This is a genomic window from Geoalkalibacter ferrihydriticus DSM 17813, assembly GCF_000820505.1.
Classification (GTDB): Bacteria; Desulfobacterota; Desulfuromonadia; order Desulfuromonadales; family Geoalkalibacteraceae; genus Geoalkalibacter; species Geoalkalibacter ferrihydriticus.
The window spans coordinates 798,487-913,829 of the sequence record NZ_JWJD01000001.1 but is presented as its reverse complement, the minus strand read 5'-3'; the positions used below and the strand labels follow the sequence as shown (position 1 = coordinate 913,829).

General features: G+C 60.7%; 100 protein-coding genes, 2 pseudogenes and 1 riboswitch (2 of these 103 only partly in view). Of the genes and pseudogenes, 59 read left to right on the top strand and 43 right to left on the bottom strand.

Features of this window, described 5'->3' with window-relative positions; genetic code table 11:
- From GFER_RS04320 to metX, 3 genes are all read left to right on the top strand, one after another.
- Nucleotides 1-1,023, top strand: the 3' portion of a protein-coding gene (locus tag GFER_RS04320; protein ID WP_040096376.1) for a trans-sulfuration enzyme family protein. It extends 129 nt beyond the left edge of the window; the window shows 1,023 of its 1,152 coding nt (coding positions 130-1,152); its start codon lies beyond the left edge, outside the window; the stop codon is at nucleotides 1,021-1,023.
- 150 nt (nucleotides 1,024-1,173) lie between these two features.
- Nucleotides 1,174-2,319, top strand: coding sequence for a trans-sulfuration enzyme family protein (locus GFER_RS04315; RefSeq protein ID WP_040096374.1), 1,146 nt, complete (start codon nucleotides 1,174-1,176; stop codon nucleotides 2,317-2,319).
- 76 nt (nucleotides 2,320-2,395) lie between these two features.
- Nucleotides 2,396-2,529, top strand: a riboswitch (SAM riboswitch).
- A 97-nt stretch (nucleotides 2,530-2,626) separates the two neighbouring features.
- Nucleotides 2,627-3,742 carry a homoserine O-acetyltransferase MetX gene (gene metX / locus GFER_RS04310; protein WP_040096372.1) on the top strand — a complete coding sequence of 372 codons (1,116 nt, stop codon included), beginning with the start codon at nucleotides 2,627-2,629 and terminating at the stop codon, nucleotides 3,740-3,742.
- 99 nt (nucleotides 3,743-3,841) lie between these two features.
- Here the strand turns inward: metX and GFER_RS04305 are convergent, their stop codons facing one another.
- A complete protein-coding gene (locus tag GFER_RS04305) occupies nucleotides 3,842-4,027 on the bottom strand; it encodes a hypothetical protein (RefSeq protein WP_040096369.1) in 186 nt (61 codons plus the stop codon).
- 128 nt (nucleotides 4,028-4,155) lie between these two features.
- Between GFER_RS04305 and GFER_RS04300 the strand changes: the two genes are divergently transcribed.
- The 10 genes from GFER_RS04300 to GFER_RS18880 all read left to right on the top strand — a co-directional run bounded on the left by GFER_RS04300 (nucleotide 4,156) and on the right by GFER_RS18880 (nucleotide 16,068).
- Complete coding sequence (locus tag GFER_RS04300; protein WP_040096367.1) at nucleotides 4,156-6,549, top strand: methyl-accepting chemotaxis protein; 2,394 nt, start codon at nucleotides 4,156-4,158, stop codon at nucleotides 6,547-6,549.
- 32 nt (nucleotides 6,550-6,581) lie between these two features.
- A complete protein-coding gene (locus GFER_RS04295; RefSeq protein ID WP_040096365.1) occupies nucleotides 6,582-7,361 on the top strand; it encodes a GPMC system MBL fold metallohydrolase in 780 nt (259 codons plus the stop codon).
- 97 nt (nucleotides 7,362-7,458) lie between these two features.
- Nucleotides 7,459-9,522 carry an elongation factor G gene (gene fusA, locus GFER_RS04290; protein ID WP_040096363.1) on the top strand — a complete coding sequence of 688 codons (2,064 nt, stop codon included), beginning with the start codon at nucleotides 7,459-7,461 and terminating at the stop codon, nucleotides 9,520-9,522.
- Nucleotides 9,523-10,049: 527 nt separating this feature from the next.
- Nucleotides 10,050-10,697 carry an outer membrane protein gene (locus tag GFER_RS17465; protein WP_052445946.1) on the top strand — a complete coding sequence of 216 codons (648 nt, stop codon included), beginning with the start codon at nucleotides 10,050-10,052 and terminating at the stop codon, nucleotides 10,695-10,697.
- A 140-nt stretch (nucleotides 10,698-10,837) separates the two neighbouring features.
- Nucleotides 10,838-11,344 carry a SixA phosphatase family protein gene (locus GFER_RS04280; protein WP_040096361.1) on the top strand — a complete coding sequence of 169 codons (507 nt, stop codon included), beginning with the start codon at nucleotides 10,838-10,840 and terminating at the stop codon, nucleotides 11,342-11,344.
- Between the two features lie 22 nt (nucleotides 11,345-11,366).
- Nucleotides 11,367-12,983 (top strand): Ppx/GppA phosphatase family protein, encoded by a 1,617-nt coding sequence (locus GFER_RS04275; RefSeq protein WP_082047834.1) that lies wholly within the window; start codon nucleotides 11,367-11,369, stop codon nucleotides 12,981-12,983.
- A gap of 87 nt (nucleotides 12,984-13,070) precedes the next feature.
- On the top strand, nucleotides 13,071-13,316 hold the full coding sequence (locus GFER_RS04270) for a hypothetical protein (protein ID WP_040096358.1): 246 nt from the start codon (nucleotides 13,071-13,073) through the stop codon (nucleotides 13,314-13,316).
- Between the two features lie 132 nt (nucleotides 13,317-13,448).
- A complete protein-coding gene (locus GFER_RS04265) occupies nucleotides 13,449-14,702 on the top strand; it encodes a porin (RefSeq protein ID WP_052445945.1) in 1,254 nt (417 codons plus the stop codon).
- A gap of 181 nt (nucleotides 14,703-14,883) precedes the next feature.
- Nucleotides 14,884-15,660 carry a C40 family peptidase gene (locus GFER_RS04260; protein ID WP_074669502.1) on the top strand — a complete coding sequence of 259 codons (777 nt, stop codon included), beginning with the start codon at nucleotides 14,884-14,886 and terminating at the stop codon, nucleotides 15,658-15,660.
- A 234-nt stretch (nucleotides 15,661-15,894) separates the two neighbouring features.
- Nucleotides 15,895-16,068 carry a hypothetical protein gene (locus tag GFER_RS18880; RefSeq protein WP_153304551.1) on the top strand — a complete coding sequence of 58 codons (174 nt, stop codon included), beginning with the start codon at nucleotides 15,895-15,897 and terminating at the stop codon, nucleotides 16,066-16,068.
- Here GFER_RS18880 and GFER_RS04255 read toward each other — a convergent pair.
- From GFER_RS04255 to pgi, 3 genes are all read right to left on the bottom strand, one after another.
- Complete coding sequence (locus tag GFER_RS04255) at nucleotides 16,043-17,098, bottom strand: dihydroorotate dehydrogenase-like protein (protein WP_040096356.1); 1,056 nt, start codon at nucleotides 17,096-17,098, stop codon at nucleotides 16,043-16,045. The genes GFER_RS18880 and GFER_RS04255 overlap by 26 nt on opposite strands.
- Before the next feature lie 230 nt (nucleotides 17,099-17,328).
- Entirely contained in the window at nucleotides 17,329-18,609 is a 1,281-nt protein-coding gene (locus GFER_RS04250; RefSeq protein ID WP_040096353.1) for a RelA/SpoT domain-containing protein, read from the bottom strand.
- Nucleotides 18,602-20,254 (bottom strand): glucose-6-phosphate isomerase, encoded by a 1,653-nt coding sequence (pgi, locus tag GFER_RS04245; RefSeq protein ID WP_040096351.1) that lies wholly within the window; start codon nucleotides 20,252-20,254, stop codon nucleotides 18,602-18,604. Before pgi ends, GFER_RS04250 begins: the two co-directional genes overlap by 8 nt.
- A 152-nt stretch (nucleotides 20,255-20,406) precedes the next feature.
- Between pgi and GFER_RS04240 the strand changes: the two genes are divergently transcribed.
- The 15 genes and pseudogenes from GFER_RS04240 to GFER_RS04170 all read left to right on the top strand — a co-directional run bounded on the left by GFER_RS04240 (nucleotide 20,407) and on the right by GFER_RS04170 (nucleotide 36,951).
- Nucleotides 20,407-22,950 carry a helicase C-terminal domain-containing protein gene (locus tag GFER_RS04240; RefSeq protein ID WP_040096349.1) on the top strand — a complete coding sequence of 848 codons (2,544 nt, stop codon included), beginning with the start codon at nucleotides 20,407-20,409 and terminating at the stop codon, nucleotides 22,948-22,950.
- Nucleotides 22,950-23,396 (top strand): NfeD family protein, encoded by a 447-nt coding sequence (locus GFER_RS04235; protein WP_040096347.1) that lies wholly within the window; start codon nucleotides 22,950-22,952, stop codon nucleotides 23,394-23,396. Before GFER_RS04240 ends, GFER_RS04235 begins: the two co-directional genes overlap by 1 nt.
- On the top strand, nucleotides 23,393-25,747 hold the full coding sequence (locus GFER_RS04230; RefSeq protein ID WP_040096345.1) for an SLC13 family permease: 2,355 nt from the start codon (nucleotides 23,393-23,395) through the stop codon (nucleotides 25,745-25,747). Before GFER_RS04235 ends, GFER_RS04230 begins: the two co-directional genes overlap by 4 nt.
- 107 nt (nucleotides 25,748-25,854) lie before the next feature.
- Nucleotides 25,855-26,214 carry a PilZ domain-containing protein gene (locus GFER_RS04225; protein ID WP_040096343.1) on the top strand — a complete coding sequence of 120 codons (360 nt, stop codon included), beginning with the start codon at nucleotides 25,855-25,857 and terminating at the stop codon, nucleotides 26,212-26,214.
- 113 nt (nucleotides 26,215-26,327) lie between these two features.
- Nucleotides 26,328-27,029: a CAAX prenyl protease-related protein gene (locus tag GFER_RS04220; protein WP_052445944.1), complete on the top strand. Its 702-nt coding sequence runs from the start codon at nucleotides 26,328-26,330 to the stop codon at nucleotides 27,027-27,029.
- A 203-nt stretch (nucleotides 27,030-27,232) separates the two neighbouring features.
- Complete coding sequence (locus tag GFER_RS04215) at nucleotides 27,233-29,383, top strand: carboxy terminal-processing peptidase (RefSeq protein WP_082047832.1); 2,151 nt, start codon at nucleotides 27,233-27,235, stop codon at nucleotides 29,381-29,383.
- A 380-nt stretch (nucleotides 29,384-29,763) separates the two neighbouring features.
- Entirely contained in the window at nucleotides 29,764-29,997 is a 234-nt protein-coding gene (locus tag GFER_RS04210; protein ID WP_040096341.1) for a hypothetical protein, read from the top strand.
- Between the two features lie 145 nt (nucleotides 29,998-30,142).
- Nucleotides 30,143-30,859, top strand: coding sequence for a TIGR02266 family protein (locus GFER_RS04205; protein WP_040096338.1), 717 nt, complete (start codon nucleotides 30,143-30,145; stop codon nucleotides 30,857-30,859).
- Nucleotides 30,860-31,033: 174 nt separating this feature from the next.
- Complete coding sequence (locus GFER_RS04200) at nucleotides 31,034-31,459, top strand: ATP synthase F0 subunit B (protein WP_040096336.1); 426 nt, start codon at nucleotides 31,034-31,036, stop codon at nucleotides 31,457-31,459.
- A 4-nt stretch (nucleotides 31,460-31,463) separates the two neighbouring features.
- Complete coding sequence (locus GFER_RS04195; protein ID WP_040096334.1) at nucleotides 31,464-32,063, top strand: F0F1 ATP synthase subunit B family protein; 600 nt, start codon at nucleotides 31,464-31,466, stop codon at nucleotides 32,061-32,063.
- Nucleotides 32,060-32,602, top strand: coding sequence for an ATP synthase F1 subunit delta (gene atpH / locus GFER_RS04190; protein ID WP_040096331.1), 543 nt, complete (start codon nucleotides 32,060-32,062; stop codon nucleotides 32,600-32,602). Before GFER_RS04195 ends, atpH begins: the two co-directional genes overlap by 4 nt.
- 9 nt (nucleotides 32,603-32,611) lie before the next feature.
- Nucleotides 32,612-34,122, top strand: a pseudogene (atpA, locus tag GFER_RS04185) (F0F1 ATP synthase subunit alpha).
- 25 nt (nucleotides 34,123-34,147) lie between these two features.
- Nucleotides 34,148-35,014: an ATP synthase F1 subunit gamma gene (atpG, locus tag GFER_RS04180; RefSeq protein WP_040096329.1), complete on the top strand. Its 867-nt coding sequence runs from the start codon at nucleotides 34,148-34,150 to the stop codon at nucleotides 35,012-35,014.
- A 50-nt stretch (nucleotides 35,015-35,064) separates the two neighbouring features.
- Nucleotides 35,065-36,471, top strand: a complete 1,407-nt coding sequence (gene atpD, locus GFER_RS04175; protein ID WP_040096326.1) for a F0F1 ATP synthase subunit beta — start codon at nucleotides 35,065-35,067, stop codon at nucleotides 36,469-36,471.
- A gap of 66 nt (nucleotides 36,472-36,537) precedes the next feature.
- Entirely contained in the window at nucleotides 36,538-36,951 is a 414-nt protein-coding gene (locus GFER_RS04170; protein WP_040096325.1) for a F0F1 ATP synthase subunit epsilon, read from the top strand.
- A 208-nt stretch (nucleotides 36,952-37,159) separates the two neighbouring features.
- On the opposite strand, the gene GFER_RS04165 is transcribed toward GFER_RS04170, so the two are convergent.
- Entirely contained in the window at nucleotides 37,160-37,879 is a 720-nt protein-coding gene (locus GFER_RS04165) for a FadR/GntR family transcriptional regulator (RefSeq protein ID WP_040096323.1), read from the bottom strand.
- 34 nt (nucleotides 37,880-37,913) lie between these two features.
- On the opposite strand from GFER_RS04165, the gene dinB reads away from it, so the two are divergent.
- Nucleotides 37,914-39,179 carry a DNA polymerase IV gene (gene dinB, locus GFER_RS04160; protein ID WP_268746199.1) on the top strand — a complete coding sequence of 422 codons (1,266 nt, stop codon included), beginning with the start codon at nucleotides 37,914-37,916 and terminating at the stop codon, nucleotides 39,177-39,179.
- On the opposite strand, the gene GFER_RS04155 is transcribed toward dinB, so the two are convergent.
- A complete protein-coding gene (locus GFER_RS04155) occupies nucleotides 39,147-39,917 on the bottom strand; it encodes a sugar phosphate isomerase/epimerase family protein (protein WP_161807379.1) in 771 nt (256 codons plus the stop codon). The genes dinB and GFER_RS04155 overlap by 33 nt on opposite strands.
- A 209-nt stretch (nucleotides 39,918-40,126) precedes the next feature.
- Between GFER_RS04155 and GFER_RS04145 the strand changes: the two genes are divergently transcribed.
- The 3 genes from GFER_RS04145 to GFER_RS04135 all read left to right on the top strand — a co-directional run bounded on the left by GFER_RS04145 (nucleotide 40,127) and on the right by GFER_RS04135 (nucleotide 42,672).
- A complete protein-coding gene (locus GFER_RS04145) occupies nucleotides 40,127-40,837 on the top strand; it encodes a GntR family transcriptional regulator (protein WP_040096306.1) in 711 nt (236 codons plus the stop codon).
- An 89-nt stretch (nucleotides 40,838-40,926) separates the two neighbouring features.
- A complete protein-coding gene (locus tag GFER_RS04140) occupies nucleotides 40,927-41,796 on the top strand; it encodes a DMT family transporter (protein WP_040096305.1) in 870 nt (289 codons plus the stop codon).
- Nucleotides 41,797-42,102: 306 nt separating this feature from the next.
- The gene (locus GFER_RS04135; protein WP_040096304.1) at nucleotides 42,103-42,672 is read left to right on the top strand and encodes a YfaZ family outer membrane protein; all 570 of its coding nucleotides are present in this window, start codon (nucleotides 42,103-42,105) and stop codon (nucleotides 42,670-42,672) included.
- Between the two features lie 68 nt (nucleotides 42,673-42,740).
- Here GFER_RS04135 and GFER_RS04130 read toward each other — a convergent pair whose 3' ends face one another.
- The 4 genes from GFER_RS04130 to GFER_RS18125 form a co-directional block, all read right to left on the bottom strand.
- Nucleotides 42,741-43,532 carry an ABC transporter permease gene (locus GFER_RS04130; RefSeq protein WP_052445942.1) on the bottom strand — a complete coding sequence of 264 codons (792 nt, stop codon included), beginning with the start codon at nucleotides 43,530-43,532 and terminating at the stop codon, nucleotides 42,741-42,743.
- A complete protein-coding gene (locus GFER_RS04125; RefSeq protein ID WP_040097390.1) occupies nucleotides 43,529-44,470 on the bottom strand; it encodes an ABC transporter ATP-binding protein in 942 nt (313 codons plus the stop codon). The genes GFER_RS04130 and GFER_RS04125 overlap by 4 nt, the downstream gene beginning before the upstream one ends.
- 84 nt (nucleotides 44,471-44,554) lie before the next feature.
- Nucleotides 44,555-45,340: a twin-arginine translocase subunit TatC gene (gene tatC, locus GFER_RS04120; RefSeq protein ID WP_052445941.1), complete on the bottom strand. Its 786-nt coding sequence runs from the start codon at nucleotides 45,338-45,340 to the stop codon at nucleotides 44,555-44,557.
- On the bottom strand, nucleotides 45,330-45,746 hold the full coding sequence (locus tag GFER_RS18125) for a twin-arginine translocase TatA/TatE family subunit (protein WP_074669500.1): 417 nt from the start codon (nucleotides 45,744-45,746) through the stop codon (nucleotides 45,330-45,332). The genes tatC and GFER_RS18125 overlap by 11 nt, the downstream gene beginning before the upstream one ends.
- Nucleotides 45,747-45,976: 230 nt before the next feature.
- On the opposite strand from GFER_RS18125, the gene nadA reads away from it, so the two are divergent.
- The 8 genes from nadA to GFER_RS04075 all read left to right on the top strand — a co-directional run bounded on the left by nadA (nucleotide 45,977) and on the right by GFER_RS04075 (nucleotide 58,609).
- Nucleotides 45,977-47,053 (top strand): quinolinate synthase NadA, encoded by a 1,077-nt coding sequence (gene nadA / locus GFER_RS04110; protein ID WP_082047826.1) that lies wholly within the window; start codon nucleotides 45,977-45,979, stop codon nucleotides 47,051-47,053.
- 67 nt (nucleotides 47,054-47,120) lie between these two features.
- Nucleotides 47,121-50,615 carry a transcription-repair coupling factor gene (gene mfd, locus GFER_RS04105; protein WP_052446050.1) on the top strand — a complete coding sequence of 1,165 codons (3,495 nt, stop codon included), beginning with the start codon at nucleotides 47,121-47,123 and terminating at the stop codon, nucleotides 50,613-50,615.
- On the top strand, nucleotides 50,612-51,589 hold the full coding sequence (locus GFER_RS04100) for a peptidylprolyl isomerase (RefSeq protein ID WP_040096302.1): 978 nt from the start codon (nucleotides 50,612-50,614) through the stop codon (nucleotides 51,587-51,589). The genes mfd and GFER_RS04100 overlap by 4 nt, the downstream gene beginning before the upstream one ends.
- Nucleotides 51,590-51,643: 54 nt before the next feature.
- Complete coding sequence (locus GFER_RS04095; RefSeq protein ID WP_040096301.1) at nucleotides 51,644-52,603, top strand: SurA N-terminal domain-containing protein; 960 nt, start codon at nucleotides 51,644-51,646, stop codon at nucleotides 52,601-52,603.
- A 30-nt stretch (nucleotides 52,604-52,633) separates the two neighbouring features.
- Entirely contained in the window at nucleotides 52,634-53,638 is a 1,005-nt protein-coding gene (pdxA, locus tag GFER_RS04090) for a 4-hydroxythreonine-4-phosphate dehydrogenase PdxA (protein ID WP_139172031.1), read from the top strand.
- A complete protein-coding gene (locus GFER_RS04085; protein ID WP_040096298.1) occupies nucleotides 53,635-55,035 on the top strand; it encodes a phosphoglucomutase/phosphomannomutase family protein in 1,401 nt (466 codons plus the stop codon). The genes pdxA and GFER_RS04085 overlap by 4 nt, the downstream gene beginning before the upstream one ends.
- Nucleotides 55,028-57,883 carry an excinuclease ABC subunit UvrA gene (gene uvrA / locus GFER_RS04080; RefSeq protein ID WP_040096297.1) on the top strand — a complete coding sequence of 952 codons (2,856 nt, stop codon included), beginning with the start codon at nucleotides 55,028-55,030 and terminating at the stop codon, nucleotides 57,881-57,883. The genes GFER_RS04085 and uvrA overlap by 8 nt, the downstream gene beginning before the upstream one ends.
- Nucleotides 57,884-58,204: 321 nt before the next feature.
- Nucleotides 58,205-58,609: a PEGA domain-containing protein gene (locus GFER_RS04075; protein ID WP_040096296.1), complete on the top strand. Its 405-nt coding sequence runs from the start codon at nucleotides 58,205-58,207 to the stop codon at nucleotides 58,607-58,609.
- A 55-nt stretch (nucleotides 58,610-58,664) separates the two neighbouring features.
- On the opposite strand, the gene GFER_RS04070 is transcribed toward GFER_RS04075, so the two are convergent.
- Entirely contained in the window at nucleotides 58,665-59,117 is a 453-nt protein-coding gene (locus GFER_RS04070) for a hypothetical protein (RefSeq protein WP_040096295.1), read from the bottom strand.
- A 155-nt stretch (nucleotides 59,118-59,272) separates the two neighbouring features.
- On the opposite strand from GFER_RS04070, the gene GFER_RS04065 reads away from it, so the two are divergent.
- The 6 genes from GFER_RS04065 to cls all read left to right on the top strand — a co-directional run bounded on the left by GFER_RS04065 (nucleotide 59,273) and on the right by cls (nucleotide 64,551).
- Nucleotides 59,273-59,704, top strand: coding sequence for a ferritin-like domain-containing protein (locus GFER_RS04065; RefSeq protein ID WP_040096294.1), 432 nt, complete (start codon nucleotides 59,273-59,275; stop codon nucleotides 59,702-59,704).
- Between the two features lie 95 nt (nucleotides 59,705-59,799).
- Entirely contained in the window at nucleotides 59,800-61,167 is a 1,368-nt protein-coding gene (locus tag GFER_RS04060; protein ID WP_040096293.1) for a TrkH family potassium uptake protein, read from the top strand.
- An 18-nt stretch (nucleotides 61,168-61,185) separates the two neighbouring features.
- Complete coding sequence (locus GFER_RS04055; protein WP_040096290.1) at nucleotides 61,186-61,842, top strand: potassium channel family protein; 657 nt, start codon at nucleotides 61,186-61,188, stop codon at nucleotides 61,840-61,842.
- Between the two features lie 116 nt (nucleotides 61,843-61,958).
- Nucleotides 61,959-62,468 carry a rubrerythrin family protein gene (locus GFER_RS04050; RefSeq protein ID WP_040096287.1) on the top strand — a complete coding sequence of 170 codons (510 nt, stop codon included), beginning with the start codon at nucleotides 61,959-61,961 and terminating at the stop codon, nucleotides 62,466-62,468.
- A 121-nt stretch (nucleotides 62,469-62,589) separates the two neighbouring features.
- Complete coding sequence (locus GFER_RS04045) at nucleotides 62,590-62,922, top strand: hypothetical protein (RefSeq protein WP_040096284.1); 333 nt, start codon at nucleotides 62,590-62,592, stop codon at nucleotides 62,920-62,922.
- Nucleotides 62,923-63,120: 198 nt separating this feature from the next.
- Complete coding sequence (cls, locus tag GFER_RS04040; protein ID WP_040096281.1) at nucleotides 63,121-64,551, top strand: cardiolipin synthase; 1,431 nt, start codon at nucleotides 63,121-63,123, stop codon at nucleotides 64,549-64,551.
- Nucleotides 64,552-64,817: 266 nt separating this feature from the next.
- On the opposite strand, the gene GFER_RS04035 is transcribed toward cls, so the two are convergent.
- From GFER_RS04035 to GFER_RS04010, 6 genes are all read right to left on the bottom strand, one after another.
- Complete coding sequence (locus GFER_RS04035) at nucleotides 64,818-65,243, bottom strand: universal stress protein (RefSeq protein WP_040096279.1); 426 nt, start codon at nucleotides 65,241-65,243, stop codon at nucleotides 64,818-64,820.
- A gap of 118 nt (nucleotides 65,244-65,361) precedes the next feature.
- A complete protein-coding gene (locus GFER_RS04030; protein ID WP_040096277.1) occupies nucleotides 65,362-66,657 on the bottom strand; it encodes a TRAP transporter large permease in 1,296 nt (431 codons plus the stop codon).
- Between the two features lie 6 nt (nucleotides 66,658-66,663).
- Nucleotides 66,664-67,161, bottom strand: a complete 498-nt coding sequence (locus GFER_RS04025) for a TRAP transporter small permease (protein WP_040096274.1) — start codon at nucleotides 67,159-67,161, stop codon at nucleotides 66,664-66,666.
- A gap of 78 nt (nucleotides 67,162-67,239) precedes the next feature.
- The gene (locus GFER_RS04020; RefSeq protein ID WP_040096272.1) at nucleotides 67,240-68,283 is read right to left on the bottom strand and encodes a TRAP transporter substrate-binding protein; all 1,044 of its coding nucleotides are present in this window, start codon (nucleotides 68,281-68,283) and stop codon (nucleotides 67,240-67,242) included.
- Nucleotides 68,284-68,377: 94 nt separating this feature from the next.
- The gene (locus GFER_RS04015; RefSeq protein WP_040096269.1) at nucleotides 68,378-69,427 is read right to left on the bottom strand and encodes a TRAP transporter substrate-binding protein; all 1,050 of its coding nucleotides are present in this window, start codon (nucleotides 69,425-69,427) and stop codon (nucleotides 68,378-68,380) included.
- Nucleotides 69,428-69,658: 231 nt separating this feature from the next.
- Nucleotides 69,659-71,338: a methyl-accepting chemotaxis protein gene (locus tag GFER_RS04010; RefSeq protein WP_040096267.1), complete on the bottom strand. Its 1,680-nt coding sequence runs from the start codon at nucleotides 71,336-71,338 to the stop codon at nucleotides 69,659-69,661.
- Nucleotides 71,339-71,465: 127 nt separating this feature from the next.
- On the opposite strand from GFER_RS04010, the gene GFER_RS04005 reads away from it, so the two are divergent.
- Genes GFER_RS04005 through GFER_RS04000 form a run of 3 tightly spaced genes read left to right on the top strand, consistent with a single transcriptional unit; the run spans nucleotide 71,466 to nucleotide 73,091 of the window.
- The gene (locus GFER_RS04005) at nucleotides 71,466-72,023 is read left to right on the top strand and encodes a TatD family hydrolase (RefSeq protein ID WP_082047818.1); all 558 of its coding nucleotides are present in this window, start codon (nucleotides 71,466-71,468) and stop codon (nucleotides 72,021-72,023) included.
- On the top strand, nucleotides 71,972-72,274 hold the full coding sequence (locus GFER_RS19570) for a TatD family hydrolase (protein ID WP_082047816.1): 303 nt from the start codon (nucleotides 71,972-71,974) through the stop codon (nucleotides 72,272-72,274). Before GFER_RS04005 ends, GFER_RS19570 begins: the two co-directional genes overlap by 52 nt.
- A gap of 40 nt (nucleotides 72,275-72,314) precedes the next feature.
- Nucleotides 72,315-73,091 carry a tRNA threonylcarbamoyladenosine dehydratase gene (locus tag GFER_RS04000; protein ID WP_040096264.1) on the top strand — a complete coding sequence of 259 codons (777 nt, stop codon included), beginning with the start codon at nucleotides 72,315-72,317 and terminating at the stop codon, nucleotides 73,089-73,091.
- A gap of 55 nt (nucleotides 73,092-73,146) precedes the next feature.
- Here GFER_RS04000 and GFER_RS03995 read toward each other — a convergent pair whose 3' ends face one another.
- Nucleotides 73,147-73,365 (bottom strand): dodecin, encoded by a 219-nt coding sequence (locus GFER_RS03995; RefSeq protein ID WP_040096262.1) that lies wholly within the window; start codon nucleotides 73,363-73,365, stop codon nucleotides 73,147-73,149.
- A gap of 199 nt (nucleotides 73,366-73,564) precedes the next feature.
- Here GFER_RS03995 and GFER_RS03990 point away from each other — a divergent pair, with 199 nt between their 5' ends.
- The 5 genes and pseudogenes from GFER_RS03990 to GFER_RS03970 all read left to right on the top strand — a co-directional run bounded on the left by GFER_RS03990 (nucleotide 73,565) and on the right by GFER_RS03970 (nucleotide 81,582).
- Entirely contained in the window at nucleotides 73,565-74,044 is a 480-nt protein-coding gene (locus GFER_RS03990) for a ferritin family protein (protein WP_161807378.1), read from the top strand.
- 216 nt (nucleotides 74,045-74,260) lie between these two features.
- Complete coding sequence (gene radC / locus GFER_RS03985) at nucleotides 74,261-74,956, top strand: RadC family protein (RefSeq protein WP_040096257.1); 696 nt, start codon at nucleotides 74,261-74,263, stop codon at nucleotides 74,954-74,956.
- A gap of 271 nt (nucleotides 74,957-75,227) precedes the next feature.
- Nucleotides 75,228-77,959, top strand: a pseudogene (locus GFER_RS03980) (cation-transporting P-type ATPase).
- A gap of 167 nt (nucleotides 77,960-78,126) precedes the next feature.
- Nucleotides 78,127-78,864 (top strand): DsbC family protein, encoded by a 738-nt coding sequence (locus GFER_RS03975; protein WP_052445937.1) that lies wholly within the window; start codon nucleotides 78,127-78,129, stop codon nucleotides 78,862-78,864.
- A 342-nt stretch (nucleotides 78,865-79,206) separates the two neighbouring features.
- Nucleotides 79,207-81,582 carry a peptidase U32 family protein gene (locus tag GFER_RS03970; protein ID WP_040096254.1) on the top strand — a complete coding sequence of 792 codons (2,376 nt, stop codon included), beginning with the start codon at nucleotides 79,207-79,209 and terminating at the stop codon, nucleotides 81,580-81,582.
- A 194-nt stretch (nucleotides 81,583-81,776) separates the two neighbouring features.
- On the opposite strand, the gene GFER_RS03965 is transcribed toward GFER_RS03970, so the two are convergent.
- Nucleotides 81,777-83,375 carry a DUF445 family protein gene (locus GFER_RS03965; RefSeq protein ID WP_040096251.1) on the bottom strand — a complete coding sequence of 533 codons (1,599 nt, stop codon included), beginning with the start codon at nucleotides 83,373-83,375 and terminating at the stop codon, nucleotides 81,777-81,779.
- 199 nt (nucleotides 83,376-83,574) lie between these two features.
- Here GFER_RS03965 and GFER_RS03960 point away from each other — a divergent pair, with 199 nt between their 5' ends.
- A complete protein-coding gene (locus GFER_RS03960) occupies nucleotides 83,575-84,120 on the top strand; it encodes a GNAT family N-acetyltransferase (protein WP_052445936.1) in 546 nt (181 codons plus the stop codon).
- Nucleotides 84,080-85,216 (top strand): M20 family metallopeptidase, encoded by a 1,137-nt coding sequence (locus tag GFER_RS03955; protein ID WP_040096248.1) that lies wholly within the window; start codon nucleotides 84,080-84,082, stop codon nucleotides 85,214-85,216. The genes GFER_RS03960 and GFER_RS03955 overlap by 41 nt, the downstream gene beginning before the upstream one ends.
- A gap of 68 nt (nucleotides 85,217-85,284) precedes the next feature.
- On the opposite strand, the gene GFER_RS03950 is transcribed toward GFER_RS03955, so the two are convergent.
- Nucleotides 85,285-86,283, bottom strand: a complete 999-nt coding sequence (locus GFER_RS03950) for a sugar phosphate nucleotidyltransferase (protein WP_040096246.1) — start codon at nucleotides 86,281-86,283, stop codon at nucleotides 85,285-85,287.
- A gap of 153 nt (nucleotides 86,284-86,436) precedes the next feature.
- Between GFER_RS03950 and hslO the strand changes: the two genes are divergently transcribed.
- A complete protein-coding gene (hslO, locus tag GFER_RS03945; protein WP_040096244.1) occupies nucleotides 86,437-87,303 on the top strand; it encodes an Hsp33 family molecular chaperone HslO in 867 nt (288 codons plus the stop codon).
- A 29-nt stretch (nucleotides 87,304-87,332) separates the two neighbouring features.
- On the opposite strand, the gene GFER_RS03940 is transcribed toward hslO, so the two are convergent.
- The 20 genes from GFER_RS03940 to GFER_RS03845 all read right to left on the bottom strand — a co-directional run bounded on the left by GFER_RS03940 (nucleotide 87,333) and on the right by GFER_RS03845 (nucleotide 107,831).
- Nucleotides 87,333-87,812, bottom strand: coding sequence for an OmpA family protein (locus GFER_RS03940; RefSeq protein ID WP_040096242.1), 480 nt, complete (start codon nucleotides 87,810-87,812; stop codon nucleotides 87,333-87,335).
- Between the two features lie 309 nt (nucleotides 87,813-88,121).
- The gene (locus GFER_RS03935) at nucleotides 88,122-89,897 is read right to left on the bottom strand and encodes an ABC transporter ATP-binding protein (protein WP_040096240.1); all 1,776 of its coding nucleotides are present in this window, start codon (nucleotides 89,895-89,897) and stop codon (nucleotides 88,122-88,124) included.
- A gap of 23 nt (nucleotides 89,898-89,920) precedes the next feature.
- Nucleotides 89,921-91,702 (bottom strand): ABC transporter ATP-binding protein, encoded by a 1,782-nt coding sequence (locus tag GFER_RS03930; RefSeq protein WP_052445935.1) that lies wholly within the window; start codon nucleotides 91,700-91,702, stop codon nucleotides 89,921-89,923.
- The gene (locus GFER_RS03925) at nucleotides 91,699-92,271 is read right to left on the bottom strand and encodes a Gx transporter family protein (protein ID WP_040096238.1); all 573 of its coding nucleotides are present in this window, start codon (nucleotides 92,269-92,271) and stop codon (nucleotides 91,699-91,701) included. Before GFER_RS03925 ends, GFER_RS03930 begins: the two co-directional genes overlap by 4 nt.
- Nucleotides 92,252-92,644, bottom strand: a complete 393-nt coding sequence (locus GFER_RS03920; protein WP_040096236.1) for a NusG domain II-containing protein — start codon at nucleotides 92,642-92,644, stop codon at nucleotides 92,252-92,254. Before GFER_RS03920 ends, GFER_RS03925 begins: the two co-directional genes overlap by 20 nt.
- Nucleotides 92,641-93,633 carry an FAD:protein FMN transferase gene (locus tag GFER_RS03915; protein WP_052445934.1) on the bottom strand — a complete coding sequence of 331 codons (993 nt, stop codon included), beginning with the start codon at nucleotides 93,631-93,633 and terminating at the stop codon, nucleotides 92,641-92,643. The genes GFER_RS03920 and GFER_RS03915 overlap by 4 nt, the downstream gene beginning before the upstream one ends.
- A gap of 4 nt (nucleotides 93,634-93,637) precedes the next feature.
- Nucleotides 93,638-94,978, bottom strand: coding sequence for a 30S ribosomal protein S12 methylthiotransferase RimO (gene rimO, locus GFER_RS03910; RefSeq protein WP_040096234.1), 1,341 nt, complete (start codon nucleotides 94,976-94,978; stop codon nucleotides 93,638-93,640).
- 71 nt (nucleotides 94,979-95,049) lie between these two features.
- Complete coding sequence (locus GFER_RS03905) at nucleotides 95,050-95,535, bottom strand: YajQ family cyclic di-GMP-binding protein (protein ID WP_040096232.1); 486 nt, start codon at nucleotides 95,533-95,535, stop codon at nucleotides 95,050-95,052.
- A 77-nt stretch (nucleotides 95,536-95,612) separates the two neighbouring features.
- The gene (locus GFER_RS03900) at nucleotides 95,613-96,401 is read right to left on the bottom strand and encodes a LolA family protein (protein WP_052445933.1); all 789 of its coding nucleotides are present in this window, start codon (nucleotides 96,399-96,401) and stop codon (nucleotides 95,613-95,615) included.
- A gap of 283 nt (nucleotides 96,402-96,684) precedes the next feature.
- Nucleotides 96,685-97,176, bottom strand: coding sequence for a chemotaxis protein CheD (locus tag GFER_RS03895; RefSeq protein WP_040096227.1), 492 nt, complete (start codon nucleotides 97,174-97,176; stop codon nucleotides 96,685-96,687).
- Entirely contained in the window at nucleotides 97,173-97,793 is a 621-nt protein-coding gene (locus GFER_RS03890; RefSeq protein WP_040096224.1) for a chemotaxis protein CheC, read from the bottom strand. The genes GFER_RS03895 and GFER_RS03890 overlap by 4 nt, the downstream gene beginning before the upstream one ends.
- The gene (locus tag GFER_RS03885; protein ID WP_052445932.1) at nucleotides 97,790-99,655 is read right to left on the bottom strand and encodes a chemotaxis protein CheA; all 1,866 of its coding nucleotides are present in this window, start codon (nucleotides 99,653-99,655) and stop codon (nucleotides 97,790-97,792) included. The genes GFER_RS03890 and GFER_RS03885 overlap by 4 nt, the downstream gene beginning before the upstream one ends.
- 89 nt (nucleotides 99,656-99,744) lie before the next feature.
- On the bottom strand, nucleotides 99,745-100,113 hold the full coding sequence (locus GFER_RS03880; RefSeq protein WP_040096221.1) for a response regulator: 369 nt from the start codon (nucleotides 100,111-100,113) through the stop codon (nucleotides 99,745-99,747).
- Nucleotides 100,114-100,176: 63 nt separating this feature from the next.
- Nucleotides 100,177-100,602 carry a chemotaxis protein CheW gene (locus GFER_RS17455; RefSeq protein ID WP_052445931.1) on the bottom strand — a complete coding sequence of 142 codons (426 nt, stop codon included), beginning with the start codon at nucleotides 100,600-100,602 and terminating at the stop codon, nucleotides 100,177-100,179.
- Between the two features lie 6 nt (nucleotides 100,603-100,608).
- Nucleotides 100,609-101,889 carry a methyl-accepting chemotaxis protein gene (locus tag GFER_RS03870; protein ID WP_040096218.1) on the bottom strand — a complete coding sequence of 427 codons (1,281 nt, stop codon included), beginning with the start codon at nucleotides 101,887-101,889 and terminating at the stop codon, nucleotides 100,609-100,611.
- Nucleotides 101,889-102,794, bottom strand: coding sequence for a CheR family methyltransferase (locus tag GFER_RS03865; RefSeq protein WP_052445930.1), 906 nt, complete (start codon nucleotides 102,792-102,794; stop codon nucleotides 101,889-101,891). The genes GFER_RS03870 and GFER_RS03865 overlap by 1 nt, the downstream gene beginning before the upstream one ends.
- A 193-nt stretch (nucleotides 102,795-102,987) precedes the next feature.
- On the bottom strand, nucleotides 102,988-103,971 hold the full coding sequence (gene thiL / locus GFER_RS03860) for a thiamine-phosphate kinase (protein ID WP_040096215.1): 984 nt from the start codon (nucleotides 103,969-103,971) through the stop codon (nucleotides 102,988-102,990).
- A complete protein-coding gene (gene lon / locus GFER_RS03855) occupies nucleotides 103,968-106,313 on the bottom strand; it encodes an endopeptidase La (protein ID WP_052445929.1) in 2,346 nt (781 codons plus the stop codon). Before lon ends, thiL begins: the two co-directional genes overlap by 4 nt.
- Nucleotides 106,314-106,483: 170 nt before the next feature.
- Complete coding sequence (locus GFER_RS03850; RefSeq protein WP_040096213.1) at nucleotides 106,484-107,251, bottom strand: NRDE family protein; 768 nt, start codon at nucleotides 107,249-107,251, stop codon at nucleotides 106,484-106,486.
- A 7-nt stretch (nucleotides 107,252-107,258) separates the two neighbouring features.
- The gene (locus tag GFER_RS03845) at nucleotides 107,259-107,831 is read right to left on the bottom strand and encodes a class I SAM-dependent methyltransferase (RefSeq protein ID WP_040097368.1); all 573 of its coding nucleotides are present in this window, start codon (nucleotides 107,829-107,831) and stop codon (nucleotides 107,259-107,261) included.
- A gap of 150 nt (nucleotides 107,832-107,981) precedes the next feature.
- On the opposite strand from GFER_RS03845, the gene GFER_RS03840 reads away from it, so the two are divergent.
- On the top strand, nucleotides 107,982-109,319 hold the full coding sequence (locus tag GFER_RS03840) for an NlpC/P60 family N-terminal domain-containing protein (RefSeq protein ID WP_052445927.1): 1,338 nt from the start codon (nucleotides 107,982-107,984) through the stop codon (nucleotides 109,317-109,319).
- A gap of 63 nt (nucleotides 109,320-109,382) precedes the next feature.
- Here GFER_RS03840 and pckA read toward each other — a convergent pair whose 3' ends face one another.
- Nucleotides 109,383-110,963, bottom strand: coding sequence for a phosphoenolpyruvate carboxykinase (ATP) (gene pckA / locus GFER_RS03835; protein ID WP_040096211.1), 1,581 nt, complete (start codon nucleotides 110,961-110,963; stop codon nucleotides 109,383-109,385).
- 357 nt (nucleotides 110,964-111,320) lie between these two features.
- On the opposite strand from pckA, the gene GFER_RS03830 reads away from it, so the two are divergent.
- Nucleotides 111,321-113,234 (top strand): phosphoenolpyruvate carboxykinase (GTP), encoded by a 1,914-nt coding sequence (locus GFER_RS03830; RefSeq protein WP_268746198.1) that lies wholly within the window; start codon nucleotides 111,321-111,323, stop codon nucleotides 113,232-113,234.
- A gap of 460 nt (nucleotides 113,235-113,694) precedes the next feature.
- Here GFER_RS03830 and GFER_RS03825 read toward each other — a convergent pair whose 3' ends face one another.
- The gene (locus GFER_RS03825; RefSeq protein ID WP_040096206.1) at nucleotides 113,695-114,888 is read right to left on the bottom strand and encodes a hypothetical protein; all 1,194 of its coding nucleotides are present in this window, start codon (nucleotides 114,886-114,888) and stop codon (nucleotides 113,695-113,697) included.
- 37 nt (nucleotides 114,889-114,925) lie between these two features.
- Nucleotides 114,926-115,343 carry the 3' portion of a CHRD domain-containing protein gene (locus GFER_RS03820; protein ID WP_082047812.1) on the bottom strand. It continues 1,433 nt past the right edge of the window, so 418 of the gene's 1,851 nt are visible here — the last part of the coding sequence; its start codon lies beyond the right edge, outside the window — the gene reads right to left on this strand; the stop codon is at nucleotides 114,926-114,928.

Here is a 115,343-nt window from a genome sequence, read left to right as displayed (position 1 = left end):
GAATCCACCGGTTTTGACTACACCCGTTCGGGCAACCCCACGCGCAAGGTGCTTGAGGAGGCCCTGGCCGAACTTGAGGGGGGTAGCCGTGCCTGTGTCTTCGGCTCGGGCATGGCGGCCCTGACCACGCTTTTCCTGCATTTTTCCGCCGGCGACCACCTGCTGGTTTCGCAGGACCTCTACGGCGGCACCTACCGAGTGTTGGACCAGGTCTTCGACAAGCTGGGGCTGAGTGCCAGCTATGTGGATACCACCGACACGGCGGCGGTAGCCGCCGCCATCGGCCCACGGAGCCGCGCCCTGCTGGTGGAAACCCCCGGCAACCCGCTGCTCGGCGTCGCGGACCTGGCGGCCCTCGGCGCCTTGTGCCGCAAACACCAACTGCTCTATATTGTCGACAACACCTTTCTCACCCCGGTACTGCAACGGCCCTTCGACTTCGGCGCCGACGTGGTGGTCCATTCGGCCACCAAGTACCTGGGCGGACACAATGATCTGTGTGCCGGAATCCTGGTGGCCAAAGACGCGGAGCTGGGCGAGCGCCTCTATTTCCTGCAAAATTCCACCGGCGCCATCCTGCCCCCTCAGGACTGCTGGTTGCTGCTGCGCTCCCTCAAGACCCTGGCCTTGCGCCTGGAACGTCACAACGCCAACGCGCAGCAGGTGGCCGAATGGTTGTGCGGACATCCGCGCGTCACTGCGGTTTACTATCCGGGCCTCAAGGACCACCCCGGACACGAGCTGTCACGGCGCCAGACCCAAGGCTTCGGCGGTATGCTCTCCTTTCGCGTCGACAGCCCCGAAACAGCCCGCCAGGTACTCAAGCGCCTTCGGCTGATTTCTTTCGCCGAGAGCCTTGGCGGTGTGGAATCACTCATGACCCTGCCGGCGGTGCAGACTCACGGCGACATCCCCGAAGCCGAGCGCCTGCGCCTGGGCATCTGCGAGAGCTTGCTGCGGCTGTCGGTAGGGGTTGAAAGCGCAGAAGACATCATCGGAGATCTGGAACAGGCCCTCGGGTAAGCATCGGTCCCATAAGTCCCATAAGTCCCATAAGTCCCATAAGTCCCATAAGTCCCATAAGTCCCATAAGTCCCATAAGTCCCAGAAGTCCAATAGGACCCTTGGGCCCTGTTGGACCTATATGACCAATAAAAGCAAAGGATAAAAACCATGAGCAAATCTCTGCGGCCGGCGACTTTGCTGGTGCATCAGGGGCGCGACCGCGACCCGGCGACCGGCGCCGCCAACATCCCCGTGTATTTGGCCTCGACCTATCATCACTTCGGTGGCCGGCCCGGCGAATACGACTACGCGCGCAGCGGCAATCCGAGCCGCGATCAGGTTGAGGAGGCCATCGCCCTGCTCGAAAATGGGGTACGCGGCTTTGCCTATGCCTCGGGGATGGCCGCCGTGGGCGGCGCCCTGGCCCTGCTCAAAAGCGGCGACCATGTGATCGCGCCCGACGACCTCTATGGTGGCACCTACCGCTACCTGACCCTGGTTCTGCCGCAGCAGGGCATCAGCGTCAGCCTGGTGAACATGACCGACCCGCAAACGGTGGAAAACGCCATCCGCCCCGAAACGCGTGCGCTGTTTCTTGAAACCCCGTCCAATCCCCTGTTCAAAATCAGCGACCTGCGCGCCCTGGTCGAAATTGCGCGACGGCGCGGCCTACTGACTCTGCTCGACAACACCTTCATGACGCCGCTGCTGCAACCGGCGCTGGAATTGGGCATTGACGTAGCGATTCACAGCGCCACTAAATTTCTCGGCGGCCACTCGGACCTGCTGGCCGGCCTGGTGACCACCGCCGATCCGGAACTGGCGGCGCAGCTCAAGCGTTTTCAAAATGCCATGGGCGCCACCCTGGCACCCTTTGACTGCTTTCTGCTGGCGCGCGGCATCAAAACCCTCAAGGTCCGCCTGGAGGCCGCCCAGACCGGGGCGCAGATTCTGGCTGAGCGCCTCGTTGCGCACCCGGCGGTGGCGCGGGTCTACTATCCCGGACTGGCCGAGCACCCGGGACGCGCCGTCCATTTCTCCCAGGCAGCGGGCCCCGGCGCCGTGCTGTCCTTCGAGCTCAAGGATCGGGCAGGGGTGACGCGGGTTCTTGAGCAGGTCAAGCTGCCCATCATTGCGCCAAGCCTGGGTGGGGTGGAAACCATCCTCACCCATTGCTGGAGCATGTCCCACGCGGCGATTCCCGCTCCGGTGAAAGAGCAGCTCGGCATCCGCGAGAGCCTGCTGCGCATCTCAACAGGCATTGAGGATCCCGAGGATCTGTGGGAAGACCTGGCGAACGCGCTGGGTGATTGAGGTCGCCTCGGCAGTGATTGACAAGCGCCGGGCATTCCGCTAGAGTTCCTCACTGCAACAAAAAAACAGCGCGTCGTCTTTATCAAGAGTGGTGGAGGGAAAGGCCCTTTGAAGCCACAGCAACCGGTCATCCGTCGCCAAGGCGACGGGCGGTGTCAGGTGCTAACTCCTGCTCGCCGAGGCCCATCGCCGAAGCGGGGAAGATGAGGACGGAGCCCGACGATACCTGCTTGCACGTATTCCGACGGCCCCTTCTCATCCTCCATGGGAAGGGGCCTTTGGTTTTTCGCCAGCAAAGGGTTGGACATTGACCTCATCCGTCGGCATCGTCACAACACAGCAGATCACCTTCGACACCGAACTGCAGCTCGAAAGCGGCCGGGTGCTCGGCCCCATCACCCTCGCCTACGAAACCTACGGCAGCCTCAACGCCGCGCGCGACAACGCGATTCTGGTCTGCCATGCCTGGACCGGCGATGCCCATGCCGCCGGCCGCCATCATCCCGATGACCGCAAGCCCGGCTGGTGGGACGACATGATCGGCCCCGGCAAGGTCCTCGACACCGACCGCTATTTCATCCTCTGCTCCAACGTCATCGGCTCGTGCAAGGGATCCACCGGCCCCGCCAGCATCAACCCGCGTACCGGCAAGCCCTATCGCCTGAGCTTTCCGGTGCTCATGGTGCGCGACATGGTGCGTGCGCAGAAATTGCTCATCGACCATCTCGGCCTGCCGTCTCTGCTTTGCGCCCTCGGCGGCAGCATGGGTGCCATGCAGGCGGTGGAATGGAGCATCCTCTACCCGGACAGGGTGCGCTCCATCGTGCCTATCGCTGGAACCGCGCGCACTTCGCCCATGGCCATCGCCCTCAATGCCGTGGCGCGCCAAGCCGTCTTCAATGACCCGCTGTGGAAGAAAGGCAACTACCGAGCGGAACATCCGCCCGCCGACGGGCTCGCCCTGGCGCGCGCCGTGGGGCACATATCCTTTCTCTCCGACGCCTCCATGCACATGAAGTTCGGGCGCCGCTTTTCGGCGCGCGATGGGCAGTTCGACTTTTTCGGCAAATTCGAGATCGAGCGCTATCTCGAATACAACGGCTACAATTTTCCCGCGCGCTTCGACACCAACAGTTTTCTTTACCTGGCCAAGGCCCTGGATCTCTACGACACCGCGTGGAACTTCGATTCTCTGGACGAGGCCCTGAATCTCATGCAGTGCCCGTCCCTGTGGTTCGCCTTCACCTCGGACTGGCTCTACCCGCCCTACCAGACCGAGGAAGCCGTGCGCACCCTGGAAAAGCTGGGCAAACCGGTAGGCTATCACCTCATCGACTCGGATTACGGCCACGACTCCTTTCTCGTCGAGCCGGAAAAATTTACCCACCTGATCGCGGATTTTCTCGCGCAACAGCATTCCTGACGCAAAAAAGCGAACCCCTTGAGGTTCGCTTTTTTGTTTGCCCAATCGCTCTGCCCTGCGGTGCATACGGGCCTGTTACTTCCACTCAAATAACCGAATCTATTTCTTGCCGAAAAGCTCCATCTGCTTGCCGGGCGGCTTTTCGACCTTGAAGGGCCGCGCCACAAAGCGTGGGCAGTCCAGCAACAGCACTTTCTCGCTCTGCCGACAGGTGCGCACACAACGCCGGCACAGGGTGTTGGGCTGTTCTTCCTGAGCTGTTTTTCCTTTGCAATCCTTGGCCATGCCGCCATTCTTGGACAAACCCCGGCGAAAGTAAAGAGGGGAAAAATTAAAGGGATTGCCCGCGACATTAATAAATGCTAGGATTTCACCATTTCCTTCATCATCTTAAATTTGAGGCGGGTTGGCCCATGATAAAAAATCTTAAGCTGCGGACGAAAATCCTCATCGCCCTGATCGGTCTCTCGGTTATTCCACTGGCGCTGGCCCTGATGATCGTGTCTTCCTCCATGGAAAAACTCATCGATCGCAACCTGCAGACCCGCCTCAATGAGTCGGCACGCTTCATCCAGGAAAGCATGGAGGACAGTCGTCGCGAAACGGGCAATTATATCCACATGCTCGCACGCGACGTGGATCTGATCAACTCCATCCTCTACGCCCCATCCCCAGAGGAAATGTTTGAACTGGGCACCGCCCTGGAAGACGCCATCAATCTCTTTCAGCTCGACCTGGTGCAGGTGGTGAGCCTGGAGGGCCAGGTTATGCGCCGCCTCGCCGCGGAGCATTTCGCTCATCTGCCCATATCTCCAGCCACCGATCTGCCGCTATTGCTGCAAGCCCAGGAGCACGGCGAGGCCAGCGGGATCGCGACGCTGGAAGACCAGCTGGCCGTGATCGCCATCGTGCCCATCCGTTACCATCGCCGCCCTCTCGCCTATCTGGTCGGCGCGGTGTTTCTCGACCAGCGCTATGCCGAACACATGCAGACCCTCAGCGGTGCCGAGGTCAGCTTCTATCAGCACACGGACAGCACCCGCGCCTGGTCGTCCGCCGCAAGCTTTCGCGACCTGCCTTTCGAGGAAATGCGCGAGCAGGATATCTGGCACCTGGAGCGCGGCGAGACGCCCTACATCGCCAGCCACATTCGCTTCCCCGCTGAGGATGGCCACGCAGAAGGCATGGTCATCGCCATCGACCGCTCGGAGATGATCGCGGCCCGTCAGAATCTCCAACATCTGGTGCTCGCCACCATGGGCGGGGTCGGCATTATCGCCATTCTAGTCGGCGTCGCCATCAGCCGCGGCATCGTTCGCCCCCTGGCCCTGGTGGTCGGCAACCTGCGCGAAATCGCAGAGGGCGAAGCCGATCTGACGCGCAGCCTGGAGGTGCGCAGCGGCGACGAAGTGGGACTGCTGGCTGAGAACTTCAATCGTTTTCTCGCGCGCCTGCGCGAAACCGTGCGGCGCACCCTCAGGGTGCGTGATGAGTTGGGCGGCGCCACCGAGAAAATCCGCATGACCTCGCAGGCCGTCAACAAGGGTACGCTCCAGCAGTCGCAATCCCTGGAAGAGTCGCACCAGGCCCTGCAGAACATTGATGCCACCGTGGCCGGCATCGCCGAAAATCTCTCCAGCCTGCTGCTGGCCGCCGAAGGCAGTTCCTCGGCCACTTTGCAGGTTAGCTCCACCACCGAGGAAATTGCCGGACAGATGGAGTCGGTGTTCGCCAAAGTGGAGGATCTGATCAGCGCGCTCAATGAAATGTCAACCTCCAGCCAGCAGATCACCGACAGCCTGACCAACCTCTCGGGCTCGACTCAGGAGACGGCCGCCTCGGTCACCGAACTTGATGCCGCCATCAAGGAAATCGAGCAGGCCGCCGAACGCACCAACAGCTTCTCGCAGGAGGCGGTGCAGGAAACGGGGCGCGGCAAGCAGGCGGTGGATGACAGTATCGCCGGCATTCAGGCACTGTGCGAAACCATCGAGCGGGCAACGGCGGTGATTCAGGATCTGGGCAACCAGTCCAACGCCATCGGCAAGATCCTTACGGTCATCGACGAGGTCGCCGACCAGACCGGACTGCTTGCCCTCAATGCCGCGATCATCGCCGCCCAGGCCGGTCAGCACGGCCGCGGCTTTGCCGTAGTGGCCGACGAAATCGGCGAACTCGCCGAGCGCACTGCCGTGTCGACCCGCGAAATCGCCGCCATCATCAACAACCTGCAGGCCGGCACCCGCGAGGCGGTGGAGACCATGACCACCGGCAACGAAAAGGTGCGCCAGGAAGCGGAGCGCGCCCAGGTGGCCGGCGAGGCTCTGGAAAAAATCCGCCTCAGCACCCTCAAATCTTCCGAGGAGGTGCGAGGCATCGTGCGGGCCACCCAGGAACAGGCGCGCGGCAGCCAGCAGATCACCAAGGCGGTCAACATCAACACTGACACCCTCATGCAGATTGCCGCCGCCATCAAGCAGCACAGCCACGGCATCCGCCACCTCAACACCACCGCCGAGGACATGCGCGAGATCGCGGCGCGGGTCAAGGCCGGCACCAGCGAACAAACCGTGGGCAGCCGTCAGATTTCGCAGAACATGGAAAAAATTCGCGGCATGATTGAAAATATCAACGACGCAACGCGCGCCCAGAGCGAACGCAGCCACCAGGTGGTGCAGGCCGTGGTAAGCATGCGCGAAATCGCCGAGAGCAATGTGGCCCGCACCCAGGAACTCGACCAGGTCGTCGAAAGCCTCTCCAGCCACGCCGCCACCCTCAAGGAAGAAATCGGCGCGTTTAAAGTCTGAAAGTGAACAACGGGCAACGGACAACCCCATCCGTGAATACCAGGCATCTTGACATCATCGTTCTCGGCTCGGGCACCTCGACAGGGGTGCCGACCCTGGGGTGCTCCTGCGCGGTGTGCACCTCAAACATCGCCGAAAACCAACGCACCCGCTGCAGCCTGCTGCTGCGCACCGGTGATTGCAACATTCTCATCGACAGCGCCACGGATCTGCGCCAGCAGGCCCTGCGCGAGGGCATAGATCACCTCGACGCGGTCCTCTATACCCACACCCACGCCGACCATGTCAACGGCATCGACGACTTGCGCGCCTTCAACATGAAGGGCGGCCCGGCAATCCCGATTTTCGGCGACGCGGAGACCATCGCCGGCATTCAGCGCGTGTTCGCCTACATTTTCGACGACAATCTCGCGCCCGGCTATCGCCCGCGCCTCAACCCACAGGTTATCAGCGGCCCCGTCAGTCTGTGCGGGCTGCCCATTGCCCCCGTTCCCCTCCAGCACGGCGAAGGCAGGTCCCTGGGGTTCCGTGTCGGCCCCTTCGCCTATCTGACGGATTGCAGCGCCATTCCCGAAACATCGCGCCCGCTGCTCGCAGGCGTACATACGGCCATTATCGACGGGTTGCGTTTCCGCCCGCACAATACCCACTTCAACATTCCCCAGGCCGTGGCCGCCATGAAGGAGATGCAGGTCAAACGCATCATCCTCACCCATCTGAGCCACGATATCGACCATCATCGCGATTCGCAAAACCTGCCCTCCGGGGTCGAATTCGCCTTCGATGGGCAACGCATTTCCTTTGCCTTCTAACCTCAGTATTCCGGATAGCTTGCCGAACCCGCAGGTTTCGCTATAATCAAGCAAATCTCCTGAGCATCATTGCAGTTTTTGCTTTTTTGAGGCGTCCATGAAGGCACCGGAACTCTCGCGCATCCGCAACCTCGGCATCATCTCGCACATCGATGCGGGAAAAACCACCGTTTCCGAACGCATCCTGTTCTACACCGGCGAAACCCACAAGCTCGGCGAAGTTCACGAGGGAACCGCGGTGATGGACTGGATGCCCCAGGAGCAGGAGCGCGGGATTACCATTACCGCCACCAGCACGGCCTGTCGTTGGCGCGACCACTGGCTCAATCTCATCGATACTCCCGGGCACATCGACTTCACCATTGAGGTCGAACGCTCATTGCGCGTACTGGACGGAGCGGTGGCGATTTTCAGTGCTGTGGAAGGGGTGCAGCCGCAAAGTGAATCCGTATGGCGCCAGGCGGATCGCTACAGGGTGCCGCGCATCTGCCTCATCAACAAGCTCGACCGGGTCGGCGCCGATGTCGACGCGGTTGTGCGGCAAATCGGTGACAAGCTGGCGGCGCGGGCGATACTCCTGCAATTGCCCTGGGGGGTGGAAGGAGCCTTTCGCGGGGTCATCGATGTTCTTGCGCAGGAGGCGCTGAGCTTTTCCGAAGACGATCAAGGAGCCGAAGTTACACGCCGGCCCATTCCTGATGAATTGGCCGCCGCCGCCCGGGCGGCGCGTGACAGGGCTATCGAGGCCGCCGCCGATTTCGACGACGAGGTCATGGCGGACTTTGTTGAGGGACGTGCGCCCTCCCTGGAGCGGGTTCGCACCGCGTTGCGCCGCGGCACCCTCGCCTGTCGCCTGTACCCGACCTTTCTCGGCTCAGCCCTGCGCAATAAAGGCATTCAGCCCTTGCTCGACGGCGTAATCGAATATCTGCCCTCGCCCCTGGAAACACCTCCCGTCGAAGCCCGGGAACCAGACACGGAGAACAGGATCGAACTGCCCTGCGACCCCCTGGGTCCGTTGTGCGCCCTGGCCTTCAAAGTCCTCTCCGACGAGGGACGCAAGCTGACTTATCTGCGCCTCTACTCGGGACGCATCGTCTCAGGCGATGTCCTGCTCAACAGCACCCGCGGCGGCGAGGACCGCCTGGCCCGGCTGTTTCTCATGCATGCCCATAAGCGCGAGCGCATCGACGAGGCGCGCGCCGGCGACATCGTCGCCGCCACCGGTCTCAAAGATGTGCTCACCGGCGACACCCTGTGCCGCCCTGAGCGCCCACTGCTGCTCGCCGGACTGACCCTGCCCGAACCGGTTGTTTCGGTGGCGGTGGAGGCACGCGCCGTGGACGACCGCGAGCGCCTGATTCCGGCCCTGGAAAAGCTGCAATGGGAAGATCCGACCTTTCGCGTGCGCGAAGACGCCGAAACGGGCCAGACCATCCTTACCGGCATGGGTGAATTGCACCTGGAGGTGGTCGTCGATCGCCTGGCACGCGACTTCGGGGTAGAGGTCAAGACCGGACGCCCCCAGGTGGTCTTCCGCGAGACCCTCACCCGCAGCCGCCGTCATCACGAAATCTTTGATCGCGAGATCGACGGCCGCCGCCATCAGGGCGAGGTGCTGCTGCTTCTGGAACCCCTGGCGCGCAACAGCGGGCTGGAAATCGCCTTTGCTCCCGGCGTGGCCGAGGCCCTGCCCGCCCCTTGGCGCACCCTGGTTGAGGACAGCTTGCGGCAAGCCTGCCGTGGGGGAGTGCGAACGGGCTATCCCCTCACGGATGTGCGCATCCTTGTCGAAGAGGCGCCCCTGGTGGCCGGACACACGACCGAACTGGGTCTGCGCGCCGCCGCTCAGCGCGGCTTCTCCCGCGCCGCCCGTGAAGCCGCCCCGACCCTTCTAGAGCCGGTCATGGCCCTGGAATTGACGGCACCCGCCGATTACACCGGCAAGGTTCTTGGCGCCTTGCCGCAGAAACGCGGCCAGGTGGAGGGGATGCTGTCACGCGGCGACACCGATGTCATCCGCGCCAAGGTTCCCCTGGTCGAGATGTTCGGCTACATGACCGAACTGCGCAGCGCAACCAAGGGAAGGGGCAGCTACTCCCTGGAGTTTTCTCACTTTGATCAGGCACCAGCTGAAACACTGCGCCGCTTCGGTCTCTAACCCCGGATCATTTCTTTTTTTTCTTCTTTTCCTTGTCTGACCCTTTGATCTTTTTGGCGTCGCACAAGTGTTTATCCTTTTCCGACACTGCACCACATTTCTTGCATTTGTAGGCGCCCGGATGGGGATCGGTTTCGGACTTGCCTTTCTGGCAGCTTCCCATCTCAATACCTCCGCACTGACAATTTGGGGAACATTTGATGTCACTATTCAGCGGCAACGTCCGAGAGTACCCCAGGGTGCGGCGGTTGAGTGCTGCGGCAAATGTTTGAGCCGCAGGTGCGTTTTTGCCGCACGCGATGCCGCCGTACCCTGCGGTGCATGCTGAACGGTTACCATTTGAATTTCGATCCTGTCAAATATAGCACAACCGTGATTTGCCGTTGACAGCAACAGGCCAAACACCTACTTTTATTTTGTTTGTTGGTAACTATTCAGATATAACGTCGGACAGTGCCACCGCGGCCTGCGCTACCTGCTGAAACAGTTACTGTGTGTCCACAATCAACCCGCAGATGGAGGCTTCTTTGAGACAGCGCGTTTTTACCGCATCCCTGATCCTGGCCCTGGCACTCATCGCCACACCGGCCCTGGCCCAGACCGGTTTTTACCTCGGCGCCTTTGCCGGCACCCAGTATCTGGAAGATTCCGCCCTGCGCTCCACGCAAGGTGACCGCCGCCTCATCGTTGAGTTCGACTGGGGGGGCCATGCAGGTCTCGCCCTGGGCTACAACACCGGACACTATTTCAGCAAATATGACAACATCACCGGGCGCATTGAACTCGAGGTGGCGGCGCGCCAAAACGATGTGGACATGGTTGAGCAAGGCGCGGGTTTTCGCTCAGCCGGCGGAGAGATGAAGGTCACCAGCCTGATGGCCAACACTTGGATCGACATCCAGACCGACAGCATCTTCGTGCCCTTTTTCGGCGGGGGCCTGGGCGCCGCGCGCCTGGTGTTCGACAACCCCAGTTTCAGCGACGACAGCGACACCCGCTTTGCCTATCAAGTCGGAGGCGGGGTGGGTCTGCCCGTGGGCCGACACCTGAGCCTGGATCTCGGGTATCGCTATTTCGCCACCCTGGATGCAACCTTTACCGACGTGGCAGGGGTGCGTAACGAGATGGATTATGCCACGCACAATCTCACTTTCGGCTTGCGCCTGAACTTCTGAGCATTTCCCGCCGCCTGCCCGCGCGCAGGCGGCGCTTCTGCGTTTTTTCCCGCCCGGCCCTCACAGGTTCCCAACAAAATGTTATTATCCTAGAAAGAAAAGCCGAAACGCCATTGGGTATCGATTGCGGAGGTGTTTTCATGCAGCTGTTTCTCGTCCGGCATGCCAAGGCCGTGGAAAGATCATTCGACATCCCCGAGGAGAATCGCTATCTGACCCCCGAAGGCCGCGAGCGCTTCCGCAGCGCGGCCGCAAGCCTGAGAAAAAAAGGCATGGCTCCGGAAGTCATCGTCTCAAGCCCCTTGGTGCGCGCGGTGCAAACTGCGGAAATCCTTGCCGATGCGCTGAGCTTTAAAGGGCTGCTGCCCGTTGATGAATTGCTCGCTCCCGGCTTTAGCCTCGCGCAGTTGCGCAAGCTGCTCGCCCGCCATCCCGGGGTCAACTCCCTGGCCTGCGTCGGCCATGAACCTGATTTGGGCGAAATCGGCGGTGCGCTGCTGAAAGTGTCCGAAGCCTTTTCCTTGAGCAAGGGCGGCGTTCTGGCCCTCGAATGGGAACCCCAAGCCGAGGAACAGGGCGCACGTTTTCTGTGGCTGCTGGCCAAAGGGGAATTCTACACCGACCCGGCAACCCTGACCTCTCACTGAGCCTGAGCCGCTAAGGATATCCATGTCAGCATTGAGACCCATTGCCATAAAAAAGACCAAACAAGCGTTGCAGGACGGCGACGCCCAGGACGCTGCGACCGCACCCCAGTCCGAGAACCGGCGCCTGGCCGCCATCGATATTGGTACCAACTCGATTCGCTCCATCGTGGTGGAGGCGCGCCCCGGTGGCGAATTCCAGGTTCTCGATGATGAAAAAGCCACGGTGCGCCTCGGCGAAGGGCTTACACAGAGCGGCGAGATATCCCCCGCGGCCTGGGCGCGCGCCTGCGAAGCCTTGGCGCGCATGAGCAAAATTCAGCAAGGCTATGGGGTTGCGGCCGTGGAAGCGGTAGCCACCAGTGCGGTGCGCCAGGCACACAACGGGCGGGCCTTCGTCGCAGCTGTCAAACAGGATCTGGGTCTGGACATCGAAATCATTTCCGGCGAGGAAGAGGCCGAGCTGGCCTTTCTCAGCGCGCGTAGCAGTTTTGAGATGGAAAACCTGCGCTACGCTCTGGTCGACATCGGCGGAGGCAGCGCGGAAATCGTCTCCACCATGGGAGCCCACATCGAGGATATCTTTTCCCTGGAACTGGGCGCCGTGGTCCTCACCGAAAAGTTTCTGCCCAAGGACCCCATCAGCCCAGAGCAACATAAGCGCTTGCGCAAATATATCCGCGCTGCCTTAAAAAAGAGTCTCTCCGACCAAGATGGGGGTATCCAGTGCCTGATCGGCTCGGGGGGGGCGATGACAACCATCGCCGCCATGGTCATGGCGCAGCGGCGCGAACAGTTCAGCAGCGTTCAGGGCTACGACGTGCTGCGCTCGGAAGTCGTCCATCTGCTCGCCATGCTGGCGCGCAAGCCTCTAAGCGAACGCCGCGCCGTGCCGGGCCTGGCTCCGGAGCGGGCCGACATCATCGTCGCCGGCATGACAGTGGTGGATGAAATCATGCGCCGCTTCGGCACCAACATTCTCAAGATAAACGAACGCGGGATCCGCCACGGCCTGATTCTGCGCAGTCTGGAAAAGCACGGCCTGGCCTCACGCGAGACGCCCGCCGCCGATTGGCGCTCAACGGTTTTGAAATTCGCCCGCTCCTGCCATTTCAATGAAGACCACGCTGACCAGGTGGCGCAACTGGCGTTGAACATTTTCGACGCCCTCGCTCCCGATTTCCATCTGCTGCCGCGCCACCGCCACCTGCTCGAAGCCGCCGCCCTGCTGCACGACATCGGCTATTTCATCAACTACGCCCGCCACCATAAGCATAGCTACCATCTCATCCGCCATGCCAGCCTGTTCGGCTTCAGTCCCCGCGAGCAGGAAATCATCGCCAACGTGGCACGCTACCACCGGCGCGCCCTCCCCAAGAAAAGCCATGACAATCTTCAGGGCCTCACGGCGGAGGATCAACGGACCATTAAACGTCTGGGTGGTATTCTGCGCCTGGCCGACGGCCTTGATCGCCGCCGCAACCGGATGGTTAAAAGCATCGAATGCGGGCTCGACGCACGCGAACTGCGCATCCGCCTGAGCGGCGCCGAGGATCTGTCTGTGGAAGTCTACGGCGGCGAGAGCAAAAGCGACTTGTTCGAGGCGGCCTTCGACCGCAAGCTCAAGATTCTGATCAATTAAACTGAATCCATATTTTTCCCAAACAATCCCATAACATCTCTCCGGCACTCTTGCGCAAGTTCAACAGTGAATTTCGGAGGATTAAAAATGCTTGCCCTCAGTCTCAACGACCCGGCCCCCCTTGAAGTAAGCCTAAGCCCTGACTGCCCCTTCCTGTGCGATGTGACATGCACTTGCAAGGCGTCCTTTTCAACCCTGCCCCTCGATGCGCGCAAATGCCGCGACCTGTGTCGCTCCGAGGATTTCGACGACTGCGCCCTGTTTCTCTCGCGACTGCTGCGCCGCAATCGCCCCAGTTGCGGCCTCGACCCCTGGACCATGCACGACAAATAGCAGCGACGTGAAACACTCATCAAAATCTCAAAGAGCCCTAACCCCAGCCCAACATCAGGCGGATTAAATCCGCTCTGTTTTGCCGACGCCGCATAGCGGCTTTATTTCAGCAAGTCAACAGGAGGACCACCCATGAAGAAGACGTTTGTCGCGGCCCTGATCGCGGCCACCACCCTGAGCTTCGGCCTGCCCGCCGAGGCCAAAACCCTGGAGGAAATTCTCAGAGACAAAGGCATCATCTCCGCCGAGGACTACCAGGAAGCGGTCAAGAAAAACGATTTGGCTTACTATCGCCCGGGCCGCGGTATCACGGTCGAGAGCCGCGACGGCAATTACACCGCCCACCTCGGCGGCCGCCTGCAGGTGCGCTACACCTACACCGACAAGGATGAACCGGGTGCCGAAAACAGCAGCAACTTCAACATCCAGCGTATGCGCGTCTCCATGCGCGGTAACGTCTACAATCCCAACCTCTATTACCAGTGGCAGCACGATTTCGGCGGCGGGGGCGGCTCTTCCCTCAAGGACGCCGTGCTCGGCTACAAGTTCATGGACGAGCTGAGCCTACAGGCCGGTCAGTTCAAGGCCCCCACCAGCCGCCAGCAGCTCACCTCCTCGGGCAGCCAGATGTTCGTCGACCGCTCCCTGGCCGACGGGTTCTTCAACCTCGGCCGCGACCGCGGCATCCTGGCCAAGGGCGCCTTTTCCGACAACCTGGTCGAGTACATGGCCGGGGTGTTCAACGGCAACGGCGAGAACCGCTCCAATCCCGAGAACAACCACCTCTGGGCCCTGCGCGTCGACATCAACCCCTTGGGCCGCTTCGCCATGGACGAACCGAGCTTCAACGAAACCAAGCCCCTGCTCAACCTCGGCGCCTCCATCGCGACCACGTCCTTGAGTGCTGCGGACAGAAACAGCGTCAATAGTGGCCTGTTGTCCAACGGTGTCAATGTGAACAACATCTATCGTATGGACGACGATGGCAATTTAATTAATTTTACAAATTCCAACGATGTCGATGTGTGGACCGCCACCCTCAATGCCCACTTCAAGTGGATGGGACTCTCGACCGCAGCCGAATACTACTTCGCCAACATCGATCCCGACGGAGCCTCCGACTGGGACGCCGACGGCTACTACCTCCAAGCCGGCTACCAGATCGTCCCCGAGACCTTCGAACTCGCCCTGCGCTACTCGGCCGTCGACTCCACCGACGCCCAGGCCCTGACCAAGTTCGACCAGAACCAGTTCCAGATCGCCGCCGGCTATTATTACAAAAAGCACCGCGCCAAGATCCAGGCCGACTACACCATCCACAAGGACGATCTGCGCGACAACCGCGACGACAACATCTTGCGCCTCCAAGCCCAGGTCATCTTCTAAACGTCTCGACATCCCCCCGCACGACCTCTGCCTCCACATCCTGTGGGCCGGCCCGGAAACGGGCCGGCATTTTTTTTGAGGGGGCTGAAACGGATGTTTAAACAGCGCGGTGGTTGAGAATTTTCAGGGATGATGCTAGAAAGGTTGGAATTCAGCGAGCGATTCACACGGAAAATCCATCATGTATCTAAGAACCTTCGGCATCCTGGGGCTGCTGCTGAGCCTGCTCATCACCGGTTGCACGAGTACGCGCGCGCCGCAACCCGATGCCCTCGCCGATTTGATCCCGGTCCAGACCGGCGTGCCGCAGGCCCTGCATGAGATGGGGTATGCCGTGCAGGTGGGCGCCTTTGCCTCCATCGACAATGCCGCACGCCTCGAAGCCGGCCTCAACCGCCGGGGCATCGACGCTTTTTACTTTCTCGAAGACGGTCTCTACAAGGTGCGCTTCGGCAACCACGCCAGCTACCAGGCGGCCCGCGAACAGGCCCGGCAGATGCAGGTCCAGGGACTGGTCGAGGATTTTTTCATCGTCCTGCCGAGCGATTACTCCGCGGCGCAGATTCGTCGCAGCGGCCAAGGGGATCTGCGCGCCGAACTGGTGCGCACCGCCCACCAGTTCATCGGCGTGCCCTATCGTTGGGGCGGCACTTCCGCGCAGGGCGGTTTTGATTGCAGTGGCCTGACTCTGGTGTGTTATCGCCTCAACGGCCTGGATCTGCCGCGCGTCTCCGCCAACCAGTTCGCCGCCGGCCGCCCCGTCCCCCGCAGTCGCCTGCAAAAAGGCGATCTGGTGTTTTTTGCCACCAATCGTCCCAATCAGGTCTCCCACGTCGGTATCTACATCGGCGACGACCGTTTCATCCATGCGCCGCGCAGCGGCCAGCACGTGCGCGTGGAGCGCCTTTCCAACAGTTATTTCCAGCGCACCTTCATGGGTGCCCGCACCTACCTGTAACCAATCGACGACAGCCGCCCAATCCCCTCCTGAGCCGCGCCCCGTCCTCCTATGCGCTGCACCTCGGCCGCACACGCCCGGCCCGATGACGTCTCAGGGTGACAGATGCGCCCAGGGGGAAAGTATCTCCAGCCGCCCCGCATCGGCTATCTTGTTGTCTCAAGGCCGTTTTTCTTCTCTGGCGCGGGTCTTGCTGAGCCCTTGCTCAACGCATCCAGACAAGGAGGAGCACAAATGATCGTCGAAATCGACGCACGGGAACAGGAGCTGATCCATTATTTTCGGGGACTTACGTCTTTCAACCAGCAACGCTTGATGAGCATCGCCGGCACGGCTTACGAGAACCGCCAACGCGCCTTGGCCGTACAGGAAGGCTCAACGCCTATTCAATGCCGACAAAAAGCTTGATGTACTGCAGGCGTTCATGGTCTTCGGGCTGGTCGCTGCGCTTTTGGCTGAGACGACCGCGAAAATCGTCCAAGCGCTCGAACCCGCGCTCCTGCATCCAGGCGCTGATTTCGCGCAGGATCTCGTCGATGCGACCCAGGCCGTTGCTATAGAGTGTCGAGCAGAGTTGCAGCACATCGGCCCCGGCGAGCAGTTGCTTGACGGCGTCCCTGCCGTCGTGGATACCCGTGGTGGCGGCGAGATGAGCGTCGACCCGCCCGGCGAGCAGGGACATCCAGCGCAGGGGGGTGTGCAGTTCGGCCGAGGTGCTGTAGGGGTTGCCTGCGGTTGTGCTCATTTTTTCAATATCGATATCGAACTGATAATACCGATTGAACAGCACCAGGGCATCGGCTCCACGCCAGCGAGTGTTTTTCGTGGTGCTGCCGGGCCCGCACCAGCCTACACTGAATTCGCGGCCTTCCATCACATCGCTGCACAGCTTCCTGGCGAAATGCGCCAAGGATGAAAAATAAGGGCCGATTTTAACCGCCACGGGAATCCGGACCCGCGACTTGACGTCGTGGACAATACGCAGATAAAGCTCCTCCACGGCACTGGCCGGTTGACTAACGGTAGCGGGCAGGAGTGCGATGTTGAGTTCGAGGGCATCGGCACCGGCTGCTTCAAGCTTGCGGGCATAATCCGCCCAGCCCTTGTCCGTGTGGCAGTTGAGGCTGGCGATAACCGGCACCGGCACCGCCCGCTTGGCATCTTCGACCAAGCGGAGATATTCCTGCGGCCCCAACTCGGCGCCATAGCCTTGCAGATATTCACTGGCCTCGGTATGCCCGGCATAGTCGGCATAACCGCTCAGGGCGGCGGTTTCGGCTTCAATCTGCTCTTCAAACAGGGACTTGAGCACCACAGCGCCCGCGCCCGCGTTCGCGCAGCGCTTGACCCCGTCGACACTGCCCGTCAGGCTGCTGCTGGCGACAATCAGGGGGTTGGACAGGGCCAAACCCATATAGGTGGTGGATAAATCAGGCATTTTCGCCCTCCTCTCGGTATAACCTGGATGCGTGAGATCCGGGTAAAATAAAAGCAACGATGCAACGCTAAAATCCCACTGAAAATCTCTCGTAACGATTCAGATGCAGCGTCCGACAGTAGCGCGGGGAGCGGCGGTTGAGTGCTGCGGCAAATGTTTGAGCCGTAGGCGAGTTTTTGCCCCGCGATGCCGCCGTACCCTGCGATGCAGGCCGAACAGTTGCAATCGCTCTAAAACATATCCTGGCGAATGGCTTGGGCGAGTTGGCGGGCGGGAGCGAAATCGCTCTTGAAACTCAACGCTTTTTCGCAATCGGCCAGCGCCCGCGTCAACAGCCCCATCTCGTAGCAGGTCTGGGCACGCCCCCAGTAGCCGTCGAGCCCCGCCGGCGCGAGCCTCACGGCTTGCTCATAATCTTTGAGGGACTGCTCCAGACGCCCCAGCAGGCGGTTGCACAGACCGCGGTTGAAAAAGGTGCGGGGATTTCCCGCGTCGAATCGCAGCGACTGAGAAAAATCCTGCAACGCCTGGCGATAGTCGCCGACCACAAAACGCGCCATACCGCGATGGTTATAAACCAGAGCACGAATCTTGGGGGCGAGTTTCATCTCCAGAATCTGGCCGTAAAGCCCAATGGCTTGATTCAGCTCGCCTCGGCTGTGAGCATCGAGAGCACTCAGCATGGCTTTTTCCAGACGCCCCCCGGCGGCGCCGACAACGCTGGCCAAGGGCAGCGCAGGATCATCTCCCGCCCCGTGCGCTTCATCCGCGCCTTGCCGCGGGCACAGCCACCCTGGTGCGTTCAAGGGTATCTCCAGGGTGGTGCGGCGCAGCTCGTCGCGCTTGCGAATCTCTTTTTGAAAATCGCGAATTTCCTGAAACATCAGATCCGAGAGCGTGAGAATGGCATTGAGGGCGGCGAGCTTGCGCTTGACGGATTCCTTGGGCAAGGCGATGGGCGACTTGTAAACCAGTTCGTGTTCGACCTCGGCCCAGGCGTCCTGCAAGGTGGTGCGTAACTGAATTTCGCAGACGTTGCGGGCGCCGGACAGTTGGAGACGCTCCTGCCCTTCGAGGCGAATGAGCAGGTGCACCGAATCGTAGCCGAACTCGCGAAAGGAGTGCTGGGCGCCTTTGCGCTCGACTTCGACGATGGGAAAGTTATCCGCGATCAAGCGCTCTATAGCCTCGATGTCCTCAAGAAAGGGGCAGATGATGCGCAGCCCCAACAGATCGGAAATGGGGGGCAAATTGCTGCTGTTGCCGACACGCTCGGCGCGATGGAGCTTTTCGTAGAAATTCTCGAAGCGCTTGAGCCGGTATTTGATGGTCGGATTGTAGCCGTGGCGTTCAAGCAGCGCGCGGACTCGGCGATAGATGCTCAGCAGCGTCTCTTCCCAGCGGCTGCAATGAATCTCATACTGTGCCCGCAGCTGCGCAGAAGACAAAGGCGCGCAGAACGCTGCCGCGCTTTTTGGGGGAGAATTAAGCCCAGTGTCTTTGTCAGACATCACGCCGCCATTGCTTGCAGAGTTCAATCAGGGCGCTGGTTGAGCTGTCGTGCGCGCCGGGGACGCTCGCTCCCTGTAATTCGGGTAGAATCGCGCGCGCCAGTTGCTTGCCCAGCTCAACACCCCATTGATCGAAGGAATTAATGTCCCAGATGGCGCCCTGCACAAACACCTTGTGTTCGTAGAGAGCGATAAGCATGCCGAGGGTGCGGGGAGTAAGCTTGCGGTACAGCAGGGAATTGCTCGGACGGTTACCGGGAAACACCTTGTGCGGCACCAGACTTTCAATGGCTTCGGGCGATTTGCCCTCCGCAGCCAGTTCTTCACGAACCTCCGCCGCGCTTTTGCCGCGCATCAGCGCTTCGGTCTGGGCCAGGAAGTTGGACAGCAGGATGGGGTGATGCTCGCCCAGAGGGTTGTGACTGAGCGCCCCGGCAAGAAAATCGCAGGGAATAAGCCGGGTGCCCTGATGAATCAACTGGTAAAAGGCGTGCTGGCCGTTGGTGCCGGGCTCACCCCAGATAACGGGGCCGGTGGCGTAATCAACCGTTTCGCCGGCGAGGGTCACACGTTTGCCGTTGCTTTCCATGTCGCCCTGCTGGAAATAGGCGGGGAAGCGGTGCAGGTACTGCTCGTAGGGAAGAATGGCATGGGACTCGGCGCCGAAGAAATCCGTGTACCAGATTCCCAGCAGGCCCATGAGCACCGGAATATTGGCGGCAAAAGGCGCGCAGCGGAAGTGCTCATCCACCGCAAAGGCACCCTCCAGAAGTTCTTCAAAGCGTTCAAATCCCACCGCCAGGGCGATGGATGTGCCGATGGCGGACCACAGAGAATAACGCCCCCCGACCCAGTCCCAGAATTCAAACATGTTCTCCGCATCGATACCGAACTCCACGACCTTGGCGGTATTGGTGGAGAGGGCGACGAAATGCCGCGCCACCGCCTGTTCATCGCCCAGGGCGGCAAGCAGCCAGGCACGCGCCGAAGTGGCGTTGGCCAGGGTTTCCTGAGTGGTGAAGGTTTTTGAAGCGACGATAAACAGCGTGGTCTCGGCATCAAGCCCCCTGAGGGTTTCGGCCAAATGTGTGGCATCGACGTTGGAGACGAAATGCACGGCCAGGCCGGGATCGGAGTAATGTTTGAGGGCCTCGCACACCATGAGCGGCCCGAGATCGGATCCGCCGATGCCGATGTTGACCACCGCGCGGATCGGTTTGCCGGTGAAGCCGCGCCACGCCTGGGTTCGCACTTGTCGGGAGAAGTCGCGCATTTTCTCCAACACGGCTTTGATACCCGGCATCACGTCTTCGCCGTCCACATGAATGGGCCGGTCGGCGCGATTGCGCAGGGCCGTGTGCAGCACGGCACGATCCTCGGTGCGGTTGATCTTCTCGCCGGCGAACATCGCATCGATTTTCTCACGCAGTCCGGTCTCCTCGGCCAGGCGCAGAAGCAGTTGCAGGGTTTGTCCGGTCATGCGGTTCTTGGAATAGTCGAAGAGCAGTTCATCTTCGAAAAGCACAGAGAAGCGGTGAAAGCGTTGGGAGTCCTGCGCAAAAAGATCTCGCAAATGCAGCCGGCACACCTCATCGTAGTGGGCGCTCAGTGCCTTCCAGGCCGGCAGTTGAGTGGGACGCGGCATAATATCCTCCTTTTTTCATGGCAATTTATCCATCTATTATACCCGAACCGACCGAATTAACCGAACCTCCGGGCACGAAGCTCTCGGCCGTCCTTCCTTTTTGCCCGACCCTCCCCTATAATACGGCTTTCTCGCGGAGACTTCGAACCTTTATGGAACAATTTTTTACGTCAGGCGCCCAGGCTCTCATGCGCCGGGCCATCGCCGAGGCGCACGGCAACGAGGTGTTTTTCCTCGGGCACACCGACGAGGCGCGACGCGTGGTGCATGTCGAAGTGCTGGCGCGCGGCAACGCGCAGGCCGTTCCTGCCATTCTCGCCGCCTGCAGCTTCGGCGACGTGGTCATCCACAATCATCCCTCCGGCAGACTGCAACCCTCGGCGGCCGACATCGACATCGCCTCGCATCTCGGCGGACTTGGCGTGGGTTTCTATATCGTCGACAACCCGGTGACCGATCTCTATCGGGTGGTGGAGGCCTTCGCCGCGCCGCGCCGCCAACATCTCGATCCGGCACGCATTGCCGCGATCCTCGGCACCGACGGCGTGGTGGCGCGCACCCTGGCGGGCTGGGAGGAACGGCCCGAACAGTTGCGCATGGCCTTTGCCGTGGGCGAAGCCTTCAACCAGGACCAGATCGCCCTCATCGAAGCGGGCACCGGAACGGGCAAAAGCCTGGCCTATCTGGTACCGGCGATCCTCTGGGCGCTAGCCAACGAGGAACGGGTGGTCATTTCGACCAACACCATCAATCTGCAGGAACAGCTGATCCGCAAGGACATCCCTTTTCTGCAACGAGCCACCGGCCTGGAGATTCGCGCGGTGCTGGTCAAAGGGCGCGGCAACTATCTGTGCCTGCGCCGCACCGAAGGCGCCGTGGCCGAGCCGGGTCTTTTCGACGATGCGGAAGGCGGCGAATTACAGGCCATTCTGACCTGGGCGCAGACCACGCGCGACGGCTCGCGCGAAGAGTTGTCCTTCATTCCTCGTGACACCGTCTGGGATGAAGTGCGCTGCGAGCTTGACCAGTGCGCCCGGGTGCGCTGTCCCCATTACGGCCGCTGCTTTTTTCACCGCGCGCGCCGCGCGGCTGCGGCGGCTGACCTGCTGGTGGTCAACCACGCCCTGCTGCTCTCCGATCTGGCCCTGCGCCGCCAGACCGACAATTACAGCGCCGCTGCGGTGTTGCCCCCTTTTGAACGCATCATCCTCGATGAAGCCCATCATCTGGAGGATGTCGCCACCCAGCATTTTTCCTCACAGATTACTCGCTTCACCTTTTCGCGCCTGCTCGGGCGCCTGCAGCATCCGCGCAAACCCGACAAGGGATTGCTGTCGCGCTTTGTCGCAATGCTCGCCCGTGAGCTGCCCGACACGGAAGATGTACTCTACCGCGATCTGTATGGCCGCGTCGAGAATCTACTGGCCGGGCGCCAGGCGCTGCTCGACGAGGCAATCGCGACCCTGGATGAAGCGGGCCGCGCCCTGGCCGCGGATGCCGGCCGAGAAATCCGCAGCGGCGAAGAGTTCAAGGTGCGCCTCATCGAAACCTTTACCCAAGGTGCGCTCTGGGCGGATCTGGCGCGCGACATTCGCACCCTGGCGCGCAACAGCGCCGCCCTGGCCGGGCAACTCCGCGCCCTGCTCAAGGCCTGCGGCGCACTTTCCGAAGAGGTGGCCGATAAGCTGCTCGCCCCCCTGGTCGACCTGCGCGGCTGCACCGCGCGGCTGGAAGCCGTCGCCGCCGACCTCGCCCTGTTTACCGACGAAGACCCACAGAGCTGCGCCTGGTTTGAAGTGACCCGGCGGCGCATCGGCTTCGGCGAAGCCATCGTCACCCGCCTCTGCCGCTCCCCCCTGGAGGTCGCCGAAAGCCTCAAGGAAGCCGTTTATGAGCGCTTTCGTACGCTGGTCATGACCAGTGCGACCCTGGCGGTTGGCGATTCCTTTGCTTACTTCCGCACCCGCACCGGCCTTGATGCGGTGGCTGAGCAGCGCCGCCGCGAACTGCTGCTGCCCTCCCCCTTTGATTATTCTCGACAGACCCTGGTGGCGGTGCCCACGGATCTGCCCGAGCCCGGACGCCCCGGATTTGCCGAGGAGGTGCGCGACATGGTGGAACGCTGCGTGCTCGCCGCCGACGGCCGCACCTTCGTGCTGTTCACCGCCTACAGCCTGCTGCGTCGGGTGCATGGCGAACTTGCGCCGATACTCGGGGCGCGCGGCTACCAATGCCTGCGCCAGGGCGAGGTCAATCGTCACAAGCTGCTCAAGCAATTCGCCGCCGACCCCACCAGCGTGCTTTTTGCGACCGATTCCTTCTGGGAGGGGGTCGATGTGCCCGGGCGCGCCCTGGAACAGGTGATCATCACCCGTCTGCCTTTTCGCGTGCCCACCGAACCGGTTCTCGAAGCGCGCGCCGAGGCCATCGCCGCGCGCGGTGGCGATCCCTTCATGACCTACACCGTGCCCCAGGCAGTGATCCGCTTCAAGCAGGGCTTCGGCCGCCTCATCCGCCATCGCGAGGATCGCGGGGTGGTGTTGATTCTCGACAGTCGCGTGGTAAAAAAAGGTTATGGTCGCATCTTTCTGCGCTCGCTGCCGGAAGCGCGACTGCTGACCGCACCGCGGACCGAAGTGGCGGCGGAAATAGCGCAGTTCTTCAACCCCGTGAGCAGCATTGAACCGGCAACCTGATGAAACAGGCAAAACCTCCACTGCGCGCCGCGCCGCGCCGCACCTGGACGCTGCGGATCCTCATGCGCTACGCGGTCCTGCAGATCCCGGCGCTGGCTCTGTTGACGGCGGGAATGCTGCTGGTCGGCCACTGGTGGGATCTGCCGGCGGTGCTGCCGTGGCTGATCATCGGCGGCTGGCTGCTTAAGGATGTTCTACTGTTTCCCCTGGTATGGCGCTCCTATGATCCCGATCCACAGCCACACGGCAACACCCTGATCGGATGTGAGGGCGAGGTGGTGCGCGCTTTAACGCCCCAAGGCATGGTCCGGGTTCACGACGAACTGTGGCAAGCGCGCCTTAAGGACCAGGGAGACTGCCTGCCCAGCGGTCGGCGCGTGCTGGTCAGCGCCATGGAAGGGCTCACCCTGATCGTGGACGAAGCACCCGGCGAGAAGCCCTCATGACCACCGCCATGGTGCTCGCCCTAGCGATTCTGGCCGTCACCCTGGTGTTGCTCATCAGCGGGCGCGTCCCCGCGGAAGTGGTCGCCCTGCTGGTATTGGGCACCCTTCCGGTGGTCGGCCTGATCACTCCAACCGAGGCCATCGCCGGGTTCAGCAGCCCGGCGGTCGTCACCCTGGGAGCCATCTTTATCCTGAGCGGCGGCCTCACCCGCACCGGCGTCGGCGACCTGCTCGGCGCTCAGATGCTGCGCGTCGCCGGACATGGCGAAGCCGCCCTGGTCGCGGTGATTATGACCACCGCCGCCCTTCTCTCGGCGATCATGAACAATGTCGCCGTCGCGGCTCTGATGCTGCCGGTGGTCATGGACATTGCACGCAAAAGCGGCAATGCCCCTTCGCGCCTGCTCATGCCCTTGGCCTACGGCGCCTTGCTCGGGGGCCTAATGACCCAGATCGGCACCCCGCCCAACATTCTCATCAGCGTCGCCATGGAGGAGCACGGTCGCCCCGGCTTCGGCATGTTCGACTTCACCCCGGTGGGCGGCGCAATCTTGCTTGCCGGCATCGCCTTTATGACTCTCATCGGGCGCCACCTGCTGCCTCGCCGTGATCCGGCCGGGGCGTCGCGAACAACCGAGGTCAATTTGCGCGACCGCTATGATCTGCGCGAACGCATGTTTCTCATGCGCATCCCCCCCTTCTCGGACATCTCCGGCAAAAGCCTCGCCCAGTGTCGCTTCGGTCCGGCGCTGGGCCTCTCAGTGCTGGAAATTCTGCGCGACGGCCGCACTCTCATGGCGCCGGGACCCGACACCGTCGTCCACAGCGGCGACCGGCTGGTGGTGCAGGGGCGCCTGGAACGCATGGAAGAGTTGCGCGGCTGGCGCAACCTGGCCGTGGAGCAGGAGGGCTGCGGGGCCGACCAGTTGATTTCCGAGGATATCGGCATTGCCCGGATGATACTTGCGGAGAACGCCGACCTGATCGGCATGAGCCTGCGCGAGGCGCGATTTTTTCATCGTTTCGGCGTCAACCTTCTCAGTGCCCTGCGCGGGACTTCCGCTCAGCCGCAAAGCCTGGGGGATTACTGCTTTGCCGCCGAGGACACCCTGCTTGTGCAAGGACCCCGACAAACCCTCAAGGAACTGGCGCAGAATCCCATTTTCACCCAGTTCGCGGTTCTGGAACGAAGCGAGCTTGCCGGCCACCGAGAACTACAGCACAACCTTCTCACTCTCAGGCTCAGCGCTTCGGGCGGCCTTGCAGGGCGCACCCTGCACGATTGCGCCCTGGGCGATGCCCTGGGCCTGCGGGTCGTCGGGATCCTGCGCGACCAGCAACACATTTTGCTGCCCTCTCCCGAAGCAACCCTGGAGGTCGACGACCGCCTCGCCGTGACCGGCCGACGTGCCGACCTGCTGCTGCTCCAGGGCCTTGAAGGCCTTGACGTGCAACATCAACTCGCGCCCGAGGAAACCGACCTGGAGACCACCGATGTAGGCCTTATGGAAGTGGTGCTTTCCCCGCATTCGCGGCTGGCGGGCAAAACCCTGCGCGACCTTCATTTTCGTGAAAAATTCGGTCTTAGCGTCATCGCTTTGTGGCGTACTGGTCGCGCTTATCGCTCGGGCCTGCGCGACCTGCCACTGAATTTCGGAGACGCCCTGCTCGTTTACGGCTCGCGCGACCGCTTCTCCCAGTTGGCCCGCGACAGCGATTTTCTAGTGCTGACCCAAGACGTTCAGGAGCCTCCCCGGCGCGACCGCCTCGGCAGATCCCTGGCGATTCTGGCGGCGGTGCTGATCCCGGTTCTTCTCGGCTGGCTACCCATCTATATTGCCGCGCTGCTGGGCGCTTCGGCCATGATCCTCAGCGGCTGCCTGACCATGAACGAGGCTTACCGCGCCATTGAATGGAGGGCCATTCTTCTCATTGCCGGGTTGCTGCCTTTGGGCACGGCTCTCGAGCAGAGCGGAGCGGCACACCTTCTCGCCGAAATCCTGACGGCAGGCACCGCACCCTTTGGCCCTAAAGCGCTGCTTGCGGCCCTGATTTTTTTTACCGCCGTCGGCACCTGTTTTCTGCCGCCCGCGGCCCTGGTGGTGTTGCTGGTTCCCATCGTTTTCAGCATCGCCGCGCCCACCGGCACATCCCCCGAAGCTCTGACCATGGGCGTCGCCATGGCATCGGCGAGCCTCATGTCACCCTTTTCCCACGCGGCCAACATATTAATCATGGGCCCCGGCGGCTACCGCTTCAGCGACTATCTCAAAGTCGGCATTCCCTTGACCCTGGTGGTCTTGGCGACCATCCTGCTGATTCTGCCGCTGGTGTGGCCCTTGCGGGCATAAGGGTGGGTCTGCGTCGCTGACGCGCAAAGACAACAATAAAGTTGACGGATAAGGTGGATTTAATTACATTCAACAAAGACACTATCCTGAGAGCAGAGGAGCATCCCATGACCCAGAATAGCGCGGATAAGCGTTCCCAAAAACGCCGCAACACCATCTATTATCTGGAAGTCTATGATCTGGAGTCAGGACGGCTGTTGGGGCGACTGGTCGACATTACCGTTGAAGGCATGATGCTGATCAGCGAAACGCCCATCGCTCCCGATCGGACCTATAAATGCCGCATGTCGCTGCCCGCCGAGATTCTCGGTCGCAGCAATATTCTCTTCGATGCGACCTGCATGTGGAGCCGCAAAGCCCGCAACGACGACTTTTTCGAGGCCGGCTTTCGCTCACTGATCGCCGATCCCGGCGATATCGATGCCATTGAAATGCTCATCCAGCGCTTTGCCTTCAACGATATGTGAGCGCTGCTGGAACCTTCCCTGACATTTTATCCGTCGGGCCGGGACAAACCGGCCTCTGCCTGGTAACATATTTTCCGGCACCGTATTCGTTGATTCCTTTTGTCGGATTTTCCATGACCTCATCCGTAACTACCAGCGGCCGCCGCGCGCTCTTTGATCACATCGCCCCTTTTGTCGCCTGGCTGGTGCTCATGGAGCTGCTGCCACGCACGGCTTGGGCCTACGCGGTGCGCGCCGCGGTATGTCTGTCCCTGGTTCTGTGGTGTCGCCCCTGGCGCTACTATCCACGCCCCGACCCACGCCACCTGCCCCTGGCCGCGGCGGTCGGCGCACTGGTCTGCGTGCTCTGGATTCTTCCGGAACTGGCTCTGTGGCAATCCTGGCCCGCCGTCGAGCAATTCTACCGGCAATGGGGCATCATGCCGCCCTGGTCGGCCCACCCGCCCGTGGCGGACAGCCCCTACGCCCCTTCGGCGGCGGGCTGGCCCCTGACTCTGGCACGCCTGCTCGGCTCGGCGCTGGTGATTGCCGCCATCGAGGAATTTTTTTGGCGCGGCTTTCTCTATCGCTGGCTCATCGAGCGCGAGTTCCTCAAGGTCGATCCAGGACGCTACCTGGCCTGGGCCTTCTGGCTTACCGTTGTGCTCTTCGGCCTTGAGCACGATCGCTGGCTGGTGGGCATGATGGCAGGCGCCGCCTACGGCTGGCTCTATCTTCGCACCCGCGACCTGTGGGCGCCAATTTGCGCCCATGTGGTCACCAATCTGCTACTGGGCCTTTATGTCCTTTCCGCCGGGGCCTGGGATTTCTGGTGAGGGGGAAAATCGCGACCGGTCCGCCTCCGGCGATCTTGCATTTTTGACTTTTCCCTGACTTTTGCCGGCGCCCCCTTGCTCAAAATGCTCCGCCTGTGGTTAAATTATCCATGCACGCCGCTGCGCCGCAGCCGGCGCTTCATCCCCACCGGGGCGTCGCGGCTCTGATCCGTGGCCGTCCCCTCTAAAGGTTGCCGAGTCTTATGCCTATTCTCAAAAAACTGCTAATTCCTCTGCTGGTTCTGCTTCTTCTCTCCCCCGGCCTGGCTACCGCGGTTCCCGCCGATCCCGGCGACTACGATCTAAACCGGGCGCGCCTGCTGAGCTTCGTGCTGCGCCAGCAATTGGTGTCTCAACACTACAGCCATAAGGGCCTGGATGACGAGCTATCCGTGGCGGCCTTCGGTCTCTACCTCAAGCAGCTCGATTTCCAGAAACGCTTCCTGCTCAAAGAGGACGTGACGCGGCTTCGTGCCTATGAAAAGAAAATCGATGACGAAATCGCCACCAGTCGCCTTGAGCTGCCGCTGCTGGCGGCGGAACTCATGGACAAGCGAGTACGCCAGGCACAGCGCATGCTGCCCGAAATTCTTGAGGCCGGGTTCGATTTCACGCGCGAAGAAACCATCGAAACCGACCCGGAAAATCTTGACTTCTCAAAAAACACCGAAGAGTTGCGCGAGCGCTGGCGTAAAATTCTCAAGCACCAGGTTCTCAACCGCCTGTTGATCATGGAAGAAGACGAGCTGGCTAAACCCGAAGGAGATGAGCGAAAAAACACTGAAGCATTGATCCAGGCCGCGGTTGAGCGCGTCGGCAAAAGTCAGGAGCAGATGTTCAACCGCATGCTCGAAGATAGTCGACAGGACCATATCGATCGTTATTTCAATGCCGTGGCCCGTGCCTTTGACCCACACTCCAACTATTTGCCGCCGACCAGCAAGGAAGATTTCGACATCAGCATGCGCGGCTCGCTCGAAGGCATCGGCGCAACCCTGCGCGAAGAAGACGGTTTCATCAAGGTGGTGCGCATTATTCCCGGCAGCGCCGCCTACCGCCAAGGCCAGCTTGAAGCCGAAGACACCATTCTGGCAGTGGCCGAGGGCGCCAACGAACCTGTCGACGTCGTCGACCTGCGGTTGCGCGACGCGGTCAGCCTGATCCGCGGCCAAAAGGGCACCGAGGTGCGCCTGACGGTGCGCAAGCCCGACGGCCGCCAAATGATCGTTGCCATCACCCGCGATGTGGTTCAGATCGAGGAAACGTTTGTGCGCTCGGCACTGCTGCCGCCGGAAGAAGACGGCCGGCACTTCGGCTACATAAAGATTCCCACATTTTATCGCGACTTTGAAGGAGGCCCTAAAGGCACCGGGCGCAACTCCACCGACGACATGCGCCAGGAACTGATCCGCCTCAATGAAAAAGGTATCAGCGGCTTGGTTCTGGATCTGCGCAACAACGGCGGCGGTGCGCTGACGGATGCGGTTTCCATCGCCGGATTGTTTATCAAGGAAGGCCCCATTGTGCAGGTTCGCGCCGGCGACGGCCGCATGGAAACCCTCTCTGATCGCAGCCGCGACATCGTCTACGACGGTCCGCTGGTGGTTCTGGTCAACAAGTTCAGCGCTTCGGCCTCGGAAATTCTCGCCGGGGCACTCCAGGATTACGGCCGTGCGGTGGTGATCGGCAGCAAGTATACCCACGGCAAAGGCACGGTGCAGGCGGTCGTCGACCTTGACCGCAGCCTGCCCTTTCCCAACATGGACCGCTACCGCCCCCTGGGAGCCATCAAGGTCACCATTCAGAAGTTCTACCGGATCAGCGGCGAATCGACCCAATACCGCGGCGTGGTTCCCGACATCATTCTACCCGACCGCCTGCAGCACATCGAAAGCGGCGAGAAATATCTGGATTATTCCCTGCCTTGGGACCAGGTTGACGCCACCCGCTTCGATCCTTGGCCCGAGATACCACCCATCGACAAACTACGCCGTGCCAGCCTCGAGCGTGTTGCCGGCAATGAGGATTTTATGTCCATTGCCGAGGACGCTGAGCGTGCCGAAGCACGGATGAAGCAGAGCGCCATGCCGCTCAACCTTGCCGAAGCGCGTCAAGCCCGCCGGGAACTGATCCAGGCGCGCGAGGAAAACGCCGCGCACGATCATGCCATGGGTATCGAGGAACCGGCAGAGCCGGGACTCAGCAGCGAAGAGCGCCATCAGCGCTGGGCAAAAAATGCCGCCGAAGATCCTTATGTCGGCGAGGCCCAGGCCATCTTGCGTGACCTGATTCGGGTGCTGACCCCGACGGCGACCACGGCAGGTCAGGTACCGGCAAAGTTTTTGCCCAACTGATCTTTGTCCGGCACCAGAGCTATGAGATAAATTTTTTTCCTGTATAGAATCCTTATACACGCGCAGGAAGCATTTTTACCTAATAATTACGGCGCAGTACCCGGGGCAGACAGCATTTTAAGTGCGTCTGCCCCGCTCCTTTCTGTATTAAAAAAATATTTTTCTTTTCGCCCATCCACCCCCCCCAGGGCACACAAAAAAATTTTCAGCTGTTTTTTCGATGCCTTAGGCGCAAGAGGCAGCGATCTTACGCATTTGGCACGCCCCATGCTAAAGCATTAAACCAAAGGGTCGCGGCTCCCGAAAGTAAATCGAGGGGGGCCGGATCAACCAACCACCGACGCTTGCTTCAAACAGCGCGCAGCAACAAGGAGGTCAGCATGAACGGACTCAGAACCCTTACGGCAACCCTCGCAATCTTTCTGACCAGCGCAGCTCCCGCGTTCGCCGCCGGCACCCGCGCCGACCACAGCGGCTTGGTGGTCTGGACATTTCTCGGGTTCTGCGGACTGATTCTGGTGGCGCAACTGATCCCCGCCTTGCTGCTCGTTCTCGGCCTGGTCCGCGGAACGGTCGCGTATCGCCCAAGCCCAGAGACAAACAGCAACAACTGACCCCCCGCTTTTTTATGGCAACGGCCCGGTCGCCCGATCGGGCCATTTTTTTACCTCGGGAAATTTGGACACTTGAATTCCCTCCTGTAATCCTGTATCAATATGCACCGCCATCCGCACCCAATCCCTTTCGGGGAGCGCTATCATGCAGCCGACCAAAATCCTGCTCGCCGCACCAGCACCCCAACTGACCCATTGGCGAACAAGCCTGTTGCCGTCTTCGAGTCTCTCCTTTCTGACTGCGGGCGACAGTGATGAAGCCCTGGTCTTGGCACGCTCCGAGCAGCCGCGCCTGGCGGTGATCGATTACCGGCTTGAACCTGAGAATGGACCATCCCTTTGTCGTCGCCTTCGCTCTTATCACTGGCTGAAAGACCTTCCGGTCATCATGCTGATGCCTGACAGCATTGAGGGCCCTGAGGGCCCACAGGATCCGCTCCGGCAGCGGGAATGTCAGAAGACTCTACCCAGCTCGGCAACCAGCGCCATGCTGCTCGACGTAATTCTTGAAATCCTCGCTCTTCGTCCCCTCATTTCGCGGGCGCCGCGCGTGCCGCAGCGCTTGCCGCTACGTTTTGCCCGTACGGAAAAGCTCAATCACCGAGGCTTTACCCTTGATCTGAGCACAGGCGGCCTTTACCTGCAAACCGATACGCTCTACACTACCGGGACCCATATGCATATAGAATTCATCCTTCCCGGGACCCTTCAGCCACTTCGCGGACGCGCCCGGGTGGCATGGACCAACCGCATTCACGCAGTGTCCAAACCCCTCTATCCGCAGGGGATGGGCCTTCAATTTACCGACCTGGACGCACACTGGTCCCAGGCGATCGCGGCATTTGTTCGCGAATCGGTCTAAGAGAGCGCCCTGGAAGATTGGCGAAAAGAACCTTGACAAGCCAAAAAGGCTTATGTTAGCTATTGCCTGTTTCGCTCCACCCCGGTTTAACGCTCAGGCCACACTTTGTATACTGTATGCAGTTCCGCAGGTTAACGGATTCCGAATAAAAGCTTTGAAAAACGAGGTATCTCGGTGATTGATTTCGATTGGACGTTCTTCTTACAGCTTGCGAACTTTCTCCTTCTCATTTTCATCTTGAATGTTCTCCTGTTCAAGCCCTTGTCGCGCATCATGAATGAGCGTAAACAGGCCACTGAAGGAGGACACCAGCGCGCGCGCGACTTGGAAGAGCAGATTCAAGCCAAGATGGCCGCCTACCGGGAGCAGCTCCAAGCGGCCAAAGCCAAGGCCGCCGAGGAGCGCGCGTCCTTGCGCGCCGCCGCCGGCGAAGAAGAGGCTCGCATTCTCGGCGAGGCTCACGAAAAGGCGGCGAATCAACTTAAAACTATTCGCAACCAGGTTGATCAGGAAGCTGCGTCCGCCCGCAAGAATCTGCGCGACGGCGCCGGGAAACTGGCCCAGCAGGTGGCCTCCAAAGTTCTAGGCAGGAGTCTGTAATTCCATGGCTAAACGATTTTTCCGCACCACGGCCACCGCAATTCCGGCACTGGTCATTCTCCTTATGACCACGACCCTGGCGTTTGCGGCCGGCGACTACCACCACGACGCCGCTACTTTGCTCAAGGACTTTCTTTATCGGGTTCTGAACTTTGCAGTGCTGATCGCCATTCTAGCCTTTTTCATCACCCGGCCCCTGAAAAAGGCGCTGGCCGGGCGTCGGGAAACCCTCGCCAAGGAGTTGGAGGAGGCACAGAAGGCCCGCGATACCGCCGAGGCAAAATTTGCCGAGTATGATCGCAAGCTGCAGGACGCTACTGCGGAAATTGAGCAACTCCAAGCGGAGATTCGCCGCGAGGGGGAGCTGGAGCGCGATAAAATCCTCGCCAATGCGCGCAATATGGCTGAGAAAATGGCGCAGGACGCTGAAAACGCCGCAGCGCAGGAAGTTGCCAAGGCGCGTCGCCAGTTGCGCCAGGAAGCCGCTGCCCTCGCCATTTCTCTGGCTCGGGATCTGTTGAAGAAGAACTTCAACGAAGCTGACCAAAAGCGGCTGGTCGATGAATACATGGAGAAAATGCAGAAGGTGGGAGAATTAAGTTGAGCCTCAGCGCGATTTCAAAAAGATACGCCCGTGCCCTCGTTCAGTTGGGCACCGAGCAGAACAAGGTAGAGGAATTTGCCGGCGAACTGGACAAGGTTCTGGCCGCATTCGCGGCCGAAAAGAACCTGCGAATGGTTCTCGAAAGCCCCTCCTTTCCCTACCGCAAACGCTCGGCGATCCTTGCCGCCCTCGGCGAAAAGCTCGGCTTGTCCCAGGGCATGAAAAACTTTCTCGGCCTGCTTCTGGAGAAACACCGCCTGCGGTATATCTCCCAGATTGCGGAGCACTACCAGCAACTCGCCGATGAACTTTCGGGAACCCTGCGAGCCCAACTGACGTCTGCCGTCAAGCTCGACGCGGCGCAGACCTTGGTCATCCGCACCGGTCTGCAACAGCAGACGGGGAAAAAGATCATCTTGGATACCCGGGTCGATCCTGCCCTGCTCGGCGGTCTCAAAGCCGAATTTGGTGGTCGGATCTTCGATGGCAGCCTCAGCACGCAGTTGAAACGATTTGAAGATAAATTAACGAAGGGGTGAGAAGGGCTTATGCAAATCAAAGCGGAAGAAATCAGCGCGATCATCAAAAAGCAGATTGAGAATTTCGGTCGCGAGGTCGAAGTCAGCGAAACCGGCACCGTCATCAGCATTGGCGACGGCATCGCCCGCATTCACGGGCTGGACAAAGCCATGGCCGGCGAACTTCTGGTCTTTCCCGGTGATACCATGGGCATGGTTCTCAACCTCGAGGAAGACAACGTCGGTGCGGCGATCTTTGGTGATTTTGAGCACATCAAGGAAGGCTCAACGGTTAAGCGCACCGAAAAAATCGTGCAGGTACCTGTCGGCGAAGCGCTCATCGGGCGCGTGGTCAACGGCATCGGGATTCCCATCGATGGCAAAGGCGACATCAGCACCGACCAGTTTCGCAAGGTCGAGGTCAAGGCGCCCGGCATTGTCGCACGTAAGTCCGTTCATGAGCCGCTACAGACCGGACTCAAAGCTATCGACTCGATGGTCCCCATCGGTCGCGGCCAGCGCGAACTGATCATTGGCGACCGCCAGACCGGCAAAACCGCTGTTGCTGTCGACACCATCATCAATCAGAAGGGCCAGGATTGCGTCTGTATTTATGTCGCTATCGGCCAGAAACGCTCCACCGTAGCCCAGGTTGTGGATAAGCTCAACCAGCACGGTGCCATGGACTACACCATCGTTGTCGCCGCGACGGCTTCCGAACCCGCACCGCTGCAGTTCATCGCGCCCTATACCGGTGTCACCATCGGCGAGTATTTCCGCGACAACGCCAAGCACGCCCTGATCATCTACGATGATCTTTCCAAACAAGCCACTGCTTATCGCCAGNCTCTCTGCTGCTGCGCCGTCCGCCAGGACGTGAGGCATACCCCGGCGACGTTTTCTATCTCCATAGCCGCTTGCTGGAACGCGCCGCGAAGCTCAACGATGACCTCGGGGCCGGTTCACTCACCGCTCTGCCCATTATTGAGACCCAGGCCGGCGATGTATCAGCGTATATCCCGACCAACGTTATCTCCATCACCGACGGCCAGATTTTTCTTGAAACCGACCTGTTCTACTCCGGGGTGCGTCCGGCGATCAACGTCGGTCTCTCGGTATCGCGCGTCGGCGGTTCGGCCCAGATCAAAGCGATGAAGCAGGTTGCCGGCACTCTGCGCCTGGCCCTGGCTCAGTATCGCGAAATGGCCGCCTTTGCTCAGTTCGGCTCGGACCTTGACGCCGCGACCCAGCGTCAGCTCAACCGAGGTGCGCGCCTCGTCGAGGTTCTCAAACAAGGCCAGTATAAGCCGATGCCGGTAGAAAAACAGGTTCTCATCATCTTCGCTGCGAATAACGGCTATCTCGATGAGCAACCGGTCTCCGAGATTCTGCGCTATGAATCCGAGCTCACGACATTCATCGAGTCCAAGCATGCCCAGATTCTTGAGGATATCCGCACCAAAAAGGCCATCGATGCCGATCTGGAAGCACGCATCAAGTCTGCCCTCGATGAGTTCAAGGGACACTTTGTCGTTGCGTAATTCCGCAGGGAAGGTAATTTGACAGATGGCTAACCTTAAAGTAATCAAAAAGCGCATCACTTCGGTCAAGAACACGCGCCAGATCACCAAGGCCATGAAAATGGTCTCCGCGGCAAAACTGCGCCGTGCTCAGGATGCCGTTGTTTCTGCCCGACCTTATGCCGAGAAGATGTCACAGGTTCTCGCCAGCCTGGCTCTCCGGGAAGATCCCGAATCTCACCCCCTGCTGCAACAGCGCGAGAAGCACCGTGCTCTGGTCGTGCTGATGACCGGCGATCGCGGCCTGTGCGGCGGCTTCAACGTCAACATCAGCAAAATGGCCGAACGCTTTATCCGCAACAACGATGAAGGGTTCGAGCAAATCGATCTGATGATTATCGGGCGCAAGGGCAACGACTATCTCAAGCGGCGTTCCGGGCTGAACATCTACAAGGTCTACGAGAACCTCAGCGGGTCCATTTCCTACAACACTGCGGCTTTGCTCGGCCAGGAAATTATCACCCTCTACCAGGAAGAAAAATACGATCAGGTTTATCTGGTCTATAACGCTTTCCACAGCGCCATCAGCCAGGTACCGACCCTGGTGCAGGTTCTTCCCATCGTTCCGCGTGAAGCTCAGGAAGACGAGATTCTTGTCGACTACATCTTCGAACCTTCGCGCAGCGAGGTGCTCGAGCAGATTCTTCCCAAGAACGTGGAAGTACAAATTTTTCGTTCGCTGCTCGAATCGGTCGCCTCGGAGCATGGTGCCCGCATGAGCGCCATGGACAGTGCCAGCAAGAATGCCAACGAGATGATCGGTCGGCTGACTCTGGAGTACAACCGTGCGTGCCAGGCCGCAATCACCAAAGAACTCATGGAAATCATTTCCGGGGCCGAGGCCATCAAGTAAACTAGATCAGTCTTTCACCTCAGCGGTGATATAAGGAGGAACGGTTCATCATGAATAAGGGAAAAATCAATCAGGTCATCGGTCCCGTCGTCGACGTTGAATTCGCGCCGGGCAAGCTGCCTGAAATTTACCACGCAATCAAAGTCAGCAACCCCTCGATTTCCGACCAGGAATGGAATCTCGTACTGGAGGTTTCCCAGCATCTTGGCGAGAATACCGTGCGCACCATCGCCATGGATTCAACTGAGGGTTTGGTGCGCGGACAGGAGGTCATTGACACCGGCAAGCAGATCCTCATGCCCGTCGGCGGCAAAACCCTCGGACGCATTCTCAACGTGGTCGGTGAGCCCATTGACGAAATGGGACCCGTAGGCGCCGAGCTGGAGTGGGAAATCCATCGTCCCGCGCCTGACTTTGTCAGCCAGTCGACCAAGGTTGAAGCCTTTGAGACCGGTATCAAGGTGGTTGACTTGCTGGCCCCTTATTCGCGTGGTGGAAAAATTGGTCTGTTCGGCGGCGCCGGTGTCGGCAAAACCGTTCTTATCATGGAGCTTATTCACAACATCGCCAAGCAGCACGGCGGCTTTTCCGTTTTCGCCGGGGTCGGCGAGCGTACCCGCGAGGGCAACGACCTCTGGCATGAGATGAAGGATTCCGGCGTTCTGAGCAAGGCCGCTCTGATTTACGGGCAGATGAATGAGCCCCCTGGAGCGCGCGCACGTGTCGCCCTTTCCGCCTTGACCGTAGCCGAATACTTCCGTGACGAGGAGCAGCAGGACGTTCTGCTGTTCGTCGACAATATCTTCCGCTTCACTCAGGCCGGCTCCGAAGTCTCCGCCCTTCTCGGCCGCATCCCTTCGGCGGTCGGCTACCAGCCGACCCTGGGAACGGAAATGGGTGAATTGCAGGAGCGAATCACCACCACCGACAAGGGATCGATCACTTCGGTTCAGGCTATTTACGTTCCTGCCGACGACTTGACCGACCCGGCGCCGGCAACTGCTTTTGCCCACCTGGACGCCACCACGGTGCTTTCGCGCCAGATTGCGGAACTCGGGATTTATCCGGCCGTCGACCCCCTTGACTCCACCAGCCGGATTCTCGACCCTCAGGTGATCGGTGATGAACACTACAAAGTAGCCCGTGATGTCCAGTACGTCCTGCAGCGCTACAAGGATCTGCAGGACATCATCGCCATTCTCGGTATGGACGAGTTGTCAGAGGACGACAAATTGACGGTGGCCCGGGCACGCAAAATTCAACGCTTTCTCTCCCAGCCCTTCCATGTCGCCGAGATTTTCACCGGGGCTCCCGGGAAATACGTTGAGCTTAAAGACACCATCAAGGGCTTTCAGGAAATCGTTGCGGGCATGCATGATGAGCTTCCCGAGCAGGCATTCTACCTGGTCGGCACCATCGAAGAAGCTATTGAAAAAGCCAAGAAACTGGCTGCCTGATTTTCAGCAATGTGAAGCAGGTGGGGGACACGTTCTCCCGCCTTTCTCCAAAAGGTCAATTAGTCCATGGCAGAGAAGTTGAAGCTTGACCTGGTCACTCCCTATCGCCTTGTTCTGTCCGAAGAGGTGGATGAAATAACCGCTCCGGGATTGATGGGCGAATTCGGCATCCTTCCGGCCCACACCCCGCTGCTGACGACCCTGCAGATTGGCGAGTTCAGCTATCGCAAAGGTAACGAACTCTTTCACGTTGCCGTCAACTGGGGTTTTGTCGAAGTGGAAAACGATCGGGTCACGGTCTTGGTGGAAACCGCCGAGCCGGCCGACGAGATCGATCTGGAGCGCGCCAAAGCAGCCTTGGGACGCGCCGAAGAAGCTCTCAAGAAATTATCCGCGGAAGAGAAAGATTTTCTCATCATGAAATCCGCCCTCGACCGGGCCCTGGTGCGCATCAAGGTTGCAGGCCGCGAGTCGAAATAAGCCCCTATGCGTTTCAACAAAAAAAGCAGCCTTCGCGGCTGCTTTTTTTGTTGCTTCGTAACTATTCAGACGCAGCGCCCGACAGTACCGCAGTGTGGGGCGGTTGAGTGCTGCGACAAATGTTTGAGCCGCAGGTGAGTTTTTGCCGCACGCGATGCCGCCGCACCCTGCGGTGCATGCAGACCAGATACCCCGCCCCGAAATAAACTCACTCGCCCCGCTGAAGCTCTGACATTTTTTCTTCGACCAGGGTCAGGTGCCGGTACATGGCCTCGCGGGCTTTTTCCGGATTTCTTTCGGCAATCCCCGAATAAATGGCCTGATGCTGGGCGAGCAACAGCTCAACCATGCCGTCGCGCCGATAAAACTCCGTCAGCGCAACTTGAATGGTTTTATGAAACAGCGAATGAATTGTATTGAGCACGTGCATTTGCAGGGTATTGTGGGTCGCTGCGGTTATGGCATAGTGAAACTCGGCATCCACATCGGCATCCCAGCCACCCTGCGCGGCCTGTTTTTGCATGATGCCGAGAAGTTCCCGCAGGCGTTCGATTTCAGCGTCCGTGGCGCGGGAGGCGGCGAGATAGGCCGACCAGGTTTCCAACCCCATGCGCACTTCGACCAGCGCATAATGCATGGCAGGATTTTCTTCGACCAGGGTCGTCAACGGATCGTGCAGTGAAACTGCGGTCAGAGAGCGCACATAGGTTCCGCCGCCCTGCCGCGCCTCGACTAGGCCCATGGCATCCAAAACCATAATTGCCTCGCGCACCGAGGGACGACTCACGCCGAGCATAACCGCCAGATCCCGCTCGGAAGGGATTTTTTCACCGGGTTTTAGCTGTCCGGCAGAAATCAGAGCCTTGATCTGCTCGACAATTTCCTCGGAGATTTTTTTGGGTCGGATCGGTCTGAAAACATTGGCCATGCCATTACTCCTTGCGGCTTATTGGTAAGACCGGATCAATAGCACTTATTTTACGGGAAATCAATCCTATCTCTACCGGCATCCCAGCATGAAGAATATTGAGCGCTGCATTATCCATCTTGACCTCGATGCGTTCTTCGCCTCGGTGGAACAACGCGACCGTCCCGAGTTGCGTGGCCGGCCCGTCCTCGTCGGTGGCAGTTCGCAACGCGGGGTGGTGTGGGCGGCCTCCTATGAAGCGCGCCCCTTTGGCGTGCACTCGGCCATGCCCATAGCCCAGGCTCTGCGCCTGTGTCCGGAAGCCGTCGTCCTTCCGGTACGCATGAATGAATATCGCAAAGCATCCAGGGCTGTTTTCACTATTTTTTCACGCTTTACCGACTGTATCGAGCCGCTGTCCATCGACGAGGCGTTTTTGGATGTCAGCGCAAGCCTGCGCCTGTTTGGGTCGGGGCAGGCCATTGCCTGCCAGATCCGCGAGGCGGTCAGGCGTGAAACGAATTTGACACTCAGCGCCGGCATTGCGCCCAACAAGTTTCTCGCCAAGCTCGCCTCGGAGGCTGCCAAGCCGGATGGCCTAAAAGAGATTTTTCCTGAGGAGATCGATGCGTTTCTCTTGACCTTGCCGGTTAAGGCACTCTGGGGAGTCGGTGCGGTTACCGCGCAGAAACTTGCGACCCTGGGCGTCAGCCGCGTGGCTGAACTGCGCCGCCTCAAACGAGAGTTTCTGCTACGAACTTTTGGAGCATCCGGCGGGCTGCTCTACGATCTGGCGCGCGGCATTGATGCGCGACCGGTTGAGAGCGACTCGAGCATCAAGTCGGTGGGGCATGAAGATACCTACGCCACCGATCTCAGCGATCCGGTTGTCATCCAGCGCGAACTGCTTGGACTCAGTGAGCGGGTAGCCCAGCGCCTGCGAAGCAAAAACCTCCAGGGGCGCCGCGTTACGGTGAAGGTCAAGTATGCGGATTTTTCGGTGGTCACACGCAGCCGCACCCTCGCCGCCGGACTGAGCAATGGCGGTGAAATCTTCGGTATAGCCACAGAATTGCTCAGCCAGACCGAGGCCGGCCGTCGTCCCCTGCGCCTGCTGGGGGTGAGCCTTGCGACACTGGAAGTATTGGGGACGGGGCAGAGCGAGCTGTTTGCCGCGCCCCGGCGCGCCCGTCTGAGTCGCCTCGACCAGGCCGTGGATCAGTTAAGAGAGCGCTTCGGCGACCAGCGGGTGGTCAAAGGGTCGCTCCTCGCCGGTCGTAAAGAACCCTCAGACGCCGAACAGGGAACGGACGGTGACTAAGGCGGGAGACAGCTTCTCGGGATCGTGTACTTCCAGGGCCAGGGTGGCGCGCGGCGCGAATTCCTCCACCAGGCCGCGCAGTTCGTCAAATGGAATCAGCCCCTCGCCGGGAGGCAGATGGTCATCGCCGTCGCCGCGATTGTCATGCAGATGCAGATGCACCATGCGGTGCCCCAGGCGGCCAAACCACTCGGCCAGGGAAATCTTGTCGCGGCAGAACAGGTGCCAATGACCGACATCGAAACAGTGGCCGAACGCCGCTGAATCGATTCCCTCCAGTAGTCTTTCCAAACTGCCGGGGGCTTCCTCAAATACATTTTCCAGGGCCAGAACAATTCCGGCATCCTGAGCCCGCCGCACCAGGGGCGCCCAGAACTCCAGGGAAGGCTCCAGCCAGAGATCTTCGTTGCCACCATAACGCCAGCGCTCGTAGCCGGGATGCACCACGACGCAACGCGCGCCAAGCCGCGCGGCGGCATCCAGCGTCTGGCTGAGGCGCTGCAAGGTTGCCGCGCGCACCAGGGGTTCGAGAGCGCCGGGATTGAGATCCATGAAAGGGGCATGGACCGATACCCCAAGGCCGGCGGCGCGAAACTCCCGCGCCCAGCGCTTGAGTACCCCAGCCAGCGCCCTGTCGTCGAAATCAGGCCCCTTGATAGCGATCTCCGGCTGCAGCCGGCGGGAGAGGAAATGGGGCCCCTGCTCCTCAAGCATGCGCAAGGGCAAGGAAACATACAAGCGGGACTCCTCGGTCATAGTTTCACCAAACGTCCTTTCTCCAGAGGGTTCAGATCCGCATCATGGCAGGCCACTCCACCGCGTCGAGCATAATCCGCCCGGCGCTGAAAAACAAGGGTCGGCAGGAAATGCCCGGTACCGCGAAAAAGAAGGTTGACTTTGACTGTATACTGTATACAATTGGCCCAATCCAATTTGGAGCCACTCCGGTGAAAAAAAAACCCATTGAACGCCATCAAACCCTGCGGGAAAAAATCCTCGAAACCATTCGCGACGCAATTCTGCGCGGTGTCCTGAAACCTGGGGAAAAAGTGGCCGAACCGGAACTGGCCGAACGCTTCGGCATCAGCCGCACGCCTATTCGTGAAGCCTTCCGCCAGCTTGAATCCGAAGGCTATCTGACCGTGATCCCGCGCAAGGGCGCAGTGGTCACCGCCCTTTCGGAGCGCGACGTCAAGGAGTTTTATGCCATCAAGGCAATTCTTGAAGGCTATGCGGCGCGAATCGCCGCCAAAAACCTGTCCGACAGGGAAATCGAGCGGCTCGAGTCCATCAATGAGCGCTTGCAGCAACTCGCCGATGAGGGCGATGTCAAAGCCTTCTACCGCACCCACAATGAATTTCACGAACTTTTCATTCGCGCCGCCGGCAACCACAAGCTTGCCGAACTCATCCATCAACTGGTCATCAAATTCAACCGCCCGCGCATGGCATCCCTGTCCCTGCCCGGTCGCATGCAGATTTCCGTCAACGAACATACGCGCCTGCTCGGAGCTTTCAAATCGCGCAATGGCGAACAGGCCGACAATCTGGTGCGCAAGACGGCAAGCCTCGGCGGCCAGTTGCTTATTCAAAGCATGGCCCAGGAGGAAGGACGAGACGTTGATCCCGCGGTCCTCGAACAGATCGTCGATGTTTGAAACAGACTCTTTCCCACAGCGTCTGCGGCCCGCCCCCACAGGGGTGGGCTTTTCTTTATCCGCGCCCGGCCCTTCGAGACCTTAACACGATGTGGCTGGCCTTAGCGCTGCTCACCGCCCTCTTTGAGTCAGGCAAGGATGTTTTCGGAAAAAAGGGCCTGATGGCAGGGGCCGATGCCTACGTCATGGCTTGGGCCTGGCGCCTGCTGGCCCTGCCCTTCCTGCTGCCATTGCTGCTCCTGCCGCAAACCCTTCCGGTGGAACTTGGGCCGGGCTTCTGGCCGGCCCTGCTGACCGGCGGCGCCCTCAACATTCTGGCCGCGATCCTCTACATGAAAGCCATCAGCCAGAGCGACCTGTCCCTGAGCGTTCCGCTAATCACTTTTACCCCGCTGTTCCTGCTGCTCACCTCACCGCTGCTGTTGAGCGAAACTCCCTCGGCGGGCGGCATGGCCGGAGTTGTCCTCATCGTCACCGGCGCTTATCTGCTCAATGTGAGTCGCCTGAGCACCGGGTGGCTTGAACCGATACGCACCCTGCTGCATGCGCCCGGAGCGCGGTTGATGCTCGGTGTCGCGCTGATCTGGAGCCTGACCGCCAACATTGACAAAATCGGCCTGCAAAACTCATCGCCCTTGGTCTGGGCCGTCGCCATCAACGCCGCCATTGCCCTAGGCATGCTGCCCCTGATGGTGCTGCGGCGGCAACCTCCGCAAGTATCCCGGGCGCTGCCCTGGAAATGGCTTTTGCTGGTGGGCTTTTGCGGAGGGCTCACCACTCTGTGTCAGATGCTGGCCATCAGTCTCACCCAAGTCCCCTACGTAATCGCCGTCAAACGCCTGAGCATTCTCTTTACCGCCCTGGCCGGGCTTCTGCTCCTGCGCGAGCAGGGTCTGGGCGAACGCCTGGCCGGCACCCTGGTGATGCTTGCCGGGGTCATCCTGCTCGCCCTATCCTGAATGCAACGATTCAGCTGCCATGCCCTATCGCGGCACAGGCTGGACAGTTACTCCGGAACAATCCTTTTCAGGTTGCCCACCCCCGCTTCTTATGGCATATTCACTTGCGTTCAATAAATGTAACTATTCAGGGGCAACGTCCGAGAGTACCGCAGGATGCGGCGGTTGAGTGCTGCGGCAAATGTTTGAGCCGTAGGTGAGTTTTTGGCGCACGCGATGCCGCCGTACCCTGCGGTGCATGCTGAACAGTTACCAATAAATTTCATTTATCGGAAAATTAAATAGCGATAGCCAAGGAGTTTTGTCATGACCCTACGTATTTTCCTGGCCTTGGCCCTGTGCCTGACGGCCACCGCCGCCGCCGCCGACTCCATCGACATCGGCTTCAACGACGACAGCTTTCAACTCATCTACGAACGCCCCCTGAGCCGCGATGATTACGGCACCGCTTTGGCCAGTGGACGGTTTCTCCACAACGGCGACGAGAAAACCACGCTCGGCAGCATTGGTGCTGATTTCGTCGGCGAACCCGGAAATGTTCCCGGGCTGGAACTGGGCGTCGGCACCAAATTTTACGCCGGCACCACCGATCGCAGCACCGATTTCATCAATCTCGCCATCGGCCTGCGCGGCGCCTTCGCGCCTCCGCAATTCTGGGGCCTGGGCGTTGCCGGTCGACTCTACTACGCTCCCAAGGTCTTTTCCTTCCGCGATTCGGAGCGCTTGCTCGAAAGCGAGCTGCGCCTCACTTACGCCGTGCTGCCCAAGGTCAAAGTCTACGTCGGCTACCAGAACATGCGGCTCAAGGAAGACCGCAGAAACGAAAACTGGACCATCGACGATGCCGTGCGCATCGGCTTCGTCGGCACCTTTTAATCCGATATTGTTTCACCTTCGCAAAACGCCCTTGCGCCCGCCGCGCGAGGGCGTTTTGCGTTTCAGCTTCAGTTGCGCAATTTGTAACCACGCCCGATAAGTATCGCGGCCCAGGTGAAAAGGACCAGGGACATGCCCAGTGCAGCGGCAAAGGCGGTGAGGAGACTGGTGTCGCCGACCCCAAGCAGAGCATGGCGAAAACCATCGATCAGGTAGAAAAGTGGATTGAGGCGCGAGAGTCCTTCCCACAAAGGCGGAAGAATGGAGATGGGATAGAAGACGCCGCCCAGATAGATCAGCGGCAGGATCAAAAAGTTGTTGAACATGGACAGGGAATCGAAGGTATTGGCATAAAGCGCGGCAATGATGCCGAACTGGGCAAACAGAAAGCTGGCCAGAACAGCCATGGCCGCCCCCGCCAGAGGCGAGGCCCAGGGCAATTCGGCGAAAAAGGTGGAGATGGAGAGAACCGCCACGCCCACCAGCAGCCCCCGCAACATGGAGGCCAAGGTATAGGCGAGAATGAATTGAGCCGGTGAAATGGGCGTCACCAGAAGATCGAGAATGTTGCCGATGTAGCGCGCGACGAACAGCGATGAGGACGAATTGGCAAAAGCGTTGTTTATCACCCCCATGAGAATCAGACCCGGCACCACGAACTGCGCATAGCTGAAGCCCTCCAGCACCTGAATCCGCTCCCCGAGAGTCGCGCCGAACACGAACAGGTAAAGAGAGGCGGTAATGATGGGGGTGAGCAGAGTCTGGCCGGCAACCTTGAGAAATCTCAGCACCTCACGGCGCAGCAGGGTCACAAAGGATCGCCAGGGTGCCCAGGAGGGCGGGGCAATAGACTCCCTCATGGCGCCAACCCTCCATGGGAATCGTTGGCCATCCCGGTCAATTCCAGAAAAACCTCCTCCAGGCCGGCGCGCTTCAATTCAAGGTCTCTGACCGGCAACCGGTAGCGCTGCAGACGCAGCAACAGATCGGTCGCCGCCATGCCCGGCGCCAATGGCAGGGTCAGAGTGGCGCTGCCCGCATCCCACTGGGCGCCGAGGGCCCTGAGATCTTCGCCAAGAGGGCGGGGGTCGCGCTCGAGGTGCAGCACCACGCGCCGCCCGTCGAGACGCGCGAGCAGGGCGCTGGTTTGTTCCAGAGCAATAAGCCGGCCGTGGTTGAGGATGGCGATGCGCTCGCACATGGCTTCGGCTTCCTCGAGATAATGGGTGGTGAGCAGGACCGTGGTGCCCTGCCGATTAATCTCGCGCACGAACTCCCAGAGGCTGCGCCGCAACTCCACATCAACACCGGCGGTAGGCTCATCAAGGATCAACAAACGCGGCTTGTGAATCAGCGCCTTGGCCACCATGAAGCGCCGCTTAAGCCCGCCGGAAAGCTTGTTCATGGACTTTTTCAGGTGCGGGCCCAATCCCAGACGCTCGATGAGCACCCGCCGCCAGGCCGGGTCATCGGCTACTCCGTAATAGCCGGAATGAATCTTGAGCGCCTCATCGATGGTGAAAAAGTTGTCGATGACGATCTCTTGATGCATGACCCCGGTCAGTCGCCGGGTTAGCCGGTACTCGCTTCGATTGTCATGCCCGAAGATGCGCACCTGCCCCTCATCCGCGCGCGTCACACCGGCGACGATGTTGATGGTTGTGCTTTTGCCCGCGCCGTTGGGGCCCAACAGGCCAAAAATTTCGCCCTGCGCGATCTCCAGGGAGAGATCGCGCACCACCGGTGTACCGGCGTAACTTTTATGCAAATGGGAAACTGTCAGGGCGAATTCAGTCATGATCGGCGGAAACCGGCGCGACGACAGCCGACGAAAAAACCCGGCGCGGCGCAACGCCAACAACCGGGTCAGCCGGCTGGCTGGTTAGTCGCCTGCGGCAGGTTCTTCCTCAGCCTCCTCCTCAGCCTGCGGGCGCCGTTTTCCGGTAAAGCGCACGATCCAGATGCTCAATTCATAGAGCACGGCAAAAGGCAGGGCGATGGCCGTTTGGGAGATAAGGTCGGGCGGGGTCAGCATAGCGCCCAGGACAAAGGCGAGCAGCAGAGCGTATTTGCGGTTTTTTTTCAGCCACAGGTGGTCAATTATGCCCATGCGTCCGAAGAAAAACATAATGATCGGCAACTCGAAAACCATGCCGAAGGCGAACAGCAACTTGATGGAGATACTCAGATAGGCACCCATGGACAGCATGGCGTCGATATCGCCCGTTCCCGTGCCGAACTTGATGAGAAATGTGAAGACATTGGGAAAAACGAAGAAGAAACCAAAATAGGTTCCGCCTAGAAAGCACAGAAAACTGGCCAGCACGAAAGGGATGGCGAAGCGTTTTTCATGGGCATACAGACCAGGCGCGATAAACCCCCAGATCTGCCACAAAATCACCGGCAGGGCAAGCAAGAGCCCGGCCATGGCTCCCACCTTGAGATAGGTGAAAAAGGGCTCGGTAGCGGTGATGAATACCAGGGAGCTGCCTTCCGGCAAGGCCTGCTTAACCGGCACGGCAATAAAATCGTAGATTTTGGTGGCAAACCCGTAACAGGCCAGAAAGCCCACCAGCCAAGCGCCGGCGGCGATCATCAGGCGCTTGCGCAGTTCTTCCAGATGGGCGGTGAAGGGTTGCTCATCGCGAGCCAAGTCCTTAGCCGCCATGGGTGGCATCCTTTTGCGACGCGTCGGCAGGCTTTTTCGGCTCTTCCCCAGGCTCTTGCGCCTCCTCGGCAGGGTACGGCGGCAGGTCGATACTGCCGGGCTCCGGACGCTGCGGCGCAGCGTCGGCCTCCTTTTGGGCGTCCGGCGCTTGCTCGTCGGCAGGCTCCTTACCCTGCCCCTCAGCGTCGCCGGGCACTTTGATTTTACCCTCGCGCAGCAAGCGCTCGCGGGTTTCGCTGACCTGAGATTCGGTGTTGATGGTGTTCTTCAGATCGTCGGTGGCGCGCCGGAATTCGGCCAGGCCCCGCCCGAGCGAACGCGCGATGTCAGGCAGTTTTTTCGGCCCGATGACGATCAGGGCGACAGCGAGAATGAGCAACAACTCGGGCATGCCGATTCCGAACATGATTTGAGAACCTCTCAAGAGGGAAAAGAAAAATGTAACTATTCAGCGGCAACGTCCGAGAGTACCGCAGGGTGCGGCGGTTGAGTGCTGCGGCAAATGTTTGAGCCGTAGGTGAGTTTTTGCCGCACGCGATGCCGCCGTACCCTGCGGTNGGCGGTTGAGTGCTGCGGCAAATGTTTGAGCCGTAGGTGAGTTTTTGCCGCACGCGATGCCGCCGTACCCTGCGGTGCATGCTGAACAGTTACAGAAAAATTACCAACAACCTTCAAAAAAAGCCGAGAATAGCCCTAAAGGCCGAGTCTGTCAAGCTGGAAATCCTTGATAAAGGTTTGACATATCAAGGTTTTTACTCTAGTATACCGCATCATTTTCTCGAATCGGAAGAGTTGACCATGAACCAGGAAGAAATCAAAGCAGAGATTCGCCGCCTCGCCCGCGAGCGCAACGCGCTGATCCTGGCGCACAATTACCAGCGCGACGAGATTCAGGACATCGCCGACATCACCGGCGACTCCCTGGGGCTGTCCATGGAGGCCGCGCGCACCGACCGTGACGTGATTGTGTTCTGCGGTGTGCACTTTATGGCCGAGAGCGCAGCGATTCTCGCTCCCGACAAGATTGTGCTGCTGCCGCGTCCCGATGCCGGCTGCCCCATGGCCGACATGGTCACCGCCGAGGGACTGCGGGCCATGAAGGCGCGCCATCCCGGAGCCGTGGTGGTGACTTACGTCAACTCCAGCGCCGCGGTCAAAGCCGAGAGCGACATCTGCTGCACCAGTTCCAACGCCGTCAACGTGGTGCGTTCCCTCGACGCCGAAGAAGTGTTGCTGGTTCCCGACCGCAACCTCGGCCACTATATCGCCCGGCACGTCGACAAGGTCTGCCATCTCTGGGAAGGTTACTGCCCCACCCATGAGCGCTTGAAGGTGGAGGAGATCCAGCAGGCGCTGACCGAGCATCCCGATGCCCTGTTCATGGCTCACCCCGAATGTCCCCCGGAAATTCTGGAGCTGGCTCACCACATCTGCTCCACCAGCGGCATGTACGAATTCGCGCGCTCCAACCCGGCCAGAAAATTCATCGTCGGCACGGAAATGGGAATTCTCTACCGTCTTCGCAAAGAGAACCCCGATAAAGAATTCATCCTGCCCAGCGCCACACTGATCTGTCCCAACATGAAACTGACCTCCCTTGAATCTCTGCTGCGCGCCTTGCAGACCATGAGCCCGGAGATCACCGTGCCCGCGGATGTCGCCGAGGGCGCCAAAAGGGCCCTCGACCGCATGCTCGCCGTACCGCGCGACTGATTCGCCGATTTCAGCAATCTCACCGGAGGGGCGTGCCGCGGCACGCCCCCTTTCTCTTTTGTGCGCCATGGACCCGTCTCAGGACACCACTGACATCGCTCACGCCACCACCCGCTCTCTGATCCAGCAGATCCAGAGCGGCACGCGCCGCCTGGAGGTTCACGGCCTGGTGGGCTCGGCCGGCGCCTACCTGCTCAGCACCCTGCTGCGTGAAAGCACGACGCCGCTTTTCATTCTCACCCCCGACCAGAAGAGCGCCGAGCAACTGGCCGACGATCTGGCTTTTTACTGGGGCGAGCCTGAGCAGATCTGCATGTTCCCCCAGTGGGAGGTGCCGCCCTTTGAACCCCTCTCTCCTCATCCCGAGGTCGAGGCGCGCCGCATCGCCACCCTGTTCGCCCTCCTTGAAGGGCGCGCCCGCGCGGTGGTATTGCCGGTGCGTGCCGCCATGCAGCGCCTCATCGCGCGCCCGATCCTCGCCGATCTGAGCCTGCGCCTGATCGCCGAGGACGAGTATGAACGCGCGGCGTTGCTTGAACGGCTCAGCGAACTCGGATATCAGGCCACCCCCCTGTGCGAAGATCGCGGCACCTTCAGCGTGCGCGGCGACATCCTCGACCTGTTTCCACCAACCTGCAGCGAGCCGGTCCGCGTGGAATTTTTCGGGGACTACATCGAACGCATGCGCCCCTTCGACCCGGCAACCCAGCGTTCACGCGAACAACAACTCAACGAACTGATGGTTCTTCCGGCCCGCGAACTGGTCCTCGCAGGGAGCCACTGGGAAACCTTCGCGCGCGCCTTTAAGGAACGCTGCGACGCCCTCGACATTCCCCGGTCGCGCCGCGAGCAGTTGCTTGAAGCCCTGCGCGAGGGGCTGCTGCCGCCGGGCAGCCACTTTCTGCTGCCCTTCAATTATCCGGGACTGGAAACCTTTTTCGACTATGCCGGCCAAGGCACCTGGGTGCTGGCCGATCCGGCGGCGGTGGAACAGGAAGCCGACACCTTTGCCGCCGAAGCTCTGACCGGCGCGGCGCGCGCCGCGGCCAAGGCCGACCCCTATCCTGAATGGCAGTCCCTCTACCTCTCCGCCGCGGACCTGGAAAAGAATTTGCGCCCCCATCCCCGCATCGACTTTTGCGGTCTGCAACTCTATCGTCTGCAGGAAGATCGCGTCCGCTGCCGCTTCAATGCCGTCGCCAACGCCGACCTGCGCGCGGCGCTGCGCCAGGAGGGCGGCACCCTGCGCCCCCTGGTCGAGCACCTGCAAGAGTGGCGCGCGCAGGGCTGGAAAGTGTTGCTGGCCTGTCATCAGCGCGGCCAGGCCGAACGCTTGCGCGACCTGCTCGCCGAGCACCAAATCGCCCTGCCCTTTGATCCCGCGGCGGGATTCGCCCACGCCCGGCGCGGCGAAATTCTGCTGGTTCTCGGCGAACTCTCCGCCGGCCTGCGGCTGCCCGATGAGCGGCTCGCGGTGGTCACCGAAGAAGAGGTGTTCGGAGCGCGCGTACGCCGCCGCGGGCGCTCTGAAGCACGCGCTCGCGCCATGCTCTCGACCCTGGCCGAGCTGCGCGAAGGCGACTACATCGTGCATACCGATCACGGCATCGGTATCTATCGGGGGCTGCGCCATCTTGAACTCAACCAGATGCAAGGTGACTTCCTGCACCTTGAATACGCCGGCGGCGACAAACTCTACCTGCCCGTCGACCGCATCGAAAAGGTGCAGAAGTATGTAGCCGGCGAAGGGCACACGCCACGCCTTGACAAGATGGGCGGCCAGGGCTGGGAAAAAGCCCGGTTGCGCGCCCGCGCCGCCGCCGAGGAACTGGCCCGCGAACTGCTGCATATCTACGCCCGGCGCGAAATGGCGGAAGCCTTCCAATTCTCCGCGCCCGACCGCCTGTATCGTGAGTTCGAAGCCGCCTTCCCCTTTGAGGAAACGCCCGACCAGCAACAGGCCATCGATGAGGTTTTGAGCGACATGGCCCAGCAGCGTCCCATGGATCGCATCGTGTGCGGCGATGTCGGTTACGGCAAGACCGAAGTGGCGATTCGCGCCGCATTCAAGGCTGTGGAGGATGGCAAACAGGTGGCCCTACTGGTCCCCACCACGGTCCTCGCCCGCCAGCATTGGCAGACCTTTCGTGAGCGTCTTGCCGATTATCCCCTGACCGTGGAAATGATTTCGCGGTTTCGCAGCCCCGCCGAAGTGCGCGAGATCCTGGAGCGCGCCGCCGCGGGCCGGGTCGACATCCTCATCGGCACCCACCGCCTCATCCAACGCGACGTCAAATTCAAGGACCTGGGCCTGCTGATTATCGACGAAGAGCAGCGCTTCGGCGTCAGCCACAAAGAAAAACTCAAGAAAATGCGTGCCGCAGTGGATGTACTGACCCTCACCGCCACGCCCATTCCGCGCACCCTGCACATGAGCCTTGCCGGGCTGCGCGACCTCTCGGTCATCGACACCCCGCCCGTCGACCGCTTGGCGGTCCGCACCTATGTCACGCGCTTTGACGACGACGTGATTCGCGACGCCATTCTGCGCGAGCTGCGCCGCGGCGGACAGGTATTCTTCGTGCACAACCGGGTGCAGTCCATCGGCGCCATGGCCGAATTCGTCCAGACTCTGGTGCCGGAGGCCAAAGTAAGCGTGGGCCACGGACAGATGGGCGAAAAACAGCTCGAAGAGGTCATGGTCGAATTCATCGAAGGACGCAGCAACGTGCTGGTGTGCAGCACCATCATCGAGAACGGCCTCGACATACCGCGCGCCAACACCATCATCATCAATCGCGCCGACTGCTTCGGACTCGCTCAGCTCTACCAGCTGCGCGGCCGGGTCGGACGCTCGCGCCATCGCGCCTATGCCTATCTGCTGATTCCCGGCGAAGCGACCCTGACCCGCGATGCGCGCGAACGGCTGCGCATTCTGCAAGAACTCTCGGATCTCGGCGCGGGCTTTCGTATCGCCAGCCATGACCTTGAATTGCGCGGCGCCGGAGATCTGCTCGGCGGCAACCAGTCGGGACAGATCGCGGCCATCGGCTTCGAGATGTATACCGAACTGCTTGAAGAAACCATCGCAGAACTCAAAGGATTTGCCCGCGAAGAAAAGATCGACCCCGAAATCCGCCTGGGACTGAGTGCCTTTCTTCCGGAAAAATACATGCCCGATCCCAACCAGCGCCTGGTGTTCTATAAGAAGTTGGCGGCTGCCGAGGACGAGGACACCATCTACACCCTGGCCGATGAACTACGCGACCGCTACGGCGAACTGCCCGAGCCGGCGCTGCTGCTGCTTGAAGTGATGAAGCTGCGGGTGCTGATGAAGCGCCTGCGCGTCGAGCTGGCCGAATACACCGGACGCCACCTGCTGTTGGGCTTTCAACCCGACACTCCGGTGCCACCGGAACAGATCCTGGCCCGCTTGCAGGATCCCCGCGGCGGATGCAGCTTCACACCCGACTACCGCCTGAGCATCGACATCGGCCGCATGGACCGTGGCGAGGTTCTCCGCTTGGCCAAAAAAGAATTGCAGGGATTTTGCCGGCTATGATAATTTGTTACCTCATGCCTATGAAAAACGGGTCTTTCCTCCAGATCTCCCGGCTTCTCGCCCTGGCCCTCGCCATGTCTCTGGCGCTTGCCGCCGGCGGGTGCCGCGAACGCTCCCACGACCCGGAGTCGGCGCCGGTATTGCTCCAGATTAACGGTCGCGCCGTTACCCTGGAGTCCTTCACCCGCCAGTTCGAGCAGACGCTTCCCCCCAATCACACCCTCGGCCAAGATGAAAAGGACGAACTCAAGCGCGCCTTCCTGCGCCAGCTCATCGATCGCGAGCTCGCCCTGTCCGAGGCCCGGCGACGCGGCCTGAGCGTGTCCACCGAGGAACTCGACGAGGCTCTTGCCGATTACCGTCGTGATTATCCCGAGGGTGAATTTGAAAGCCTGCTGCGCGCCCAGGGCACTAGCCTCCAGCAGTGGCGCAGCGACCTCGAAGAGCGCTTGCTCATCGACAAAGCCCTTGCCCAGGCGGTTTACGCGCGCGTCGAGGTGTCTGCGGAAGAGATCGAGACCTATTACCAGCAACACCTTGACAAGTTCGACCGCCCCCAGCAAGTACGCGCGCGCCAGATCGTCCTCGACAATGAAGAACAGGGCGAGAACATCCTGGAGCAGCTCCACACAGGGGCCGATTTTGCCGAAATGGCCGAACTTTTTTCTCTCTCCCCGGAGGGTGAAAGCGGCGGCGACCTCGGTTTTTTCCCCGAGGGCGAAATGCCTTCCGAATTCGATGAGGTCGTTTTCAGTCTGCCCGCGGGCACTCTCAGCGAGCTGGTCAGAAGCGATTACGGCTTCCACATTTTCCTCGTCGAAGACAAACGCCCCGCCCGCCACCTGTCCCTTGAGGAAGCCACCCCGGAAATCGTCGACTCTCTGCGCCGCGCCAAAGAGGAACAGGCCTACCAGGAGTGGCTCATGGAACTGGGCGCCAACGCCTACATTGACGTCAACTGGCAGCTGCTCTAACCGCGCGCGATACGCCGGGATGGCAGCCGCGCAACCCTAGACTTGGAATCTAACATGAAGTACGCAATGGTTTTCCTGCTCACCGGCCTGCTGCTATGTGCCGGCAACGCCGCCGCTCAGGTCCTGACAAAAATCGCCGCGGTGGTCAACGAAGACATCATCACCACCTATCAACTTGAAAAAGAGTTGACTTCCTTGCTTGCCGCCGAAGCCCGCGGCCGCAACCTGCCTGCGGAAGAAATCCAGAAACTACGCGCGGAGGTTCTCGACGGGATGATCGATGAAGCCCTGGTCCTTCAGCGCGTAAAACAGACGGGCCTGTCCGTTTCCGATGCCGAACTCGAAGAGGCCATCAGCGATGTGCTGCGGCAGAACCAGATTACCCGGGAGCAATTGCAGCAAGCTCTCCAAGCTCAGGGTCTGAGCCTGGAAGGCTATCGCGAAAGACTGCGGCGGCAGATTCTGCGCTTTAAGCTTATCGGCCACGAGGTCCAAAGCAAAGTCGAGGTCAGCACCCAGGACGTCCGCGATTACTTTCGCGAGAACATCGACAATTATCGCGGCAACCCGACCCTCACTCTCTCTTATATCGCTTTTGCCATCCCCGGCGACGACCGTGTCTCAACCTCTGAGGTCAATGCGATCCGCGATCGCGCGCGGGAAGCGCTGGCCTTGCTGCGCAAAGGCGAAGACTTCACCTCCACCCTGTTTATCTTTGCCGATGACCCGGGGGTGCAGGGCGGGGAGCTGGGCACCTTTACCGAGGACGAACTCAGCGAGGCCTTCGCAAGCGCCGTTGCCGGCCTGGAAGGCGGAGAAGTCGCCGAGCTGATCGAAAACCCCGAAGGCTTCTACATTCTCAAAGTCGATTCGCGCAACCCCGGGCCGATCCGTCAGTTCGACACGGTCAAGGAAGAAATTCGCCAGAAGCTGCTTGAAGAAAACCGCGAGGAGCGCTTTCTCGAGTGGAGCGCCGGTCTGAAAAAGGATGCCTTCATCGACATCCGCATCTGAGCGGCGAGAGCCCGGATTGGACGGATCTCCATGATGCAACCCTTGCTCATTACCCAGGGCGATCCCACCGGGGTCGGCCCTGAAATCATCCTCAAGGCCCTGCTGGCCGGAACCTTCGATGCGTTGCGGCGACCCCTGGTGGTCGCCGGCGATGTCGCGATTCTGCGGCAAGCGGCCGCCATTTACGGCCAATCTTGCGAAATTGCCCCCGGCGAAGGCCTGGCCACCCACCGCCTGCGCCTGGGTGAGCGTGAGCTGGGCGTGGCGGCCCTCTCTAAGCTTGATCCCTTACGCCTGAAATACGGCGCCCCTGACGCAGCCTGCGGCCAGGCCATGCTCGATTACATCGAATGGGCCTGTGCGCGTTGCCTGGCCGGCGAAGCGGCAGGAATAATCACAGCCCCCATTAACAAGGCTGCGATTCGCGCCGCCGGCGGAGATTTTCCCGGCCATACCGAACTGCTCGCGGCACGCTGCGCGGTGGAAAAGGTCGTCATGATGCTTGCAGGCGAACGTCTGCGGGTGGCCCTGGTCACAACTCACCTGGCTCTGCGCGAAGTTCCCAGCGCCCTGACCACCGAGAGCCTTCTACAGACCCTGCGCATCACTCATGCCCACCTGCAACGCTTCTTTGCCCTGCCCAAGCCGCGCCTGGCAGTTCTCGCGCTCAATCCCCACGCTGGAGAATCCGGGCTGTTCGGCGACGAAGAAACGCGCATCATCGCTCCCGCCATCGCTGCGGCCCAAGCCGAGGGCCTTGCCGCCGACGGCCCCCACAGCGCCGACAGCCTGTTTCATTTTGCGAGCCAGGGCAGCCATGACGCGGTGATCTGCATGTACCACGACCAGGGTCTGATTCCTCTTAAGCTGCTGCACTTTGACGATGCCGTCAACCTCACCCTGGGGCTGCCCATCGTGCGTACCTCCGTCGATCACGGTACCGCCTACGACCTGGCCGGCAGCGGTCGTGCCAGCCATGCCAGCCTTGCGGCGGCAGTGCGCCTCGCAGCGCAGATGGCGGATCAGATCTCATGAGTGGCCCCACCTTCGGCACCGACGGCTGGCGTGGCATCATCGCGCGCGATTTCACCTTTGAGCGGGTGGTACAGGTCACCCGGGCCATCATCGCCTACCTTGAAGAGGAAAACCTTGCTGAACGCGGCTTGGTGGTGGGTTTCGACCGGCGGTTTCAATCCCGGGCGTTTGCCCTCGAGGTGGCCGAAACCGCGGCACAACGCGGACTCAAGGTGTGGCTTGCCGATCAGTTTCTGCCGAGTCCGGCCGTTTCCTGGGCGGTTCGCGAAAAACACGCGGGAGCGGGCATCATCATCACCGCCTCGCACAACCCCCCCCAATATAACGGCCTCAAGCTCAAAGAATATTTCGGCGGCAGCGCGCGTCCGGCAGTTACCGCGCGCATCGAAAAGCTGCTGTGCGGCCCCCTTGGCAACCGACGGCCCCTGTCGCCCGGCACCATCGAGACCTTTGACGGCCTCGCCGGGTACCGCCGCCAATTGCAACAGCTTGTCCCTCCCGCAGCGTTGCGCCGCGCACCTCGCAGGCTGGCCCTCGATGTGATGCATGGGGCCGCGGCCGGAGTTCTGGCACCGCTGCTCACCAGCGCCGGTTTTCAGGTTGTGGAATTGCGCGGCGATGAAAACCCGGCCTTCGACGGCCATGCGCCCAACCCCAGCGCCGACCATCTTGGTGAGCTGACGGCCCTGGTTCTCAGCGGCCAAGCGGCCCTCGGCCTGGCCACCGACGGTGACGGCGATCGGCTGGCGGCCGTGGACGAAAGGGGTCGCTATTGCGGCTCCCAGGAGCTTTTTCCCATTTTTCTGCGTCATCTCGTCGAGACACGCAAACAGCGCGGACGGGTGATCAAATCCGCCTCCACGACCCATCTCATCGATCGCATCTGCCACGCGCACAACCTGCCCCTGAGCGAAACAGCCATCGGCTTCAAGCACGCCTGTCAAGCGATTCTCGATGGTCAGGTGCTGATCGCCGGAGAGGAGAGCGGCGCGCCGGGCATTCCCTTTCATCTGCCCGACCGCGACGGCCAACTGGCCACCCTGCTGCTGCTCGAAGCCATGGGCGCGGGGAGCGGCACCCTGAGCGGACTCTGTGACAACCTGCAGGACCAATTCGGACCGCTGCACTATCGCCAGGAGAGCCTGGCGCTGCCCGCCATGAACTGCGCCGGCATGGGCCGGCGCATCACCGAACTCAATCCGCGCACTCTGTGTGGACGGCAGGTGCGCAGCACCAACCGCATCGACGGGATCAAGTGGTTGCTCGAGGGCGATGCCTGGCTGCTGATCCGCGTTTCCGGCACCGAACCCCTGGTGCGCCTCTACGCCGAGGCGCCGCTCGCCCAAACCGCCGAAGACCTCATCGCCCAGGGTAAGGCTCTCATCGAACATGAATAAATTCATCCGCATCCGCGGCGCCCGCGAGCACAATCTCAAAAATCTCGATGTCGACATCCCCCGTGACCAGTTGGTTGTTATCACCGGCGTCTCGGGTTCGGGAAAATCGAGTCTGGCCTTCGACACCATCTATGCCGAGGGACAGCGGCGCTACGTCGAGAGCCTCTCAGCCTACGCCCGCCAGTTTCTCGAACAGATGCAGAAGCCCGATGTCGAATCCATCGAGGGACTTTCTCCGGCTATCTCCATCGAGCAGCGAACGTCTTCGAAAAATCCGCGCTCGACGGTCGGCACGGTCACGGAAATCTATGACTACCTGCGGCTGCTGTTCGCGCGCGCCGGCACCGTACACTGCCCGGACTGCGGACGCGAGATTGCGGCGCAAACCGTGCAGCAGATGGTCGACCAGATTCTTGCCTGGCCCGAAAAAACCCGCTTGCTGCTACTTGCACCCATCGTGCGCGGGCGCAAGGGCGAATACCGCAAGGAACTCAAGCAACTGCTCGCCGAGGGTTTCGTGCGCATCCGCATCGACGGCGAAATGTTCGAGCTGAGCGAACCCATCGTTCTCGACAAGAACAAGCAGCACACCCTGGAAGTGGTGGTTGATCGCCTGGTGATCAAGGACGGCATCGCTTCCCGTCTGGCGGACTCCCTGGAAACCGCTCTGAAGCTGGCCGACGGCCTGGTGCGGGTGGAAATCCCACCTAGCGGGGCGCCGCATGAAGCCTCCCTGCCCGCGCCTCTGCCCCAACAATCCATGCTCTTTTCCGCCCGTCACGCGTGCATCGAGTGCGGGGTCTCGCTGCCCGAAATCACACCGCGCATGTTTTCTTTCAACAATCCCCACGGCGCCTGTTCCGAATGCGCCGGCCTGGGCACACGCAATTACTTCGACCCCGAACTGGTGGTACCCAATCCCGAACTGTCCCTGCGCGAAGGGGCCATCATTCCTTGGGAAACGCGCACCGGGGTCTACTACCAGCAGCTTCTTGAAGCGCTCTCCGAGCACTTTTCCTTCTCCGTCACCACGCCCTTTGCCCAACTGCCCGAGGCTCTGCGCCAGGTGCTGCTGTACGGCTCGGGGGAAGAAAAAGTCCGTTTCTTCTTCGACCAGGGCGGCCGACGCCATTTTTATGAAAAACCCTTCGAGGGCGTCATTCCCCATCTGCAGCGCCGCTATCGGGAATCGGATTCGGAAACCGTGCGCGAGAGCCTTGAGCGCTTCATGAACCGCATGCCCTGCCCGAGCTGCCGGGGCGCGCGGCTGCGCCCCGAAGCCCTGTGCGTGACCATCGGCGGGAAAAACATCCGCGAACTCTGCGCGCTCTCCATCGCCGCGGCTGAACCCTTTTTCGCCGAACTGGAACTGCCGGCGCAAAAAGCAGAAATCGCCCGCCGAGTCCTCAAGGAAATCCGCGCGCGCCTGTCCTTTCTTGCCCATGTGGGCCTTGATTACCTCAGTCTGGATCGCAGCGCCGCCACGCTTTCCGGCGGCGAAGGCCAGCGCATCCGCTTGGCCACTCAGATCGGTTCGTCCCTCACCGGGGTGCTCTACATTCTCGATGAACCGAGCATCGGTTTGCACCAGCGCGACAACCGGCGCCTGCTCGACACCCTCAAGAAGCTGCGCGATCTGGGCAACACGGTGCTGGTCGTGGAGCACGACGAGGAAACCATCCTCGAAGCCGACTACATTCTGGATCTGGGGCCGGGAGCCGGAGTGCATGGCGGCGAGATCGTGGCCAGCGGCAGCCCCCGTGAAATTCTCGCCGATCCCGCCTCACTCACCGGGCGCTATCTCAGCGGCGCGTTGCGGATACCCGTCCCGTCCGGGCGCCGCACCGGCCAGCGTTTTCTCACCATCAAAGGGGCCGCGGCCAACAACCTGCGCGACATCGACGTGCAGATTCCCCTGGGTGTTTTCACTTGCGTCACCGGAGTTTCCGGCTCGGGAAAATCGACCCTGGTTATCGACACCCTGTTTCGCGCCCTCGGCCAGCGCCTCTACCGCAGCAAGGAAAAATCCGGAAAAGTCGCTGAACTTCTCGGGCTCGAACACCTCGACAAGGTCATCGACATCGACCAGTCCCCCATCGGCCGCACGCCGCGCAGCAATCCCGCCACCTACACCGGGGTGTTCAGCGACATCCGCGATCTCTTCGCGCAATTGCCCGAGGCCAAGATGCGCGGCTACAAACCGGGGCGCTTTTCCTTCAATGTCAAGGGCGGACGCTGCGAAGCCTGCCAGGGCGACGGCATCCTCAAGATCGAAATGCATTTTCTGCCCGACGTTTACGTCACCTGCGAGGTGTGCCGCGGCGCGCGCTACAACCGCGAAACCCTGGAAATCAAATACAAAGGCAAAAGCATCGCCGAGGTACTCGACCTGACCGTCAACCAGGCGGCGGCCTTTCTCGAAAACATTCCGCGCATCCGCACCAAGCTCGAGACCCTGCGTGAGGTCGGCATCGGCTACATCAAGCTCGGGCAGAGCGCCACGACCCTCTCGGGCGGCGAAGCGCAGCGCATCAAGCTGGCCAAAGAGTTGAGTCGCCGCGCCACCGGGCGCACCATTTACATTCTCGACGAGCCGACCACCGGCCTGCATTTTGCCGACATACAGAAACTGCTCGACGTTCTGCAACGCCTGGTCGATGCCGGCAACACGGTGGTGGTCATCGAACACAATCTCGATGTCATCAAAACCGCCGACCACGTCATCGACCTCGGCCCCGAAGGCGGCAGCCGCGGCGGCGAGCTGGTCGCCTGCGGCACACCGGAGGAAGTGGCGCGTCATTCGCGTTCGCATACCGGCCGTTACCTGCGCGCCTATCTGAATCTTTAGCCCGCGACTGCAACTGTGGCAACCACAGTACAGCCCCTGCTGGAAGCTGTGGCATATTCGCCGCCATTTTTCCAGGCCCCCCGACCAAATCTTGTCACTCTTCCTCAGCCCGCGGCCATCAAGTTATTTTCTCCACCTTTTTTTCTTTCAGACAACTGCCTGGAATGTCTGAACAACTCAAGATGGCGGCGGTTGTCGCGAAAGTTTTTTCAGTGCCCCATCGCGCTGGGCACAATCCCTGCAGAACTTTCTCACACCCGGCTCAATATGAGCGACTTTGCCTTTTGCCCCATTTCCCCCAGCCGCCCGAGGTTTTGCCTGATGAAGAAATGTATCGCCATCATCTTCCTGGTGCTCTTCACGTCGGCCTGTGCCAAACAGCAGGCGCTGTTTATCTCCGAGCCCGAAGGAGCAGTCGTTTTCATCGACGGACAAAAGATCGGCGTCACGCCTTGTACTTACACCTACAGCCTGAGCGCCGGCCAGCGCCTGGAGGTAAGTCTGGAAAAGGCGGGCTATCAAGAGATAAACTACCGGGTGAAAACCGACGAGGTCGATGGGCGTGAACGCGCCAAATGGATGGCCGCTGGCGTGGTGTGGAGCCCCTTATGGCTGGGCACGTTATTTACCAAAAAGCTCAAGGATTCCTACGAAATCGTCATGCAGGAGGAAACCGCCACCCTCACCGCGGGCGGCAGTCTCCCGGGAGACAGTCCGCGCTTCTGAGCGCCCCATCTCCGTTCAGCTCCCAAGGCAGGCCGTCAAGGCCTGCCTTTTTTGTTCAGAGCGGAATGACCTGATGAATCTGGCGGGAGTTGATAATGTAATGGGTATTGCCCGAGGAGAGGGGAAAAAATGCCGGGGCGCTGTTGAGAAAATCCTTGATGCGGTTCTTGTCTTCAGGCATTTCCAGCGTAATATTCCCCTCCAGGGTTTCGCCGCCGAAGAAAACCAGGCGCGCCCCGACCTCTTCGCCCAGGGGCGCAGACTCCGGTTGGGCCTGAGGAACGTGGCGCACATGGCTGATGGCTTCGCGATTGATCAGCCGCAGCGTTCCGGCGCGATCACGAAAAGGCAGAAACCGCTCGACTTCGCGCAGCAACTCCAACAATGTCTGGCGGCCACTGTGGCCGTAGGCGAAGGCGCTCAGGAACACCACTCCTTCAAGCACCACCCCGTCGACCAGAAACAAGACGACGTCTTTTTCGATTTTTTCCAGACGATATTCGCTCATGCAGGATCTCCCTAGACGGCTGAGTTCGTGGCATCTTCGACAAAAATGATTCTAATCCTTTTCCCTCCATCCGGCAAGCACAGCGCCCACTTAGCGCGAGCACTCGTGCTTTTTTTGCAACGAAAGGGTATAATTACAGCTTTAGGGAGAATGCGGTGAACCTCACTCTGGATGAATTTATCACGCTGCTCAACCGTGATCTGCGGTTGGAATATCTGGCCGTCATTCAATACTCTCAGCACTTCGGCATGCTCCAGCCCCAGGCGCCGAATCTTGGGGAAAGCCTCAAAGACCTGGCCGGCGAGGAGTTGGCACACGCCCTGATCCTCGCAGAACAAATTCGCCGTCTGGGTGGCGTACCCGATGTGCGCACGCCCGGCGCCCGCACCGGCAGCGATGCATGCACCCTGATTTCCCAAGACCAGCGGGGAGAAAAGGACGCCATCAGCCGCTATCGTCAACGCATCGCCCAGGCCGAAAAGTTGGGGCGTGAGCCCCTGGCCCATATCCTGCGCACCATTCTCGCCGCTGAGGAGCGCCACCTCGAAATTCTCGAGGGCTTGAAAAAGAGCGTCGCCGCCCGCTGATTTTTTCCTTGCATCTCCATCCCCGGAAGGGCTAAGGATATGTCGAAACAACCAGCGCGCGCTCCCGCTCTCCATCTTGAATCGCGAACCCGATTATGAAGCTCAGCGCCTTGCGGCGTCGCGAACTCTCTCCCGGCACCGCCCTGATTCTTTACTACCTGACGGCCATTGCCCTGGGCACAGTGTTGCTGGCGCTGCCCGCCGCCTCACGCGGCGCGCCCTTGTCACTGCTTGATGCCCTGTTCACCGCCACCTCGGCCCAATGCGTCACCGGGTTGGTCGTTGTCGACACCGGCAGCGACCTTTCCCTGTTCGGGCAACTGGTGGTGCTGGTGCTGATTCAGATCGGCGGCCTGGGAATCATGACGTTCTCAGTATTACTGTTTATCTACCTCGGCCGGCGCGTCAGTATGCGTGGACGCTGGATCATTCATGAGACCCTGATACATACGCCCGTCGCCTCGCTGCGCGACTTGCTCGGCACGATCCTAATCTTTACCCTGTTCATCGAACTTGCAGGGACCGTGCTGCTCGCCCTGGTCTTCGTGCCCGAGATGGGCTGGGGACAAGGGATCTATCATGCCGTGTTTCATGCCGTATCCGCCTTCTGCAACGCCGGCTTTGCCCTGTTTCCCGACAGCCTTGAAAGCTATGCGGCCCATCCCCTGACCAATCTGACGGTCATGCTCCTGATCACCCTGGGGGGCTTGGGCTTTCTGGTGGTTTGCGAACTTTTTAATTGGGTGCGGAATCGTCGCAGCCGGCGGCGCCTGTCCCTGCACAGCCGCCTGGTGCTGTGGACCAGCGCCATCTTGACCCTGGGCGGCGCTTTGATGATTTTTCTTCTCGAGTCGGGCAACTCGCTGCACGGCCGCACAGCGCTCGAGGGTCTCTGGGTTGCCGTTTTCCAATCGGTAACGGCCCGCACCGCTGGGTTCAATACCTTTGACCTGAGCCTGTTTCATCCAGCGACCCTGATGCTGATGCTGTTTCTCATGCTCATCGGAGCCTCGCCCGGCTCCTGCGGTGGCGGCCTCAAAACCACAAGCATTGCGGTACTGTTCGCCGCTCTCTTAAGTCGACTGCGCGGCTCACCCCATACCAGCATTCTGCATCGCACCATCCCCGAGGAGCAGGTGACCAAAACACTGTCGCTGGTGCTGCTCGCCCTAGTGCTGCTCGGCACCTCGATCTTCTTTCTGCTGGCGGTGCAGATGCCGACTCAGCCTTTAATCGCCCACGAAGAGAGTTTTCTCCTCTATGTCTTCGAGGCGGTCTCGGCGTTTGCCACCGTGGGGCTGTCGCTGGGCGCAACCGCAGAGCTCGGCGATGCGGGCAAATTGATCATTATCGTCCTCATGTTCGTGGGCCGCGTCGGCCTGCTCACCGTTGCCTTCGCCATCGTGCGCCGCAGACGGCAAAAGCCCTTGCGCTACGGCGAGGAGAACATCATGATCGGTTAAAACCAGAAGGAACGATTTATGAAACGCAAACGCTTCGGGGTCATCGGACTCGGCAACTTTGGTCACCATGTGGCCCGCGCTCTCTACGAGGAGGGTCATGAAGTGGTGGCTGTCGACCTCGACCAAGACAGGATTCAACGCATTCAGGAACATTGCACCTTTGCGCTGATGGCCGATGCCGCAGACCGCGAATTTCTGCGCAGCCAGGGATTTGCAGAAATGGATGGCGTGGTGGTATCCACCGGCGAGCGCTCGCACCTGGCCACCCTCATTACCCTCTATCTCAAGGAACTCAAGGTAGGCAACATCCTGGTCAAGGCTATCAGCGAAGACCATGGCCGGATTCTCGAAAAAATTGGGGCCGACGAGATTATCTTTCCAGAAAAAGACATGGCGCGCAAAATCGCCCGCAATCTTTCTATGCCCAACATCCTGGAATTTCTTCCCATGGGCGAGGGCTATTCCATTACCGAAGCGGGGCCGCCGGCCGCCTTTATCGGCAAAACCCTCGCCGAACTTGATCTGCGTCGACGCTTGCAAATCACCGTCATCGGCATTCGCGATGTACTCACCGACAAGTTCACCCTGCTGCCACTTCCCGATCAGGTTATCAAGGACAGTGACCTGCTGGTGTTTATCGGCCGTTCGCAGGACATCGAGAGGATTCTGAAGTAAGCGATGGCGATTGACAAGCGCGCCCCAATGGCTACAATGGGTGCGTTGACGCCGCCTGGCCCCACCACGGCGACCTTAAGACAATAAGACAATTCGCAACGGAAGGATGCATTACCATGGCTGAGCTTGCCGGAAGCAAGACCGAAAAAAATCTAAAGGAAGCCTTTGCCGGGGAATCCCAGGCCAACCGGACCTACCTGGCCTTTGCCAAAAAAGCCGACCAGGAAGGCCATCCCCAGGTCGCCAAGCTCTTTCGCGCCGCCGCGGCCGCCGAAACCGTCCATGCCCACGCTCATCTGCGTGCCCTCAAGGGTATCGGCACCACCGCCGACAATCTGCGTGAAGCAGTCAGCGGAGAAACCCACGAGTTCATGGAAATGTATCCGCAGATGATCACCGAGGCGGAAGAGGAAGGCCTCACCGAAGCCCTGCGCAGCTTCAAGTTCGCCAATACCGTCGAGAAGGTTCACGCCAACCTCTACCAAAAGGCCCTCGACAATCTGGGCAAGAACGCGGCCGTTGATTACTATGTCTGCCAAGTCTGCGGTCACACTCTCGAGGCGGAACCGACCGGACCCTGCGAAGTATGCGGCGCCGGCAAAAACGCTTTTGAGAAAATCGACTGAGCCTTAAACAAAGTACATCCCGAACCGGGTCCCGGTGGGACCCGGTTTTTTTTTCGGGTCTCGGCGACCCCGCAGGTCGAATTGCCTGAGGAAACGACTGTCTCCCACGAGGTGCCTGATCATGGAAAAATGTCCCGTCTGCAAGGAACCGAAAAAAGGCAAATACTGGTGCAGCGCCTGCAAGGCGGTTTTCGTCTGCCCCAACCCCAACTGCGAAGCCAAAATCACCAGTCGCGGCATCGAGACCTGCCCGCTTTGCGGTCTGCTGTTTCTCGATTACATCGACAAGCGCAAGATGTACCGCATTTGCCCCAAATGCAAAAAACGCCAGGGACTTTCAGAAATCCAGTGCAAGCATTGTAAATATTTTTTTCAATGCCCCACCTGCGGTCACCGTGTCCCCTCGACCAGCATGCTGACCTGTCCGCGCTGCGCCACCAACCTGCGACGATAAAAAAAGCGGCTCAGCTGCAACGTCCGAGAGTGCCGCCGCCCCCTGCGGTGCATACTGAGCAGGTTCAAAAAAATAAGTGGACGCAGGCGTTTGCTCTGGTAACATTGAAAAACTTTATTTTAGTGTTTTAACCATCTCTCGACCAAGCCGGGCCCCGCCGATGGGGCCCGGTGAAGTTTCCATACGATAGGGGGCCCGGTGCTGAACACGCTGATCTGGTTCGCGATAACCGCCTTCGGGGTTCTCAGCGCCGGCCACGCCCTACTCAACAAACTCGACCCCCGCGCGGCCCTGGGCTGGATCGTCGCTTGCCTGGCGCTACCTGTCATCGGCCCACTTTCATACTGGTTTTTCGGCGTCAATCGTATCCGCATCCGTGCGCGGGACTGGCAGAACCGTGGCGAGGGCATGCCCTGGGTCGAGCCGGAAGTTTGTTCCTGGTCCGCTGACTTTTCCGCCAGCCTGCCCTTTCGTCAGGAAAATTTCTCCGCGCTGCTGAGCCTCTCCGACCACGTCACCCGCCGCCCCCTGATCCCCGGAAACCGCATCAGAGCACTGCACAACGGCGAGCAGGCCTATCCCGCCATGCTTGAAGCCATTCGCGGGGCGCAGGAAACGGTCCACCTGACCACCTACATTTTTGAATCCAATCAGAGCGGCCGTGAGTTCATCGCCGCCCTCAGTGAAGCCGCCGATCGCGGTGTCGAGGTGCGGGTGTTGGTTGACGCCCTCGGCGAGCTTTATACCTACCCCGCCGCCCGCAGCCTGCTGCGCGGCTCCAAGGTGCGTGTGGCGCGATTTCTGCCACCGTCGCTCTCGGGACGCGGGATCTATTTCAATCTCCGCAACCATCGAAAAATTCTGGTCGTCGATGATCGCCTGGGCTTTACCGGCGGCATGAACATCGGCGATCGATACCTGGCCGCCCGCCAGGAGAATTCGCAGCGCGTGATTGATGTTCATTTCAAGGTCGAGGGGCCGGTGGTCGCCCACCTGCAGGAAGCCTTCATGGAAGACTGGGGGTTCTGTACCAAGGAACGTCTGTTCATGAGAAGCCTGCCGCAGCCCCTCGAAGACGGTGACGCCTTCTCTCGGGGCATCAGTTCGGGCCCCAACGAAGACTACGAAATGCTGCATTGGATCATCGTCGGCGCGCTGAACAGCGCGCGCAAGCGTCTATGCATCATGACTCCCTACTTCATTCCCAATCGCGCCCTCATTTCCGCCATTAACGCCGCCGGGCTGCGTGGAGTGCAGGTCGATATCCTGCTACCGAGCAAAAACAACCTGCCCTTTGTCGCCTGGGCCTCCGAGGCCTATTTCTGGGAACTGGTACGCTACGGGATCAACATCTACCTGATGCCGCCGCCCTTTGTGCATAGCAAGCTGCTGCTGGTCGACGACGAGTACGCCCTGGTCGGCTCGGCCAACATCGACCCGCGCAGCATCCGCCTCAACTTCGAATTCAATCTGGAAATCTACAGCCGCTCCCTGGTCGCCGACCTCGTCGCCCACTGCAACGAGGTCATCCGCCATTCCCACCGCCTGAGCATCGCCGAAGTTGACAGCCGCAGCCTGCCGCGACGCCTGAGCACCTGCTTTTTCAAACTGTTCTCGCCCTATCTATGACAAAGGCGGCCTCCCGGCCGCCCCAATTTTCATTCATCAGATTTTCGTTCTTTTGCCTTCCCCACGGGAGGCTTGCAACTGTCCGCGATTCAGGTCGATACGCCAAGGCGCGGCAGCACCCAGCGGTTCACAACGAACCAGACAGCGACAATAGCCAGGATAATCCACACATCACTCATCGGTTCCCCCTTTCTCTTATCATGCGAATATATCAATACCTACATGATTAGTCAAGGAGCGTACCTCCATGTGCCGCATGGCCCCTGTCACACCAGCAGCACCGGGCACTTGACGCGGTGCACCACATAGTTGGCCACGGCGCCGAAGAGCACATCGCGGATCTCCCCCATGTGGCTGCGACCGATGACCAGCAGCTGGAAATTCTCGCCGTCGGCGATGCGCGGAATCACTTCGCGCGGGTTGCCGACTTCAAGACGCGGCGTCACCCTGAGGCCGGCGGCGAGGAAAGGCTCCATCAATTTATGCAGCAGCTGCTCACCGGCGGCCTGCGCGCGCTCCTTGACCATGCTCATCTGGAAATCGGGAATCATGCGGTAGGCCAGCTTGTCGATATTGACCACGTGCAACAGGGTCAGAGGCACGGAGAAACGTTCGCGGTTGGCCAGCACGAATTCAACGGTGCGGCGCGAGGTTTCGCCATCGTCGAGGGGCAGAAGAATTTTAATTTCCATCGATATCCTCCCGTGACACATGCAAAAAAACCGCCTTCACCGCAGAGGTCGCGAAGAACGATGAGAAAATCCGTAAAAAAACCCTCAGCGGACTCGGCGTTCTCTGCGGTGAAAAAAGCTAGCCGCCGTGGCCGTAGAACAGGCGCGGCAGAAACAACGCCAGGTCGGGCCAGAAGGTCAGCAGCAACAGAATCGCAATTTGAATCAGGATAAAAGGCAGCACCGCCCGCGAGACGTAAAGCACGCCCTTGTCGACCATGGCCCCGGAGATATACAAGCTCACCCCCAGGGGCGGCGTGCAGTAGCCGATGCCCAGGTTGATGGTCATGATCAGACCGAAATGCAGGGTGTCGACCTCGAACTGCGACAGCAGGGGCAGAAAAATAGGAGTAAGAATCAAAGTGGCGGAAATGATGTCCATAAACATGCCGATGACCAGCAGCAGGATGTTTACCGCCAGCAGAAACACCCACTGGGATTGGATGTTGGACACCACCGCGTCGGCGATCTGGCCGGGAATCTGCTCAAAGGCCAGGTACTCCCCGAACACCGAGGCGCCGGCGACAATGATCAGCAGGGTCGACGAGGTCACGGCCGAGGACACCACGACTTTCTTGACGTCGCGCACTTTCATGTCGCGATGAATCACCAGTTCGACGAAAAAAGCGTAGAAGCAAGCGACCACCGCCGCTTCGTTGGCGGTGAAAAAACCTGAGTAGATGCCGCCGAAAATCAGCACCGGCAGCAGCAGCGCCCAGATGCTCTCGCGCAGCACCGCGGCGACCTCGCGCAGCGTAGGTCGCGGCTGACAGGGCACCCCCTGCTTGCGACACACGAAATAAGCATAGAGCGACATGGCGGCCATGATCAGAATGCCGGGGATGAAGCCGGTGAGAAACAGCGCCTCCAGGGAATCGTTGGTCACCATGGCGTAGAGGATCATGGCGATGGAGGGCGGGATGATCACCCCGAGAATCGGGGCGGTGGTCATGACCCCGACGCTGAAGCGCTCCTGGTAGCCGTGCTGGACCAGAGCCGGAATCATGAAACCGCCGATGGCGACCACGGTGGCGACGGTTGAACCGGAGATGGCGCCGAAAAAACCGCAGGCGAGAATGCCGGCCATGGCCAGCCCGCCGGGCAGAAATCCAACCAGAACATTGGCGGTCTTGACCAGCTTTTGCACGATGGTGCCGGTGGTCATGATGTTGCCGCACAGCACGAAGAACAACACGACGATCAGGGCGAACTTGTCCATGCTGCGATAGAGCACTTCGACCACGATCAGCGGGTCGATGCCGGCCACCACGCTTAAACCGAAAAGGCCCGTAAAAAACAGAGCCATGAACACGGGGACGGTCGCGGCCAGGGAGCCGAGCAGCAGAGCGAGAATAATGAGATGAGAAGCTTCCATGCGCGCTTATTCCCTCGCGGGGCCTCCCTGCCAGTCCTCAACCATGACGATGAGGCTGCGCACGAATATCATGACCCCGACCACGGGTAGCACGGCGTAGAATTTCCATTCGGCGATCTGCAGGGTGGAGGTGCGGGCGAAGGTGTCATGGTAGGCCATAAGAGTCATCTGCCAGCCGAGCCATACCATGATGCCGGCGAAAAACAGCGCAGCCAGGTGGCTGAGCAGTGTCAAACCACGCTTGAGCACCGGGAACAGCTGCGGCAGAGCGTCGACACGTATCAGGGAGCGACTGCGAATCGCTGCGGCAGCGCCGACGTAGGTGGTGAAAAAAATGACCTTACGCACCACCTCGTCGGACCAGTAAAGACTTATGGGAGTAAATTTGCGTAGGAACACGTTGGCGAGGGCAACGATCAAGGCCGTCATGACGGCGATGAACAAGCTCCACTCCTCGATGAAGGCCAGGGTCTTGTCAATAGCTCGGGCGGATTTCTTCCACATGATTTTCGCAAAAAAGGGCCGGTCGCCGCAAGCGGCCGGCCTGGGTTGATTAAGAGGTCAAAATGCACAGACGCGCGATCAGGGCTCCAGGGTAGCGCGGACCTTGTCCAGATAATCGGGGCCGATGCGCGCCCCCCAGCGCTCGAAAACCGGAGCGGCCATCTCGATCAACTTTTCACGCTCTTCGTCGGACAATGAATAAAACGCGACCCCCGCGGCCTTGGCCGCGGCGATTTGCTCATCGTGCTGGCGGCGGGTGGCGACGCGAGATTTTGCGCTCTCCTCGGCGATGGTGTCCAGAAGGATTTCCTGCAGATCGGCGGGCAGGCGATCGAACCAGCGCTTGTTGACGAGATGCACAAACAGGCCTTGCGCATAGTTGATCTCGGTGAAGGATTTGGCGATATCGAACTTTTTCGTCAGGTTGCAGACGATGGGGGTATGGTCCAGGCCGTTGATTACACCGGTCTGCAGGGCCTGGGGCACATCGGGCCAGGGCATGACCGTGAATCTCAGCCCCCAGGCGCGATAAATGTCGGTATTGACCGGCGCTTCGGCGATACGAAAGTTGACTCGCGCCGCCTCTTCGAGATTGCGCACCGGGGTGGTGGTCGCCCAGCCGTAGGGACCGTAGCCGGTGATGTCGGCCACCATGATGCCCTGGCGCAGGGCGCTGTCGCGGAACGGCTCCCAAAGTTCGGGCGTCTCGCGAAACCTATCGAGCTTGTCGAAGGTATCGACCACAAAGGGCAGATTGACCACTCCGAGCTGATCGGAGAGATTGGCCGCGGCCACCGATGAACTCATCATACCCTGCACGGCGCCCAGGCGCAGTTTCTGCAGCACGTCGCGTTCGCCGCCGAGTTGCGCCAGGGGGCGAAAATCAACATACAGGCGCCCTTCGGAGCGCTCCCACACCTTGTCACGAATGCGATAGCCGACACCGATGCCGTCGATACCGGGATGCGACACATTGGAAAGGATGTAGGTGTATTGCGCCCCCGAGGGATCAAAAGCCGGACGCCAGGCCGAAAGCGGATCACTGGTTTCTTGCGCCGAAACCGTCGCCGCCCCCGTGACCATTATCAAAAAAACCAAAATTGCTGACGAAATCTTTTTCACCGCGAAACTCCTTCCCAAGGGTTGTTTACCTGCCGCGGCAGGACGCCAACAGCATAAAACAAACCCCGTTTTAAAAAAAGCCTTTTCTTGAGATTTACTCGTCGGCAAGCTGGGTGCGCACCCGGTGCAGATACTCAGGACCGATACGCTCGGCCCAGCGCTCATAGACCGGCTCAGCCAGTGTGCGCAGCCGCTCGCGGTCCGCGGCGGGCAGTTCGAGAAAGGTGACGCCGGCCGCGCGCGCCTTGGCGATTTCCGCTTCGTGCTGGGTACGCCCGCGCTCGCGGGCCACAGCGCTTTCCTCCTCGATGGTGGTCAGGAGAATCTCGCGCAAATCGGCGGGCAGGCGCTCGAGCCAGCGCCGGTTGATCATGTGGATATACAGTCCCTGAGCATAGTCCAGGGGAGTGAAATAGCGTGCCACGTCGAACTTGCGGGTGATGCTGCAAACAATAGGGGTATGATCGAGGCCGCTGATCACCCCGGTTTGCAGGGCCTGGTGCACATCGGGCCAGGGCATGACCGTGAATCTCAGGCCCCAGGCACGGTACAGGTCGGTGTTCACGGGGGCTTCGGCAATGCGGAAGTTGATGCGTGCTGCGTCCTCAAGACTGGCAACGGGCGTGGTCGTGGCCCAGCCGTAACCGCCGTAGGTGGTAAAATCCACCACGGTCACTCCCTGGGCGTGGGGCGCGGCGGCGAACGCGTCGAACAACTCGGGCGTGTTGCGGAAAGTTTCGAGCTTTTCGAAAGAATCGACGACAAAGGGCAGATTGACGATGCCGAGGCGCGGGCTGAGATTGGCCGCGGCCACCGAGGAGCACATCATGCCGTGGATGGCGCCGAGGCGCAATTTCTGCAGCACGTCACGCTCCCCACCGAGCTGGGCCAGGGGGCGAAAATCCACGTAGAGGCGTCCCTCGGAGCGCTCCCACACCTTGTCGCGAATACGGTAGCCGACGGCAATCCCTTCGATGGCGGGATGATCGATGTTAGACAGCAGGTAAGTGAATTGTGCGCCGCTGGGATCAAAAGCGGGTCGCCAGGATTCGAGGGGATCGTCCTGCGCGTGAACGCTGGCAGCCAGAAAAATGAGCAGGGACGCCAACAGGGCCAGGCCCAAGGCCGCGGATTTTTTCGCCATGATCAGCTCCTTTGCCGGATGGTTGCATGACAGGAGTGGTGAGGACAGGGGAATCGTCGGAATTTCAAGAAAAAAACATAATCCTGAACGCAGGCGGGGTCAAGGCAATTCGCACGTCGGGCCCTTGCCGGGGAGAAGACATAAAGATATGTTGTTTTTTGAATGTTGCTCAGGAGGAGTCTATGACCATCAATCGTTTCTTGCGGCTCATCGCCGGTTTTTTTGTGATGCTCAGCGTCGAAAATCCTCGGCCAGATCCCGTAAATCATCCGTCAGACGCTCCATTTCGGCGACGTCACGGATGATTTCTTCGGCCTTTTCGGCGTTGGTGCGCAGGCGTTTCTCCGATTTGGCGAAATGGTTCGAGACCCGCTTGGACGCGTCCATCTGAAAGCGCGTCGCCTCGGTGACGGCGCGTACCTGGGTCTCGCGCTCGTTGAGGCTGCGGTCGAATTCATGGTTGGCGCGCACCTGTTCCTCCATGCCCCTGACCATCTGGTCTGAACCGCTCTTCATCTGCGCGACCCCTTCCTGGATGCGCGACAGATCCTTTTGCTGCGCCTGCATTGCGCCGGTAATCGACTTCACCGCATTGAGACTTCCGCCGGCTTGCTCGAGCAAGCTTTGCGCCCGGCCACTCTGCTCACCGGTCAGGCGCGCGATCTGCTCCGAGGCATCGGCGGCCTCCACGGCGCTGGCCACAATCTTGTGCAGCGCCTCGCCGGTTGACAGAGAGAGTTTCTTGCCGGTTGCTATGCGCTTGGCGGTGGCTTCGACGGCGCCAGTCACCTCGCGGGTATCCACGGAGATCTTCTTGACGATGTGATGGATGTCTTGGGCGCTGGCGGTGGTGCGGTCGGCCAGATCGCGGATTTCCTCAGCGACAACCGAAAAACCCTTGCCCTCTTCGCCCGCCTTGGCGGCGATGATGGCGGCATTGAAGGCGAGAAGCTCCGTATCGCCGACCAACTCCCTAATCACCTCGATGATCTTGGTAACTTCGCCGGTCTGCGCCGACAACCGCTTCATGGCCTCGGTGGCCCGATGGCTTTCTTCCTCAATGCGCTCCATCTCGTCGATGGAGCTTTTTACCACCTCGAGGCCGTTAGTTGCATCGCGCTTAACGCGCTCTGAAGCTTCGGCGCTGGATGAAGCTCCCCAGCGGATTTTCTCCAAGGAGTCCCCAATGGTGTCGAGGTCGCGGGTTGTGCCTTCCACCGCCTGAATCACTTCATCGGCCTGGCGACGCACTTTTTCGACGCTTGCGGTCATCTGCTCGGCGATGCGCGAGGTTTCCAGGAATTTGCCGCGGGTGCGACTCATGGCACCGGCCATCTCTTCCAGGGATGCGGACAGCTCACGAGAAATCGAGGCTTCTTCCTGCGAACGGAAACTGAGACTTTCGAGTTGCTCCATGACTTCGCGCTGTTTCTCCTCCATGGCTGCGACATCCTTGCCGGTGACCAGCGCCGCCGCCAGACCCTCGCGCGCCCGGTCGGCCAGATAACGGATGGCGTCGGAAAAGGAATGAAATTTCGGCAATAAATCGTCGATGGCGCCATAGGTGCCGTCAACCAACTCCCGCACCCGCCCCACGGCAGCTTCCATTGCCTGCATGAGCCCCTCGACGCTCTCCTCCGAGACATCCATCTTTCCCGAAAGCCCTTGCAGCAACTGCAACTGAATCCGCAACTGCTTTTTCAGAGTGGCGCGCACATAAAAAAAGCTCAAGGCGCCGACGGCATAGCCCATGGCCAGACAAATCAGCCAGAAATTCAGGCTTAACACCTGCGCACCCAGCAGAGGCCACACCAGGGGGGGGAAAATCAGACCGGCACCCAAGCCGGTCAGATGGGTGAAAAGAAAAACCTTTTTGAGATAACTGAGATCCTGCGGCGTACTGGCGGTCATGGGAGTATCCCTGGAGATCAGTGGTTGGCTTGAATTAATTATCAAGTTTTTTTAACATATTTGCCTAGTCTGCGCAAGGACCAAGTGTGCCGAGGCCGCTTTCCAGCGCCTGAACAAGCGTGCTAGGATGAGAGCCATGAAAAAACTGGACCCGTACCTGTTCGATACCCATGTCCACCTCGACCGGGCACCCCTTTCGGAGCGATTGAAACCTGAAATCGAAGCCGCCCGGGCCGCGGGCGTCGGTCAGTTTCTGGTTCCCGGTGTCGCCCCGACGGCATGGGCGGGGCTTATGGAGACGGTCGCGACAATCCCTGGAGCCCTGGCCGCGCCAGGCGTCCATCCCCAGGCAGCCGCAAACTGGAATGCACAAACCCAAAGCGCCCTGGAGGCACTGCTGCACAAACCCGCAGTGGTCGCGGTGGGAGAAATCGGCCTGGACTCTCTGCTGCCCGCCCCCGGTGCGCAAGTACAGGAAGCAGCGCTGCGTGGGCAATTGCGCCTGGCGCGCGAAGCCGAGCTGCCGGTCCTGATCCATTGCCGCAAGGCCATGGGCCGCTTGCTGGAAATTCTGCGTGAAGAACAGGCGCACCAGGTGGGCGGCATTCTGCACGCCTATGCAGGCAGTATCGAATCTGCCTTGCAGGCCGTGGATCTCGGNAATTCCACCATCAGGCGATTCTGAGCGTCTTCCAACTGCCGCGAAGTGCGCCCGAGGTCCTCAAGGCGCTGCCGGCCGAATGGATCGTGCTTGAAACCGACGCCCCGGACATCGCTCCCCATCCCCATCGCGGAGAAAGCAACCGGCCCGAATGGCTGAGCCTGATCGCCGCAGAAGTCGCCCGTATCCGCAACTGGAGCCTCGCAGAAACCGCCCGCATCACCACACAAAACGCCCAGCGGATCCTGCACCGGCCCGAAAAAACTGACAACTGAAAAGGGACAAAGCGATAAGGGACAAAGGACAATTTACCCCATGGACAACAAACTCGATCAGCACCGCTTCTCACGCATGCAGCTTCTCGTCGGTCGCGACGGTCTTTCGCGCCTTAGCGAGGCCTCGGTGGCAGTCTTCGGCATCGGCGGAGTCGGCGGTTATGCCGCCGAAGCGTTGGCGCGCTCCGGCGTCGGCCGCCTGACCCTCATCGATTTCGACGAGATCTGCCTGACCAACGTCAATCGCCAGATTCATGCCCTCGACGGCACCATCGGCAAACCCAAGGTGCAGGTTATGGCCGAACGCTGCCGCGCGATCAATCCGCACATCGCCGTCGAGCCCCTGCAGGCATTCTATGAAGCCGGCGCAAGCGAAGATCTGCTCGCCCGCGGCTACGATCATGTACTCGACTGCATCGATCACATCACCGCCAAACTGCACCTCATCCAGCGTTGCCACGAATTGGGCCTGCCGATTATCGCCTCCATGGGTGCCGCCAACAAACTCGACCCGACACAGATCAAGGTTGCCGACCTCTTTCACACACAAAAATGCCGCCTCGCGCGTATTTTACGTAAGAACCTGCGCAAGCGCGGCATTTCCAAGGGCGTCAAAGTGGTCTACTCGACGGAAGAGTACCGTCCACTGAGCCAGGAAACCGTGGTGTGCGCGCAAAACTGTATCTGCCCCAACCAGCAAGATCAGCGTTGGAGCTGCACCGACCGCCGCGTAATCCTCGGTAGTTCTTCCTACATTCCACCCATCTTCGGCCTGACCATGGCCGGCGAGGTCATCCGCACGCTGCTCGGCGACTAAAAAGGGGACAGGCTGGTTTTTTAAAGGGAAAAACCGGCCTGTCCCCTTTTATTGCCTACTTTAGCTCGAAGGAGACCTTGATGACCACTTGATATTCGGCGACCTTGCCTTCGGGCCCCACATGGCCGCGCACTTCCTGAACCTCGAACCAGGAGATGCCCTCCAGGGACTGACTGGCGCGACTCACTGCGGCCTGAACCGCACCCTCGATGCTTTGGGACGAAATTCCGATGACTTCGATCTTTTTGTAGATGCGGTCCTCTCCGTAGGTCATGACGGCCTCCTTGCGGTTGGTTGTCTTCCCAAAGCTTAACAACCCCGACGATTCTGTAAAGCAAATCACTCACTTAAAAGGACGGGTTGATTGACAGCCACCCTCAGCATCAGTTAAGATCGCACTGTATACGGTGTCTGAAGATGGGCACCGCAATCTATTCTGGAGGAGGGCACCACCGATGCCGCAGGAATTCAACATGAAAGAAGCGATCAAGACCGCTGTTCAAACCGAAAAGGACGTGATGGATTTTTACAGCCGTGCCGCTCAAATCACCCAAAACGAGCGCGGCCGCAAAGTCTTTGAACAGCTCGCTAAAGAAGAAAAAGAACACTGCAGCCACTTTTTCAAAATTTATCCCGGCAACGACCTTGGGAGCTTCGAGCAATATATTCAGAGCCCGCCGCGCAAAGAATCGGCCATGCTCCGCAACCTGGAGAAGGCCCTCGACGAAAACGTGCATGAGCGTCGTGCCATGGAAATCGCCCTCAAGGAAGAGGAAGATCTCGCCCGCGTCCTTGAAGGCACAGCCACCAACATCATTGACCCGGCGGTGCGCACCGTTTTTGACCGCATGGCCAAGGAAACCCGCGATCATTTCGCCGTGATCGAATCCGAGTACGCTCGCCTCATGGGCATGGTTCACGAAACCGACATCGACACCTACGTGCGCGAATAGACGATATTTCCAGACCTTCGCCTTATAGGCTCAGAAAAAGACCGGCTGCGTGCAGCCGGTCTTTTTTTTGTACCTATCCAGATGCCACGCCCTGCGGTGCATGCTCGACACCTATCTTTTTCTTCAGGATTCTTGACGGATGACCCCGTCTCCTCTTTAATGAGCCTTTCCCCTTCAGGGGGTTTATCATGCCATGCACCACAGGAGGGAGACATCATGTCCGACACCAACCGCCGCATCAAAGATTGGCCCGAGGCCGAGCGCCCCAGGGAAAAGCTGCTCGATCGCGGCGCGGAGGCCTTGAGCGACGCGGAACTTCTCGCGCTGATTCTACGCACCGGCGATGCCGCCACCCGCACCAGCGCCCTGGATCACGCGCGCCTGCTACTTGCGCGCTTCGGCGGCCTGCGGCAACTGGCTGCGGCAACCATCGCCGAACTCTGTCAGATCAAGGGCATTGGTCCGGCCAAAGCTGCCGAATTGCAGGCGGTTTTTCAGATCGCGCGACGCTTTGCCGATGCGCGCCTGCGCCCCGGTGACCGCTTCACCAACTCCGAGGAGATTTTCCGCTCCTATCATGAGCGGCTGCGCGACCACAAACGCGAAGTCTTCTACACCCTGCTCCTCGACAGCAAAAACCGCCTGATCCGCGAAGTCCCCATTTCCGAAGGCAGCCTGAACGCCAGCATCGTGCATCCCCGTGAAGTCTTCTCTCCGGTCATCCGTGAATCGGCTTCAGCAGTGCTCTTCGTCCACAACCATCCTTCGGGAGATCCCACCCCCAGCCGTGAAGACCTGGACATCACCCGCCGCCTCAAGGAGGTCGGCGAGCTGGTCGGCGTGCGTGTTCTTGACCACATCGTGATCGGAAACGGCCGCTACGTCTCCTTCGCCGACCGCGGTTTGCTGTAACCCCTTAGTGCCCCGTGCGGCGAATCCTCACACCTTTTTAAATTGCCAGGGTCAGGGCGTCGGACCCGGGAGAATATCTATTCAGCCCAGGGTGTCTCGCGACATCCATGACGAAGGGGTTCGGTGCCCGGATCACTGGACAGGCGCGGCTTCTCAGGTAAAGTTGATAGCCCGAAAGGAAAAGAACAACTCGATAGAGCGAGTGAAATTTATGGGCCATCGCCTGTGAAAAAAACACCTCAGGCAGGCGCACGGATTTTCGAGGATGAGAATGGCGCAAAACAATCAACATCCGCATACAAATATCGCATGGCATGCACGCAGCCCTGATGAGGTTCTGCAGGAGCTGGAGGCCCAAAAAGCCGGGCTCAGTGCCGAAGAGGCGGCCAAGCGCCTGGAGAAGTACGGGCCCAACAGCCTTGCGCGCGGGAAAAAGGAAAGTGCCCTGTCACGCTTTCTGCGCCAATTTAAAAATATCCTGATCTATATCCTCGTCGCCGCGGCAGTGATTTCCGGGCTGCTGGGAGAATTCCTGGATATGTGGGTCATCTTCGCGGTGGTGCTGATCATCGGTGTGATTGGATTTATTCAGGAAGGCAAGGCGGCACAGGCTCTTGAATCCATTCGCGACATGCTCTCCCTGGATGCCCGGGTGCGGCGGGGGGGAAAGGTGGAGGTCATTCCCGCGGAAGAGGTGGTGCCGGGGGACATCGTCTTGCTCAAGGGCGGAGACAAGGTGCCGGCGGATCTGCGTCTGATCTTGGTCAAGGACGCGCAAATTCAGGAAGCGGCTCTGACGGGCGAATCTGAACCGGTCATGAAATCCACGAATGCGGTCGCCGAGGATTCGCCGACGGGTGATCGCGAGTGCATGGCCTATTCGAGCACCCTCGTGTCCAGCGGAAGCCTTGAGGGCGTGGTCGTCGCCACGGGACAGCAGTCGGAGATCGGACGGATCGGCCAGTTGGTTTCGGAAGTCGAGGAACTCACCACCCCCTTGATGCGTAAAGTCGAAAAATTCGGCCGCTGGCTCTCCGTGGCCATTCTGGGCCTGAGTGCTTCAGTTTTCGCTTTTGGCCTGGTGTTCAGGGATTATCAGGTCGGCGAGCTGCTTATGATCGCGGTGAGTATCGCCGTAGCAGCCATCCCCGAAGGCCTGCCTGCGGTCATGACCATTACCCTTGCCCTGGGAGTGCAAAGCATGGCCAGGCGCCATGCCATTATCCGCCGCCTGCCAGCCGTGGAAACGCTTGGTTCGGTCACCGTTATCTGTTCAGACAAAACCGGTACGCTGACGCGCAACGAGATGACCGTCAAACGCATCCTTATGGTTCAAAAAGCCTATGCGGTCGAAGGCACCGGCTACACACCCGAGGGAAAGATCCTGCACGATGACCAGGCGGTGGATCTTTCGCAAGCCCCCGATCTCAAGGAACTGGTGCGTGCCGGATTTCTCTGCAACGACGCCAAGCTGAAAAAGAATAAGGACGACGGACAGTGGCGCGTGCAGGGAGAGCCCACCGACGGTGGTGTTTATGTCCTCGGCCGCAAAACGGGATTGGAGCACGACGCTGCGGAAAAAGAATTTCCCCGCGTCGATGAGATTCCTTTCAGGTCGGAAAATCGTTATATGGCCACCCTGCACCACACCCCGGAAGAATCGTCGGTGATTTATCTCAAGGGAGCTCCTGAAAAAGTTCTGGAGCTCTGTGACAAGCAGCGCAGTGAAGAAAAGGATGACTCTCTCGACCAAGGGCTCTGGGAAAAAAAGATGGATGAGATCGCCAGTGAAGGGCACCGGGTGCTGGCCATTGCGGTCAAAAATATCGATGGGAAAAAAGCGGCCCTGGACCCAAAAGACACTGAAAGCGGATTCACGTTACTGGGCCTTCTGGGGCTGATCGATCCCCCGCGCGATGAGGCGATCAGAGCGATCGACAAGTGTCGCGAGGCGGGAATCCGGGTCAAAATGATCACCGGCGACCATGTCCTGACAGCGCGCAGCATAGGCGCCCAGATGGGAATTGGTGATGGGGAGCACTCCATTTCCGGTCGGGAAATCGAAAAAATGAGTGACGCAGAACTCCATGACCTGGTGGGGAAGACGGATATCTTCGCTCGCTCAAGCCCTGAGCACAAAATTCGCCTGGTCAAAGCTTTGCAGTCCCTCAAAGAAATCGTTGCAATGACCGGCGACGGCGTCAACGACGCACCAGCCCTGAAACGCGCCGACATCGGCATCGCCATGGGCATTAAAGGCTCCGAGGCGGCCAAGGACGCTTCGGAAATGGTCCTCACCGATGACAATTTCGCTTCCATCGAAAAAGCCGTCGAAGAAGGGCGGGCGGTCTACGACAATCTGCAGAAGACCATCCTTTTCATCCTGCCTGCCAGCGGCGCCCAGTCTTTTGCGGTGCTCGCCGCCGTGCTCTTCGCCTTCGCCCTCATGCCGGTGACGCCCCTGCAGATCCTGTGGGTCAATATGGTGGTCGCCGTCACCCTCGGCATGTCCCTGGCCTTCGAGCCGGCCGAAGCNGCCCTCCCCGGCGGCATGATGAGCCGATTCTCTCCCGACATCTGCTGTGGCGCATCTTTTTTGTCTCCCTGCTCATAGCCGGGTTGACTCTGTGGGCTTTCCTCGGCGCCCTCGACAACGGCATGTCGCCCGAAAGATCGCGTACCCTGGCCGTCAACGTGCTCATGGCGGGACAGTTTTTCTACCTGTTCAACAGCCGCTTTTTCTTTGATTCATCCTTTAACGTAAAGGGCTTTATCGGCAATGCCTATGCGCTGATCGCCGCCGGCGCTCTCATCGTGCTGCAACTGGCGCTGACCTATGCACCGCCCCTGCAGGTGTGGTTCGGTACTGAAGACATAGGCTTGGGCGAATGGGGACTGGTGATTGCCTCCGGGATCGTGGTATTTGTCCTGGTGGAAGTTGAAAAGGCGGTTATCCGCTACATAGACGCAAAAAAGCTCGCAAGTCAAAGTGACAGGGGTTGAGAAATGGCGGCGCGCAGCGGTCACACTTCAGCCTCTTTCCGGCCGCTCCCGTTCCAGCGAGGCAGGGTTCTTGGCGAAAATTGCGAAAGCTGGTATGCTTGCCCCTGATGTCGCGTTAACCTCGGTGGGCGTACAGCCCCAGACAATTCGCTCCAGGAGAGCCCTTCATGAAAAAACCAATGATTCCCCTGTTGATCCTGCTGTTGACCCTGATCACGCTGCAGAGTCCCGCGTTTGCTGCCAAGCAGGACGAAAGCGGCGTCTCCGGCGCCACGGCGACCCTCAAGATGACTTTTCCCCGCCTTGAATTTGATTCCGTCCACGCCACTCCCGTCGAAGGGGTTTACGAGGTGGTCAGCGGCGACCGTATCATTTATTTCGTGCCCCGCTCTCAACACCTGATCTACGGAGAAATCTGGGATGCCCAGGGCCAGAGCCTGACCCGCACGCGTCAAGCGCAGATGATGGCCGACCGCATCAAGGATCTGCCCCTTGAAAAAGCGCTGAAAATCGGCGACGGTAAAAATGTGGTCATCGAAATCACCGATCCCGACTGCCCGTTTTGCCGCAAGGCCAGCGAATTTCTCAGCGAACGAGACGACGTCACCCGCTACATCTACTTCTACCCCCTGACCCGCATTCACCCCGAAGCCGAGGCCAAGGTGCGCTACATCCTCTCCGCAAAAAATCCCGCGGAGGCCTACGAGGATGTCATGCGCGGTCGCTACGACGGCCGCGCCCTGCCGCAATTCGAGGATAACCGGCAGCTGGAAATTCACCAGGAAATCGTCACAAACCTGGGCGTACGCGGCACTCCCAAATTCTGGGTCAACGGCACCTATCTCTCCGGCGCCGATCTGCAGGCCATGGAGAAACTCATGAACGGATCAGGCCAAGGGCGCTGAACACCGGACTCACTGGACAGGCCTGGCCGGAAGGGTGATAACCACCCTTCCGGCTTTTTCGTTGCATTATCTTGATGCACTCGCAAAAACTCAGAGGATGGCTAAGCAAAAATTTCCTCCTACAAGGCCTGGTGGTTTTTCAGGGGCGAAGGCATACATCAGGTATGTCGAGGTCCTGAAAAAACGCCGTAACGCCGTAGGGCGGACTTTTTGCGACGCCATCNTGGTGGTTTTTCAGGGGCGAAGGCATACATCAGGTATGTCGAGGTCCTGAAAAAACGCCGTAACGCCGTAGGGCGGACTTTTTGCGACGCCATCTACCTTGACTTCGTGCAGGAACTCATGAATCAATCCGTCAAACCCGAACTCCTCGCCCCGGCCGGCAGTCTCGAAGCTTTCTTCGCCGCCATGGAAAACGGCGCCGATGCCGTCTATTGCGGCCTGCGCGATTTCTCGGCGCGCGCTAAAGCGAAAAACTTCACACCCGCCGATCTGGAGCGCATGCTTAACTACGCTCATGCCCGCGAGCGCCGCATCTACGTCACCCTCAACACCCTGGTCAAAGAGCGCGAACTGCCGCAGCTGGTGGAGACCCTTGCAACCCTCGAAGCCCTGCGCATCGATGGGGTGATTCTTCAGGATCTGGCAGTTTGGCGCCTGGCACGCCGGCATTTCCCCGGCCTGGAGCTGCACGCCTCAACGCAGATGACGGTACACAATGCCGCCGGCGTGCGGCAGCTTGAACGCATGGGGTTTACCCGTGGCGTGCTGGCGCGCGAGCTGTCCCTGGCGGAAATCACCGCAATCCGCAAGAAGACGCACCTTGAGTTGGAGCATTTCATTCACGGCGCGCTGTGCTTCAGTTTTTCCGGCCAATGTTACTTCTCCTCCTGGCTCGGCGGCAAAAGCGGCAATCGCGGCCGTTGCGCCCAGCCCTGCCGGCGCCGCTATCGTTACCACCAGCAGGAAGGTTATTTTTTTTCACCCAACGACCTCTCGGCTATCGATCTGCTCCCCGAGCTGGCTGCGGCCGGGGTTTGCAGCTTCAAGATCGAAGGTCGGATGAAAAGCGCCGAGTACGTGGCCTCGGTGGTCGGGGCCTACCGGCAGGTGCTCGATGCACCTCCCGCACAGCGCAAGGCCGCTTTGAGCACGGCCAAAGATCGCCTTAAGCTCTCCTTTGGCCGCCTGCCGACGCGCGGCTTTCTCACCGGCCCCAATCCCACCGATATCGCAGCGCCCTCCGTGAAAGGGTCCACCGGCCGCTTTCTCGGCGAGATCAGTGCGGTGCGCGGCGGCGACATCAGCTTCAAAACCCGCGACCGGCTGCATGTGGGAGATCGCCTGCGCGTGCAACCCAAAACCGACCAGGCCGGCACCGCATTTACCGTTAAAACCCTGCAACTGGGGCACAAGGCCGCCAAAGTGGCTTCGCCGGACACCCTGGTCACCGTGCCGAGCCCCTTTGCCAATCGCTTCCGCAAGGGCGACGCGGTGTTCAAAGTCTCATCCGATCAAGCCTTCACCCTGAGCGATGCGGCCTGCCGGCGCCGCCTGGAAGCGGCTGCACCGCGTGCCGAGACCATCACCCTGGCGGTGAGTCTCAGGGATGATCAGCTGCACCTGCGCGCCCAATGGCACAGCCTGGTTGTGGAACGCACCTTCGCCGTTACCACCTACGCCGCCGAAAACAATCCCCTGTCCCTGGATATTCTGCGCGAGGTCTTCAGCCGCAGCGGCGATGCCGCCCTGATCCTTGGCGAGCTTACCGCCGAAACCCTGCCGCCGGTGGTCATTCCACCCAAACGCCTCAAGGAAATCCGCCGCGCCTTTTACCAGGAGCTGGCTCAGGCAATTTCCGGCGGCCGCAGCGCACCGCGCCGCGAGCATCAGCGCGCGGCCATGGAGGCGCTCCTGCCCGCCGACGCGCCAAGGCCCGAGGCAACAGCTCAGCTCAGCGTGCTGGTCGGCGACCCGCGGGACGCGCACCTGCTCAACGACCCGTCCATCGCGCGACTGCTGATCCCCCTCACACCGCGCCTGGCGCGCCATGTGGCGCTGAGCGCACGTAAGCTGCGCAATCGCAAAGACAAGATCATCTGGGATCTCCCCTTCATCCTCTTTGAAGAGGATTGGCAGATAGTCAAACAGGCCGTCGAAATTCTCGTCGAAGCCGGATTCCGCGCCTTTCGCCTCAACAACCTCGGTCACTTTGAACTCTTTGATGGACTTGAGGAGCCGCAACTGAGCAGCGGCTTTCGCCTCTTCTCCCTCAACTCCCAAGCGCTGCTGGCCTGGCGCGAACTCGGCATCAGCGAAGCCGGCCTCTACCTTGAGGACGACCGCGACAACCTCGGCGAACTTCTCGCGCGCGATGTCGGGATTCCCCTGACCCTTACGGTCCACGCCCAGGTCCCCCTGATCACCTCGCGCATCCGCATCAAGGGCGCACGCTCGGATCGCTCCCTGGTTTCGGACCGTGGCGAGAAGTACAGCGTGGATGATCGCAGCGGCCTGACGGTACTCACTTCGGATACCGATTTTTCGCTCATCGGCCACCTGCGGGAGCTGCAAAACCTCGGCGCCGAGCGCTTCCTGGTGGAACTTGACCAGTGCGGTGCCTTTTCCGAGCGCGGCAAGCAGGTGCTGGCCGCCGCCAAGGATGACCGGCCCCTGGCGGGAACCTCCAAGTTCAATTATGAAATGGGCATGGAATAAAGTGGATTGTTAGCCGGCGGCAATTCCCAATCGCACCGCAGGACGTGGCGGTTGAGTGCCGCGGCAAATGTCTGAGCCGCAGGCGGATTTTTGCCGCCAGCGATGCCGCCGCGGCGTGCGGTGCATGCTGAACAGTGACGAGGGCGAGAGCTTCCCCCTGAGGCGGGGGATCGCGGGGGGAGCGGCTTGCGGGCCTAGCGAAAACCCAGAATCAGCAGATTGGCCAGACCAATGAAAAAGCCCAGCAGGGCACCGAAAAGATTGATGTACTTGAACTGCTCCTTCATGATGCCCATGAGCAGCCCTTCGACCTTGAGCAGATCCAGGGAATTGACCTTCTCCTCCACCATGCGCTGCACATTGAGGGTTTCCACCAGGGGCGGCACCTCCTTTTTCAGCAACTCACCCAACTGACGGCACAAGCCCTCATTGAGTTCTTCGCGCACATCGGCCGGCACCCGCGCCGAGAGCCGCCCGAGGGATTTGCGAAACAACCATTCCTCAAGCCTTTCCTCCAGCACTTTGGACAGCACCTCGCGCGCCGCCGGCGAGCGCAGCGCCGCCAGGATGCGCTCGCAGAGTTCCTCGCGACCGCGCTCAAGCCCCCCTTCCGGCAAGGTCTTATCCAGCAGCGAGGCAAAGCTGCGATCCTTGAGCCGGTCGATGCCGCGCTCGGTGAGATTCAGCGCGGCATCGCAAGCACGGCGGCTCTGCACGTACTCGACCGCCTTGCCGCGCACGAAACGACGCACCCCGGCGACTTTTTCGTAGGGCACTTTTTCCAGATAGCTCGCCAGGGAGCGATCCAGCAGCGCATCAATGCGCTCGCGCAGCATCTGCGCTACCTGCGCCTGGGTCTTCTCCTCCTTGAGCCAGCGCGCAATTTCGTCGCCGGCCTTATCCAGGAATTCCGGAATTCGCTCGTAGAGCTTGTCCAGATTGATGAAACCGCTCAGAAGACCCGACAGCCCCCCCAGGGAATCAAGAAAGCCTTCGATAGCCTGGCGACCTTTGATGACCAGGCGCGCACGAAAGTCGGGGTCGTAGAGCATGCCGCCGAACTTTTCCAGCAAGGGCGGCACCTCTTTCTCCGCCTGCGCCAGCAGAACCTCAATGAGATCGGCCGGCAGCAACTCGCGCAGGGTGCGCTCCGAACCGACCCACTCATCGGTTTTGGCGTCGATGAACTGCTCCACGGCCCGCGCCACGCCCGGTGAGTGGAGAAATCCGCTGATACGATCATCCAGATGTCCCCGCAGGCGCGTGTAACGCTCGGGAGTGAGAAAGCTCTCCAGGTCGCGGGCCAGCCACTCGTTGCCCTTGCGCCGCACGAAATCCCGCAGTCTGGTCTCGAATGCATCACTGTCGAGATAGGCGAACACCGCCTTGACCAGCTTCCAACGCAGCAGCTCGACCAGTTCGCGGAAACGTCCGCGAAAATCTGCGGGCACCAGTTGTGCGAGGGGCCCCAGCTCACGGTCGAGAAAGCGTCCGAGTTTGTCGGCCACCGCGCCCTTGATTTCACGGCGAAAGCTGTCTTTTTCCAGCGCCCGCCCCACATCCTCGGCGGTCAGAAGATGGCTGCCGACCATTTCGCCCATGCGCGCGGCCAGTTCATGGCGCTTGCCGGGGATGATCCCGGGCGTCATGGGGATACGCACGCCCAGCACGCGCCAGGCGCGCAGCGGTCGAAACAGCATGCGAATGGCGACATAGTTGGTCACATAACCGATAATTGCACCCAGCAAGGGGGGCAGAAAATAGGGCAGGTAAGATTCAAAACCACTGGTCATCGGAAAAAAATCCTCAAGGGACGGGTCGCAGAAAAAAGGTGCGGCATCATAGCGCCCTTGCCCATGGAGCGCAAGACCGGGAAGATTCTGGATTATCTGCTAGAATTGTACCCATTCAGCTGCAACGTCCGACGCACCCTGCGGTGCCTGCTGAACGGTTACAAATGTTAAAAAAGTCGCTGCGGAAAGGAAAGGCCTCATGCCCGAAGAACAGGATCTGCCCAAGGAAAAACGTCTACGCATCCGCGAGATGAACATCGACGATTTTTCCACTGTCTTTCATTTGGGCGAAGACATTTTTACCGCCGAATATTCTCCCAGCCTCTATCGCACCTGGGACGAATATGAAATCACCACCCTGTTCAACAGCGACAGCGAGCTGTGCCTGGTCGCGGAAGCCGAAGGTCAAATCGTCGGCTTTGCCTTGGGAACCACCGTGGAAAAGCATCACTCCGCCTGGAAATACGGCTATCTGGTGTGGCTCGGCGTTCGTCCCTTCATGCAGAAGCTGCGTATCGGCGCGCGCCTGTTTCGCGAAATCAAGCGCCGCATGCGTGAACAGGGCGTGCGCATGATCATCATCGATACCGATGCCGAAAACGAGGCAGCCATTCGCTTTTTCACCAAGCAGGGCTTCAACAACATCCAAAAGCACGTCTACATGACCCTTAACTTAGGGCGTAAACGGAAAGGGAAAAAGCGCGATGCCGCAGCAGAACCTGGAAAAAATCTGGAAAGCCGTTGACGCCGAGCGCCTGCGCCGCCTGCTGGTCGAGATGGTCGACATCTACTCGCCCTCAGGCAAGGAGGAGGACATCCAGCTCTACCTTGAGGAGCACCTGCACGGCGCCGGCTTTGCCATCCGCCGCCAGGAGGTGGATGAAGACCGCTATAATCTTGTGGTGCCCCTGGGCTGGCAGGAACCGCGCCTGTATCTGGTCGGCCATGTCGACACCATCGGCGCCTGGGATCTGGAGGATTACGGCGCACGCGATGCGGACGGGCTGATTCACGGCCTGGGCAGCGCCGACATGAAAGGCGGTTGCGCCGCAATGGTCGAGGCCTTTCTGGCCCTGGCGGAGGTGCTGCCGCCCGATCAGCGCCCCCCTGTGGGACTGCTGCTGGTGGTGGGCGAAGAAGAAAACGGCGACGGCAGCGCGGCCTTCCTCGAAAGCTTCCACCCGCCCTGGGTCGTGATCGGCGAGCCCACCGGCATGATGCCCTGCTTCGCCCATTACGGCTACCTGGAAGCCGGGTTCGTCACCCGCGGGCGGCGCACCCACTCATCCCTGCCCGAACTCGGGCACAACGCGGTGGAATCCATGCTGCGCGTCCTGCTGCACCTGGGGCGCGACCCTTTGTTCGAGCGCGGCAATTCGGACATCGCCTATTCCATTCGCGAACTGACCTCGTCGCGCGCCGGCTTCGTCGTGCCCGACCGCTGCGAGGCCTGGATCGATCTGCACCTGCCGCCGCAGGGCGATCCCGCCGAGGTGGAAGCCGCCCTGCGCGACCGCGCGGAAACCGCCGGCCGACTCATCCCCGACCTCGACCTCGAATTGGAGTTCAACTTCGCCGCGCGCGGTTATAACCTGGAACCGGACAATCCCCTCGCCCGCGCCCTCGCCGACATCTATCCAAGCCTCGGTCTCAAGGGCGGCTTTGACGCATTCCGCTCCCACTCGGACGGAAACCTGTTTTTCGAAGCCGGCGTCAAGCCCCTGATTCTCGGCCCCGGAGCCCTCGAAGTCGCCCATACCCCCGACGAGCACACCCCCTTTGCCCAGGTGCTGGCGGCCGCGAAGGTTTATGCGGCCCTGTGCATGATGGCATCCGTGTAGGGGCGCACAGCCGTGCGCCCCGGGCCGGAACGACGCATGCCTTGCACAGGGCGACGCATGCGTCGCCCCTACGACATCTCGACCAGGGAGTGATCGCCGATATTCATGCGCCGCGCAGCGCCGATCAGACGTGCCGATTCACCGATGATGGAGCCATCGAGAATCATCGAGCGCACCTCGCTGTCGGCATTGATGATGCTGTCGCGCACGATGCTGTCGGCGATCACGCTGCCGGCGGCGACGCTGACATTGGGACCGAGGATGGCATTTTGTACCACCGCCCCCTTTTCGATGTGCACCGGATCAATAAGCACCGAATCGCGCACTTCCCCATGGGCGTGGTGACGGCCGGCCAGAAGATAACGGTTGGTCTCCAGCAGGGTTTCGGGTTTGCCGCAATCAAGCCAGGCGTCAATGGTCGGGGCCTTGAGCTTGAGGCCGGCGCGGATCATGTTCATGAACACCGCCGGCAGGTAATACTCGCCTTTGACGGTTTCACCGGCCTGAATGGTGCGCTCAAGAAAATCCATGAAGCCGCGCCCGTCCTTGAGATAGTAAAGTCCCACCTGCGCCAGGCGCGAGATCGGAGTGTCGGGTTTTTCCACCATATCGACGATAAAGCCCGCCTCGTCGACCACATTGACGCCGAAGCGCTGATAATCCTCGACCTCCTTGGAATAGATGAGACCATCGCAGTCGGAGCAGAGTTGCGCAATGCGGTCGAGATCGGCAACGAAAATGGTATCGTTGAACACGACCAGCACGTCGTCGCCGGAATTGATGCGCGGCGCGGCAAGGGACACGGCGTGGGCGGGGCCGAGGCGCTCCTTCTGCAGGGTAGCCCAGCAGTTGAGCTGAGGAAAGGTCTCGGCCATGAAGTCCATGACTTGGGGGCCGTTGTCCTCATCGTTGATAAAGATGTATTCTTCGGCGTTGAGCGGCGCCAGACGTGAAACGATGTGTTCAAGCACCGTCTTGCCGGCCACATGCACCAGGGATTTGGCCTTGGTGTTGGTGTGAGGGCGCAGGCGCGTGCCTTTGCCGGCGGTGGGCAAAACAATCTTCATGACTGCAATCCTCCTTTGGGTCTTGCCACAAGTAGAAGAAATCCGCTAATCTTCGCCCTCAGGCGTGGATCAACGATTCTGTCAGGATACCACAAGCAGGCGCCAAGGCAAGCCCGCGCCCGGCCATAACTCACGTCATTTCGAGGAGTTGTAATGAAAGATCAGCTCATACGCGTTCTCACGCGCGACGGCAGCCTGCGCGGCCTGGCGGCGGTCACCACCAGCCTGGCGGAAGAAAGCCGGCGGCGGCAAAATGCCGACCCCACGGCAGCGCTCGCGCTGGGACGCCTGGTGACCGGCGCCGCCCTCATGGGCGGATTGCTCAAGGGCGACCAGCGCCTCAACCTGACAATCGAGGGCAACGGTCCGCTGATGCGCATGAGCGCCGAGACCGATGCCCAGGGCCGGGTGCGCGCCACCGTTAAAAATCCTCACCCGAACCTGCCCCTCAAGGATGGCCGTCTCGACGTCGTGGGCGCGGTGGGCAAGGCCGGCTTTCTCCATGTCACCAAAGATCTGGGCCTGCGCGAGCCCTACCGCGGCACCGTGCACCTGGTGAGCAGCGAGATCGGCGAAGACCTCGCCTATTACCTCACAACCTCTGAGCAAGTACCCTCGGCGGTGTCCCTCGGCGCCTATGTGGAAACCGACGGCAGCGTGGGCGCGGCAGGCGGCTTCATCATCCAGGCGATGCCGGGGGGCGACGAGTCACGCATCGCTCTGCTCGAAGAACGCCTGCGCAATATGCCGGCAGTGACCAGCCTGCTCAGGGAGGGCCTGGATGCGAATGCCATTCTCGAGCGCTTACTGATCGACATTCCCTTCGATGTCAAGCAAACCAGCGATCTCATCTTTCGCTGCACCTGCAATCGCCGCCAGGTCGGCAGGATGCTGGCCGGGCTCGACACGCAAGAGGTTGACGAACTGGTGGAAGAAAAAGAGCCGATCCAGGTCACCTGCGAATTCTGCAAGGAAGTCTACACCTTCACTCCCGACGAAATCCGCGCCATCCGGCCGTAGAGAGACTCTGGCGCGCCCTGCGCAACGCCTTAGGACCTCCCCCCCGACAAGGGGGGATCGAGGGAGAGCACCTCCAGCGGCGCACCCGCGCCCGCCTCAATCTGCCAGTCGAGTTGTCCGGGCGCCACTCCGCGGCGCAGCAGATAGCGTTTCAGGAGTTCAGCGCGCCCCTCGGCCAGGCGCTGGTCATATTCCTCGCCGAACTCGGTTTCGGCCCGCACTTTCAGAGCCCAGCGATTTCCCGGATAATCAACAAGAAACCTTGCCAGGGGATCGAGCAGACCCACCCCTCCGGGTAAGGGCAACACCGCTCCGGACGAGAACAGCACCTCACCGGGATAGCGGATGCCGATCTCATCGGTGTCCAGGAGTTCGGCACCGGGCAGGGCCGCCAGAGCCGACGTCAGCGCCGCGGGCGAGGCGGCCGGCGGCGCAACCACGGGTGCGTCCGGCAGCGGCGCCGCACAAGCGGTGAGCAGGCTGAGCAATAAGATGAGGATTGGTTTCATGGGGCCACCACTTTCAAGAAAAAAAGAAACTGCGGGACGTCAGGGGCAATTTTACCCCGTGAAGTCCTCCCTGTCCCTCAAAATCCTTGTTTCATCGTAACTGCTCAGCATGCACCGCAGGACCCGGCGGCATCGCGTGCGGCAAAAACTCACCTGCGGCTCAAACATTTGCCGCAGCGCTCAACCGCCGCATCCTGCGGTACTGTNCGGCGGCATCGCGTGCGGCAAAAACTCACCTGCGGCTCAAACATTTGCCGCAGCGCTCAACCGCCGCATCCTGCGGTACTGTGGGACGTGGCAGCTGAATCGTTACGTTTCATAGTTATTCTCCAAGGCCTGCAATCGCCACAACCTGGCATACAGCCCCCCGGCCCTTAGCAATTCGCGGTGCGTGCCATCTTCGACAACGCGGCCGCGGCGCAGCACGACGATGCGTTCGGCATGCACGATGGAGCGCAGACGGTGAGCGATGAGCAGCGCGCCGCGCCCCTGGCGCGCGGCATCCATGCCGGCGCGCACCTGTTCTTCGGTTTCAGCGTCCAGGCGGCTGGTGGCCTCGTCGAGAATCAACCATTGCGGATCGGGCACCAGGGCGCGCGCCAGGCACAGAAGTTGCCGCTCCCCGGCGGAGAGGTTGCGGCCACGCTCACTGATGTGAGCCTCAAGCCCTCCCAGGCGCGCCACCACCTCAGCGGCCCCGGTGCGGTCCAGAATCTCATTCAATTCGGTGGCGCTGCGGCGACGCTCGCCGTCGAGGTTGTCATGGACGCTGCCGTCGAACAGAAAAGGCTCTTGGGAGATCCAGCCGATACGACGACGCACCTCGGCCGGATCCATTGCGGCCAGATCCTGGTCGTCGAGCAGAATGCGCCCCGCCGTCGGCTCATAAAAGCGCAACAACAGGCGGGCGAGAGTGGTCTTGCCGCTGCCCGTGTCGCCGACCAGGGCCAGAGTTTCGCCGGGACGCAGCGCCAGGTCGATGCCGCGCAGCACTGGGGCCTGATCATCGTAGGCAAAGCTGAGGTTTTCCAAGCGAATCGCGCCCGCACCTTTGCGAGGGACCTCAACTCCTGAGGGCTCGGGAGCGCGGTCGAGCAGATCGAAGGTGCGCTCCAGGGAGGCGTTGCTCGACTGGATGACGGAATATTTCGCCGAAAGATCGCGCAAGGGGGCAAAAAATTTCTGTACGTATTCGATAAAGGCCACCAACACGCCGAAGCTCGTCACCCCGGCGATCACCTCGCCGCCGCCCTTCCACAGAATGGCAGCGATGGCCACCGCGCCCAGGGCCTCGACCCCGGCATAGAGGCAGGCATCCCAGTTGATGACGCGCAGCGAGGCGCGCTGATAACCATCCTGTAACTGGTCGAATTCCTTGAGGGTGCGCTCTTCCTGCACGAACAGGCGCACCTCGTCGGTTCCGGCGATGCGCTCGGCGACAAAGCCGTTGATCCCGGCCAGACGCGAACGGACCTGACGATTGGCGTGGCGTATGTAATGGCGAAACAACAGGCCGAGAATCAGCAGGAACGGGATCACCGCAAAAGCGACCAGGGAGAGACTGGGATTGATCCACAGCATGATGACGACGATGGCGGCCAGGGTCAGCAGATCGCCCAGGGCCGAAACCACTCCGGCGCCGAAAAGCTCGCCGACGTTTTCCACATCGGAGGTCAGGCGCGTCACCAGCCGTCCCGAGGGCTGATGATCGAAAAAAGACACCGGCAGGCGCAGCAGCCGCGCGAAACCCTCGCGACGCAGATCGGCCATGATGCGCTGACCGACCCACTGCACGGCATAGGCCTGCGCATAGGTGAGCAGGCTCTCGGCGGCCAGGGCGAGCAGAAACAGCAGAGCGATTAGCCAGAGTCCTGCGATGTTGCCGGGAAGGATGTACTCGTCGATGGCCACCATCAGCAGATAAGGCTGAATCAACTTGGCCGCAGCCACCGCCGGCAGCAGCACCAGCGCCGCCAGGGCGGCGCCGCGATAGGCGAGCAGATAGCCGACAAACCGGCGCAGCAGCGCCCAGTCCAAATGGCGTCCGGTGATTTCGTCGCTGTCGTGGTGATGTCCGTGGGGCATGAAAGGCCGTCAGTTGTTGGTGGTCAGTTGTTGGTGGTCAGTTGTTCGTGGTCAGTTGTTCGCGGCGTGTCGTGGGTGGTTTCAAGATCCGCCTGCAATTGTTCGCGGTGATAGAGGCGGGCGTAGAGACCCCCAGCCTTAAGCAATTCGTCGTGGGTGCCTTGCTGCGCGATGCGCCCGCCGGCGAGGACGAGGATGAGGTCTGCACCGGCAAGCAGCGATACCCTTCCGGACACCAGGAACACCGTACGGCCGCGCAGCAGGGGACGCAGCTCGTCCCACAGGGCACGGGCGGTCGATGCGTCGAGATGACTGAAGGGATCATCCAGCAACCAGAGTCCCGCGTCGCGTGCCAGGGCGCGACCGATGGTGACGCGCTGGCGCTGACCGCCGGACAGGCTCATGCCGCCCTCGCCCACCCGAGTGGCAAAGCCCTGCGGGAAATCCGCAACCTCGCCCGCAAGTTGCACACGCTCGGCAAGCCGGCTCAGCTGCTCCGCGTCGGCCTGGGGCGCGGCGTACAGCAGGTTTTCCTGCAAGGTTCCGGAAAACAGCCGACCTTCCTGGGGCACCGCCGCCACACGCAGACGGTGGGCGCGGTCATCGAGATCGGTCAAATCCTGCCCGTCCATGAAAACCGTGCCGGGCGGCGGCGGATAGAGCCCAGCCAGCAGCCGCAGCAAAGTGGTCTTGCCGGATCCGGCCGGGCCGGTGAGACCAACCAGGGCACCAGTGGGTACCTCCAGGGACAGATCAGAGAGGACGGGCTTATCCGCATAGGCGAAGCTCAGTCCACGCAAGGACACCTGCGGCGCGGGAGCCTCGCTATCCGGCACTGCCGGGGCCGGCGGCACCACAGGCAGGGCCAGCAACAATTGCAGCCGCTCCATGCTCGCCGAGGCGCGCTGCAGCAGGGTCAACACCCAGCCGAGGAGCAGTGTCGGCCAGGCCAGTTGCACCAGATACGCGTTGAAGGCGACAAACTCCCCCAGGGACAGGGTTCCCGCCGCCACCTGCCGGCCGCCGAAATAAAGCACCAGCAGTGTTCCCAGCGGCCCCACCAGGGTCATGACCGGCATCACCAGAGCGCGCAATCGCGCCAGCACCAGGTTGCGGCGCAAATACTCGTCGTTGATCTCGGCGAAGCGCGCCTCGCGTCCCGCACCCAACCCATAGGCACGGATCACCGCCTGGCCGCTCACGCCCTCCTCCACGGCCTCGCTGAGCCGTCCCATGCCCTCCTGCACCTGCGCGGAATGATAGAGCAGATGGCGGCTGAGCCATTTGACTGCAAGCAGCATCAGCGGATAGGGCAACACCGCGATCAGAGTCAGGGTCGGCGAAAGCACCAGCATTACAGCCAGGGTCAGCAGATAAACCGTTGCCGCATTAACGATGGTCAAGAGGCCGAATCCGGCGAACATGCGCACGTTGGCCAGATCACCGGTAAAGCGCGCGAGCAGATCACCGGTGCGGTGGCGATCGAAAAAAAATCCATCCTGGTGCAGCAGCCGCGCCAGCAGATCGCGGCGCAGATCGATTTCCAGGCGCCGCGCGCTGTGCAGATAATACAGACGCGAGGCGATACGCGTGGCACAGCGCACCAGGGCGGCCAGGGCCAACACCGCAACCGCCGTGAACAGCGCAGCGGAGTTGCCTCCCTCGACGGCCTCGATACCGATCTTGAGCATCCAGGGAATGACCATGGCCAACAGGGTGGTCGCCACCAGCCACAGAGAACCGAGCAACAGAGCCCTGCGGTAGGGAATGAGATAGGGCCGCAGTGCGGCGGCGAATTGCGTCATGGCGGCGCCTCCGGTGCTTCCCCCGCAGGGGAAAAGGCGCGATGGCCGCGCACCACGTCAATCAACGCCGCGGCGGCAAAGCCGTTGATCAGCCCGGTCAGCAGGGAAAACAGCAGAAAAAAAGGCAGCAACAGCCACAGGCCGTCATGACGCACCAGCAGCAGCCAGGCGACCAAAATCTGGCCGAGGGCGTGGCCCACCGCCCCCAGGGCCGAAGCGCCCACCGGGCCGAGGCGCCCACCGGCCAGGGCCCGCGCGCCGGTCATCAAAGCCGTCGCCGCAACCGCCCCGGCGAGGGACAAAAAGAAACCCGGTGCAAACAGATTGCCCAGGACCAGCGAACCGACCACCACCCGGGTCAGGCTGACCGTCCAGGCGGCGCGGCCGTCAAACAGAAACAGAGCACAAAGCGTCAGGATGTTGGCGAAACCGAAACGAAACCAGGGAGCTGGAGCCGGCAGGAGAAATTCCAGAGTGTGCAACGCCACCGCCAGGGCGGTGAACAGGGCGAGAAACACCCGGCGGCGGCAGCGCGCCAGTTCGTCCGGATCAATGGCTGAGGAGGTCATAGGTCGAAGTTCCTTCTTCGCCGTTGCCCTCGATATGCACGATCAGGCGGTTGGGAACGCAGGCGATGAGCGCGCCGCGACGAAAGACCCCGCCCATGCCGATACACACTTTGTGCGGACAGGGGGAATCGAGAATGCGCGCCTGGCCGTCGGCGATTTCCAGCAGGGTATCGCCCAGAGGACCGGGCAGACTCACGCGGCGCGCCTCACTGAGAGGCGCGCTGAACAGCAGGCGCCCATCGCGCTCGACCTGAACCCAGGCCCCGGCCGGGCGCTGCCCGAGCAGGCCGAAAGAGGCGCCCACCGCCACCAGCAGAAGCACCGTGATGATCCTGTCGAGACCGGTCATGCGCCGCCACAAACGCGCCATCATCGCTGCAGCTCCGCCATGCCCGCGGTGGCGTGTACCTGGCCGTCGGCGTCCACGACCAGTGCCTCGGCTTGGGGAAAAGCGGCAAGAAATTCCAGCCCCTGGCGCGGGCCAAGGACAAAAACCGCGGTCGCCAAGGCATCGGCGAGCATGGCGCTGTCGGCGACCAGAGTGACGCTCTGCGTGGCGGTTGACGGAAAACCGGTGCGCGGATCAAAAATATGATGGTAGCGCTGCCCATCCTTCTCGAAAAACCGCTCGTAGTCGCCGGAGGTAACCACCGCCCGGTCGCTGACGTCCAGAATGGTGAGGATCTCCTCGGCATCTCGCGGATGGCGGATGCCGATGCGCCAGGGCCGCTCGCCACGCCGCCCGAGCAGACGCAGATCGCCGCCGGCATTGATGGAGGCATCAGCAATACCAGCCTGCTCAAGCACTGAGGCGGCGCGATCAACGGCGTAACCCTTGGCGATGCCGCCGAGATCCACCGCTAGCGTGGGATGCGCCTTGTACACCCGCGTGCCCTCAAGGCGCAGCGCCTGCGGGCCGATACCCTCCAGCGCCGCAGCCAGCTCCTCGCTCCGGGGAACGCGTGGGTTTTGCGCTTCCAGATCCCAGAGTTCCTTAAGCCGCGCCAGGGTAAGATCAAAGGCCCCATCACTGCGGCGCGCGATATCCAGGCCAAGGGCCAGGACCGCGGCGGTTTCGGGGGCCACTTCAAGGCCTTCCGCGGCGCGGCTCAGACGCGCCACGTCGCTGTCCGGCACATGGGGGCTCATGAGCGCCTCGATGCGCGCCATTTCCGCAAAAGCTGCCTGCACGGCCTCGCGCGCCAAACCCTCGGCATCCTCCCACACGCTGATTTCCACCACCGTGCCCAGCAGGATGCGGCTTTGGCGCAGCTCCTGCGGCGGCCCGCCGCCACGCAGAAAAAACACCAGAGCCGCCGCAACCGCCAGCAGAACCAGGATAAAAGGGCGATTCAGGGGCAAGACGTCAATCCTCGACGATTTCGCCGATCAGATCGTACTCGGACGAATCGGTGATACGCAGAGAAACGATCCGGCCGATATCGGCCTGCCCGGCGGTGATGTAAACCTGGCCGTCGACATCGGGGGCCTGGCGTACCGAGCGGCCGCGCAACAGCAACTCGGTCTCCTCGCTCACGCCCTCGACCAGCACCGGCTCGACGCGCCCCACCAGGGCGCGGTTTTTACGAAAGGAAAGACGCGCCTGGGCCTTCATCAGCTGCTTGTACCGCTCGCTCTTGACCCGCTCGCTGAGCTGCTCGGGCAGGGTGGCGGCCGCCGTGCCTTCCTCGCGCGAATAACGAAACACGCCGAGGCGATCGAAATGGCTTTCCTCGACAAAGCGCAGCAGCTTGCCAAACTGCTCCGGGGTTTCGCCGGGAAAACCGACAATGAACGAGGTGCGCAGGGTCAGTTCGGGAATGCGCGCGCGCAGCCGGGCGATAAGCTCGCGCACCTGTGCCTCGCCCACTCGCCGGTTCATGGCGCCGAGCAGCTGATCGTCGATATGCTGGAGAGGAATATCGAGATAGTTGCAGATTTTCTCCTCAGAGGCGATCAGCTCGATCAACTCATCGCTGACCCCGTCGGGATAGGCATAGAGCAGACGCAACCAGCGCAAACCCTCGATCTTGACCAGACGCCGCAGCAATTCGGGCAGATTGGCGCCGTCATCGCGATCGGCGCCGTAGGCGGTGATGTCCTGGGCGATAAGATTGATTTCAACCACCCCTTGCCCGACCATGCGCTCGGCCTCGGCAACCACCGAATCCATGGCACGCGAACGCAGAGTGCCGCGCAGCTTGGGGATGATGCAGTAAGAGCAGTGATTGGCGCAACCATCGGCGATTTTGATGTAGGTACTGTAAAAGGGTGAAGACTGCACCCGCGGCGTGGTGTGATCGTAGAGAAAATCGGGTTGTCCCACCGCCTGGCGCACATGGCCGCCACCGAGTTTCTCGTCGAGCAGCCCCACCAGACGCGCCGCGTCGCCGGTGCCGAGAAACAGATCGACCTCGGGCAACTCCTTGTCCAACTCGTCGCGGTAGCGCTGCGGCAGGCAGCCGGTGACCACCAGCAACCGGCAGCGACCGGTCTTTTTGTAATCGGCCACTTCGAGAATGGTGTCGACGGACTCTTCTTGCGCATCCTGAATAAATGAGCAGGTGTTGACGATGATGATGTCGGCAGCCGCCTCGTCGGTGACGATCTCATAGCGTTCCGGCGGCAGGTGACCAAGCATGACCTCGGCATCCACCAGATTTTTCGGGCAGCCGAGGCTGACCAGACTGACTTTGTGTTTGTTCAAGACGGATTTCCTTGGAAAATCGAACGAAAGGGTGAAGGGTTTGGGCCTGAATCCTACGCCTGGCCTAATCCTTAAGAACGCATGTTGATATACTGCAATTCGACATCGAGATCAGCGCCCTTGAGGGCCTGGATGACCTCCTGGAGATCGTCGATCTTCTTGCCCGTGACGCGCACCTGATCCTCCATGATCTGCGCCTGGACCTTGAGCTTCGTGTCCTTGATGAGTTTGACGATATCCTTGCCCTTCTCCTTGGGAATCCCCTGCACGATGGCGATACGCTGGCGTACCGCCATGTTGGAGGCGGGCTCCTTCTTGCCGAAATCCAGGCACTTAGGCGACAATCCGCGACGCACCAGCTTGCCCTTGAGAATATCGATGATCGCTTGCAGCTTGTAGTCGTCGGCAGCAACGATCAGGATGGCATCCTTTTCCAGCGTTACTTCATTCTGGCTGCCCTTGAAATCGAAGCGCTGCTCTATCTCTTTAACCGCCTGGTTGACGGCGTTGTCCACTTCCTGCATATCGACTTTGGATACAACGTCAAAACTAGGCATGAAAATCCTCCGTGGATGTAGGGGCGACGCATGCGTCGCCCTGGGCGAGGCGGTGCCTCGCCCCTACAAGAAAACCATTAAAACCCCGGCATGCCGCTGGGGCGCACCACCTCCACGTCCGCCGGGCGGATGAAGTGGAAGAGGCTGTCGGACAGACCGCGGTTGACGCGGATGGCGCTGAACTCAATGACGGTTGAATTGCCGTTGGGATCGGTCACCGTCGATGAAAGGATAGGGAAGACCGTGCTTTGCGCACCGCGCAGTTCGGGACGCAGGTTATTGTCGTACTGCAGCACGGCATTTTTATCGACAACAATCAGCAGGCGCGCGATGAGCTGTGAGGTGCGGCGCGGTTGCAACTCAAGCACGTAGTTGCCGGCCGCATCGCGGTTGGGCGCCGCCCAGCGGATGGAGAAATCGCGCGACAGGTTGCCCAGGCCGGTGAGAAAGGTCACCGGATTGTCGGGTTGCTCGCGCAGGGCGAACTCGATATCCGACTCAATCACCTGATTGTTCTCCGGCAGATAGACCCACAGGGTGCGGCCATCGGACACAATCTCCTGCTCGGTGGGCTGACGATATTCCCAGCGGAATTTGGACTGGGGCACGCGCTCTCCCAAGGTGCGATCAAATTTGAACCACACCTGCCCGCGCCCGCGCTGTGCGCGATCGAGGGAAACAATGCGCGACTCCTGAAAGAATTCGGCCTCGAAATCAGCAATCCCGGTATCGAGGCCGCCCGGCTTGAAAGGCGACTCCAGGGCCTGAATCACATCGGCCAGACCGACCTCGGCCTGGCGCGGCGCGGCACCGGCGGTCAGGGGCCAGAGCAGGCACAGAAGAACGAAAAAACCCAGCTTGCGCATAAGCAATTACTCCTTGTTTGAAAAATGCTTTTGATTTTAAAACGAATTGCTGTGCAAAGACGAGCTTTTTTTGTTGGGAAGAGTGAGGAACAGGCAGGTTTCACGGTTGCATTCCGGTTCGCCGCCGCGGCCGGAAAATTTCAAAGAATCCGGTAACTATTCAGCTGCAATCCCCAATCGCGCCGCAGGCCGTGGCGGTTGAGTGCCGTGGTTGAATGTTTGAGCCGCAGGCGAGTTTTCACCGCAAGCGATGCCGCCGCAGTCTGCAACGCATGCTGAACAGTTACAGAATCCGTAGTTTGTTTTCTCCGCGCACCGACTTGACGCGCACCTCGCCGGTCGCCAGCACCAATTCGGCGGTTCGACCAAAATTGCCGCCGACATCTTCCGCCACCAGGGGAATGCCGAGCGCGGCAAGCAATGCGCGAGCGGTCTGCGCATTGCGCTCGCCGATGAGATCACCGCCGGGCGTCACGAGGTTTTCAAACATATTGGCGCCCCCCACCAGCTTGGCCTGCAAGCGGTCGCGGCCGGCGCCCAGGGCAAGAAGCTCGGACACCAGGCTGTGAACGGCGGTCGCCACGAACTTGCCGGGGCGCGTCTCGCTGCGCCCGGGACGCGGGGTGGGTAGCAGAGTATGCGCCATGCCCCCGCAGCAGGTCAGCGGATCGTAGAGGGTAATGCTCAGGCAGGAGCCCAGACCGTAGGTCACCAGGGTTGCCGGCGCGCGGGCCACATACATTTCGGAAATTCCCACGCGCTGGCGTTCACTCATGAAACTTCTCCCAAACTACGCAGCAGGATCTCCAGGGAGTCAGGATCGGGCAGCAGAAAAAAATGGCCTTTGAGCAGCCGGCCTTCATTCTTGAGACTGTGGAATTCGGTTTCCAGCATCAACGCCGCATCTCCTTCGCGCCCGAGATCGATGAGGATGTGATCGACGACGGCCCCCGCCATATCACAGGCCAGCGCCGGCACCGAGGGCAGCAGGGACAGCCCGAGCATTCCGCCCAGGGCCGAGAGATAGGCCGAAGCCAGAATATTGCCGACCTCTTTGAGGGCGGAGACGGCCAGGGCGTCAAGGGAATCAGCCGCCTCGCGCGGTCCGAGCAGTCCTTCGAGCAATTGCAGGGCGCTGACACAGGGAAAGACCAGCAGAATGCTGCCCTGGGCATCGCCGTGCATGCGCAGGCTGACCCCCGCCACCACCCGCTCGGAGCCGCCTAACACCTCCGGCACCTGGGACAGATCCGTAACACTGACGCGCGGCACCTTGAGCATGATCGTCTCGCGCAGCAACCGCGAAAGGGCATCGGCGGCATGGCCCATGCCGATATTGCTGATTTCCTTGAGGGCGTCGCGCTGCCCGCTGGTCAACTGGTCAAAAGTCATAAGGAAACTCCCACCGGGCTCTCGTTCGGCGAAGGCTGCTCTTGCAGCAACAGTTGCGGGTCGATAATAAACAGCAGTCGCCCGTCACCGAGGATGCTGGCGCCCGTAACACCGGTCATCCGGTTGAGGGGAAAAGCCAGCGCCTTGACGAAGACCTGACGCTGGCCGGCCAGCCCGTCGACCACCAACCCGATGCGCCGACCGTGCACCTCGGCCACCACGACCGGCAGGGTTTTGCCGGGAGTTCCCGCCGGGCGGTGCAGAATTTTGCGCAGCGAGAGCAGCGGCAGCATCTCATCGTCAAGACGCGTCACCAGTCTGCGCCCGCTTGATTGAATCTGTGCGCGCGTCAGGTTGAGCAGACGCACCACCCGGGTCAGGGGAATCCCCAAGCTGCAGCCGTCGCATTCTACCAGAAGAACCTGGATAATGGCCACCGACAAGGGCAGACGAAGGGCCATGCGGGTACCGGCTCCCAAGCGCGACGAAATTTCCAGACTGCCGCCGAGCGTCTCCACTTTATTTTTCACCACATCCATTCCCACCCCGCGCCCGGAGATGGACGTCACCGCCGCCGCGGTGGAAAAGCCTGGACGGCAGACCAGTTGCAAAGCATCGGCATCACGCAAGGCGCGCGCCTGAGAAGCGCTCAGCAGCCCGGCGCTCACCGCCTTGTTGCGCAGGGCTTCGGGATCCATGCCGCGACCATCGTCGATGACTTCGATGAGTGCCATGTCTTTCTCGCGGGCAGCCCGCACCTCGACCCGTCCGCTCTTTTCAATGCCGTGATCGACGGCGTTGCGCAGCATATGCATGAGCGGATCGGTCAGTTCCTCAAGAATCGCCCGATCCAGCTCAAGGTCATCGCCGCTGATGGAAAACGCAACATCTTTGCCGTTCTTACGCGCCAGGTCACGCACCAGGCGCGGCAGGTGGCCGGTAATACTACCCAGAGGCATCATGCGCACCTTGAGCACATGGTGGTGCAGATCGGTCACCAGGCGTGCCATGCCGTCGATGCCGTTACCCAGATCCTGCCAATCGCGGCCGCGATGCGCCGCCTGCAAGCGGTGCCGACCGGTAATCATTTCTCCGGCCAGATTGATGAACTGATCGAGCAGCTCGGTGCGCACCCGCACCGTGCGGCCCTGCTCCTCCTGCCGTTGAGCAGGGGGGCGTGCCTGCGGCCGGGGCCGCTGTACCCGCAGAAGGGCAAAATCACCCAAGCGGCCCAGCAATTCTTCGAGTTCCGGGCCTTCATGCCTGCTGCGCAGTTGCAATTTCAGGGCAGAGCCACCCCGTCCGCCGCGCAGTGCCTCGGCATCGGGGGTACTGGATGCAATTCGTCCCAATCCCGCAATGCGGTTGTAAATCAGCAGGAGCCGCGCGGCCGGGGCCGCCGTGCCGGGCGCCAGCTCGAGATGAATCAGCCAATCACGCAGGGGCACCTCTTCGGCCGTTGAGGGGGTGGGCAGGATCGCGACCGGCGGCGGCTCGTCGGACCTGCTATTCCCTTTAAGAAAAGCGCTGATGTCGCGCTCCGGACGTTGGGCTTCCAGATCCGCGACCAGCCCTTCGAGAAGATCCACTCCAGCCAGCAGCCGATCGACGCCATCGGCCGGCAGTCGCCCGACTTGACGCAAAGAGTCGAGCATATCCTCCAGGACGTGAGAGAGTTCCGCGGTGCGCTCAAAACCCATGGCCGCCGCCATGCCCTTGACCGAGTGGGCTTCGCGGAACAGCGCATCAATGCTCTCAGGATCTTCGCCGTTTTTCTCCAGAGCCACCAGCAACCGCCCCATGGCGGACAGATGCTCGCGAGCTTCGGAAAAAAACAGGGTTCGGTAGCGGGACATATCCATGGGCTTCACCAGGGTCAGACACTCAAACGCTTTTCATCCGAGACAGGAACTCAGCAGGAAAGGTTCCGGGCTCTTCAGCAAAACAGCAATTATCCGCCCATCGCGACCCGCGCGACCACCTCCAGCACCTGGGCATCCTTAAATGGCTTGACGATAAAATCGCGCGCGCCGCCCTGAACCGCCTCCATAACCAATGCGTCCTGGCCGAGGGCACTGCAAATGACCACGCGCGCGGCAGGATCTTCGGCCATGATTTCGCGCAAGGCCTGGATGCCGGTCTTATCGGGCATGACGATATCCATCATGACCAGATCGGGACGCAGATCACGATAGCTCTGCACCGCCGCGGCGCCGTCCCCCGCCTCGCCGACCACCTGATGACCGCCACCTTCGAGAACCCCGCGCAGCAGGTTGCGCATGAACAAAGCATCATCGACAATCAAAATTTTCAAGGACATCCTTACTCTCCTTCAATCAATATTGATTCGTTGCGGGCCGCCGCAATCTGCCGGGACAGCGCCTCAGCCGACGGCCAGACTTTCCAGGCTTGCCGTCAAACGAGCGACGTCAAGAAGGTTGACCACCGCGCCATCCCAATGAAAAACCGCTTGAATGCAGTATTCCGCAGCCTCGGCATCGGCGCAGGAAAAAATTTCATCCGCCGCTGGTGAGACGATGCGGCGAATGTGGTCCACCGCCAGCGCCAGTCGCGCCTGGGCGTCAGCGAGCACAATCACACGCGGATCGCGCGCAGAGCCGGGAAAGCCCAACCAGGCACCCAGATCAAGAACCGGCACCACGCTGCCGTGAAAGTTGATGGCACCCAGCAGCGCTGCCGGAGCTCGCGGGACAGGATGAAGGCGCGAGGCGACAACCACTTCCTGAACACAGCGGATTTCAAGACCGTAGAGTTCGCCGGCGAGGCCGAAAATCAGAATCTGTCCCATGCCCGCTCAGACCTTCCGCGCGGCCTCGTCACCGAGGCGGAAACGGCTGACCAGGGCGATCAGCTCCTCGGACAGAGCAGAAAGATCCTGCGCCGCGTGCGCCATTTCCTCCATGGAAGCCGACTGCTCTTGGGTGGCTGCCGAAACCTCCTCGGTGGAGGCGGCATTGTCTTCGGCGACCTTGGCGATCTCCTCGATGATCTGCACCATGTTGCGCGCGCCCTCGGTCTGGCGACCGGCCATTTCGGCGATGCCGTTGGCCTTGGTCTGGCTGTTGACGGCGGTCTCGATGATTTCCCCAAAGGCGTTGCCCGTGGTGCCGATCGCTTTCTGCCCCGCGTCGATGCGTTCGATGCTCTGCCGCATGGACGCCTGGACCCGCGCCCCTTCCTCGCGAATGGTGGCGATGAGGTCGCTGATTTCCTTGGCCGAAGCGCCGGTGGAATCGGCGAGCTTGCTCACCTCCTCGGCGACCACGGCAAAACCCCGTCCGTACTCACCGGCGCGCGCCGCCTCGATGGTGGCGTTGAGAGCCAGAAGGTTGGTCTTCTCGGCGATGCCGGTGATCACCTCGGTAATATTGCCGATTTTCTGCACCAGGGCGCTGAATCCCAGAATCTGATCACCATTGTGCGCCACTTCGCTCAACACCTGCTGCATGTGGCCGAGGGCGCTGCGACTCATCTCGCCGCCGTGCTGCGCGGTCAGAGAGGTATCGTTGGCCGCCGCCGCGACCTTCTGCGCCGTGGCCGCCACCTCCTCGATGGAGGCGGCCATTTCGCGAATCACCTGGGTCGCTTTTTCCACCATTTCCGCCTGAGTTTCCGCCCCACGGCTGATTTGCTCCGTGGTTCCCGCCACCTGGTGCGCCGTGGCGCTCATCTGCTGGGATGAGGCCGAAAGGCCCTGCGCCGAATCGGACACCTGCAGGGCCGAAGTCCGAATACGTCCGACCAGATCCTGCAGGCTCTGGCTCACCCGGTTGAGGGCGCCGGCAAAGTCCTGGGTTTCATCGGGAAAGAAATGACGCCGCAGTTGCACCGGGCGGCTCAGATCACCCTCGCTGATGCGTTCCGCTGCGGTAGTGATCACACCGATGTTGGTCGTGAACGCCCGTGAAAAAGCCCAGCCCAGAGCCAACCCGAGGGTCAGGGCACCAGCCGTCGAGGTGAGTCGCTGCCATTCGGCGGGCACTCCCAGGACCGGGACCAGATATTCCAGAGCGACGATGGCGCCGACCACGATGATAAAGCCCATGATGAACTTGTTGGCAATTTCGATGCGCATTACCAGGCTCCTTGCAATTGACTCAAAGTGCTTTCAGCCTCGCCGCGGCGCAGAAATATCCGCTCGGCCGGATTAAAAATTGAAAACAGGGTGCGGCTATCGCCGATAAGGGTTTCAGCCCGGCCCAGAACCAGCACCCCGTCCTGCGGCAGAATTTTGGCCAGGCTTTGCAGAACCCGCTCCTGTTCGTTGCGGGAAAAATAAATCAGGACATTGCGGCACAGAACCAGGTCCGCTTCCCCCAGGCTCGCGTCGCCGAGAATGTTGTGCTCCTCAAAGCTCACCAGCGAGCGGATGCGCTCCTGCAGACGCAGGCGTCCTTTTTCGGCGCTGAAATACTTCTCCCGCCAATCAAGAGGCGTCCTGCCGACGCGCGACGGCTCGTACAGACCTTCACGCGCCCGCGCCAGAACCTCAGGGGCGATGTCGCAGGCGCGAATACTGAACTTCATGCGCGGCGGCACCAGCTGATCAAGCAGAATCGCCAGGGAATAGGGTTCCTCGCCGCCTGCGCAGCCCAGGCTCCAGGCCCGCAACTCGCGTCGCCCCTGGCGGCGAATACGGCGAAACAGATCAGGCAGCACCTGCTGATGGAGCAGTTCGAAAGTGCTGGGATTGCGGAAGAACTGCGAAACCTGAATGCTCAGCGCCGCGACCAGGGCATCGACCTCGGCCTCATTGCGCACCAGCAACTCAAGATAGTGCTGCGGCTCCTGGAAGCCACGTGCACGCACCCGTGCCGCGATGCGGCGACGAATGCAGCCGTCCTTGTACATGCCCAGATCAAAACCGCGCCGATGCAGAAGAATCTGGCGCACCTCTTCAAAGGTCGCCGCGTTCACATCTTCGCCGAGAAAATGCGAAGCAGAACGCGACCCCCCGGGATTTTCAAATAATAGACTCATAGGCTCGCTGAAAGTGGATTCGTTAGTAGCAACCCATTTTCAAGCAATATTCAGGCCGAAAAGGCGAGGGACGAGGGACGAGGGACGAGGGACGAGGGACGAGGGGCGAGGGGCGAGGGGCGAGGGGCGAGGGGCGAGGAACAACGGACAACGGACAACGGACAACGGACAACGGACAACGGACAGTTATTTTTCACCCAAAATGATCGAAACCGCTGCGGGGCAGCGGACAGGGATTGCCCTGGGCATCGACGAGCTGCAGTCCGTCGTCTTGCGGGAGGATGTGGCCGATTTGTGTCACCGCTACACCATTGGCGACGAGGGCGGAGACCGCAGCGGCCTGTTCAGGAGGTGAGGTGAAGAGCAGTTCGTAATCTTCGCCGCCGGACAAAGCCAGGTCCATCAAGGAAGGATCTTCCCTCAGGGCGGCACGGAAAAAGGAGCTCACGGGCAGGGCAGCGCGCGCGACCCGGGCGCCGACCGCAGAACTGTCAAGAAGATGACCCAGATCCGCCAAGAGACCGTCGGAGACATCGATCATGGACGTCGCCAATCCCTGTGCGGCAAGAGCGCGCCCCAGGGCCACGCGGGCACAGGGATCGTGGTGGCGCGCCGCGGACTGCACATCGGGACGCCGCCCGGCGAGCAATTCGCGCAGGGCCAGGGCGCTGTCGCCGAGACTGCCCGAAACCCAAAGCAGGTCGCCGGGACGCGCGCCGGCGCGCGAGACCAGTTCGCCCTCGGGGACGCGGCCCTCCACGGTGACACTGATGAACAAAGGCCCCGGCGAGCGGCAGGTATCGCCGCCGGCCAGCACCGCGCCGTAGGCGGCGCAGGCTTCCACCACCCCGTCGGCAAAAGCATCCAACTCCTCCAGGGTCCACCCTGCGGGGATACCCAATCCCAGATACAGGCTGAAAGGACGCCCGCCCATGGCGGCGACGTCGCTGACGTTGACGCTCACGCTCTTGCGCCCCAGAGTTTTCAGATCACTCCAGGCCCGGCGAAAGTGCACGTCTTCGATTAGCAGATCGGTGCTGGTGAGCAACAGCTCGCCGGGTTTCAGGCGGCTCACGGCGCAATCATCGCCGATCCCCAGCACCAGATCGGCGCAGGATCCGGCGCGCTTGCGGATACGGGCGATGAAGCCGAATTCGCCGATGTCGTCCAGGTTCATGTCTTGTCGACCAGCGCCGCCTTGAGCACATCGGCCATGGTGCGCACTGGGACCAGTTTGACCTTTTTGCGCAGATGCGCCGGGATGTCTTCCAGATCCTTTTCGTTGCGCTGCGGCATCAGCACGGTGCCGATATGATGGCGCACCGCCGCCAACACCTTCTCCTTGAGCCCGCCGATGGGCAACACCTTGCCACGCAGGGTCAGCTCGCCGGTCATGGCCACATCCTTGCTCACCGGCCGCTTGGTCAGAGCGGAGATCAGAGCCACGGCCATGGTCACCCCGGCCGAGGGCCCATCCTTGGGAATAGCGCCGGCGGGCACATGCACATGGATGTCGTGGCTCTCGAAAAACGCCGGGTCGATGCCGAGTTCCTCGGCGCGCGAGCGGGCATAGGAAAGAGCCGCCTGGGCGCTTTCCTTCATGACGTCGCCGAGATGGCCGGTCAGGGTCAGAGCGCCCTTGCCCTTCATGGTATTGACCTCGATGTAGAGCACATCCCCCCCCACCTCGGTCCAGGCCAGGCCGGTGGCGACCCCGACTTCGTTCTGGTCACGTTCTTCCTCGGGCAGAAAACGCGGCGCCCCCAAAAAGCGCTCCACCGCCGCCTCTGTCACCCGCACCGCAGATTTCTGGCGGTCTTCGGCAAAACGGCGCGCCACCTTGCGGCAGATGCTGCCGATCTCGCGCTCGAGATTGCGCAGTCCCGCTTCGGCGGTGTACTCGGTGATCAGGCGCAACAGGGCCGGCCTGGAAAAATGGATCTGATTGTCCTTGAGTCCGTTGGCCTCGCGTTGGCGCGGAATCAGGTAGCGCTCGGCGATATGCTGCTTTTCCTCGGCGGTGTAGCCCGACAGGCGGATCACCTCCATGCGGTCCTTGAGCGCCGAGGGCACCGGATCCATGATGTTGGCGGTGGCAATAAACATCACGTTGGACAGGTCGAAGGCCAGATTGATGTAGTGGTCGGAAAAGGCATGATTCTGCTCGGGATCCAGAACTTCGAGCAGGGCCGACGAGGGATCGCCGCGAAAATCCATGCCCAGCTTGTCGATCTCATCGAGCATGAACACCGGATTGTTGGTACCGGCCTGCTTGAGGCCCTGGATGATGCGCCCGGGCAGCGCACCCACATAGGTGCGACGATGGCCGCGGATTTCCGCCTCATCGCGCATGCCGCCCAATGAGATGCGCACGAACTTGCGTCCCAGGGCGCGGGCGATGGATTTACCCAGACTGGTCTTGCCCACACCGGGCGGGCCGACAAAACACAGGATCGGCCCCTTCATCTCTTTTTTGAGCTTGCGCACGGCGAGAAATTCCAGGATGCGCTCTTTGATCTTCTCCAGGTTGTAATGATCCTCATCGAGCACCTGATGGGCTTTGGCAAGGTTGAGATTGTCACGGGTGGTTTTCTTCCAGGGCAACTCCACCAGCCAGTCGAGATAGGTGCGCTGCATGGAATATTCAGCCGACTCGGCGTGCATGGTTTCCAGGCGCCGCAACTGCTTGTCGGCCTCTTCGCGGGCCTCCTTGGGCAGTCCGGCTTTTTCCAGTTTCTCACGCAGTTCGGCGACATCCTGGGCGCGCGGATCGGCATCGCCCAACTCGCCCTGAATGGCCCGCAACTGCTCGCGCAAAAAATACTCGCGCTGGCTCTTGCCCATCTCTTCCTTGGCCTGAGTCTGGATGTCGGCCTGCATGGAGAGCAGTTCAAGTTCGCGCGCCAGGATATCCTTGACGCGCCGCAGTCGTTCCAGAGGATCGAGGATTTCGATGACCTCCTGGGCTTCGGCGACCTTGAGGCCGACATTGCTCGCAATTACATCGGCGAGGGAGCCCGCGTCCTCCATGTTCTCCACCACCACCAGCACCTCGGGCGAGATGCCCTTGCCGAGGCTCACCGCCTGCCCGAGTTGGTTGCGTACGGTGCGCATCAGCGCCTCGACTTCCAGCGCCGGGTCGATCAGCGGTTCGTGCAACCGCTCGACATGGACCTTGAAATAAGGCTCCTCTGCGGCAAAACCGGTAAGGCGTGCCTTGGCCAGCCCCTGCACGAGAATCTTCACGCGCCCGTCGGGCATCTTGAGCATGCGCATGATCATGGCGACGGTGCCCACGGGATAGATATCTTCCGTGCTGGGTTCTTCCTCGCCGAATTCTTTCTGCGCGGCAAGCATGATCAGGCGATCACCAGCCAGGGCCGCCTCCACGGCGGCAACGGATTTGTCGCGCCCGACGAACAGGGGCAGAATCATGTAAGGAAAAACCACCACGTCGCGCACCGGCAACAGGGGCAGGGTCTCGGGAATAATCAGGTCTTGGGGTACAGGGTTGTCCAAAAGTATCCTCCAGGCGGCCCGGAAGCCGCAATAAATCGACAATTTGACGACCCGCTCTCAGAGGCGGATCGTTGTTTAAGTTAATCTCTGTTCGCCCGCTGTCAAGGCGGGCGAAAGTCTCCGCACCATACCCGAGAAACAGCGCAGGTGTCCAGACACCAGGGAGCAACTCAAGACAAATGCCAGGAAAAACCGTGCTCCATCACGACCCTGCCGGCATTGAAGCTGCGCTCGCGAAAATCAAGGAAACCATCCCGATCCAGACGCAGCAACGTCGAACAACGCGTGCCGTAATCGGCGCTGCGTATGAAACGCGATCCAAGGGTGCGTTCCCAGTCAAGTCCAACGCCGGTGTCGGGCAGCTCGTGGTCGGCAGGACGCCGCTCGTCGGCAAGCAATGCGAACAAGTCCACGGCCGCGGGAGGGCGTTGCGCCGCGAGCAGAGCCTCGAGATCCGCGCGCGCTCCTCGAACCTTGGGCCAGGGCGTATCGAGCCGGGCGTTGCTCAGTCCGTAAATCCCCTCTTCCAGGCGGCGCGGTGCACAGCTATTGCGGTTGGAAAAATACCAGGCTTGCGCAGCGCTACCCAGCAGCAGATTGAAGCCGGGAAACGAGGCCGCCTCCGGGGCCAGCTTGCGCAGGAAGCAACCAGGCGCGAGCGTGCCGCGCAAGAAATCGCGCACCAGCCGTCCCCGCGAGCGGCGGCCGGGTTTCATATCCTGGGGATTGCGCACATTGGTCACGGCCGCCCAGCGCCCAGCGCGGGTCACGCCGAGCCAGGTGCCGCCCGCCTGCAGATCGCGGCCGGCGAGAATCTGGGGGTCATCATCCCAGAATTCCGCCGCCGCCGTAGGCCGCCTATAAAATTCATCTCGGTTGGCGGCCAGGATCAGAGGCAGGTCGGGGCGCGAATCGATGGCAAGAACAATCAGGCACATGGGACTGTCAGGGAAGAGGTTTGCGCGCGACGATACCGGCGAGACTGCCGCCCTTGCTCGAGGGCTCGAGCCCTTCCTCGTGCAGCAGCACTTCCCAGCCGGCAAAAATCCGCGGCAATTCGCCCGGTTCCAGAACGAAATCGGCGTTGGGCGCCTCGCCGGGAAAATCACCGGCGCGACTGAAGGTGCGCACCACCCCGACACCGCCGGGGCGCACCGCCGCCTGCAACGCCGGCAACAGCGATCGCTGCAGAAAGAAAAAGTCCAGCACCACGTCGAAGACCTCGCGACCCAGATCCGGCAGGGTTTCGAGATCGCAGTGCCGGACCTCCAGGGCATGGCCGCGCCGCCGCGCCTCGTCGCGCAATTGCATCAGTCCTTCGGCGGCGATATCCACTGCCGTCACCGCATAACCCTTTTCCGCCAGAAACAGGGCGTTGCGCCCGCGGCCACAGGCCACATCGAGCAGCCGCCCGCCGGGCAGCAGGGGCAAAATCCGCAGCAGCCAGGGGTCGGGCACCCAGGGACTTTGGGCGCGCTCCTGCCAGCGCTCATTCCATTTTTCCGCATCTTTGTTCATGATCTTGCCAGTCTCGCAGTCCAGGGGGAAAAAGAGCAACCAAAAAAAGTAACACCTAAAAAAGATCAAAGAACAATCCAAACTTTCACCCAGGCCCGGCTTCTGCTAAGCTGAAAACCTGGCCCCACTTTTTCCGCTCGAGTATCTAACATGGCCGTTTGTCTGAGATTTTTTTACTTCTCCCTGCTTCTGCTTTTCACTGCCTGCGCCCCGCACCCACCAGGCATTGCCGACCTTGAGCGTTATCCGCAAATCGTCGCGGCCCACCTCGATAAAGCAACCAGCGACACACCCCTTCTTTCCGACGCCGTCCGCCAGGATCTGGACGCCGATTTCGACCAGCGCCTCTTCGCCCCCTGGCGGCAGGAGCGGCCGCGACTGTCCGCCGCCGAGGCTTTCTGGGGACTGACCTCCTACGGCAAGCGCCAAGGTTATGCTGAGAACCTCCAGCCCCTCGCACCCGCGCGTTGGCAGGAGTTGGTCGCATCCCTTAATCAGGAAACCTACCCGAGCCTCGCGCAGCCGGCCATCACCGTGCGCAACACCGATTTGCGCGCCTTCCCGACGGCCCGCCCCTTTTTTCTTGATCCCGCCCAAGCCGGTGAAGGCTATCCGTTCGACTATTTTCAGAATTCGGCCCTGTGGGCCGGTACGCCACTGCTGGTGACCCATGTCAGCGCCGACGGCGCCTGGTATTTTGCCGAAGCGGGCCTGGCTTCGGGCTGGCTGCCGGCCCTGGATCTGGCCTGGGCGGATGAGGATTTCCGCCGAAACTATGTAACCGGCCGCCATGCAGCTCTGCTGGCTGACGACCTGAGCCTGCGCGACGCGCAGGGCACCTTTCTCGTGCAGACGCACATCGGAGCCCTATTTCCCCTCATCGGCGAGGACCAGAACGGCCTTTTCCTGCGGGTGCCGGTACGCGACGCCGACGGCCAGGCGCAGGCGCGCACCGCTTTGGTTGCGCCTCAGTTCGCCGCCGCAAAACCCCTGCCCCTGACTCCTCGGCGCATCGCCGCAATCGCCGACGCCATGTCCGGACAGCTCTACGGTTGGGGCGGCATGTACGAAAACCGCGATTGCTCGGCCTTCCTGCGCGACCTGTTCACCCCTTTCGGCGTGTGGTTGCCGCGCAATTCCGGCGCCCAGGCCAAGGCCGGTGAATTTATCGACCTGCAAAACCTCTCGCCCGACGAAAAACGCGCCGCCCTGCTGCGCGAGGGCGTTCCCTTCTACACTCTGATCTGGCTGCGCGGCCACACCGCCCTGTACCTCGGGAGCGATTCGAGCAGCGGCGAGCCGCTGCTGCTGCACAATCTCTGGGGTGTCCCGACGAAAAACCTGTGGGGCAAGGAAGGACGCGCCCTGGTCGGGCGCCTGGCCGTCACCGGTCTGCATCCCGGCGAAGAACGCCGGGATGTTAAGCACAACGGCTTTGTCGAACGGATTCTCGGCCTGACCCTGCTGCCGGGGGCGGGCAAGAAATAAAATGCAAAGGGCGACTCCGCGGAGTCGCCCTTTGCATTTGGAGCCTGTTTTTTTTGGAGATGCCTAAACCTGCGGTCCGGCGGCGGTGAAATCGAAATCGTCGCCGTCCTTGATGTACTTCTTGAAGTTTTCGATGAACATGCCCGCCAGCTTGTGCGCGGTCTTGTCGAATTCCAGAGGATCGGACCAGGCATTGCGCGGGTTGAGCAGTTTGGCATCGACGCCCGGCAAGGTTTTGGGAATGTGCAGGCGGAACCAGCGGGTGCGGTCGAATTCAACCTTCTCGATGCTGCCGTCGAGAATCGCGTTGATACAGGCGCGCGTGGCTTTGATACTCATGCGCTTGCCCTCGTTGTAGCCGCCGCCCGCCCAGCCGGTATTGACCAGATAGGCATTGACGCCGTGCTTCTCCATCTTCTCGCCGAGCAGCTTGGCGTAAACCGTGGGATGCAGGGGCAGAAACGCCTCGCCGAAACAGGCCGAGAAGGTCGCCTGGGGCTCGGTCACGCCGCGCTCGGTGCCGGCCACCTTGGCGGTGTAACCCGAAAGAAAGTAGTACATGGCCTGCTCTTTGGTGAGCTTGGAGACCGGCGGCAGCACGCCAAAGGCATCGCAGGTCAGGAAAATGATGTTTTTGGGATGAGCGGCCTTGAGGCTCGCCTCGTGGTTCTCAATGTGCTCGATGGGATAGGAGACGCGGGTGTTCTCGGTCTTGCTGCGGTCATCGAAATCGATGATGCCGTCGTCATTGGCCATCACGTTTTCCAGCAGCGCATTGCGCTGGATGGCATTGTAGATCTCCGGCTCGTTCTCCGCCGAGAGGTTGATGCACTTGGCATAGCAGCCGCCCTCGAAATTAAAAATCCCGTCATCGTCCCAGCCGTGCTCGTCGTCGCCAATGAGCTTGCGCGCCGCGTCGGTGGACAGGGTCGTCTTGCCTGTTCCGGAGAGGCCGAAGAACAGGCAGACATCGCCGTCCTTGCCGACATTGGCCGAGCAGTGCATGGAGAGGATGCCCTGCAGCGGCAGCCAGTAATTCATCATGGTGAAGATGCCTTTTTTCATCTCACCGCCGTACCAGGTGCCGCCGATGATGGCGACGTTCTTCTCGATATTGAAGACGACGAAGACCTCGGAGTTGAGGCCGTGGCGCTCCCAGTTTTTGTTGGAGAGACTACAGGCATTGTAGACGGTGAAATTGGGCGCAAAATTCTTGAGCGCCTCCGCGTCGGGGCGAATGAACATGTTTTTGACGAAATGCGACTGCCAGGCGAATTCAGTGACGAAGCGTACCGACCTGCGGGTTTTTTCATTGGAACCGCAGAAACCATCGGTGACGTAGAGATCCTTGCCCGAGAGATAATCGATGACCTCGGCATAGAGTTCGTCGAAGACTTCCGGGGCCATGGCCTGATTGACCCTGCCCCAGGTGATATTCTCAAAAGAAGGCTGCTGGTGGACGAAATACTTGTCCTTGGGTGAGCGACCGGTGAACTTACCCGTATCGATCATTACGGTCCCGTTGGCCGAGATACGACCTTCTTGGTTCTGAACCTCCTGCTCGAACAGCTCATCGTAGCTCAGGTTGCGATACACTTTGCCCACGCTGCTTAAGCCCAAATCCTTCGCCTGAATCATAAACATCACCTTTGTCTTGAGAAATGGATTGGTCAGATGGATTGTTGGATTCGTCCCGTGCCACCCAGCGGTCTTCGCGAAAAGCATTCCTTTAGCAGATTTATTCACAATAAAAAAGAAAAAAGAGCCCTTTTGACGGTTTTCTTACCCCTCGGGCACCCGAAAACCAAAAATTTCCGCGTTATAATACAGAGAAAACGAGCGGATCCAGATGACGCGCGACGATTTCGAGCGAAATCCTTTGTACTTTAAAACAGGGTATTTTATTGTATAGTTAAATTTTTAATTGGGAGCAAGGCTTGACCTCGTCCCGCCGCGCCCTTTGGGAGCTTTCACGCGCGACGCAGCAGGGCTTGGAACCCCATCCACCATGCGCACAATGCGAACCATGTTGATGCAACCCTAACGGAGGAGACCAATCGCATGAGCTATGAGGTGCCTAGAAACGAGAAGCTGCTGAAATGGGTGGACGAAATGGCCGCCCTGTGCGAACCCGACCAGATCCACTGGTGCGACGGCTCTCAGGAGGAATACGACAACTTCTGCGATCTGCTGGTCAAGGCCGGCACCTTTCGCAAGCTCAATCAGGAAAAACGCCCCAACAGCTATCTCGCCTGGTCGGACCCCATCGACGTGGCACGGGTGGAAGACCGCACCTTCATCTGCAGCATCTCCAAGAACGACGCCGGCCCAACCAACAACTGGATGCCTCCCAAGGAGATGAAGGAAAAGCTCCACGGCCTGTTCAAGGGCTGCATGAAGGGGCGGACCATGTACATCATCCCCTTCAGCATGGGCCCGCTGGGCTCCCCCATCGCCAAGATCGGCGTGGAAATCTCCGACTCGCCTTATGTGGCCGTCAACATGCGCATCATGGCGCGCATGGGCAAGGCGGTGCTCGACGTACTCGGCAATGGCGATTTCATCCCTTGCATGCACTCCATCGGCGCGCCCCTTGAGCCCGGGCAACCGGACAGCTCCTGGCCCTGCAACCCTGAGAAATACATCGTTCACTTTCCCGAGGAGCGCGCCATCTGGTCCTTCGGCTCGGGCTACGGCGGCAACGCCCTGCTCGGCAAAAAATGCCTGGCCCTGCGCATCGCCTCCAAGATCGGCAAGGACGAGGGCTGGCTGGCCGAGCACATGCTGATTCTCGGGGTGGAATCGCCCGACGGCGAGAAGACTTACGTCGGCGCCGCCTTCCCCAGCGCCTGCGGCAAGACCAACTTCGCCATGCTCATTCCCCCCAAGACCTTCACCGACAAGGGCTGGAAAGTCACCACCATCGGCGACGACATCGCCTGGATCAAACCCGACCCCGACGGCAAAATCTACGCCATCAACCCCGAGTACGGCTACTTCGGCGTGGCTCCCGGCACGAATGTCCAAACCAATCCCAACGCCATGGCCTCCTGCGCCGCCAACACCATCTTCACTAACGTGGCCCTGACCGAGGACGGCGATGTCTGGTGGGAGGGGATGACGGACGAGCCGCCGGCAAAGCTCACCGACTGGCAGGGCAAGGAGTGGACCCCGGGCTGCGGTCGCCCCGCCGCCCATCCCAACGCGCGCTTCACCGCTCCGGCCTCTCAGTGCCCCTCCATCGATCCGGATTGGGAAAATCCCAAAGGCGTACCCATTTCCGCCTTCATCTTCGGCGGACGGCGCAAGAACACCATTCCCCTGGTCTATCAGTCCTTCAACTGGAGCTACGGCGTGTATCTGGCCGCCACCATGGGTTCGGAGACCACAGCAGCCGCCGTCGGCGCCACCGGCAACGTACGCCGCGATCCCTTCGCCATGCTGCCCTTCTGCGGCTACCACATGGCCGACTATTTCAGCCACTGGCTGCAGTTCGGCCGCACCATCCCCCGGCCGCCGCGCATCTTCAGCGTCAACTGGTTCCAGAAGGATGCCGACGGCAAGTTCGTGTGGCCGGGCTACGGCGAGAACATGCGCGTGCTTAAATGGATCGTCGAGCGCGTCACCGGCCGCACCGGCGCGGTGGAGAGCCCTCTGGGCTGGATGCCGCGCTATCAGGACATCGCTTGGGAGGGCCTCGACATCAACCGTGAGCAATTCCACGAAATGATGGCGGTGGACCGCGATCAGTGGAAGGATGAACTGGTGGCCCACGAAGAGCTGTTCATGAAGCTCTTCGACCGCATGCCCAAGGAATTTCTGCACATCCGCGAGCTGATCACCTCGAGCCTGTGGCGCTCGCCCGAACACTGGGAGCAGATCGGCGACGTGCATCCCGAGGGCTGGAACGAATAACGCCCGCAGGGCAATACAATGAAAAGAATTGGGGCGGCACCCGAATGGGGCCGCCCCAATTCTTTTTCAAACCAACCGGGAACCTCCCCACTCAGCCGGCGGCGGGGATGGCGGGATATTCTAGATTATCACACGGTGGCCGGCGATCGGGATAGGACGACTGGCCGTCGGCGCATGAAGCGAAAAGCATAAGCGGGCGTTGAGGCGCCAAAAGAGTGAATCCTCTTTTTTGAGCATTCCTGCAAGGTTCTTGCTATGTTTTGGGCATTCCAGGAGCAGGGGGGCAGGACCAATGTCGCCGCGAAAATAAGATAGCGAAAAAATCAACTCTCAGGCCGTTGAGCTTTTGTGCCAGGCGGTGCCGGGTTTCGAACGTAGTCGTGGATTTCGACCCAGAGTGGGCATAGAAATAGGGGCGCGATGTTCTGCGCCCCATGTCGGTTTATCATAGGATGTTCGGTTATTCCGGAATGACCGGCACGGCGATAAAGGCCCGGTCAATATAGAGGCCACCCACTGCGCCGATATCGCCCTGGCTCATGGCGTAAGCGCGGCTGTTGCCTGCGAGAGGCGTGAAGGAGGGCCCCTCGGTGAGGATCGCGTCGCTGTTGGTCAGCTCCGTGCTGCGAGTATCCCACACCGCCGCGCGCATTTCGCCATCGATCATCGCCGATCCGACAATACGCTCGTTGGCGGCGCTGATGGCCATGGCCGAGGAGTTTTCGCCCAGGGATTCCGCTACTTCATCATGTGCAAACCAGAGCGCTCCATGAACAATATCTGCACCAGTTATAGACTCACCGACAATCCGTCCTAAGCCATCAACACCATAGGCGCTGCTGGCAACGTGGCTGATGTCGAGGTCGAGAATGATAGCATCGCCCTCCAGTCCACCCAGAGGATCTACCATCCACAAAGTTGCACGCAAGTTGTTGCCAACAAGAGATTCCCCGACCACCCAGCCACCATCGTTGATGGCATGCGCTGTCGCATTATCCATCAGCGCGACGGGGTTGGTGTAAATAGTGGAGTCATCGGCATCAGGCTGCCAGAGAACTGCCATGGGACCGTTGTCAGTCATGATTTCGCCAACAATCTGACCTGTGGCATTGACGCCATAAGCGGCACCATTGGTGAACGTTTCTTCCCCTTCACCGATCGTCACAGTGAGACCCAGTTCCGTTGCCTCCTCACTATCGGCAAGCCAGTAAACTGGCACAAATCTCAACGTGCCACCAGCCAGCAATGACGACTCACCCACTGCCAGGCCATCGGCATTCACGCCATAAACCGCACTGTAAGTGTTGCCGGCGATCGGATTCAAGGTTGCCTCAGTCCCAAGCTCAGTTTCCGGATCAAAGGTCAGCCGGTGAGCCAGCAGCGTGTTGCCTTCCAGGTCGTCCTGACCTCCCAGGACGAGAAGGCCGTTTTCAGCCGCCGCCACAACAACACTGAAAGGATCAGCGTCCGTGTCCGACTCGAAGGCCGCAAAGCGCAGCGGGTCATTGGGGAAGGCATCATCCACAGTCGGGATGCCGTCGCCATCGGGGTCTGGATCAACAACAACACCACTGCCGCTGCCGCTGCTTCCGCAGCCCGCAAGGGCAAAGAGGGCGGCGGCGAGGAACAATACGAGGATTCTCGCTATTTTCATGATGAATCTCCTTTATTGGTGAGCTGCTCGCGCCGCCTTAGCGCAGCTGCAGTTCGAGGGTTTCAACATTGCCCAGCGATGATTCCGCATGGATCATGTGCGGGGCGGTACCGGGGGACCCAATGGATTTGCCGCTGTAGCTCCAGCCCCCACCTTCTTGGACTTCGGCAGCGCCCAATGCCGGCCCGTTTTCGCCGGCACGCAGGTTGATGAGGTTGCGTCCAATTTGACCCCGGATTTCACCACCAGGGAAGGCCTCGGTGTGGACATTGACATAGGTGCGGCCATCGCGGATCGCTTGTACGGCTGCGGCGAAATCACCTGCAGCGATATCGCCCACAGCCCTGACGTCAGTTGCGTCCAGCACCGCTGAAAAGCTTTCCATCGTTCCGCAGGGTGGCGTACCTGCTTCACCGCACAAATCAAAGAGTCGCCCGCCATTGGCGCCAACGTCC

What these genes read in the sequence shown, in the direction of transcription:
- GFER_RS04100 (WP_040096302.1), top strand. Translation starts at nt 50,612, where the DNA reads ATGATAATTTGTTACCTCATGCCTATGAAAAACGGGTCTTTCCTCCAG.
- GFER_RS03930 (WP_052445935.1), bottom strand. Translation starts at nt 91,702, where the DNA reads ATGACGCAATTCGCCGCCGCACTGCGGCCCTATCTCATTCCCTACCGC.
- GFER_RS04140 (WP_040096305.1), top strand. Translation starts at nt 40,927, where the DNA reads ATGTGGCTGGCCTTAGCGCTGCTCACCGCCCTCTTTGAGTCAGGCAAG.
- GFER_RS03890 (WP_040096224.1), bottom strand. Translation starts at nt 97,793, where the DNA reads ATGACTTTTGACCAGTTGACCAGCGGGCAGCGCGACGCCCTCAAGGAA.
- GFER_RS04000 (WP_040096264.1), top strand. Translation starts at nt 72,315, where the DNA reads ATGGACAACAAACTCGATCAGCACCGCTTCTCACGCATGCAGCTTCTC.
- GFER_RS04305 (WP_040096369.1), bottom strand. Translation starts at nt 4,027, where the DNA reads ATGGCCAAGGATTGCAAAGGAAAAACAGCTCAGGAAGAACAGCCCAAC.
- GFER_RS03965 (WP_040096251.1), bottom strand. Translation starts at nt 83,375, where the DNA reads ATGACCAGTGGTTTTGAATCTTACCTGCCCTATTTTCTGCCCCCCTTG.
- GFER_RS04075 (WP_040096296.1), top strand. Translation starts at nt 58,205, where the DNA reads ATGAAGAAATGTATCGCCATCATCTTCCTGGTGCTCTTCACGTCGGCC.
- GFER_RS04130 (WP_052445942.1), bottom strand. Translation starts at nt 43,532, where the DNA reads ATGAGGGAGTCTATTGCCCCGCCCTCCTGGGCACCCTGGCGATCCTTT.
- GFER_RS03825 (WP_040096206.1), bottom strand. Translation starts at nt 114,888, where the DNA reads ATGAAAATAGCGAGAATCCTCGTATTGTTCCTCGCCGCCGCCCTCTTT.
- GFER_RS04280 (WP_040096361.1), top strand. Translation starts at nt 10,838, where the DNA reads ATGCAGCTGTTTCTCGTCCGGCATGCCAAGGCCGTGGAAAGATCATTC.
- GFER_RS04255 (WP_040096356.1), bottom strand. Translation starts at nt 17,098, where the DNA reads ATGCCTGATTTATCCACCACCTATATGGGTTTGGCCCTGTCCAACCCC.
- GFER_RS04300 (WP_040096367.1), top strand. Translation starts at nt 4,156, where the DNA reads ATGATAAAAAATCTTAAGCTGCGGACGAAAATCCTCATCGCCCTGATC.
- GFER_RS03905 (WP_040096232.1), bottom strand. Translation starts at nt 95,535, where the DNA reads ATGCCTAGTTTTGACGTTGTATCCAAAGTCGATATGCAGGAAGTGGAC.
- GFER_RS03925 (WP_040096238.1), bottom strand. Translation starts at nt 92,271, where the DNA reads ATGACCTCCTCAGCCATTGATCCGGACGAACTGGCGCGCTGCCGCCGC.
- GFER_RS03885 (WP_052445932.1), bottom strand. Translation starts at nt 99,655, where the DNA reads ATGGATATGTCCCGCTACCGAACCCTGTTTTTTTCCGAAGCTCGCGAG.
- GFER_RS04055 (WP_040096290.1), top strand. Translation starts at nt 61,186, where the DNA reads ATGAAACGCAAACGCTTCGGGGTCATCGGACTCGGCAACTTTGGTCAC.
- GFER_RS04260 (WP_074669502.1), top strand. Translation starts at nt 14,884, where the DNA reads ATGTATCTAAGAACCTTCGGCATCCTGGGGCTGCTGCTGAGCCTGCTC.
- GFER_RS03840 (WP_052445927.1), top strand. Translation starts at nt 107,982, where the DNA reads ATGGCCGTTTGTCTGAGATTTTTTTACTTCTCCCTGCTTCTGCTTTTC.
- GFER_RS03970 (WP_040096254.1), top strand. Translation starts at nt 79,207, where the DNA reads ATGAATCAATCCGTCAAACCCGAACTCCTCGCCCCGGCCGGCAGTCTC.
- GFER_RS04215 (WP_082047832.1), top strand. Translation starts at nt 27,233, where the DNA reads ATGCCTATTCTCAAAAAACTGCTAATTCCTCTGCTGGTTCTGCTTCTT.
- GFER_RS04025 (WP_040096274.1), bottom strand. Translation starts at nt 67,161, where the DNA reads ATGTGGAAGAAATCCGCCCGAGCTATTGACAAGACCCTGGCCTTCATC.
- GFER_RS03895 (WP_040096227.1), bottom strand. Translation starts at nt 97,176, where the DNA reads ATGAGTGAACGCCAGCGCGTGGGAATTTCCGAAATGTATGTGGCCCGC.
- hslO (WP_040096244.1), top strand. Translation starts at nt 86,437, where the DNA reads ATGAAAGATCAGCTCATACGCGTTCTCACGCGCGACGGCAGCCTGCGC.
- GFER_RS04095 (WP_040096301.1), top strand. Translation starts at nt 51,644, where the DNA reads ATGAAGTACGCAATGGTTTTCCTGCTCACCGGCCTGCTGCTATGTGCC.
- GFER_RS04230 (WP_040096345.1), top strand. Translation starts at nt 23,393, where the DNA reads ATGACCACCGCCATGGTGCTCGCCCTAGCGATTCTGGCCGTCACCCTG.
- GFER_RS04070 (WP_040096295.1), bottom strand. Translation starts at nt 59,117, where the DNA reads ATGAGCGAATATCGTCTGGAAAAAATCGAAAAAGACGTCGTCTTGTTT.
- pgi (WP_040096351.1), bottom strand. Translation starts at nt 20,254, where the DNA reads ATGCCGCGTCCCACTCAACTGCCGGCCTGGAAGGCACTGAGCGCCCAC.
- GFER_RS04035 (WP_040096279.1), bottom strand. Translation starts at nt 65,243, where the DNA reads ATGGAAATTAAAATTCTTCTGCCCCTCGACGATGGCGAAACCTCGCGC.
- GFER_RS03920 (WP_040096236.1), bottom strand. Translation starts at nt 92,644, where the DNA reads ATGATGGCGCGTTTGTGGCGGCGCATGACCGGTCTCGACAGGATCATC.
- uvrA (WP_040096297.1), top strand. Translation starts at nt 55,028, where the DNA reads ATGAATAAATTCATCCGCATCCGCGGCGCCCGCGAGCACAATCTCAAA.
- GFER_RS04085 (WP_040096298.1), top strand. Translation starts at nt 53,635, where the DNA reads ATGAGTGGCCCCACCTTCGGCACCGACGGCTGGCGTGGCATCATCGCG.
- GFER_RS03940 (WP_040096242.1), bottom strand. Translation starts at nt 87,812, where the DNA reads ATGAAACCAATCCTCATCTTATTGCTCAGCCTGCTCACCGCTTGTGCG.
- GFER_RS03960 (WP_052445936.1), top strand. Translation starts at nt 83,575, where the DNA reads ATGCCCGAAGAACAGGATCTGCCCAAGGAAAAACGTCTACGCATCCGC.
- GFER_RS04205 (WP_040096338.1), top strand. Translation starts at nt 30,143, where the DNA reads ATGCAGCCGACCAAAATCCTGCTCGCCGCACCAGCACCCCAACTGACC.
- GFER_RS03995 (WP_040096262.1), bottom strand. Translation starts at nt 73,365, where the DNA reads ATGACCTACGGAGAGGACCGCATCTACAAAAAGATCGAAGTCATCGGA.
- GFER_RS04015 (WP_040096269.1), bottom strand. Translation starts at nt 69,427, where the DNA reads ATGGCGAAAAAATCCGCGGCCTTGGGCCTGGCCCTGTTGGCGTCCCTG.
- radC (WP_040096257.1), top strand. Translation starts at nt 74,261, where the DNA reads ATGTCCGACACCAACCGCCGCATCAAAGATTGGCCCGAGGCCGAGCGC.
- GFER_RS04030 (WP_040096277.1), bottom strand. Translation starts at nt 66,657, where the DNA reads ATGGAAGCTTCTCATCTCATTATTCTCGCTCTGCTGCTCGGCTCCCTG.
- GFER_RS04210 (WP_040096341.1), top strand. Translation starts at nt 29,764, where the DNA reads ATGAACGGACTCAGAACCCTTACGGCAACCCTCGCAATCTTTCTGACC.
- GFER_RS18125 (WP_074669500.1), bottom strand. Translation starts at nt 45,746, where the DNA reads ATGTTCGGAATCGGCATGCCCGAGTTGTTGCTCATTCTCGCTGTCGCC.
- GFER_RS04045 (WP_040096284.1), top strand. Translation starts at nt 62,590, where the DNA reads ATGGAAAAATGTCCCGTCTGCAAGGAACCGAAAAAAGGCAAATACTGG.
- mfd (WP_052446050.1), top strand. Translation starts at nt 47,121, where the DNA reads ATGGACCCGTCTCAGGACACCACTGACATCGCTCACGCCACCACCCGC.
- GFER_RS04275 (WP_082047834.1), top strand. Translation starts at nt 11,367, where the DNA reads ATGTCAGCATTGAGACCCATTGCCATAAAAAAGACCAAACAAGCGTTG.
- GFER_RS03870 (WP_040096218.1), bottom strand. Translation starts at nt 101,889, where the DNA reads ATGCGCATCGAAATTGCCAACAAGTTCATCATGGGCTTTATCATCGTG.
- GFER_RS03850 (WP_040096213.1), bottom strand. Translation starts at nt 107,251, where the DNA reads ATGTGCCTGATTGTTCTTGCCATCGATTCGCGCCCCGACCTGCCTCTG.
- GFER_RS04050 (WP_040096287.1), top strand. Translation starts at nt 61,959, where the DNA reads ATGGCTGAGCTTGCCGGAAGCAAGACCGAAAAAAATCTAAAGGAAGCC.
- GFER_RS04220 (WP_052445944.1), top strand. Translation starts at nt 26,328, where the DNA reads ATGACCTCATCCGTAACTACCAGCGGCCGCCGCGCGCTCTTTGATCAC.
- GFER_RS03950 (WP_040096246.1), bottom strand. Translation starts at nt 86,283, where the DNA reads ATGAAGATTGTTTTGCCCACCGCCGGCAAAGGCACGCGCCTGCGCCCT.
- GFER_RS04060 (WP_040096293.1), top strand. Translation starts at nt 59,800, where the DNA reads ATGAAGCTCAGCGCCTTGCGGCGTCGCGAACTCTCTCCCGGCACCGCC.
- GFER_RS03865 (WP_052445930.1), bottom strand. Translation starts at nt 102,794, where the DNA reads ATGAGTCTATTATTTGAAAATCCCGGGGGGTCGCGTTCTGCTTCGCAT.
- atpD (WP_040096326.1), top strand. Translation starts at nt 35,065, where the DNA reads ATGAATAAGGGAAAAATCAATCAGGTCATCGGTCCCGTCGTCGACGTT.
- GFER_RS04135 (WP_040096304.1), top strand. Translation starts at nt 42,103, where the DNA reads ATGACCCTACGTATTTTCCTGGCCTTGGCCCTGTGCCTGACGGCCACC.
- GFER_RS04165 (WP_040096323.1), bottom strand. Translation starts at nt 37,879, where the DNA reads ATGGCCAATGTTTTCAGACCGATCCGACCCAAAAAAATCTCCGAGGAA.
- thiL (WP_040096215.1), bottom strand. Translation starts at nt 103,971, where the DNA reads ATGAACCTGGACGACATCGGCGAATTCGGCTTCATCGCCCGTATCCGC.
- GFER_RS03880 (WP_040096221.1), bottom strand. Translation starts at nt 100,113, where the DNA reads ATGTCCTTGAAAATTTTGATTGTCGATGATGCTTTGTTCATGCGCAAC.
- GFER_RS04235 (WP_040096347.1), top strand. Translation starts at nt 22,950, where the DNA reads ATGAAACAGGCAAAACCTCCACTGCGCGCCGCGCCGCGCCGCACCTGG.
- GFER_RS04125 (WP_040097390.1), bottom strand. Translation starts at nt 44,470, where the DNA reads ATGACTGAATTCGCCCTGACAGTTTCCCATTTGCATAAAAGTTACGCC.
- fusA (WP_040096363.1), top strand. Translation starts at nt 7,459, where the DNA reads ATGAAGGCACCGGAACTCTCGCGCATCCGCAACCTCGGCATCATCTCG.
- tatC (WP_052445941.1), bottom strand. Translation starts at nt 45,340, where the DNA reads ATGGCGGCTAAGGACTTGGCTCGCGATGAGCAACCCTTCACCGCCCAT.
- pdxA (WP_139172031.1), top strand. Translation starts at nt 52,634, where the DNA reads ATGATGCAACCCTTGCTCATTACCCAGGGCGATCCCACCGGGGTCGGC.
- GFER_RS04270 (WP_040096358.1), top strand. Translation starts at nt 13,071, where the DNA reads ATGCTTGCCCTCAGTCTCAACGACCCGGCCCCCCTTGAAGTAAGCCTA.
- GFER_RS04225 (WP_040096343.1), top strand. Translation starts at nt 25,855, where the DNA reads ATGACCCAGAATAGCGCGGATAAGCGTTCCCAAAAACGCCGCAACACC.
- pckA (WP_040096211.1), bottom strand. Translation starts at nt 110,963, where the DNA reads ATGTTTATGATTCAGGCGAAGGATTTGGGCTTAAGCAGCGTGGGCAAA.
- GFER_RS04265 (WP_052445945.1), top strand. Translation starts at nt 13,449, where the DNA reads ATGAAGAAGACGTTTGTCGCGGCCCTGATCGCGGCCACCACCCTGAGC.
- GFER_RS03955 (WP_040096248.1), top strand. Translation starts at nt 84,080, where the DNA reads ATGCCGCAGCAGAACCTGGAAAAAATCTGGAAAGCCGTTGACGCCGAG.
- nadA (WP_082047826.1), top strand. Translation starts at nt 45,977, where the DNA reads ATGCTGAACAGTTACAGAAAAATTACCAACAACCTTCAAAAAAAGCCG.
- GFER_RS04250 (WP_040096353.1), bottom strand. Translation starts at nt 18,609, where the DNA reads ATGTCTGACAAAGACACTGGGCTTAATTCTCCCCCAAAAAGCGCGGCA.
- GFER_RS04315 (WP_040096374.1), top strand. Translation starts at nt 1,174, where the DNA reads ATGAGCAAATCTCTGCGGCCGGCGACTTTGCTGGTGCATCAGGGGCGC.
- GFER_RS04195 (WP_040096334.1), top strand. Translation starts at nt 31,464, where the DNA reads ATGGCTAAACGATTTTTCCGCACCACGGCCACCGCAATTCCGGCACTG.
- GFER_RS03845 (WP_040097368.1), bottom strand. Translation starts at nt 107,831, where the DNA reads ATGAACAAAGATGCGGAAAAATGGAATGAGCGCTGGCAGGAGCGCGCC.
- GFER_RS17455 (WP_052445931.1), bottom strand. Translation starts at nt 100,602, where the DNA reads ATGGGACAGATTCTGATTTTCGGCCTCGCCGGCGAACTCTACGGTCTT.
- GFER_RS03990 (WP_161807378.1), top strand. Translation starts at nt 73,565, where the DNA reads ATGAAAGAAGCGATCAAGACCGCTGTTCAAACCGAAAAGGACGTGATG.
- GFER_RS04170 (WP_040096325.1), top strand. Translation starts at nt 36,538, where the DNA reads ATGGCAGAGAAGTTGAAGCTTGACCTGGTCACTCCCTATCGCCTTGTT.
- atpG (WP_040096329.1), top strand. Translation starts at nt 34,148, where the DNA reads ATGGCTAACCTTAAAGTAATCAAAAAGCGCATCACTTCGGTCAAGAAC.
- GFER_RS03975 (WP_052445937.1), top strand. Translation starts at nt 78,127, where the DNA reads ATGAAAAAACCAATGATTCCCCTGTTGATCCTGCTGTTGACCCTGATC.
- GFER_RS03935 (WP_040096240.1), bottom strand. Translation starts at nt 89,897, where the DNA reads ATGCCCCACGGACATCACCACGACAGCGACGAAATCACCGGACGCCAT.
- GFER_RS18880 (WP_153304551.1), top strand. Translation starts at nt 15,895, where the DNA reads ATGATCGTCGAAATCGACGCACGGGAACAGGAGCTGATCCATTATTTT.
- GFER_RS03900 (WP_052445933.1), bottom strand. Translation starts at nt 96,401, where the DNA reads ATGCGCAAGCTGGGTTTTTTCGTTCTTCTGTGCCTGCTCTGGCCCCTG.
- GFER_RS04010 (WP_040096267.1), bottom strand. Translation starts at nt 71,338, where the DNA reads ATGACCGCCAGTACGCCGCAGGATCTCAGTTATCTCAAAAAGGTTTTT.
- GFER_RS04240 (WP_040096349.1), top strand. Translation starts at nt 20,407, where the DNA reads ATGGAACAATTTTTTACGTCAGGCGCCCAGGCTCTCATGCGCCGGGCC.